The organism is Bradyrhizobium rifense (assembly GCF_008123425.1).
Classification (GTDB): domain Bacteria; phylum Pseudomonadota; class Alphaproteobacteria; order Rhizobiales; family Xanthobacteraceae; genus Bradyrhizobium; species Bradyrhizobium rifense.
In genome coordinates this window covers 1-86,396 of sequence record NZ_VSSS01000078.1, presented here as the reverse complement: position 1 = coordinate 86,396, position 86,396 = coordinate 1, and the positions used below count along the sequence as shown (strand labels likewise).

Here is an 86,396-nt window from a genome sequence, read left to right as displayed (position 1 = left end):
CGGCGCGAGCGCGGTGTCGCGGGCCAACTCCAGTTTGGGCTCGTCGCGGTCAATCTCCGTTTCCCATTCCTCGCGGGCGACCAGCGCGCTGGAGTTGGCTTTAATGGTCTGTAGCCGCTGTGCACCGGCCTTACGTACCCGCAGGCTGATGTCATGTTCGCGGAGTACGAAATCATTGGTATCAAAATACACCGAGGTGAGCTCTTGCTTGCGGCTGACATCGCTGGCCTGCTTCTTCAGCCACGGCAGCGCCATCGCCTGCTGCAGACCGCGCTTCGACGTGGCGAGCTTGAGTTCAATCTCCGCGCCCACGGTTCCTTCTCACGATGTATCCAACTTAAACGGTCTCTCTCAAAGCTCTGGTAAGGCTGGACCGTCAGCCGCCAACTAGGCGGCCGCCGGGCTAGTGAATATTGTTCAGTGGAAGTCGCAGCTCTGCGGCGCGCTCCTCTCGGTCCTTCTTACGGAACTCATTTTCCCGACGCTCGAAATCGAGCAATTCCTTTCGAGCCTCCTCTAAAAGGCGGTCACGCAGTGCCAGCGTCATTTGTGTGCGTTCAGTCATTGCTTACCCGTCCGCTGTGCCCCAGCGTATGGCAAAACTGGAGCTCCAAAAAGGTTCATTGGCGGAAGATTACGAATTTATGACGGCGTCACCCGTCGAATGGCGCGCCTTGACGGTCCTAGTGGAGCGTCGGTTCGCCAACCATTGCCTCGCCGCTCAGCTGGATCACCCCCCGGCTTAGCGCCATCCTCCCATCAAGCGCGGCCGACGCGCCAACGACGCCGTCTCGGCCGACCATCGCGGCCTCCACGACCTGGCCACTCGACAGTGTGACCACGATAGAAACAACTGCGCTCGTCGGAAAATAGGTCGCGTCGATCGTGTCGCCGGCCTCGAAGAGCACCTGCTCCTGCTCGAAATGTGCGAGCTTCAGGTGGGGTTGAAGGGCAGCAAGATCCCCGGAGAAAGCGATGCGAGAAGCAAGTTGTCCTTGTGCGGCATAGCGCGCTCCCATGGCTGCGGCGGGAGCGTTAGGAACTCTCAGTCAGCGTCAGCCCTGAGAAACCCTTTCTGCTTACTTGATGGTAGTCCTTGCGAGTGATTGCTTAGTGGGCATTCGATACCACCTCACCGGGCTTTAGCACCGCGCGCGGTAGGCGGCACAAGACTCGTCGGTGCAAGGCAACGCTCTGCTCTTTTGAAAATCCAATCTAGCGTTGGCCGGCATCGGTTGGTTGCAAAGTCCGCCTCTCCCGATGGCAAATCGGCCCCCGAGCCGCGGGTCCGCACATGGTCCATAGCGCGGGGGCCGAGTGTCTACCGGGGATGGGCCTCCGGCAGCACGGGCATCACGCCGGGCCTTAGGACCGGTCGCAATCACATAAGTCATGGTCACCAAAATGCCTCGACTCATCGGCATGCCACGCGCGGGTAGTCTGTCAGGCCGCCCGCTGCTCCGCGCCCAACTGCCGCTTCAGAATGGCGATCGTGACCACAAGGTTGTCACGCCGGCCGCGAAGGTTTCGGGCAAGGATCGAGTATGGCGGCTGAGCGAGATCATACCAGGGTCACGCTCATGTCATCGACGTCCGTCACGATGGGAGCCGCCGACACCACGGCGGTGCCCAAGGTCAAATCCCGAAACCCTGCGCTTGATCGCGCCCGGACCTTTCTGACGCTGGTGGTGCTGCTGCACCACGCCGTCATCCCCTATACTTATTACGGTCACACCGATCCGAAGGAATTCTTCGGCTTCGACATGATCGTGCTCGCCACCGACAGTTTCTTCATGGCGATGTTCTTTTTCCTGTCGGGGCTTTTTGTATGGCCGGGTATCGCCCGGAAGGGTCAGCTGAACTATTTGTCAGATCGCCTGCTACGGCTTGGCCTGCCATTCGTGATCTGCGCGTTCGCGTTGATTCCGCTTGCTTACTACGCCATCTCGCTGCGGCAGCATCCCGAAATCGGCTTTTCTGAGTTCTGGTGGACCACAATCACGAAAGGTACGTGGCCGAGCGGACCCATCTGGTTCCTGTGGGTCTTGTTCGCTTTCGACCTCATTGCCTGCATGCTGTATTGGCTGTCGCCCAACATGCTCGATCCGATCAACCGCCTCTCGCTGCACGGTCGCCGCCGGCCCGCGGTGTTCTTCGCGGTCATGCTTGCTGTCACCGCGGCGTTCTACATTCCGGGACGGATTCACTTCGGAGCAGGTAGCTGGTTCGAGTTCGGGCCGTTCTCGGTGCAGCACGGCCGGGTGCTTCTCTACGCGTCCTACTTTTTCTTCGGCGCCGGCATAGGTGTTGCGCAACTGGATCGCGGACTGCTGTCTGCGGACGGCCGCATGTCAAAGGTCAGCTGGGACTGGATGCTGCTGACGATCGTCCCGTATTACCTCATGTGGGTGCTGATCTCGATCAAGCGCGAAAATCTGGGCAATCCGGAGGATTTGCCCGACTGGTATGAAGCGACCTATGCCGTCTGCTTCACTGTCTTCAGCGTGGCCATCCTGTTCCTGATACTGGCTTATTTCCTGAGGTTCGCCGGTTCAGGCAAGAGCATACTCGATGCGATGCAACCTGACGCTTTCGGCATATTCCTGGTGCACTACCCGATCGCGCTGTGGCTGCAGTATTGGCTGTTCGACTTCAATGTGCCGGCGACCGTGAAAGCACCCATCGTATTCGTATTGACGGTCGCCTTCAGCTGGGCGCTGACGCGCGCGTTGCGGCGGATCCCGGGCGCGAAGCGCGTGTTGTGAGCAGTGGTGTGGACGGAAGATCGAGACAAACTCGGATGCTTCCGGCAATGACGATTATTATCGCGCTGACGGGGCTGCCGATTGCAATTCAGCTCCGTTCTCGTGGAGGAGGCTCTGGTTGACCTACTGCTGCGGCCAGATCGCGTCACGTCCATTCGGCTGGCTCTCAAGGCCCGTCGAGATTATGGGCAAGCTTCTGCCGATCGTCGACCTCGCCCGCCCCGGCGTAGAGGCGCCCCTGCCGTTCCTCGATTCGGACAGCTCTTTCGCTGAGGGCTCGATGATGTCGATGAATCTCGTCGGGGAGGCACAGCACGACCGGCAACCGCATCCCGACAAGCACGGTTCGCCAAAGCATTTGGTAGTGGTGGCCGGGCCCGACTTCATCGATTTGCAGGGAGGCCGGACGGACCTCGTGAGTGTGCTCAAGCGACATTGGCGCCATCAGCGCCGCCAGTAGACCGGGCTCAGTCGTCGCCAGTGCCTATTCGTAACATGCGCAATTGAACGGCCGCTACGGCCACTTTAGAATCACAGGGGTTCCATTTTGCATGGCTTAAACTCCCGAGAGCCGATGAGGGGTCGCTGTGGACTGCACGGCTACTGCTAGTTGACGGTCCGGCAGGCTTCGTTCGAGATTGCTTAGTCAATCGTCCGGCCGAACGAACCGTTCACGAAGCCCGAACGCAACGTCAATGGCGAGCAATTGCGTTGCCTGCTGAACATTCTTGGCGACTGTCGCAAGCGCAACATTGAGATCAGCCAGGATCTTCTCGTCGAGCCCGTTGACAATGGTTGAGTTCAAAGAGAGCCTTCGCTTCGACAGTTTATCGAACGCCGCCAAGGCCTTTTCTGTCATCGACATCAGGACGACACGCGTGTCAACCGCACTCGGTGTACGCAACAAGAAGCCAGCCTTTTCGAGACTTTTGGTCTGACTGGTCACGAAGCCCGATTGCACGCAAAGCTTCTTCGCAATCGCATCTCCTGAAACCCCTCTCCCCTTCTCCAACTCAGAAACTGCCATCAATATGAGCCACTGCGGCGCAGTGACACCAATCAAATCGGCCCAACTCTCGTTGAGGTCCTCTAAACGCGAATGTATTTCGAAGAGCTGCCACAGAAGGCAGGCGGCCGTTTTGTCGAGGGCTCGCTCCGTCATAGTCGTCCGCCAGCAGTAGAATGGTCCTGTCAACACACAAAACCCCCGGCAGTTTCCTGCCGAGGGCTCTGAGTAGTCAAGTGATCGATCTTAGAAGTTGCGCTGAGCGCGAAGCAGCAGAACGAGCGAGTTCTGATCCTCCAGCTCATACACAGCGCCCGGCTTAGCAGGGCTCGCAACCGCGGGGACGGCGACGTGCCGGCCGGAATACTTCTGATCCAGCCGCGATCTGCCCAGGTCAGCATGGCGGAAGTTGGATGGACGCTATGTAATCGTGGATCGACTGGTCGGGGATCGTCTTGCGCGAAATCAGGTGGTGAATGCAGTTTGCGGCAAGGTCGAACGAACGGTAGCAATGATGAGCTATCATCGCGAGATGCTTGAGTTGCTCGACCGTCATATCCGCCGGCCGCATGAAGTTTCTCACGTAGACGATGTCGGCCTCCAGCAGCTGGTTCATGGCCGCATGAGGGTTAAGCGGGTCGGTCAATGGAGCTATCATCCGCTGCTTGACGGCCGTAAAAGCGTGAGGAATGAATCCCTGCTTGCGTAGTTCGCCATCAATATCACCGAATGTCGGCTGGTCCTTGTAGAGACAAAGAAATGAGACTTCCGTTTGGACGGCGACCGCCTGCTTCAGCTTTTCCCGCCCGCTTCCGAAGATTGCCAATTCGGAGCCCTGAACGTCAATTTTCAGGAAATCCAGATCCCGGATTTCGGCAATATCGTCGAGCCGGCGGGTCTGGACCGGATGTTCGCTGACCACGCTGCCCCATTCGGAAAATTCCGCAAAATGCGACAGCACATTCTGATCCGGAAGCAGCAGGCTTGTCATACCCGGGAGACGGCACAGACGCAGCTTTGCCTTGTGCCCATTCCCGACGACATAGTGATAGTAGCTCTCGAGATCACTCTTGCGGGCGTTGAGCTCTGCAAGCGCTTCGTCCTGCGGGTCAAAGCCAACGACGGTACAAAGTCTTCGTTGTAGCATCGCCTTGTAGGGCGGCTCGCCATCGATCGGATTGGCCCCGACATCAACCACCGAGGTCAGCCGTGCCGGCCGGATGAGACTGTTTAGAAGGTCCGGTTCGTTGTCAGTCATATGCGGGAAGCCCATGGAAGGAATGACATGAGGCTTCACGCCAAGGCGACCTCATGATGAGATTTAGACGGCAAACGAGGCCGGCGCTTCGCCAGCGTAGTGGCGGCGCCACATTTCATTGAAGGCCTTTTCGATGTGTCGAGCCATCCGGGTAGTATCGAACAGAGGCCAAGTGGCCCGATGCGCCGCCAATTTGCTCTTGAGGGCGGTTCGAAGTTCGGAATCACGCGCGATCCGAAGCGCCAATTCCTCATATTTGTCCAAGGATTGCGTCACCAGCTCAGGAAGGCCGACAGCATTCAGGAGACTGGCCGCAACACGTCCCGCAAAGGCAGTGCCGAGGCAGGTCAGGACCGGCAAGCCAGCCCAAAGGGCGTCGCTGGCACCGGTATGGGCGTTGTAGGGCAATGTGTCCAGGAACAGATCGGCGAGTTGGTGGCGCGCCAGATGTTCGTCGGCAGGGACGTTTGGAGCGAACACGATCCTCTCGGCGGCGATACCGCGCGCAACGGCTTCACGCCTCAGGTTCTCTGTGGCGATTGGGTCCCCATCAAGCAGCCAAAGAACGCTGCCGGCCGTCTTGGCAAGCAGCCTCATCCAGACATCGAACAGCACGGGCGTGATCTTGGCGGTTCTGTTGAACGCGCAGTAAACGAATGCATCGTCTGCCAGTCCGACCTCGGTCCGGGCCGGTACATTTTGCGGGAGCGGTCGCCTCGCGTCGGTCGCCTGATAGGTGTCAGGGAGATAAATCACTTTCTCGGCGTAGTGCTGCTGCTCTCCCTCGGGGATGACGATCCGGTCGGCCATGACGTAGTCGATATATGACGCGCCCATCGTGCCGGGAAAGCCGAGATAGTTGACCTGGATGGGAGCCGCCCGGCCCGCCAGGATTTTCGGCCGCGCACCGGCGGTGAAGCCTCCCAGATCGACGAGGACCTCAATGTCGAGCTGGCGTATCAGCTTGACCACGTCCTCGTCGGCAAAGTGGCTGACGTCTTCAAAGCGTTCGAATGCTGCCGTCAGGCGGTCGCGCATCTCGCTGCGGTCATCCGGTCCGTAGGAGATGGCGCTGATTTCGAAGCGCTCGCGGTCGTGCTCCTCGATAACTCCGGCCATCAAATGCGCGGTGGCGTGACGACGAAAATCGGCAGACAGATACGCGACCCGCAGCCGGGAAGTTGGTGACGGCGTTCTGAGTATCGCGGCACCTCGCTCCGGAGCGACATTGGCAACATAGGTCTTTGCGCAGGTCAATTGGCGTGCTGGAGACGAGGAGGCATGAAAGAAGGTGAATGGATCGATCGGCACATGGGAATCGACGGCATCGTCCATGGCGGCCTGTTCAACTTCGAAACTGCGCCAGTCGGCACGCATCCGCCTGGACGCAACGAGCTTGCTGAACGCGAATGGGAAGGTCTTGTTCAGCGCGACCGTTCTTTCGAGCGCTGTGATCGCTTCGTCTTCCCGCCCCATCTGGGTGAGGACCTCGGACAAGACGAAATGGTTCTGTGGATTCGACGGTGCAAGTTCGATGGCACGCCTGTAGCTATCATGCGCCTCGTCAAACTGACCGAGCTGGTGAAACGCACTGCCTCGATTTGCGAACGCTGCGCTCGAGGGTTCGATCGCAATGGCACGATCAAACTCCGCGATGGCGCCGTGAAGTTCATGCCGCGCCATCAGGATAGCGCCACGATTGAGATGCGCATCGGCGAAGTTCGGCGACAAGGCAATCACTTTTGCAAGCCAGGCGAGCGCGTCGTCTGTCTTGTCCAATGCACGCAGCACGTTGGCATAGTTGAAAAGAACGTCGGGATTGCCGGAATCGACGCGAGCCGCCTTTTTGAGCAATGGCTCGGCGCCCGCGAAATTGCCGCGCTGGGCGTGCAACAGCCCCAGCATATGGAGCGCGATGGGATGCGTTCGGCTCCCCTTCAGGATGGTCGTGTACGCTCGTTCCGCATCCGACAGATTGCCCGAACGCTGCGCCGAAATTGCCTTGTCCAGAGCAGCCGACGGATGGAGTGAGGAAGGGGCCGAGGCTCCGGTGTTGCGGCTTTGCTGCGACATATGGTTGTTTCTGGACCCCATGACGGGCCTAGTTCTTGATGACCGATGCAAAAACCCTAGTCGTCTTTTCTGGCGAGAACAACGGCTGCGCGCTTTGCGCTCTAAGGCACGAAGCCACCGCTCAGGTGCCCGTGGGCGCGATAGGATCGATGCCGGCCAACGCTGGCAATGCCTACCAGCGCCAACACTGGGGCGGCTGACCTCGCGACTGACGCCGTCCAATCGCAGCGTTCACTATCTATGGGCTTGATAGGCAATGTGCCAATATGCGGTTCTCAACCAACTGTTCCTGCTCGAATCGCTTGCGCCGAGCGGGGGCGTCAGCGGTGTTTACCCAATTGCGGAATGCGGCTTCTCGCTCTCTCAGTCAACCAGAGCGGCATTGCATTTGGGTCGCGCGCAAATGACAACCGCAATAGACCTCGCTCATACAACCACCTGGCTGGCCTTTGCAGTGACATAGGACAGATGGACGCCAAGCCACTTAGCGAGCGCGTCGGCACGAAGGCCAGCATCGGGGTGCACCTCAGATAGTGCCGCCAAGATCATCCATTCTGGACCAGAGATACCAAAGGGATACTCGAAGATTTCCTCAATTCGTCGGCACGACGATCTGACTCGTCCACGGCGGAGCACTCCACAAGCGGCACAAAGTCGGCTTCATTCCAATTAACGCAAAACCCCCGGCAGTTTCCCGCCGGGGGCTCCGATCAATCCATGGATCGATGTTAGAAGGTGCGCTGAGCGCGGAGGAGCAATTCGAGCGAGCCCTGGTCCTTAAGCTCGTACACAGCTGCCGGCTTGGCGGGGGAAGCAATAGCGGGGAGCGCAATCGTACCCGAGTACTTCTGGTCCAGACGCGAATAGCTCAGGTCCGCTGTGAACGCGAGGTTTTTGACCGGGGTCCACACGGTGTTGATACCAACGGCCGCGAAGTTGAAGTCCGGATTACAGGTCGAAGTGGCGGCACCGAATGAGGCGACCCAGTTACCGCAAATCAACGCCTTGCCCGTATCGCCGTACTTCAACTGAGCATAGGCACCATAGAGGCCGGTCGCCCAGTAGGGGTTCCAATTGTGGGTATAGCCACCGCGGAAGCCCCAGGTCTTGACGGTGTCGATGCCGGTACCAGTACCGAAGACGCCGTCAGCAATAGCAGCGATTCCGATGCTCTGGTACGCGATGCCGCTACCGCCGAACATGAAGAAGCTCTGCGGGAACAAGCTCTGGAAGTTGTAGCGGGACGCGCCATCCGTGTAGACAGCCTGCAAGTTGAGGCTGTCGCCAGGCCCGGTCGGGACATTCTTGATGGACAACGCACCCTGAACTGCCCAGCCCCACTTGTCGGACGGATGGCCGGAGGCTTCAGTCGTGCCGTAGTAGGCAGCATGGATCTCATGCGCGACAGCCGAGATCTGGGCCAGACCCCAGGCCTGATCGACGCGGACAGCACCGACGATGTCGGGGGAACGCGTGGCGCCCCAATCGTTGGCACCGTAGGCGCCCGTCGAGAACGCAGTGCCGGCAGCAGTAACCAAGGCAGCAGGCGTAGCCGCGGCAAATGAAGTGTTAAAGAGGTTCGACTGGCCACCGGCCGCCGTCGTCATGTCTTGCAACGCCACCGAAGCGGTGATGCCCTGGCCGAAGTCAGCCGTGTAGGCAACCTGGTTGATGCCGGTCACGTTGTTGCTGCCGCCCGGAAGGGTATCGGGACCGCCAGCCGGATAGCTCTGCCACGGGGTGTCGAAGATCGAGACCGTGCGGCCGAAGGTGAAGCCAGCGAACTGGACGAACGCGTGGTAGAGGCCGAGCGAGGCGGAACCGGTTCCGAACGCCGACGGGCTGCTGCCGGTGACGCCTGGGGTATCCCAGCTGAAGACCATGTCGGCGAAGGTACGAACCACACCATATTCGGTCGCCGTGCGGGTATCGACGGTGAGGTCCATACGTGCGCGGCTATGATAATAGTCGGTCAGACGATTGTTCGACCCGGCGTTCGTGCCTGTGCCGCTCTGCCGGAAGCCATAGTCGCCTGCGCCGCCGAGGATCATGTCGGCACGCGCGTAGCCGCCGAACTTGATGCAAGTGTCGGTGCCCGGCATGTAGTAGAAACCAGCACCGTAGAGCGAACAGATCTTCACGTATTCGACCGCCTTGGCCTTTACGGGAAGATCAGCCGCTTGTGCTCCGCTAACGGCGAGCAGCGCTGCCGCAGAACCGAGCAAAAGGCCCTTGAACTTCATTTTAAACCTCCAAGTTGAGGCTCCGTACAAATCATCGTACAAAGCCGTTTGAGCTACCCGCGAAAAATTCGTTGAAAATCAACGCATCCTCTTGGTTCAGGTCTACTTAAGCGAAAGACCTAAACGGGACGACCTTGGGATGCCCCCCTCCGTCGCCCGATCACCATGATCGATGGCCATTGCACACGCAACAACCGAACGACGGCAGACGGCCTCGAACAATTCGAATCTGGGCGGGTGTTGCACAAAAATCACGCAACAGTGACCATGCTGCAAGTCGAGTAACTCCTTGTTGTTGCTAGAATAATCGCCGTTCACAGGGGTGTGACGCTCTTTGCCAAACAGGGGAACCACCCGAAAAGCCCAAACGTCGCGACGCTTGTTTGGGCCCTGGGCAGTGGAAAAGCCGAATCGAGCCAACTAAATAGCGTTGCGTGTGTGCGTTCAGATGGGTGCCCCGAAATGTCGGACAATAAGAAAATTTCGGCAGCGCCAAGCTGGCTTGGACTGAGCGAGGATCGCGAACGCTACTTGTTCATTCCCGAACGCGCCGAAATCGTGAGGCGCATCTTTGAATTGGCGATCGGCGGAATGGGCAGCTACGCCATCGCCAACTACCTCGATGAGAAAAAGGTGCCAACCTTCACGCAATCCGAAACGTGGGATCACACCACGATCGATTACATGCTGAGAAACCGCGCGACCTACGGAGAGTACCAACCCAAGAGTTTTGCAGGTGGTCACAAAAAGGGCATCCCGAACGGACCACCGGTTCCAAACCACTATCCCGCGGTCATTGACAGGAACACATATGAAACCGCGCAGATCGCTCGCAAGCAGAACCTCGCGAACCGCGGTCGCAAAGGAAATGAACTCGCGAACATCTTTGCAGGTCTTCCAACGTGCGCCTATTGCGGCAACGAGGTCGTACTGCACCATGTCACAAATATTCAGGTGCTGGCCTGCGAGCAGGTTCTGAATGGCGTCGGATGCAGTCGCACCGCTTGGACATATCGAGACTTCGAAATTACCCTCTTAGGATTTTTGGCGCACCCTGCTCTGGCGGAAAGGCTTCAAGGCGAGCAAAAAGACAAGCTGATTAAGCTCATCGATAAGATCGTAGATCTCTCCACCAACCAAGAGCGCTCCTATGCGGTGCGGGTCGATATTGCCGTTCTGCTGAAGGAGATTGTAACGAAGATTGTCGTCCACTTTGCTGGCGACGTCTCAACTCCAAGGCTACCCTCTGCTCAGATCAGCAAAGATGTCAGAGGTCGTTATTTCGAAATCCGTCTCTGGGACGGCCGGCTAGACAAATGCCTTTCCATCTCCTGAGGCAAGAAGATTATAGGCTGGCTTGCCCTCAAACCGTTCGTTGCATGTTGCGGACTTCACGGTAGCATCGATGAACTTCACGCCTGCCAGACCATCCTCAACGGTTGGGAAGATCACCTCAGGACCTGGTTTTTGGCCGGGCATGGATGGCGCACGCTGCCTCGGCATAAATCGCGAAACCTTCAAGGTAACCTTCGGGATGACCAGGGGGAGCGCGCAACTCGACTCGCCTCGCCCAAAAACGCCGGCGCGCCCGAGTCAGGAGCTGCTTCGGCCAGCCGTAGGGCGTGAACCAGAGCCGGTTCGCATTCTCTTGCGACCATTCAAGACCGTCTTTGCTGCCGAAACGCGCAAGGTGAGGCTGTTCTCATTGCCGACGGCGATCTGGTTCGCCCAGAGCATGCCCTTGGCGCCGCCCTTCCACCTGAGGACGATCTGAACATCGTCATCGAGGCGCCGTCCCTCGACGAAGATCGACAGTTGTGCGAGCAATTCGTCGAGCTCGAGCCCGGTGACGCGAACCAGGGTGAGATTGTAGGCATGGGTGCCGATCTCAGACCTTGCGCAGCGTCAAGCCGTTGTCCTTACGGAAGTCCGCGATCGTCTTGTGATCTGGAGCAAGCCGTCCCAACAGCCACATCACTTCGACATCGCGTCCGGCCTCTCTTTCCAGCTGCGGCTCGACCGCACCCGGTTCTGATAGCCATAGATGTAAAGCTTAAGAAGTACCGAGGGATGGTACGATGGCCGACCAGTCGCGCAGGCTCAATTCCATCGAAACTCATCTCGGCCAAATCAAGCGTATCGACGAACACATCGATCATCCCGAACCGGATTGCTCTCGTCAGTGAAATCATCGAGGCATTCAAGCAACAGCGTCCATTGCCCACGATCCGCCTCTTCAATGAAGCGCCTCATCGATTCCTCCCGCAGAGCCACGAGAGAATCATAAGAGGGTACGGCGTTTTCACACAGCCAGGGCCATGAGCGGATTTGGTCTACCCGCTGAGTCTGTTTCGGCACGGCGGCTAAAGGCAGTGCCATCGTGGCAAGGCCCTGCCGACAACTGAGTTATTGGCTTGCCGCCGCAGCGGCGGTCGCCACATATTTCGTGTAGAATTCGGCGACCCGGCCGCGCCACATGCCGACGAACGCCTCTGACGTCACGTTGTCCACCGATTTCCAGGTGCGCTTGAACGCGGGAAGTGCATTGCCCCAGATCGCGCGTTTGCACCACCTCTCGCCCTTCTCCTTGCCTTCGCTGGTAGCGCACATGGATTTCCAGGCGGTGCGAGCGGGCCGGCTGATGTGCTCAGCGGCGCCTTCCCAGCCCTGCTGATGGATCAGGTAAAGGTCGCTCATGTCCGGCGCCCGGTGCGTGATCCACTCGAACTGAACGCCTTCGGTAATGATTTTGTAGGCGGCCGCAACGGCGTTGTCCCGCGGATTGCGAATCTGCCCGAAGCCGAACTTCCCGAACTCATATAGGCTCAGCTGAAACAGGCCGATATACGACCCGGTGCGTTGATTGGGGTTGAAACCGGATTCGATCTTGGCAACCGCCATCATGAAATTGAAATCGAGACCAAACGCGTCGGAAGCGCGCTTGATCTCTTCGGCCGGCGTTCCGACCGGAATGTCCTTGAACGCACGCAAGACGATCTCCGCCGGTTTCTCGGCGGGCGGCAGTTCGGACCAGACGTAGTAGACCAGATAACGGAAATCCTGCGTCGACGCCGCTTTCGGAGCATCGTTGGACGCATCGCGTTCTGCCGGCAGCAGTTGGACGATATCCTGTCCCAACGACGCCAATTTTGGCGCGACGGGTTCATCGACGATCTGGGCTCCGGTGCTCAACGGCCCGGAACCTGCTGACGTCGCCGAGCCAAGCTCTGATCTTTCTGCCCGAAGCGCTGCCGCAAGTCTGGCGGATGCCTCGGCGTACAAGGCAGGCGTCACCATGTCCGCAGGAGCCATCATGTTCGCTGCCGCTTCCGGCATGACATCTGGCTCCGTCGCGGCCGGTGTGTTGCCGCCGGCCAGATAGAGTCCCACGGATGCGATGACGCACATGATAAAGCTGGCCTGCAAAACCTTCATTGCCCGAAGTCCACGGATGGCTTCTGCACGAAGGGTGTTCGCATGTTTCCTGTGGCCTGTGGTGAGCCCTCCTTCGTAAAATCTTAAGGTTTAAATGTGGTGAACGAGAGCAGACTTTCTGCCTCGCCACTCATCGAACGTGCCCCGTTTTGGGTCACAAGCGGCCCCTGGCGGGAGACGCTCGCGGGGTCGGTATTGGTCACAAGCGGCGGTCCAGGCAACCGCGGCTCGACGTCCGGTTGACCGGCGACGGCCGACATTGAACCGGCACCACGTCCCGCAGCTCACGAGGGGCACAGAGCCGCGCTGCGGGCAGCGGAAGCTGAAGAGAGATCAATGACCGTCTTCGTCTACGTGAACACCGCCAAGCAGGTCGGCGACGTCGAGCACATCAAGGTCTTTGCCAAGGTCGAAGCCGCGGAAATCTGGTTCGAGGAGAACGACCCGGAACTCCGTCCATCCCTTGTCAAACCCTTTCATAAAGGCTTGCCAAGCTTGGGTTTCACTATTCCTCATCCCGCCGCTCACGCCATCCAGTTCCCTGATCATCAATTCACGTTCGCTGTTTCACGATCGCTCAGCTCTTTTTCTGCGCGTTCATGTCTGTCTCCTGTGATTGGACGAAAGGACCATCCGTCTCGTCTGGTTGAGGAGAGTAGCACCCCTCACGGTTTTAACAGCCACTGCAATTTTCAATCAGGCAGCTAGCGATGGAAACAGGCCAGCACCTTGGGGCGCTTGAGGTTCCGTGAAATGAGAAGGCAAAGGCCGCAGGAGCTGTCCTGGGACAGCTCCCACGGCGACGCCGCGACGTTCCGCACGATCGGCACGGCACCCCTTAGGCCTAACACATGGGCCCGCCAGCGTGAACTGCCGGGCTCACAAATCAGTTCGCACCCGGATTGTCCTTGTTGCGGCGGGCAGGTCATTTCCACGCTCACGCCGAGCGCGGCAACATAGTTTTGGGACCAAGCACACCCCCGTTGAAAAACCGAAGCCTATCGAAATTCGGAAGCTTCAACGCGAGGCCCTTCGCGCAAGACGGAGAACATTCACGAGACATAAAGCACGCGAGCCAACTCGCGGCGGCTTTGTTCACAAGTGTACCATGCGAAGGAAATGGATGCAGCCTACCCTCGCTGAGCGTCGGTTGGATTCGCCTCCGTTCCGAAGCGTAAGCGGCCTCAGCTCATCACCCTTCCAAAGCTGAGGTCGCTTGCTCCTTCCGAAGCAGGGATTTTGCACGAGAGCCGATCCATACTGGCTAACCGTCGAGCTGGCGGAGCGGCCGGCGAGCACGCCCCTTGCGCTCGCCCGCCACTTGCCCGAGCAGCAGCAGTGTTGCTTAGATCAGGGCCACGAGAACTGACGTCGTGCCGCTCCGGAAATGCTGTAAATTAGCCAGGTCGCGGCGTGGGCGGGTCACGCCTCGCCAGCTTTATAGAAGACCTTGCCGTCCTCACGCACAACGAATGGATCACCACCAGCGCCCAGTCTTCCCTGGACAATCTTCATCGCTTCGGCAATTGCTTGAGCTGCTGCCGGTTTGATGGACACCGAGACTAGGTGTTTCATGAAGCCGGAGGTGGGCGATGAAGAGACGAAAGTTCAGTCGCGAGTTCAAGGTCGAGGCGGTCAAGCTGGTCCGGGAACGTGGGGTGTCGGTGGCGCAAGCCGGCCGTGACCTGGATGTTCATGAGAATGTTCTCCGCAAATGGGTGAAGGAGTTGGGCTCCGACCCGGCGCAAGCCTTTCGGGCAGATGAAGCCGGAGCAGCAGGAGATCGATCGGCTGCGCCGTGAGGTCGCCAAGTTGAAGGCGACATGAAGTTCGCCTTCGTCGCGAAGCACCGGACGATCTGGCCGGTGGCATGGCTATGCGATGCGCCGGGAGTGTCGCGGTCGGGCTTGCATGCCTGGCTGAACCGCTCCCCCAGCGCCAGATCCCAGATCCCGCAGCGACGAGGAGCTCGGCGGCAAGGTCAAGGCCAGCTTCGCCGCCAGCGACCGCACCTATGGCGCACGCCGGGTGTGGCGTGACCTGCTCGCCGACGGGGCGGATTGTGGCCTGCACCGGATTGAGCGGCTGATGCGCCTGCAAGGCTTGCGGGCCCGGCCACGACGTCGGCGCTTGCCGAAGGACAGCGGCGATCGACAGCTCGAGACCGTACGGGCGAACCTCCTTGACCGGCAGTTCGCCGCCGAGCGGCCGAACCAGAAGTGGATCGCCGACGTCACCTACCTCTGGACGGCCGAAGGCTGGCTCTATGTCGCAGCGGTGATCGACCTGTTCTCACGCCGCGTGGTCGGCTGGTCGATGAGTGCCGCCATGACGGCACAGCTCGTGACGGACGCATTGTTGATGGCCGTCTGGCGGCGCGGCAAGCCGGATGCGCTGTTGCATCATTCCAGACCAGGGCAGCCAGTACACCAGCGAACAGTTCCAGCGCCTGATGGCCGACCACGGCATCGTTTGCAGCATGAGCCGCTCCGGCAACGTCTGGGACAACGCGGCGATGGAGAGCTTCTTCTCCTCGCTCAAGACCGAGCGTACGGCCACCAAGATCTATCGAACCAGAGATGAGGCACGCGCCGATGTGTTCGACTACATCGAACGATTTTACACTACCCGCAGGCATTCGACCATCGGCTATCTCAGCCTCGATGGCGAGTTCGAGCTGCTCGACCAGCAGCTTGCCGCGTTCAGAAGATTGCCCGAACTGTTCTCGCCGTGCCTTGGCCAGCATCAGCTTCAGCCGCTCGATTTCCAGCCGGCCGACGGTCACTTCGCTCTTCGCCAGCGTCAGCTGTTCGCGCTGCGCAATGATCATCGCATCGCAGCGGCAAGGTCGGCGGGAAGCGGATCGGCGGGCGTCGTCACGAAGACGAATCAACCATATTCGTCGCAAAAAATCCCGCTCGATTTAACCGGAAGCCTGTGGACGCCAGGTTGCCTGCGGCATTCGCCAATCAATCCCGGAGAGGAGATAAGATAGCTGCGCAACGCTGATCGTCACAACGCCGTCCGCCAGTGACGGCCACAAAAAGCGGCCTCGCTCCAGCCGCTTCGGAAACGTAGAGATCACCGGCATGCGGATCACGCTTCAAACTCTCCTGGACCAGCCGCGCAAGGCTCGGGAAGCCGCGGCGCATATCGGTATGGCCGGTCGCAAGCCACACCCGCACATTACCCGGTATTGCAATCATCGGCGCTCAAGCACCTCAAGGACCCGCGCCAGCGCTTCTGGATCAACGTGCGCGTCCACTCGGATGCGTCGCCGGTTACCAAGGTCGATCTCGATCAATCCAACGCGCGCGGCCACTACAGCCCGCCCTCGGATATCACCCGCAAGTAAAAGCTTCGGAGTTTCCTCCGCTTCCGTAGCGGCGATCTGCACCGGCGCAAAAGATGGTATGACCTGCTCGGATGTCCGCGCTTGTCGGCGCCAGGTAAACACCAGGCTGGCCGCTACTCCGTTGCGACGCGCAACCGCAGTCACCTTTGCGCCCGGCGCCAACGTCTCCTCGACAAGCCGCGCTTTGTCATCCTGCGACCAGCGCCGCCGACGCTCCAGCCCGCCCAAAATCTCGACCCGCATCGCCTGATGACCTTAAAGCTAGACTTAAGGTCACACGCTTGGCGAATTACAGCGCGTCAGACAAGACGGCGTCCGCCGGATGCGTACGCTTAAACTTGCCCTTTTACAACTCCGATGGCAGCAAGGAGAGCCGCAAGTTCAGCCTGTTTTTTCGTTCCTGTCTTGGCGAAAACCCGTCTCAGGTGCGTCTTGACCGTATTGCGAGAGAGCCCGAGGCCAAGCGCCAAATCCGAGGTTGTGCCGCTGGACAAAGCACAAACTGCGACCTGCGCCTCGGCTGCGGTTAGGCCGTAGGCATCTACCAACTGCCGCGTCGCTACCGTCCCTCTGCGCGTGGGATCGATCACGAAAGCTGCGCAGGCAGCTTGGCAAATATACGCTTCGGCTGGGACACTTATCTCCCGGCTTCGCAACCCAACAACCACCACGGTCGGGAGCCGACTCCGATCAAAGGAAGGCAGGCTCATCATTCCACCGGCGCCTCCCGCCAACGTCGAGCCAATCATGCGGATGAGGCGTCGCGAATGCAGCGATGACCACGTAGCGATTGACGGCCGGAGCCGCAGCGTGCCCTCTTCTTCCAAGGAACAGGCCTTGCTGTTTGCAAAGAGGACATAGCCGCGGGGTCCCATCAGCACGACACCGTCCGCCAATGTCTCGATGACGTCGAACGCCGCGTTGCGGAGTGCCGCGTACCCAGAGAGGCGGAAACCCAGGGTGACCGATCGGCACAAATGGGGCGCCAGAAATTCAAGCGTCTTCCGCTCCAGGGACCCGAACTCACCATTGTTTCTGCGTCGGCATATGTTGAATGCGACGCGGAAATCGTCTTTTGCTGCAAGGGCGATCATCGCATTATGGACGACACCTTGAGGCCTCAACACCTCGTCGTAGAAGCTCGAGTTCTCGAGCTTGCTCAGGGGTACAACTTCGTCAGACAAGACCAGGCGACCGACAGGCTTGTCCTCCATGCCGACCGACCATGGATTCTGCATATGGCGTTCCTGGTAGACTTGATTGCACTCCGCGCTCAAGCGGCCGTTATAGTCGAAGTAGACCTGCTCCGCGGCGATGGACTGTCCAAAAAGTATTCCGCCCTCGCATTGCGTCGCGTCGGCAATGGCGGTGAGAACCGAAGGCCACAGGTCGTGCTCGCCGGCCGCGTCGTAGATCAGATCAAGGATCCGTTCCATAGCCGCTTTCCAGAATTGCCTTTCAGCGAACACTCACTTCCGAGAAGCTAAAAGCGAATCCTTGTGAACGACCTGGACGTTTTGGTCGGTCGCGAACGCGAACACGACGATCAACGCAAGCAACGATCCATAAAAGCCGACGACGGCAAGCCGCCATTTTCGTAACAGGCCACGCTCGGAGGCCGAAGGTTCGTAAGAGAATTTCTGCATGAAAGCTCTCCGACTGCAAAGACTGCCAGGAGTAAATCCAATGCGATCAAGTCTTGGCTCGTGACTTCGATTGGAGAAGTTCGAGCGACATTTTACGTTTCTTCCGACAAGACACGTGTGAACCAATTCACCACGTACAACGGTCTCTCAGATACCGGCGCAGATATTTGCAGAATTAGCGGGTTCGCGACTGCGAGGCATCACCCAGGGGGTGAGAAATAGTGAAACATGGGCGAAACGGCCGAGATTTCGTCGATGGCATCAAGTTGCATTCTTCCGATACACAACTAAGCGGAGCGACTGCAGTTGGTCTTTAAGTTGTCATCGTTCTGTTGCATCCAAAATGCGACCTTGCTTCGCCGGGAAGCCGCAAGCCTTAGCCCCGGTTCAGACGAGTGCATTTGGGGGCGATGATGTCTCAGCCGTCGTTAGTCGGGCTCCTGGTAGGGACCGTTGGGTTGGCTTTGGCATTTCGGTGATTGCCGGTAAGCCGCCTGTCATCACAAGGGTCGACTTCTGGCCACGGCTGAGAGCCGGTAGGCGCGTTGCTCGAGACGACTGAGGTATGCGCACATCTGCCTCGCGTCGTTGAATGGCTGTCACCACAATGATGGAAAGCCGAGCTTGCTAAGCCATCCCAGCGCCGCGGAGCCGAGGAGCGAAGTCATTGCGGTCCAAAACCACGAACGGCCGCGGGCGGCACTGATCGAGCGCAGATACAGGAAGGCACCGAGCAGCGTGCCGTAATTCCTGCGGAAGTCCCCATTCAGCTTCGCGACCTTGGACAGCTCGCACGATAGTTCAGCTTCTTCCGACATGCTGGCCTCTCACGCATTGGACCAGCATCTTATGAACCCTTGTTTTGCCCGACGGGTCAACAAGAATTCGATTATTCAGCATTTTTGATGAAGGATGGGCTCTCGCAGCTTCTACCTCAAATATTCCAGACGACCGATGGCCTTTTTGGGGCCCGCGGCCGAGAAATCGATCCGGTCGGTGGAAAACCCTCTCGCGCTTTCAGCGCGATCAATGCCGCAGGGGTCCCCGCTATGGTTTGATGGGATACGCCAAGCAAATGGCCCGCCAGGGGACGTGGCCTAGACAGTAGATTGTCCGTCATGCCCGGAGGCAGCTCGCCTTGCGCTGATCGTTCGGCGAGGAGTTGTTTCTCGGCATCATACCAGAGCGTATCCATCTTCCCGCTCGGTTCGCCGGCATCCCTCCACAGCTGGTAGGCTCTCGCGCGAATGTCGTCTTCGCTTAAACCTGACATCATCCTTGGCCTCCTCGCTTATGTCGAAGAAACTGATATTGCCTGCGGAGTGCGGCTTCCGTTTACGTGGCCGCCTAGGCCCGGCCCCGTCAGGTGCAGTTCCATAAGGGCTATTCTCTGCAGGGTCGCCATGTCGCGCTCTCCACCCTTAGCGGTACGCAGGATTGATTCAGCGATAATATTGGCGTGCGCCGAGTGAATTGGCTCCGGAAGCGTCGCCACGGCAGCATGCAGGGCTGAGGTCATAGCCTCAACTCACATCTGGGGGAAACGCCGCATTGGCGAAGTTTTGCATATTCCGAGACTCGATGCGCCCATGCGCCTGAAACAACAGTCTTTCGACTTTGCAGTTCCGATGTGAAGTTTCTGTCGATCGCTCTCCGCCCGCAAAGCGCTGACTCGCAACGTGCAATGCTATTCGCCCCACATAGGCAACAATGTGAGGCTTTTTCCATAACGCAGGAACGAACCGCAGGAGCGGGCCTTGGTCGCTAAGGGAGTCGACGATGAGCCTTGATGACGCGATCCGCGACCTGCCTGCCGATCAGGCCGTTCGGCAGACCGAACGATAGCGTCGAGTGCGGTCCGCCCGAGTGACGGCGCGGAGGAACTCAAGACCATCGCGATCTTCTGCGGCCTGGGACTGCTGCTCTCGTTTGTCGCGGCCATGTTTCACGGCCCCGATTTCGCTGCCTTCTGACGCGCTTACGCCTTCAGGACGCGGTCGCTCGAGCTCGTTCGCGTCCTTCGCGACGACGCTCGCGCCGTTCCCGCCTTCGCTTCGCTCGCTCCGCGAGCGGCGGCAACGGAGGCACTGACGCACCGACTGTCTCGGCCGGAACCACCTCGAGCGGTTGGTCGAGCACAGTGCGTGCCTCCATGAACTCAAGCACCGCCCGCCCCTTGTCGGTGATCTTCCACCCGCCGCTTTCGCGATCAACCAGACCTTGCGAAAATATATCGAGGTCCGGCACGCGCGCCGCCAGCCGCTTGGTCCGGTCGGCCCAGTCTCGACCACTGGTCGCCAAGATCGCCATGTCGCGCTTGATGTCGTCCATCACAGCGAAGCCGCCCGGATAGGACACCAAAATCTTCAACACCGTGACCTGAAAATTCACAGCCGAGTCTCACTCATTGCTACACAGTCGGCCCCCCGGAAAGGGCTTCGCGCAGTCCAGTGCGATCAGTATCTCGCCGCAATCGGGGCACCGAAGCCACCGAAGCGATAGTTCAACCGAACGGTGACCATGTCCACATCTTGGCTAACCCTGTCGCCGAGGAGGGTAACGCCACCGGGTGTGAGCACACCTGCGCCCGCGAAGGTGCGGTTGTCATTCCCCATCCAGAGGTGGTCGTATTCAACACCGACCGACCAGTTCGGCGCGAAGCCATACTCCCAGCCAACGCCCAAGGCACCGCCCCAGCGCGTGTGGCTGGCCGAGTCAAGACCAACGCCGGTGAGGTTGTTGAAGACATCAAGACGATTGTGGGTCACGGCCGCACCACCCTTCACGTAGAGCAGTGACGCGTTCCACGCCCAACCGAGTTGGGCCGTGAAGAGGCCAATGCCGTCGGTTTTCCCTGTGGTCGAAAGCAGGGGATCGATCAGGCTGACGCGCGTGTTCTTGATGTCGGCCCAATCGCCCTGCGCTTCCAATCCCAACACAAACTGATTGGTTTGCCAGCGATACCCGATCTGTCCGCCGACAAGACCACCGGAGCGAGAAGCGCAACCACCCGCCACTGTTCCTGCGAGCGTGACGAAATCCACACAACCGCGACTTTGGCCCCACCCGCCATTGGCGCCGATGTAAAAACCAGTCCAGTCATAGATGGGAGAGGCAATCGGCGGCGGCGCCTTGGTGTAAGGACGCGCCGCCAAATCAGCCGCCGACGCGGGGACAGATAGACTCACGACCATCATCCCGGCCGCGGCAATCAGAAGCTTTTTCATTACGAGAAATCTCCCAGAAAGAAGTTCAAAAAAGGCACGATGCCCACCTGCGTGGTCAATACTATTCCGTTCGCCTGCAGGTTGATGTAGCCAAGCCGCAACACTCGACTCAGATGTTGAACGACAATTCTTCAAAGCCTTTAATCAATTACGGGAACTACATGCCTGCCAACGTGCATATTGCGAATGAGAAAACCGCCAGCCTGTAGCGACCCCAGCGTTGGGCTTACCTAAAAAAACGATCGATCATGCCTCACCAAGCGGACCTCGTGGAGCGATGTCGCCACTTCTCCGATGGGCCCGGCTGTGTGAAAATGCTCTGTTTGCCTTGATTCGCGCGGTAAGATTCCCTGCGTTTGCGGGGCATCTGATGAAGCGCTTTGTTGAAGGGTTGGATCGCGGGCAGAGCACACTGTTTCCGGCATCGCTCGACGACTACGTGGCCGAGGACAATCCGGCGCGTGCGGTTGACGCGTTCGTCGACGGACTCGATCTGGATAAGCTCGGCTTCGGTGGTGTGCAGCCACTCGACACGGGGGACCTGGCTACCATCCCGGCATGATGCTCAAGCTCTACATCTACGGCTACCTCCAATCGCGTGCCGTCGAGCCGACGCCTGGAGCGGGAATGCCAGCGCAGTATCGAGATGATCTGGCTGACCGGGCAGTTGGCGCCGGACTTCAAGACCATCGCGGATTTCCGCAAGGACAACGGCAAGGCCATTCGGGAGGTCTGCCGCGAGTTCGTCGCGCTGTGCCGCAAGCTTGATCTACTTGTTGCAGCGAGCGTCGCCATCGATGGATCGAAGTTCAAGGCCGTCAATGCGCGGGATAAGAACTTCACCGAGGCAAGATGAAGCGGCGCCTGGAGCGGATCGACGAGAGCATCGCCCGGCATCTCTCGCAGCTCGAGACCGCCGATCGGCACGGCGATGCAGTGCCAGAGGCAAAGGTTGCGAGGTTGAAGGGCAAGATCGAGAAGCTCAAAGAGGAGATCGTTCGGCTCAATGCGATAATGCGGAGATGATGAAGAGCGAGGACAAGCAGATCTCGCTGACGATGGCGACAAGTGGCAAGGACACTGGGATCGTTGGCTATAACGTGCAGATTGCAGTTGATACGCAGCATCATCTCATCGTGGCTAACGAGGTGACCGGCGTGGGTAACGATCGCCAACAACTCGCCAACATGGCTGGGCAGGCTCGCGACGAGATGGCTGTCGAGACGCTCGAAGTCGTGGCAGACCGCGGCTATTACGATGGAGAGGAGATCAGGGCTTGCGAGGAAGCCGACATCACGGTGACGCTACCGAAGCCGCTGACTTCGGTCGCCAAAGCAGCAGGCCGCTTCGGCAAGCAGGACTTCGTCTATGTCGCCGCCGCCGATGTTTATCGCTGTCCCGCCGGCGAGCGGCTAACTTATCACTATACGAACGTAGAGGGCGGAAAGACACTGCTCCGCTATTGGACAAGCACCTGCAAAACCTGCGCGCTAAAAGCTCAGTGCACGACAGGCCCTGAGCGCCGCATCTCGCGCTGGGAGCACGAGGCAGTTCTGGGGAAAGTTCAGCATCGGCTCGACCATAACCCCATTGCAATGGGTGTCCGCCGTCAGCAACCGTTCGGCACGATGAAGTGTTGGATGGGAGCAACGCACTTTCTCACGACAAAGCTGCCAAAGGTGGCCACAGAGATGGCGCTCAACGTACTCGCCTACAACATGAAGCGTGTGATGACGATCGTGGGCGTAGGCGGATTGCTGGAGGCGATGCGGGCGTGAGGCCGGCCTCTGCGCGACTTAGCGCTTAGATGAAGCTTCTGGTTGCCCCCAAGAGAACAGGAGGTCGACCCCATCGCATCAAAGGCTTCGGCGGCCGCGGAATGCGCCGGTAGGCCTCAAGTTGCACGGTTTTCGCACGGCTTGGGCCACAAACGAACTCATGCAGCGCAACATCACTCGGTCAGATCGTCGACGCGGTCATGGATGGAGAGGTCGGCTGGCGTTGCCGCTTACGGCGGAAAAGGCAAGTCGGTCATCCTGGTCCTGAGCCAGTACAAGTGTATCGGGTGCAGTCCTGGTAAATCCCCCGACACTCGAACGATGCTAACTGGTTCAGACGACGACAGTCGCGATAGCGTGCACGGCAAGTATTTACGCATTGCTCTTTAGCGATCTGAGCGCGCACCAAGGTATCAGAGCCATGATCGGCATCGCGAGCAGTGAGTCTTCCAATACTCAAGGGCAGATGCAATGCAAATAGCACGCAGATGACGGCCAGCGACAGCTTCATGCATTTCACGTTCAGCTCCCTTTTTTTGGACCTGAAGGTCGGCAGCTTTGGCTTAATATTTTCTGACGATCGGTTTTGTCGTCGGAGGCGCTCCGGGCGCGGGCGGCGAGATCGAGAAGGTCAGCCAGGTATTCCAGCCGGCTGGCCGGTTTTCTGCAGCGAATTCTCCGTAAGCCTTAAAATTGAGATAGCCCTGCATGTCGCCGACCGGAAAAAGGAACCCGATCTGGGGGCCGATGCCGACCACCTGAGACTGGAAGCAGCCGACACGGTCGCCTGAGCCGCTATCGCAGCCGAGTTCCTTATAAACATAGCCGACGAGGCCAACCATCACCTGCTTCGACAGAAACTGCGATGCACCCCAGTCGAAGTGCAGGTCGACGCCGCTCTGGTACTGCGTCGCAGTATTTTTGAGATTATAGGTGAAGCCCAGCACACCGGAGACTTCGTGGCCGGTCTGCGGATTGAAATAGGTGTAGCCGCCGCCGGCATCGATCGCGCCGTGTCCGATGCCTAAATTCGACAGGCGATCGGATTGGTAAGCGCCAACCGGGATGTCGCCCGTGATGTAAGTCATGTAGTTATGGACGCCGGCGTTCCATTTCAATTGGAACATCGGCGCGAGATCCCCGAAGCCCCATGTCGTGTCGCTGATGGTATCGGACCGCGCGAAGGGAACGCTACCGAACGGCGGCACCGTGGCCACGCCGGACAAGGTCCCCGCCAGGCTGGTGCCGACGACGCCATAGGCGGCCAACATGGATACCGACGCCTGGCCGCCGAGCACCGGCGTTGCAAACACATAGCTCGGGAGCACAAATCCAAGGTCGCCGGTGGCGTGGAGATTCAAATTCAGATTTGCGTTGACGGTTACGTTCGCCGGCACCCTGCCGAGCGTGAATTCACGCGCACGCGCGACGTCGGCGCCGGCCGATACGGAGGTATGGTAGTAGATATTCGCCCATGACCAGCCCGGCTGTTGCGGTGTGGCCGCGAGGCTTCCAAAGAGGCCTGGGATCCAGAAACTGACGCCGCTTTCATCGGCCCGCGCACAATCGGAAAAAAACATGACTGCATGTGCCAAGACAATCGCAGCAACGCCAAGTCTCCGTCGACGTGCTAATCTCGGTCGCTCACTCTCCGCCGCTGGCAGTGCAATTCTCGCCGTCATGTCGTGCCTCGTAAGATGTGTCGCCTCCGAATACAACTCGGTGACAGCGTAACCCCTAGGCGACCAGGGTTCATCATGTAAAATTCAATGGGGAAGATCTGTCGTAAAAAAGATCAGTACTGCGACCCAAGAGCCACATTCGGTAACCCACCTCTCATAGCTGGAAATTTTGAGTATGCAGTTTGTGCCACTGATTTTATTTTCGGACCCCAACGAGTGAAAAAAAAACGGCTCGCTTTCGCCGGCGTCTCTTTCTGCAACGCGATGCCAGCCGGTGTTAGGTCGCATATTCAGCCATGAAGCAGCCGTCTCTTGCTCGTTTGCCGCCAGAGACACTGTATTCGCTTACGGCTAGGCTTTTGCGGCTCATCGAACCGCCATCTCACGATTGCTTATTGGCAATCGAGTGTGACCAAGAGCAAAGTTGCCAGACGATGAACCTCAAGCTCATGGTCGTCGCCGTCGTTCTAGCGTCAGTCTTCGCCGCACCTGTGGCCGCTGGCCCATTCGAGGATGCGGTCGATGCTAACGCCAGAGGCGACTACGCCAAGGCATTGCGTCTTATTCGTCCGCTGGCCAATGATGGTGACGCCGCAGCCCAATTCAATCTTGGCTTAATGTATGTGGCGGGCCACGGCGTGCAGCAAGATTGTGCTGCCGCAGCAATATGGTTTCGCAAAGCTGCAGAGCAAGGCTACGCCCTGGCCCAGTCCAATCTCGGGACCCTGTATCTCTACGGCCAAGGCGTGGCGCAGGACGATACCGAGGCCGTGACGTGGTTTCGGAAGGCTGCAGACCAGGGCGACGCCATCGCCGAGTTTATGCTCGGGAATCAATACGTAAACGGCAAAGGGGTGCCGCAGGACTTTAGTGAGGCTTTGATCTGGTTTCAGAGGGCTGCCGAGCAAGGCCATGCTGTCGCCATGCTCCATCTCGGGGTCATGTACGCCGAAGGCCGAGGTGTGCCGCAGGACTATGTCCCTGCCCACATGTGGTTCAGTCTATCGGCGGCACAGGGTGAGAAAAAAGCGGCCACGACCCTAATACAAATGGCCGAACGAAAAATGATCCCAGCTCAGATAGCCGAAGCGCAGAAGCTCGCGCGCGACTGGAAACCGGCTAAGCAGCCACCTTCTCGTTAGTGGAATTCCTATTGCAGTGCTGAGGCCCTATGGGTCAAAAAACGCGAGGTGGGCAGATCGACCTATCTCGTGCACGGTTTCGAGCACCTTATGTCGGGAACGGGATGACGTCGACACTCCATGCGCCGCTATTGGGCTAGGGTTCAATGTCGGCTCGGGGTCAAAATGCGAAGAACTCAACCTGAGCAAATGTAGTCCGCCATGCCGCTGAGCGGATCCTCAATATGGCGCGCCACGACTTCGCTGATGTGCCAACAACGGAAGCAGTTGGCCAGTGGTGGCGATCAATTCACTTCTCGAAGCACCTCTTGAGGCTCGCGAGCATCCGGTATCCATCTGCCAACTGCAGCAACCGCTCCTGCTCGCATGATGGTGGCAGGGACGCGGCTTCCCGTCGCATCGCACTCTCGCCTTTCGCCGCACTGCACTGCGGTCAATGGCTTCGCTCATCGCTCCTCTCCTTCCTTGATCACCGCCCGAAGCGCTCCAGAATGCTTGATTGTTCGCGCGCTGAGAAGTCTGTCGCTCTTACGACACACAACCTATGCGATTTGGGCATCGCTCAATAATTGTCGATTTTGGCCGATTTTGCATAGTCTTGGGACTTTAGTCATATTAGGCTCAGTGCTGTTGCTCGCTCAGGGTGTATGCGTACCATCGGAGCACAAAAGTGAAGCGTAGTAGAATCCTCCTTTTCGCTGACCCTGCGCAGTACTCAGCGAATATCCGGTCCGCCGATATAGAGGTATTGCCAACCTCGAAGGGGGTGTTCGAGGCCCAGCTCACGCAAGTGACGTTGGACCAACTGTGGATGCAACGCTTCGAGGAAACTCTGTCGCGTGTGCATAGAGGCGCGATCAGGCCGGACCGCAAGGTGTTCACCTTCCTGACCGAAGATCAGCCGGAGGTGTACAACCGAGGCCAGCTATTTTCGCCGGGTGAACTGTGCGCCAACGACTGCGACATGCAGCACGTCGTGACAACCGGAAGATACCGCCTCGGTGGTGTGTCAATTAGGCCGAGCGATCTTGCCGCAGCGTCCAAATCGATGATGGGTTTCGAATGGCAACCGGAGCCCTGCGCCCGCTTTCTCCGGCCCGCGCCAGAGCTGATGAAACGATTGCTTGAACTACATGCGATGGTCGGAGCTTTCTCCAATGCGACCCCGGAGCTTCTAGAGTTTCCCGAGGTTATTCGCGCGGTTGAGCATAAGTTGACCCACGCCTTGCTCGCCTGTCTGACCGATTGCAATGCTTCGAAAATGAAGATGGCTGGGCCAGGACACAGGACTATCGTTGCCCGGTTCGAGGCATTTTTAGATGCGCACCCCAATTCACCATTGAATTTAGAACAGGTCTGCGCGGCTGTCGGGGTAGCTGAGCGAACGCTGCGGGCTGCCTGTGAGAACCACTTGGGAATGGGGCCTATCCGTTATCTAAACTTGCGGAGAATGCACCTTGTTCGCCGCGCGTTGGAGCAAGCAACATCCTGCTCCGCAACGGTCACGGAGATTGCCATGTCACATGGGTTCTGGGAACTCGGTCGCTTTTCAGTTGCCTATCGCGAATTATTTAACGAGCGGCCGCTTGCTACTCTTCGTCGCCCGCCAAACGACCGACCGACCAGAGCGGGTCGCCCCTCACAGCTTGTTGCGTGAGTCGCGGGCCAAGTTCGAGAACCGCTTTGGGTCAAAGGCGGCGGTATACACCGCAGGCGATGATTCTGCTCTACCCTCGATACCAGACCAGCCGACGCACCGCGTCAACGGAAGCGATGGGCCATGTGTGGACGGCTCCAGGTTGGCAAGAAGAATCTTCACGTCGCAGCATTGGTCGGAGCAGCCATGTGTTCCGCCTGTTTACGCGGTTCACATGACCGCTGGCCATAATGCCCTCCGCGGATCAGGTCAATACTTCGCATTCGAGGATGCTATGGCCCATGTGGGTTGTCCTGATCGCCGGATCGACCGGCACTGCATTACTTGTGTTCGCCTTCCCAACCGTTACGTCACGCCGGGCTTTCCCGTGTGATCTCATTGACGCCGCGAGAGCGGCGGGTTGCTTGTAGCGTTCGTTCCGGGCCATCATGCCGGGCGAGTTTGTTGGCGAGTGCGATAGCGGCAACCTTGGCGGGGCGCCGGGCCAACAATCGAGTGAGCCAGGGCCGATGATCGGTGCCATGGATCTTGGCATACCGGATGACGGCGAGCGCGCCAGCCGTGAACAGGCTGTACAAATAGCGATCGCCTTGTTTGCCGATACTGCCAAGCTTGTCCTTGCCCCCGCTCGCGTTCTGCTTCGGCACGAGTCCCACCCAGGCCGAGAATTCCCGTCCCGATCGGAAAGCCTTGGGATCCGCAATGCTGGCGACCAAGGCTGTTGCCAACGCCGGCCCGACGCCGGGGATCGCGTCCAGCAGTTTGCTCGTCGCGCTTGATCGATGCCAGGCGATGATGCGTCGGTCGAACTCCAGGATTTGAGCCTTCAATGCCCGCAACTGACTGCCGAGAGCACACGCAGCGACCTCGGCGACCCGGGGGTCGGCTGTATCGGCGACGACTTCCAGCAGTTGCTCGACACCCCTGCGCCCGACAGGGGCGACAATCCCGAACTCGGCGAGATAGGCCGCGGATTGAGTTGATCACGGCCGTCTGCTGGCGGATGAAGAGATGGCGCGCTCGGTGAAGCATCAGACAGCTCTGTTGCTCGGCCGTCCTGGTCGGCACGAACCGCATATTGGGTCGCGTGACCCCCTCGCAAATCGCCTCCGCGTCGGTGCTGTCGTTTTCCTGCCGCTTGACGTAGGGCTTCACGTAGGCCGGAGGCATCAATCGCACCGTATGCCCCAACCCCTGCAGCTCGCGGGACCAATGGTGCGATGAAGCGCAAGCTTCGACATGGCGGCAGCTTCTGGAAAAACGCCAGGACGTACCGGCGCCGCAACTGACGGTGTACGACCACCTGGCCGGCTGCATCAACGCCATGCACTTGAAAGACCGACTTCGCGATATCCAGGCCGACTGTCGAAATTGACTGCATAGGCTGCTCCTCCGAATCGTAGGAGCCTCAAACGGCTCCCATTCCTTGGCACTCTCGTGCCGGTGGAGGAGCCGTCCACAGCATCAATACCGGACTCATTCAATGCAAAGCGATCACCTCGCCGGCGCGGCCAAGGAGTGACGCGGGCAACTCGAGGTAGGAGCTGAATGCATTGCGGGCTAACGCAATCGCGATTGGTCCCTGAAGTCGATCAAGCTTTGGCAGCCTACCTCACCATCGCATTGAAAATCAGCGGCGCCAGCTCCGTCTCGATCCGCCCGCGGTGCGATGGTGACTGCATCATGCAGATCGCGAACAGATCGTCATTCGGGTCAACAAAGAAAAAGGTGCCGGCCACGCCATCCCATCCATATATGCCTGGCGGCCACGGCCTCTTCGGCTGCGGCGATGTGAGCACGGCAACGCCCAATCCGAATCCGGCGTGGACTGCCAGAAAATAGACATTGGCGGGTGCGATTCCGCTCCCGGGACCGATTTGGTCCGACGTCATCAGGGCCACCGTCTCCGGTTTCAGATAGCGTCGTCCGTCAAGCGTGCCGCCATTCAGGAGCATCTGCACAAAGCGCGCGTAGTCGCCGGTCGTCCCTACCATTCCGGCACCACCGGATTCCCAGCGCCTATGCACCATCGGTCCCTGATTCCAGCAATGGGCGGGTCTATCAGATCATCCGGCAGGAACTGGGCGACCAACGGGCGCTTCGCCTCGTCCGCGACAAAAAACGCGGTATGGCTCATGCCAAGGGGATCCAGCAGCCGCTCCTTCTCGAACTGAAACAGCGATTGTCCCGAAACCACCTCGATCACCCTCCCGAGCACATCAACGGAATGGCTATAGGTCCATGTCGTGCCCGGCTGCTCGCCGAGCGGCAGGTTCGCCAGGCGCGCAGCGAACTCGGCGTTGTCAAAATCGCCGCCGTAAAGGTCGGCCTGCCGATAGAGTTTTTGCACGGGGCCGTCGCCGTAAAACCCGTAGGTGATACCGGATGTTTGTCGCATCAGATCGAGTACGGTGATCGGGCGCTTGAGCGGTTCCAGCGTAAACACTGGCTTTCCAGTCGCGTCGGGCGTTTCCACGCCGACCTTTACGTCGGCAAAGGCCGGAATGTATTTGGAGAGGGGGTCATCGAGCGACAGCTTGCCGTCGTCCACCAGCATCAGCACGGCAACCGATGTGATAGGCTTCGACATCGAATAGAACCGAAAGATGGTGTCATCCGTCATCGGTACCTTGGTTGCGACGTCGCGCAGGCCGAATTTCTCATAATAGACTGGCTTTCCGTGCTGCTGGATCAAAAAGATCGCGCCGGGAATTTTACCGATCGCGATCTCATGTCGTAGATAATCACCGATCCGCTGAAGGCCCGGTTGCGAAAAGCGTCGTGCGGCCGGCGTATCTCCAAACGTGGCGTTCAAACTTGCAGCAACGACCGCGGCGACGAGCGCGAACGCCACCACCTTGCCGCCACCTTGATTCGTTGGCCGGCTCGCGTCAAACTTTCAAAATAGGCCGAGGTACCGCGTGACGAGGATGTGCTAAACATGTGAGCCTCGCCACAATGGCCCTGTGTCGAGCCGCCGTTATTGCGGTTGCGAACGAGCCTGCTGCTGCTTTTCGCGCTCAGCAACTGAGATCGCTCTGGAAATTATCTGTTCCGAGCTGGCGTTTATCCAGCTTGAACCGATTAGTCTCAGCGCACAACCTCCCGCGCAGAATGCGGGCGAAATCGCTGCAAGCCATCTGGCACGCTCTGTGACTCCAGTCACAGTATGCAGTTGCGCCAAATTTTGCTTACCGGTGGTTCTGCCGGCTCAGTCTCCGCGGATCACTCGACGTTCTCCAAGAACAGGCACGGCCGCTTCAGGCAGAGCGATCTCTTCCGACGCGTGTTCGAGAGCGAGTTGCGCCGCTGCATGAGGAGCGGCTGGTCGGTGGTTTGCAGTCGATGCGAGCTTGATCAAGGCCGACGCCAATCGGCAGAAGAGCACCGAGAGCGACAAGGGACTTCCGCCGGCGGCTGCCGGACGAGCCATCGATGAGTATCCAACTGTCCTCGATGATGCAGCCTTCGGAGCAGCGACCGAGGTTACCCCGAAGTTTGTGTCGCCCTCCGACCCGGCGGCGCGCTGGACGGGGGCGCACGGCGGCCAAGCTTTTTTGCCTACTCGACGAACTACCTGATCGACATCGAGAACGCGATCATCTTCGGTGTTGAGGCGACGACGGCAATCCGGCAGGCGCAGGCATTGGCCACCAAGCGCATGATGGAGCGCTCGCTGGAGCGGTTTGACCTCTATCCGAGCCGGCTCATCGGTGACAGCAGCTACGGCTCGGCCGAGATGCTCGCCTGGCTGGTCTACGCGCATGGCATCGGGCCGCATGTTACAGTCTCCGACAAATCGGCTCGCACAGACGGGATCTTCTCGCGCGACGACTTGACCTATGACCATGCCAGGGACGTCTATCGTTGCCCCAGTGGCAAAGTTCTTCTACGACCGGAACGCTGGTGAATGATGGTGCCACCATGGGTTACCTCGCCAGCAAGCGCGATTGTGATCGCTGCGCATTGAAGTCCCGACCCCAAGCAGGCCTCACGGCGGGTACCGCGCTCAATCTACGAGGGCGCTCGCGACATGGCACGCCGGATCGCAAGATCCGTGGGAGGGCCGAACTTCGGGTCGGCTCCGCAAGAAGATCGAGATGTTGTTCGCGCACCTCAAGCGCAAAAGGTATTCATGAATAACGACAGGAATATTCGCAGGTGCATTTCCCACATCAAACTCGACCGTTTACGTTTGCGAGGTCCAAACGGCGCGCCTGACGAGTTCACCCTTGCAGCCACCGCCCAGAACCTCCGCATGATGGCCAAGCTGATTAAGATGCCAACCCCAAGGCTCGCATAAGAACTGTTGAGCCATCCTTCGGCCGCGTCGGCGCTCGCGCCATTACAACAAACTACTTCCGGCCTTTCAACGGAATCGGCCAGATTCGGAAGTGCGGCGTTCTGATACGAAGCGGCAGCCATTTGCCGTTTTTGCATAGGCGGAGGAAAGACTATGCCGTAGGTTCTCGCGGCGACATGCATGCGGGCGACCAGGGTCGCGGTTCGGCAATGGCTACTTCAGAGCGGAAATCAGCGGAAATGCTCGAGGCAGCTGGGAGAGCCGGCCACGAACCGGTATCCTCCAGGACCATCAATCTGGCTCTCCAAGGGGGCGGAGCGCACGGTGCGTTTACCTGGGGTGTACTCGACCGACTCCTGGACGAGAAAGGTCTTGCCTTCGAGGGGCTCAGTGCAACCAGCGCCGGAGCGATGAATGCGGCGGTCTTTGCCTATGGGCTTGCGATCGGCGGTCGCGAAGGAGCACGCAAAGCGCTTACCAACTATTGGAAGCGCGTCAGCGATGCGGCCAGGTCGGGGCCGTTGCAGCCAAGTTTTATCGACCAAATGCTGGGGGATCACAAGCTGAACTGGTCGCCTGTTTTCTCCCTTATGGGGTTCGTGACACGCGTCCTATCGCCATATGAGTTCAACCCTTCAGACTATAACCCGCTTCGTGAAGTGGTCGAGCAATCGATCGATTTTAACGTGTTGGGGCGCCCGGACTGCCCGGTCAAGCTCTTCCTCTCTGCGACGAACGTTCGTACTGGCAAGGTGAAGGTCTTCGCCGGAAAGGAAATTTCAATCTCTGCCGTGATGGCTTCGGCATGTCTTCCCACGATGTTTCACGCGGTCGAGATCGACGGCGAAGCTTATTGGGACGGTGGTTATATGGGAAACCCGGCGCTCTTCCCGCTGATCTACGACTGCAAGAGCACCGACATTGTCATCGTTCATATCAATCCGCTGTTTCGTAATGAGGTGCCGCGCACCGCTGTCGATATTTTGAACCGCATCAACGAGATCAGCTTCAATTCGTCGCTGATGCGGGAGATGCGGGCGGTCAGTTTCGTCACCAATCTTGTCACGCAAAACGCCTCGTCGAAGGGCTGAAACATGTGCTGATCCACAGCATCGCCGACGACGAATTCATGGGTGCGCTTAGTCCCACAAGCAAGTACAACGCCGATTGGGACTTTCTCGTTTTTCTTCGCGACCAGGCGCGAAAATGTGCAGGCGACTGGCTCGCGAAACACTTCGTCAAACTGGGTGTCGAGTCGTCGGTAGACATCCATAAATTCTACCTCTGAATCTGATAGAAGGTCGTGATCGTTGTCGCTTGATGTCTGGTAGCCCGAAAACGCCGAGACGTCACCATTCCTTGAAGGTCGGCTCGACGCACCCCCCGCAGACCCAGGGAAAGGTCCAATCAGCCGTACGCTTGGCGCTTTCGGGGAGGTACTTGCTCCAGGCATCAGCGCGGACCGGATTGATTGACTGCCAAATAACGCCAAAGGTCCCCGAAGAATTTATTTTGCCAATCATCACTGGCTTGGAAAGATGATGATTGGTGTTCATCACAACTTCGAAGCCGCTCGGCGCCTTGATTCTTTGACCGTACATGGCCTGGCGGACCGCATCGACATCAGTGGTGCGAGCTTGGACAACGGCTTGCGCCCACATCCTGAAGCCAATGAACGTGGCTTCCATCGGGTCATTTGTAGTTTTCTCTCGTTGCTCGTTGAAGTCCGCCCACATCTTGATGAACGCTTCGTTTTCTGGTGACTTGATCGACTGGTAGTAATTCCAGGCCGCCAGGTGCCCGACGGGGAAGATATCACCACCGAGCAATTCGCGGTCACCAATCGAGAACGCCATGACTGGAATTACCTTGGCATCTACGTGTTGGGCTGCGAGTTCCCTATAGAAGTACGTGTTTGCATCTCCGTTGATTTTGATATGACCGCGGTCTTTTTTCCCTGCGAGCCGATGGCTCTGATCCGCTCGACGATTCCTCGCCATTCGGAGTAGCCGAACGGCGTATAAATCGTCGTGATATCCTCTGGCGATACGCCCTCGGCGTCAAATACGCGCTCAAGAACCGGTTTGTTGTGCGCGGATAAACGTAGTCAGTGCCAAGCAGAAACCACCTGCGAACTTCGCCTCCTTCCTTGCTCATCAGATATCGAACCGCCGGAATTGCCTGCTGATTGGGCGTGGCTCCCGTGTAGAAGATGTTGCGAGAGCTCTCTTCGCCCTCGTATTGCACGGGGTAGAAGAGCAGGCCGTTCAACTGCTCGAAGATTGGCAGAACGGATTTGCGGGAGGCGGAAGTCCAGCAGCCGAACACGACTGCGACCTTTTCCTTCGTGAGCAATTCCCGGGCTTTTTCGGCAAAGGCATCCCAATCGGACGCCGGGTCAACGACCACCGGTTCCAATTTCCGCCCGAGCAGCCCACCTTTCCTGTTCTGGTGGGCTACCAGCATCAGAACCGTGTCCTTAAGTACTCACTCGCTGATTGCCATGGTGCCGGACAGAGAATGCAAAATGCCGATTTTGATAGTGGCTTCGTCTGCGCGAACCGTCGGACCGGCGAGCACGAACCGCAAGACGAGCAATCCAAGAACGACAACTCGCAGGACCGAAGCTGATTTCATGTCAATGCCCCGACGAGCTCGAAAACGCGTGTTTCCCTGGTCATGCCCTTGGCCAGGACCGACTCCAAAGCTCTGAACTGGAAACAATGTTGAGCCCGCAAATAGACGCCTTCGCTCACAAGGATATTGGTCCCAAACTGCTTGTTCAGGCCTTCGAGGCGCGCTGCCAGATTTACCGTATTGCCAAGGGCTGTGTAGTTCATGCGCTCCGTCGACCCGAGATTGCCGACGACGGCATCTCCGACGTGAATGCCAAAGCGCGTGAAGAATGGCTTTAAACCTTCAGTTTCAAACTGGGAGTTGAGCCTGTCACACGCCGCTCTGCCCACAAGGGCCGCCCGGCAGGCCCGCTCAACGTGGTTAGGCTGCGGATTGGGTGCGTTCCAGAACACCATCATCGCATCACCAATGAATTTGTCGACCGTTCCGCCTTCGGCGAGGAACGCCTCTGTAAGCACGGAGAAATAACGTGACATCTGGTGCATGAGAACATCAGGGTCCGCGGACTCGGCGATCGACGTGAAATCCCGGACGTCGGTGAAAACGACGGTAATCTCCTCTCGGACTCCGCCAAGCTCGGTGGAGATGGAATTATCGATGATTCCCCGGACGATTTCCTTGGGGATAAAGTGCGCGAATGACCATATCGCGCGCTGCGCGAGTTCCATGGCGCCGCCAAGTTCGTGAATTTCCTTAATGCGCGATGCGACTGGCGAGGGGTCAGGCGCAGCCAGCGTCTGAAGCTTAACCGCCTGAGCCGTTATGTTTTTCAAGGCTCGCGACATTCCGCTGCCAAATATCCAAACGACGGGAATGAAGGCAGCGCCAGCGATAGTTGCGAGCATTAGTCCGGTAAACTGCAGGCTCCGAACATTTTGAGCAAAGTCATCCTGGACCGCCAGCAGCAAAATGTTGGCGGTGTACTCCTCGCCCAGAGTGAATTGTGCCATCCTGAACAGATAGTCCCGGCCCCGGTCGTCGCGGTTGCTACCCTCATAGCGGTCGCGACCAAGCGACGCTCGTAAGGCTGTCGCCACGACCCCGGTTTTGATCTCCTTGACGTTTGGCAATTGTCGTTGGGATGGATGTGTCATCGCATCGACAACGAACTGCGCAAAATCGGGATGGGCTATGAGCGAACCCATTGAGTCGAAAATCAGGACGATGCCGTGCTCCCCGGGCCGTTGCGCCTGGACGAAATCGCTGAAGGTGTCGAGCTTGAGATCGGCGGCAAGGACGCCAGGCACTTTCCCTCGCAAGGGTGCGCTTATCGTGATCACGGGTGCACCGATGCTAAACGCAAGGTACGGCGACGAGACCAGCGGACGGTCGGCTTTCATCGTCTCGCGATACCAGGGCCGCTTGCGCGCGTCGTATTCGTATTTCCATAGATCAAGCTGTCCGACTTCGTTGCCTTGCCGATCTTCAAAGATTCGTCGCACTGGAAGTTCGCCACTCTGCGCAGGCGGATCAAATTGATCGCAACGATGGCCCCAGGCGTCGCACGAAGCCTCTCGCGTTGCTCATCGTTGAGATCGCCAATGCGCCGCACCTGCAACCAGGCGCCATTTTCGAAACCGGCATAGATACCGTCCATTTGGGGCAGTTCCTGCAGTGCGACCTTGAACAGTGGGATCGCGGGGCCGGTCTCGGTTCTTTCATTTGAATCGGTCACGCTGGAACTGGTCGCCAGCACATGCGCCAACGAGGCTATCGCGGTGATCTCCGTCTGAAGACGTCCCAAGGCCTTCGAGCTGGTTGCGTCCATATAGGCGGACGCAGCTTCCTTCGTTGCCCAACGAAGCGTTCGGACCTGAATGGTGATCAGCAAAACAGCAAGAGCGACGATAAAAGCCATCACAGCGAAGGTGAGTGAGGTTCGAAATGTCAACATTCCGCGCGCGCTCCTCAGTCGCTAAGGGTGCAGCCGCTCGTCGCTGCGCAACTTGCGGATGATGACCATGAGAAGTCACGCATCACGGTCTCAATGCGGTCCATAATAAATTCAGTCGATCCTGCCGGCTATGCGGTTTCGGCAAATGAGCAACGGTGATCGCAGCTTGACGCAAGCACAGCCTGAGATGCGATTGCAGCGAACCGCCCAGCACTAGCGCGGGCGCAGACCCCGGCCGTGGCACCGGCAGGCGGCAGGAAGCGAACATTATCCTTATAGTCTCCGGCGACTTCGATTACGGCGATGCGGGCGCTACTTGGGAGGTGAAGCCTCGCGGAATCTCGCGCGCCGGGGCAACCGCATCGGACGGCCGCAACAGGTCAGGACAGCGCCTTGCTGGCGCGGCTTCCGACCATGCCCGATTGGTAGAGTGCCGCATACTCCGGATCGAGTTTGTATTTTAGGTCCCGCGCTGCCATAAGGATGATCGCCGAATGGGCCGGGAACGCGAGTTCTAGGTCAGCTACCTGCTCCACCGTCAGTCCCCCGGCCATGATCGTGGCCATCAGCTGCACAGTTTCTACGGCACGTTCGCCGACGATATACGCGCCCAGAAACTTGTGTCTCCTGCGGTCCGCGATCATCTTGCAGAAGCCAGCTGTGCGGTCGTCGACAATCGCGCGAGTCAGATCCTCGCACCAGATGACAGAGGTTTCATAATCGATTCCGGCGTCGGAGCATTGCGATTGACGCATACCGATCGCACCGTATTCCGGATCGGTGAAGCTGCCGGTAGGTACCAATGTATGCGCAACTTTCTTAGTCTCGGCGTTGGTCACAGCGTTGACCGCAGCGACGTGGCCTTCATGCGTCGCGCCGGAAACTAGCATCATCTGTCCAGTTACGTCCCCCGGAGGCGCGAGCGGCTGACCGGAAAGCGCGAGCTATCGACCCTTGCCAGCCGAACATTAGGATCCCCCGCAAGGTGCTCAAGGGCGTTCGCATCTCTGTGCGGCGAACTACTCCCGCCGCTACCGTGCCCGGCCGCGCGGCACGCCGAGGCAGTGGTACCTCGACCAGTTATGTCGGATTCCGCTGCGTGAAGAGGACACCAAATCCGGGATAATCATCAGTCCTCAATATCAAGAAAGAGCCGAAAGTGCCCGGCGACAATGAAGACAAGAGACAAAGACGCACTCCGCGGAGCACGGTGCCCCCGGCCGCCACAACAATGATTGGCTGAGCAGCCCGCCGCACTGGACGCTTCGTTGATGTCGAAGGGTAATCAGCAACCGCCGTTGATGGTCTACTAAGCAAGTTCGCTAAGAAAATCTTTCGCCTCTTGCAAATCGCGCGATAGAAAACCCCCGGCGAACCAGCCATAGATCGGAGCTAGAAGTCCACGGGCCTTGTCGTACTCGCCTCGATCTTTCCAAAGACGCGCCAGACTATTCGCTGCCCGCAGTTCCCAGGATTTTGCTCCTTGCTCGCGCGCAATCGCGAGCGATCTAGCAAAATGTGCTTCTGCTTCCATGGTATCAGACTTGGCCGAGAGCAATGCGATTTCGCCGGCCAGACGATTGACCTCCGGCTCGAACAATTTTTCCTTTGACGTTTTGATCGCTGTCATGGCCTCGTCGATCCAGCGCCGGGCCTCTTCAGGGTGACCCGATACGATGCAGGATTTCGCCAACCACGATGACCAGTACGGCATCCACAGCGTCGATCCTGTGGCGCGCAAGGCGCCAATCCCGAACGTGATCGTTCGCTCAGCGTCCGATGGCCTGCCGTTCAGCGAAAATGCGACACCCTGCAGCAAGACGCCGAAGGCTTTCCAAAGCGCGCTGCCTTTTCCGTCCGCCAACAACACAAGTTCATTCGCTTGGCTGTTTGCTATCTCGTCATTTCCGCAGAAGATATGGATCATCGACGTGTACAGCAGCGCCGGCATCAAGGTCGTCACCAGGCCGATTTCGCGCGCATCTTTCATCGCTTGATCGCAGTCGGCAAGCGCTGCCTCGGGGTAGCCTAGCATCCATAGCGGCAACGCTCGCTGAAACAGGATGCCAATGCCGATGTCTTGACCAAACCGGGTCGCCAGTGGCCTGTGCTCAACGGGATTGTAAAGCCGCCTAGCTTCTTCGAGGTTTGCGCGCCCCGCAGCGAGGTCGCCGGTATGGGACAATGAAATACCCATGAGGCGACGCCCTACCATGAGCGAGACGGTGTTCGGCTGCTTCTCCGCGGCCTGCAAACACTCCGCAGCACGCTCCCGCACTGCATCGCCATCGAACGTGTTGTAGCTCGCGACCCAAAGACCATAGAGAACGGAGAGCAACAAAAGCGGATCGTGCAAAGGCTCTCCGAGAGCTTCCACTTCCTCGATCAGTGCGCGCGCCTGATGGAGGGATGTTCTCGTCTCAGGCGCTGCATAACCCTTGACGTGCATCAGAGCGTTCGAATGGGCCACCTGAAGCTTGATCCGTTCGCGCCTGAGCATGGGAGTTGATGGCAGGCTGACGATTTGGCCTAATGCTCGCGCAAGCTGCTCGGAAGCCTCGACCACCGCCGAGCGCTCTAGCGAACGTTGACCCGCCGTTCCCCAATATCGCGCGGCTTTCTCGATCTGCCCGGCATCGGTGCAGTGGCGCGCCAAAATCTCTGGTTGACGCTCGACTGCATCGGCAAACCGGGTTTCGAGCACGTCAGCGATTCTGGCGTGCAATCTCTGACCATGCTCATGCAGCAGCGTACTGTAGGCGGCGTCCTGCACCAGCGCGTGCTTGAACAGGTAGTTCGCATGCGGTGCGACGCCCTGCCTGGACAGCAGTCCGGCTGCGATCAAGCGATGCAATCCGGTCTCCAGTTCCATCGGCGCTTTGCCGCCCACCGCCTCGATCAGTGCGTGCGAGAATTCGCGGCCGAGAGCCGCGCCGATCTGAGCCAAATCCTTCGCCGGGCCCAATCGGTCAAGACGCGCCATAAGGGAGGCATGTAAGGTTGCCGGAATTTGAAGTCGCGGCGATGGAATGAGGGCCGCCGTCTTTCGGGCTTCTTCCTCGCTACCGGCTTCCAGCACTGCTTTCGTCAATTCCTCGACGAAGAGCGGAATGCCGTCGGCCCGCTCGATCATATCCTGGCGAACGCCGGCCGGCAGCGGACGATTGCCGACGATGCCGTCAATGATGGCGTCGACATCGCGGCGATTCAGGCGATTGATGGTCAAGGCGGTCACATGCGGAAGGCCAAGCCAGGGCGGCTGGAATTCCGGCCGACACGTCACGACCAGCAGCACTGGCAGCGCCACGATCCGCTCGAGGATACGACCTACCAGCTCCAGGCTTGTAGGATCGATCCAGTGCGCATCTTCAAAGACCATCAGCACTGGCTCGGAGCGGGAGAGCGCCTCGATCTGTCCTAAAAGCGCCTCTAGAGTCCTTTTCCGACGCTCCTGCGGATCATAGGACAGCGGCGGGTAGCGCCCATCATTGGGAAGCGACAGGAGACCAGCGAGCAATGCGCAGTCACCGGGCGAAGTCGGGCTCCGCGCCAACAGATCATCGAGCTTGTCCAACTTCGATGTTGCGTCGTCGTCGTGTTTGAGTTCGGCCGCACGTTCCAACTGACCTATGATGGGATACAGCGCACTGTCGGTGTGGCGGGGGGAGCAAAAGCAACGAAGACGCGCATGCGGTTCTTCGCCGATCTGCTTCAGGAACGCCGTGGTCAACCGGGATTTGCCGATTCCTGCCTCTCCGGAGAGCAGGACGACTTGTCCTTCGCCCTCCTTCGCTCTCGACCAGCGTCGCAGGAGTAGCTCCTTTTCCTCCTCTCTCCCGACAATGGTCGACAGCTCGGAGGCGTGAAATGCCTCAAAGTGTCCTTCCACCGCGGCAGGCCGCAGCGCGGCCCAGACTTGCACGGATCCCGCAATTCCCTTCAACTCCTGAAAGCCAAGGTCCTTCAACTCGAATAAATTGCCGACCAGTCTTCTCGTGGCTTCCGCGATCACCACCATGTTCGGTTCCGCAAGACCCTGCAGTCGCGCGGCGAGGTTAGGTGTCTCGCCAACTATTCCCCGCTCCTGCGCCTCTCCCGATCCGACGAGATCGCCGACCACAACCAACCCGGTGGCGATGCCGACCCTGGTCTGCAAGTCCTTATCGGTCATAAGTTTCGAGACTTCCGACACTAGTTCCAGCGCCGACCTCACCGACCTCTCGGCGTCATCCTCATGAGCCTCCGGATAGCCGAAATAGACCAGTACACCATCGCCCATGTACTTCGCGACGAAACCACCGAATCGCTGGACTGCATCGGTTACGCACTTCTGATAGGCCGAGATGAGCTTGCGCAAGTCCTCCGGATCCATTCGCGTAGACAGCACGGTTGAGCCCACCAGATCGCTGAACATCACCGTAACGTGACGTCGCTCCGCCGAGTTAGTAGCGAGCGTGGCGGCAGAGATGGTGTCGGCTGAAAATTCCTTGGGAAGCGCCGCGATGGCTTTCGTGAGCTTGACGCGCGCACCCAGCGTAAGGCCCATTTCACGCAGGTGATCGTCCGTCAGGTCTCGCAGAACGGTTTCGTCGATATCGTTTTCGCGGAACGCGGCTTCGAAGCGTTCGAGGCCAAGGCTCCGCAACCAAATCGCAAGATCCATACGACGCCTCCGAGGCGGGCTACCGCTCGCACCTTACTCCTTGGGATTGCGTCGCGACAGCTTGGTCGGCCGCCTCCATGTCCGATGATCACTTGTGCGATGCATCGTGTGGTCGGGACGCTCTCGCCTTCCAGGCTTATGAAGCCTCAACGGCTGGGGATATCGGCGTCATATTCAGAGTCACGGCCGGTCGAGCCGGCCACTCACGTGTGCCCCCCGGCAAGAAGCCCCCGGGTCATCCCGGCCCCAAACCCGTACAAGCATATCGGCTGCAGTCTTGGTAGACACTCCGACACTCGAAGGAGGGCAACTGGTTCAGATGACGACAGTCGCGGTAACGTGCGCGACAGGCATTTATGCATTGCTGTTTACCCGTCCGCGCGGCTGTCAAAGCGGAATCGGCATCGCGCGCATTCAGTTTTCCGACACCCAAGGACAGGGAAACTCCTAGGAATAGACAGATGATCGCCAACGACTGCCTGGTGTATCTCATGGCCAATTTCCTTTAGGATCGTCGCATTATGCGGCCAGCCGCATCGCGTAGTGTGGCAGCTACGTAGAGGGCGTCGGCGCTGGGGCGTCAAAATCCGCTCGCCTCCGGCGCGGTCCATTTCCGCGATGAACTCCCCGTTATTCCTCGGCAGGCCTGGCGACTGTCTCGGCATGCGTATTGGGATGATCTAGTCCTCGAGGAGGTCACCGCGACGGCGGCGTGTAGGGGTCGGAGGTGCCGAGTTTGATCGGAGGGTACATCTTGAAGCTCTCCTCCAACCCGCCGATGATTTTCATCGCCGGATCAGCGACCCACGAGTTGTAAGCGGCCACATCCCGCTCTTCTTTTCTGTCGGTAAGCAGATTGATGACCTTTGGCAAAGGCAATTTCTGTGGCGGCGCATACATATTCTCCTGCCAGACCAAGTGCACTTTCCAGTTACGCCATTTCACGGCGGAGAGCCGGTCGGCGACGTAGGCGGGAAAGCCCTCGCGGTTGGAAGCCTCCTGCTTGCCGAAGAAAAAGTCGAGCTGATCCACGCCATCAATCGGACGGTCCTTCGGAACGTCTGCGCCGCCGACGTGGGCGATTGTCGTGAAGAGGTCGACGATGTGAACGATCTCGTTGCTCACACGGCCCGCGGGCACCTTGCCCGGCCACCGAATGATGAAGGGGGCGCGCAGCGAGCCCTCCATCGCGGTGAAGTAGGTCCCGCGCCAGGGCCCGTTATCACCCTCCCAGGGGTTGGTGGCTTCCGGGCCATTGTCGCTCGTGAAAATGACGAGCGTATCGTCTTCAACGCCGGCCTGCTTGATGGCATCCAGAACCTGACCGGTTCGGTAGTCCATTTCGGCGAGGCAGTCCGCCCAATCGCCGTTGCCGGTCTTGCCGGCGAACTCGAGATTCGGCAGCGTCGGCATGTGCACCAGCGAAAATGGAACGTAGGCAAAGAACGGCTTGCCGGCGCTTGCGTTACGTTTGATGAAATCGACGGCGCGCCTAGTGATCTCGGCTTCCATGGTCCGTCGATTGTCGACATTGAGAGTCGCGACAACCCGGGGTGTCTCACCGCTGCGCGCTTCGTAAATCGGCTCGGGCTCGACCAACCTGGCGCTCCAGCCCTGCTTGTCGCCGACCGATGGCCACATGCTCCGGGTCTCGTCCAGCGACGGCCACATCGCCTCGTCGTAAGTGCGCGGGATGCCATACCACTCGTCGAATCCTCGATTGGTCGGCAGCCGGGCCTGAGCGCTGCCGAGATGCCACTTGCCCCACATGCCGGTGGCGTAGCCTTGCCCCGACAACAACTGAGCGATCGTGACTTCCCACTGGGTCAATCCGTCGGGGACGCCGCCGATGGGGACTTCGTAGGTGCCGGAGCGGATCGCGAAGCGGCCGGTCATGAGCGCGGAACGGGACGGGGTGCATTGCGCCTCGACGTTGAAGTTGAGCAGGCGCGTCCCCTCACCGGCAAGTGCGTCGATACGCGGTGTGGCCGCACCGCGAAGCAGGCCACCGCCGTAAACGCCCAATTCCCCATAGCCCAGATTGTCCATGAGCATGACGACAACATTGGGCTTCCTTGGCTGTTGCGCCAACACTGGCGAAAAGGCAACTGTCACCCCGACAAGCGACGCCAACGAACCGAATTTGATGCCTTCGATCATACTCATCCTTCGCTCTGTTCTTGAACCGGGTTACCTGACCGACTGAATCATCCGCTCAGATTTGGCCGGGCTGGGCAGGCGGGCTTGGCCAGTCTGATCGCAGGTCGGTTGGATTCCGACGGTCAAACAAATCCTGTCGCAGGATGAATTGGCCCTTCCTGCTGACGCTCGGCAATGGCTTGCGGTACGCATCGTGAGCGATCACGACCGGGCGGCGAGGGGCCTCGGCTGAAGCGAATGTCGGGAGCATCGCTGCAACGACGAAAAGTATGTTGAGCTTGCCACGCCTGGTCATGGGAATTATCTCCGCGGGGCGCTTTGTCGGTCTCTGCGCCGATATTCGCCCGGAGGTGTCTAAGAGGCTATGCGATTCCGGCACGGAAGAAAAAATGCCTGCGGTGATCGTCAGCATGGATGGTGCCCACCCCGAGCCGCCGTCGCATCAGGGAACGATATACGTCAATGCGCGAACGATCTCGACAAGCTTTCCAGGTTCTGCGGGCTGACGTGTATTAACCCATGCCGCGGCGCATCGATGTCGGCAATCAGGCCGCAGCCGGTCCTCGGACTGCAGCCCAGAGGTCGGCCTCCTCTTGACTGATCCGTTCGTCTATTCGTGTTCGGTGCGCGTCATCGGCATTGATAAAGAACAGAATCAGTTGCTTTGTGTAATCGCTCAGAAGCGCCCGCCCCTTGCGGCATCTGCCGGTGGCACAAAGTCGGCACGCAATATCGGTTCCGATCGCATTGGCTTCGACCTCCATGAAATTTTTGCGTTGATCGTAACGGTTGGTCGCCATCGAGAAGCTGAAGCTAATAATCAAGGCGAGCAGCGTCAGGGACGCTGCAAGGACGAGGCTCAAATCGTCCTTCTGCTCGTCGCTCATGATAGAATGGCGCCTGCGCAGCCGGGCGCTTGTCAATGAAGCAAGTGACAGCGACACAAAGGCCACTGCGAAATAATGTGTCAGGCTTTCCATGAATGGTTTGCCTCTTCGTACGGACGGGAAAGGGATGCTTCTTATAGAGCAACGGATTTATCTTACTGCGCGATGACGGAACTGACGCTGTGCCAGACCCGATCCTTAAGAGCGATCGGCGGTGGTGCTGGCAGAGTTACTGGCGGATCGATTCTCTTGGTGCCATCGACGACAAGACGTGCGACGTCGATTTCTCCATCGGTATAGTAAGGATCGCCCTCGCCATTCCGCGCGAACAAGGTTGGCCCTATTCCTGATATCGTGAAAAAAGCCTCGACCATACCAGCAGCGCGCAAGTCATGCATCAGCAAGTCGCGTTCGGCGTCAATATCTGGGCCGATGTGATGGGTGACCTGCCCGGTGTCGTGGCTGAGCCCAACTCCCCGGTCGAACGTTATCGATCCGAGCCAAACCGGTCGGTCACTCGCTCCCTTTTCAAGGACCTGCCATAAGCGAACATGGTGTCGGCGATCAGCACTGGTACCAATTGGTTTTTCGAACGCGAGCTCTTGCTTTTTTCCATCGTAAAAAAGCGGGCTGACCGGCGCGTCGTGGTACGGTCGATCGAATACGACGCTGCCAATGATGTCGATGCTTGTCCGCAAGGTAATCGCGTCTGCGGGAAACCATTCGGCAGCGTGCATCGCGCGGGTGATGTCTTCCTTGTCCCCGACCAACCCCACATTAAGCGCATCGCCCGGAATTCCGTCAGCGGTACGTGTCACCATGGACATATTGGCAAGACCGGGTTCGTGCTCATGGTGGGTCCACAATGTTGGCGCCAGGACATAAGCGAGCAAGACATAGGCGATTGCAGTGGCCCCGAGACCCATGAGCCATCGTCGACCTCTCGCAGACAAATTCATCCAACTGTTCCCCGCGGCCTTTCAAAGACAGAGCTTCTGCCGCGACATGGGGTGCCAGTAGGCAAGCATCACTGCCCCAATATGGCGAGCTGACGTTACCCTTCTAAATAGCGACCAATGTGCAGACTATGCAAAAACGGCCAGAACCATCCAAAAATCGAGGGACGCTGGCCTGTTCGTCACGCGGATGACGAGATCCCTGTCGTTCGATCGTCGGGCCAAATCTGCCGGAATTGCATAGACGCTATCGGCCCATTCGTTAAAGCTTCGCTTTCGGCGGGTTCACATGGTGTAGCGCCTGGAGTTAGGCAATGAAGTGCAAATCTCTGAGCCTGATAGCTGCCAGAATCCTTGGGCTGGCGCTGGGTTTGATCTGGTCATTTTCTGCGCTCGCCCAAGTCGATCCTTTGCCTTCATGGAATGCCACGCCGACAAAGCAAGCCATCGTCGAATTCGTGGGCCGCGTCACTAAAGTCGGCGGGCCTGATTTTGTGGCACCCACGGAACGGATCGCGACGTTCGATAATGATGGCACACTTTGGGTTGAGCAGCCGATGTATGTCCAATTGGCTTTTGCACTCGATCGGGTGAGGGCAATGGCGCCTCTGCATCCTGACTGGGCGTACATGGAGCCGTTTCAATCGGTCCTAGAGGGTGACGTTAAAGCCTCGGAAGAAATGGATGAGCACGATATCGTTCAATTGATCATGATGACCCATGCCGGCATGACCAACGATGAATTCTCAAAGATCGTGACGGACTGGCTCACTACGGCACGCGATCCGCGCTTCAAGCGGCCCTATACCGAATTGGTCTATCAACCGATGCTCGAATTGCTCTCCTACCTGCGGGCAAACGGTTTCAAAACCTTCATTGTGTCGGGTGGCGGTGTCGAGTTCATGCGTCCATGGACCGAGAAAGTATACGGTGTTGGTCCTGAGCAGGTGATTGGATCGTCGATCAAGACCGAATTCCGGGTGCGGGATGGTATCCCCACTCTATTCCGGGTGCCGTATTTGAATTTCATCGACGACAAGGCCGGCAAGCCGGCTGGCATTAACGAGGCCATCGGCCGCCGTCCGATTGCCGCGTTCGGAAACTCTGACGGCGATCTCGAGATGCTTCAGTGGACGACTATCAGCGACGGCGTGCGCTTCGGGGCTATCGTTCATCACACGGACGCCGAGCGCGAATATGCCTACGATCGGCAGTCCCATTTCGGACGTCTCGACGTTGCATTGGATGCGGCCGTTACCAACAGGTGGACTGTGATCGACATGAAGAAGGATTGGAAAGTGATCTTTCCGTTCGATTCGCATTAAGTTTTGGCAAGCCGGTTGGCAGGCATAGATGATGCTCTCCGTACGCCGACAACTTTTTGGACCGCGCGATCCTTGAGATAGATCAAGCCCCGCCCACATCCAGTACGTGCAAACTGACATCATGCAGTTAGGTAGTGATTGGGAATCCCATTTGACGGGCCCCTGTTTTTTCACGACCGGTAGATCGTTGTTGTCGGTAAATCATGGAGGAAGAGTAATGCCTTGGAGCAGGGTACTTAGCTTTACTGACTCCATTTCGTATCAGGCGGCATTTGAATCGATTGATATCGAGCTACTTCCTGCGGTGAAAGGCAAATTCCACGCCGAATTGACGCAAGTCGGCATGAACAAGCTATGGGTTCACGCGGCACATGAGGATCTGCCGCGCATCTGCACAGGCGCGGTCAAGCCACGTCGTGCCGCCTTCGGCTTTCTTACCAGGGCAAATCAGCCGGCCATGCAGCATTGTGGCATGCAGGTCTTGCCTGGCGACATTGTCATCAACGATACCGATTTGATGTTTCGGCGCACCGAACCCGACTGCGATTGGGGGGCGATGTCGCTGTCGAGTGATGATTTCGAAGCTCTCTACAACGCGGTAACCGGCCACGAGTTTGCCGCACTAGCCCGGAAGCATCCCGTAAGACCACCTTCCGAACTTATGTCCCGGCTGCTGAACCTTCACGCAATGACTGTTCAACTTGCCAGAACTGCGCCCGACATTCTTTCTTTCCCCAGCGTAATCCGTGCGTTGGAGGAGGACATCATCCTTGTCATGGTCCGGTGCCTCACCGAGGGCCAAACGCAGAAAATGACTACGGGAGGTCAACGTCACGACCTGATCATGGCTCGGTTCGAGGAATTTCTTGAGTGCCATCCTGACCGTCCATTATACCTGACGGAAATTTGCGCGGCGATCGGCGTAGCCGAGCGAACCCTGCGGGCCGCCTGTGAAGCACAACTGGGGATGGCACCGATCCGCTTTCTTTCGATGCGGAGATTCCACCTTGTCCGTCGCGCTCTTCGGCAGGCGGACCCCTCGAAGACGACCGTCACCCGAATTGCAATCGATCACGGTTTCTGGGAACTTGGGCGTTTCTCGGTGGCCTATCGAGCTCTGTTTGACGAGTCGCCGTCGGAGTCGCTGCGTCGGTCCTGTGACAATACCTTGAAGGAATCCGACATCACCCGTCGGCACAATTGTGCGTTACCGGTGATCAGTCTGAGCTGCTGAGGATCTCCGCTTGCAGAGCCGCGATCCCGCGAGGATCGCGGCACGCGCCGGTCGCTGGATGAGATTGCTCAAGGACCTTTAACTGAGGGTGAGCCTTGGGTTCGACGCCACCATCGCGGCGGTGTCTGTGCGACGTCTCTCGCGTTGGATCTGGAGATTATGGAGCGGGGACGCAGCGGTTGTCGGGAGCGTAATAGTAATATCCGTGGGGATAACGACGCATGGTGCGACGGCAACGGGAGGCGCTACGACCACAGGCGCGATGTAGCCATACAGTACGCCATTCGGAACGCAGGCGCCCCAAGGATTGCGATGAAAGCCGAGGCCGCAGAAGTCGCGCACCTGAACGATATCGGCCGTCGACATTTGAGAAGCCGGCGAAGCGCGAAAAGCTTGGGTGCGCTAAATGGAAAAGCCGCAGAAATCAGGCCTCAGGCCAAAATTGAAGCTGTCTTCACCATTGTTTTCGCTCTCCAGCGACGTTGATTTGCACGGTTCACGATTATGAGGTAGCGCGCCATGCAGGGCAGACGCATGGATAGATTCGGCCACAAGTCGGGAGATTTTGCCTTGAGCGAGGCAGCCGTCGAATCAATCACATCGCGCAGCGCGAATAGCTCAGAGTGAATTCTGGCATTCCCGGAAAAATTCGAGCGATGGTGTTCCCGTCGATTATTTTCGCGCTGAATTGAACATTCGATGTCATGATGTCATCTGCACACTTGGCGATCATATGAATGACGTTGCCGTCTTCCTTTCGCCTATTGATGGTACAGGTCTGCATCTGCCCTCGAATCCTGTCTCCGTCCAGGATGAACCCCCCGCCGTACTGGTCGGAGTCCTGCCTAAAGGAAATGGCGCCATCCTTCTTCATGAAAACCTGGCTGCAGGAGGATGGGGAAGTGGCCCAGGCGCCATTTATTTCGAGCGCGCTCGCTGGAATCCCGAGGGCAATCCAACAGAGCACCAGCGTCGAAATGAATCTTATGGGTTTCATCTGTTTCTCCCGCGTTGCCATGTCGGGCCATTGGGCATCATATTGATGACGCACTATGGAGGATCGCCGGAATCTCGCTATGCAATTTCGGCAAGGGGGAGTTGGAGTTGAGCCGTTCGAGACATTTGTCGGAGAACCATTGTGCTTAGATTCTACTGCTGATGTTCTAGGCAGGCGGTCCGAAAGTTCGCTGTAAGAGAACATTATCGGCGTGCCCGAGATGCGGCATCGCGCGACGTCAGCGCGTTACCTAGGCGCCTGGGATTGGGCGTCATTGTCCGAGAGGACACGGTCAATTCACAAGACGAAGAACCATTCGCTTCAGTTCGGCGAGGGCGCGATATCTTTCCGCCAGCTGCAACAGCTGCTGCTGATCCGATCCGGACGGTAAACGGGCGGCATCTTCACGCAACGCGTTCGCAATTTCGTCGCATTGATCGACGGTTAAATGATCGTCGTGCATCACGGTCCTCAGGCAATCGGTCTGGTCTGCCCAACCAACGCTGGCCCGAGGCGTTCCCGGATGTCTTGTTTGTCCCGCTCGAGTAATTTGTCGCACTTTTGTCATGGGGCAATGCAGATTCGGCAGACGCTCTCAAATTCTCATGCTTTTTGCCGTTTCTGCATAGCCTCGGCTTGTTGTTCTCGTGATGCACATAAGAGCTGAAGGAGACTGTGGCTACGGGGGCATGTCATTGCCCCAGGATGATTTTCACACTGCCTGCAGCTTAATGATCGGAGGCCAGTTCGAACCACCGGCGTTCAAGAGCACCGTTCGTCCAAATGCGGAGTCGATGGCATGACTGTTAAATCTGCAAAAGAGTATCTGCTCAGTCGCCAAAACAATGCCAGAACTTTTCGATCTTGCCGAGGTGGTTCGTGCTTTCGAGCAAAATTCGATTCACCTGATGGTGAGATGCGTGGCTGAAGGCACGTTGTCGACGATGTCGCCTGGTGCGCCGCGCCACGAGACGATCGTCAAGCGTTTGGAAGAATTCCCGGAAGAAAACTCCGACACGCCGTTATATCTGGCAGAAATTTGCGCCGCTGTCCGCGCAGCCGAACGCACTCTGCGTGCCGCTTGTGAAGATCATGTTGGCATGGGGCCGATCCGCTACCTCGCATTGCACAGAATGCATCTCGTCCGGCGAGCGCTGCTGCGTTCGGATAGTTCGATGGAGACGGTGACCAGAATCGCTACGGATATGGCTTCTGGGAGTTGGGACGATTCGCGGTTGCCTATCGCGCATTGTTCGGCAAGTCGCCGCCCGTGACCCTGCAGCGCCGGCCGGAGCGCCGCGACAATAGACCAAATCGTCCTTCGTCTCTGACTTAAATGGTCTGAAATTCGGAGCTGGGTTCGCCAAGGTTTGATCATCCCGGGATGGCGAGTTTCAGGTCTTAGCGAAAGCGGAGGGCTACCTGCTGGCGTGCCGCTCGATGCCAACGCTATTTCGTCACGAGATGCCGGGTCGGCTTCGCATCCGTTTCTGCGGTCGGGGAAATCGCAAATGTCAGCCATGTATTCCAACCGGACGGCCGATTTGCTGCGTTGAATTCCCCGTATGCCTTCACGTTGAGATATCCCTGCATGTCCCCGACGGGAAAGATATACCCAAACTGCGGGCCCACGCCGAGGACACGGGATCTGAAACCGCCGAGGAGCTGACTTCCGCCTGTGTCGTCCGAGATCTGCTGATAGGCGTATCCGACGAAACCCACGAAGGTCTGTTTCGAAAGGAATTGCGCCACGCTCCAGTCAAAATGGAAATCGATTCCACTTTGAACTTGAGTGTCGGGATTCTTGAAATTGTAGGTAAGTCCCGCAACGCCAGACAGTGTTACGCCCGTGGCGGGGTTCAAATAAGTGTAACCGCCACCCGTATCGATGGCGCCGTGGCCGATGCCGAGATTGGCGATACGGCTCGAATCATAGGCGCCGACCGGAATGTCACCCGTTGCGTAAGTCATGTAGTTGTTGACGCCCGAATTCCATTTCAGGGTGATCATCGGATAGAGATCGCCGACGGACGTAATCGAATCTCCGATACTTCCCATCCGGGTTGCGGCAAATCCTCCGATATTGGCCGTCAGCGTTCCGTCGATGGTCGCGGCTGAACGGCCGAATATCCCGGTCACGCCGATCGCCAATTGGCCGCCGAGGACCGGGGTGCCGAAGGTGTAAGTCGGGTTCAGCAGCAGGAGATCGGCTTGCGCATTCAAGCTCGCATTGAAGCTGACGTTGACGTTCGGCGCGAACCTGCCGATCTGAATCTCGCGCGCTGCAGCGACGGAGCCGGATGCTGCTACACTGGTGTGATAATAGACAGTACCCATGGACCAGCCTGGCGCCGATTGCGGAGCTGCCGGTAGGCTGCTGACCTGTCCAGGCAGCCAGAACTAAACGCCACTTTCGTCGGCGCGAGAAACCTGGGGAACGAGGATCAGCAGCGCACCGATCGCGCCGGCGCCAAGCCGCAAGCTGCTCCAGTTCAGTCGATCACGTTGCATCTGCCCGCTCCCCGGTAAGATCGATCCCCATGCTATCTGTAGTTCTGGAGGATGCTATGCAAAAACGGCACAAGGCTCCAACTGTTCGCCACTGATGTGTCTGCGCAACACTTTGGACACGGACCCGGCCGAGCCGGGTACGACAAGACGTCTGGGGGACTTCATTTTCCGAAGTTGCATAGGCGGATCGTGGCCGATCTTGCATGCTGCGTGCGTGGCAGGGCCGATAGCGACGGCGGCGTGCCTCATATGAGAACATTCGGATGGTGGAGAACGGCACGGCCACGTTTGCCAGTCCCGACGAGTACTGCGCTGCCATCAAGGCCGCGAAGGTCGATCTCTTTGTCACGGCAGGCGGAGAGTTCAAAGGACGCCTCACCCGGTTCAAGCTAGGCAGGCTGCATGTACTGAGGGGGCAGGAGAATCTGCCGCGCATTTCCTTCGTCGCATTGCCTCCGACTCAAGTGCACATCTCGTTTCCCTTAAGCGGGCGGCCCGGCTTGATCTATTGCGGGCTCGGTTTGAATCGAGGCGACCTGATTTTCCATTCGCTCGGCGAGCGAGCGCATCAGCGGACAGCGGGGGACGGGGACTGGTGCGTCATATCGCTTCCACGCGAGGAACTGGCCGCATGCAGCAAGACCTTGATCGGCAAAAGTATCAGAGCGCCATCGGAGAGTTTCGCAATAGTGCCGGCACGTGGCCCGGCTAGATTGTTGCTGAGTCAGCTTTCAAGGGCATGTCATCTCGCTGAAACGCGAGAAGAATTGATCGCGAGCCCTCGGGTTACGCGATCACTCGAGCAGGACCTGCTAAGTGCTTTAGTGAATTGCCTGTCCACGGAGAGCGCAGAGAGACTCTTGAAGTGGAAGGGACGCCATGCCGACATCATGGCTCGCTTCGAAGAGGCCCTGGCGGTACGGAGTGAGGGCCATTTGAATCTGTCAGGGCTCTGCGCCACCATCGGCGTGCCGGAGCGAACCTTGCGACTTTGCTGCGCGGAATTTCTGGGTATGAGCCCGGGCCGATACCATTTGTTGCGGCGGTTGAACAAGGCGCGATCGGCGTTGAGGCGTGCCAACCCGAACACGGCAAGTGTTTCCGAGATTGCGCGTGATCATCAGTTCACCGAACTTGGGCGCTTCGCCGTGGCTTATCGCGCCGTTTTTGGTGAAACCCCATCATCAACACTGCGCCGCGTTTCAAACGGAACGGAATAATTGAGAGACGTCTGCCGAATTCGCATAGCGCGATCAAAGCAAGCTTGGGAAGTTTGACCTCGAAGGGAGTGTTGACCCGTGCGCGCGCCGCCAGCCAATGACATCCCTTTTGCAGCAGCCTACCGGACCTCGAAAGTCTGCTTGTTCACACATTACGAGTTTGAAGATAGGAGCTGAAGCGATGAAGATCAGTAAAAGTCTAAGAAATAAGCTGTTTTCAACTGCCGCGCTGGCCGCGGCCAGCTTGCCGGCGATCACTTTGCCGGCCGTTGCACAAGGGGCGTCTGGCAAGCCCAACATTCTTTTCATCATGGGTGACGACATCGGCATCATGCAGCCGAGCATCTACCATCGCGGTCTGATGGTCGGAGAGACTCCGAACATCGATCGCATCGGAAACGATGGTGCGCTCTTCATGACATATTATGCCGAGCAGAGCTGCACCGCCGGGCGGAACGCCTTTTTCACCGGCATGCATCCGCTTCGCACGGGCATGATACCTCCGCAGTTGCCGGGCAGCCCGTCCTGGCTGCGGCCCGGTACCCCCGCCGTTGCCAAGTTCTTGCTCGACCTCGGTTACAATACCGGCGAGTTCGGCAAGAATCACCTTGGTGATAATCCCGAGGCGCTACCAACCGCGCATGGTTTCCAGGAGTTCTGGGGTTACCTGTATCACCTCGACGCGATGCAGGGGGTGAGTTTCCCGGACATCAACAAGAGCCCGACCGTGCAAGGCATTGCGCCTCCGTGCAAGGCAACCCCGGTCCCGGGCCTCACAGATGTCCCAGGTGCCGTGGATCCTCGAACAGCGACGTGCCTGACGCCGCCGCGGCCGGTGCTTGCGTGCAAATCATCGGACGGCTCGCAAGCAAACCAGAGCTGCAGGGACGAAGGTCCTTTGACGCTCGACCGATCACGAGGCGTGGACGAGGAAATCTCGGCCAAGGTCATCGACTATCTTGATCGCAACGATCCCAAGAAGACCAACAAGCCGTTCTTCGTCTGGTACAATCCAGCGCGCATGCACATCACGACCGTGCTGCCCCCCAAATACGAGGCGATGATCGGCGAGCCCGGTGGCAAGGACTGGGGCCTCAACGAGGCTGGCATGAAGCAGATGGACGACAATATCGGCTATGTCCTCAAGAAGCTCGAGGACATGGGCCAGCTCGACAATACCGTCATCGTCTTCACGACCGACAACGGCGCCGAGAACATCACTTTTCCCGACGGCGGCACCACCCCCTTCAAGGGGGGCAAGCTGACCACCTGGGAAGGTGGCATGCGCGCCCCGATGGTCGTTCGCTGGCCAGGCCACATCAAGCCAGGCACAGTCAAGAATGAGATGATGTCGGCACTTGATTGGCTGCCGACGTTGGTCGACATCGCCGGCGGACCGAAGGGCGACGCCTTGAAGAAGCAGATCGAGGCTGGAAGCTATCCCGGCATCGTCAAGACGACACTCGACGGCGTCGATCAGCGCGCCTATCTCGAAGGCGCGGATAAATCCGCACGCGAAGTCTTCTTCTACTACACCGGCGCGCAGCCATCGGCGGTACGCTACAAGAACTGGAAGATGTACTACACGATGGTGCCGGATACCGGGACCGGCGGGTTGTTCGGAGCGCAGAGCTTCCATTGGACGCAGGTCGCCAACATCAAGCGTGACCCGTTCGAGCAGACGGTCGGCTCCGATGCCAAATCGCTGCTGGGCTATGCAGGTTCGATCGGATCGCCGAGCACAGCCTACCTGTACGACTGGAATATTCTGCCCCTCGGCCAACTGCTCTGGGAAAAGGAGCTCTTCTCGTACAAGGACTTCCCACCGATGCAGGCGCCGGAGACCTATAACCTCGACGGCATCCTCGCAGAAATGAAGAAAGCCGGTCATCAGAGCGAGTAACTAAGCGCCTTGCCGAGATCAAGCATCTGTGGCCGGCCCGAATGGCCGGCCACTTTCGGCAAGATCTCACCGGCCAGGGTCTACGCATCGAGCTGCACGCACAACACAGCCTCTCGTTCGAAACAATCGCGGTCTTATGAAGAATTCAGAGGAAATACTCGATGACCTTCGCAAACAAGCTTCGATCGGCACTGCTCAGTCTGACCGCGCTGACAGCGATCGGGTCAACGACCGGGGGCTCTGCCCTGGCTCAACAGCCGCAGAAGCCGAACATTCTCGTCATTATGGCGGACGACATCGGCTATTGGAACATCAGCGCCTACAACCGCGGGATGATGGGATACCGGACGCCCAACATCGATCGCATTGCCAACGAAGGCGCGATTTTCACCGATTATTATGGACAGCAATCCTGCACCGCCGGCCGGGCTGCTTTCATCACCGGCCAAAGTCCGTTGCGGACGGGGCTGCTGAAAGTTGGCCTGCCTGGAGCAAAGGAAGGATTGTCAGGCAAAGATCCGACCATCGCCGAACTGCTTAAGCCGCAGGGATATGCGACGGCTCAGTTCGGCAAGAACCATCTTGGTGATCGAAACGAATTTCTGCCGACCGTCCACGGCTTCGATGAGTTCTTCGGCAACCTCTACCATCTGAATGCCGAGGATGAGCCCGAGCACCCGGATTATCCGAGGAATCCTGCCTTTAGAGCCCAGTTTGGCCCGCGCGGGGTCTTGAAATGCGTCGCCACCACCATCGACACGCCCGGCGAGGACCCTCGATTTGGCGCGTGGGGAAAGCAGAAGTGCGACGACACCGGGCCGCTCACCAAAAAGCGGATGGAAACGATTGATGAAGAGTTTCTGACGGCTTCAACTGATTTCATTGACCGGGCCAATCGCGACAAGAAGCCCTTTTTCGTCTGGTTCAATCCGAGCCGGATGCACATCTGGACCCGACTCCGGGCTGAGTCTCAGGGCAAGACAGGTTTGGGCATCTATCCTGACGGCATGGTAGAACATGATGGACAAGTCGGACAACTACTCAAGAAACTCGACGATCTCGGGATCGCGAACAACACGATCGTGATCTACACGACCGACAACGGTGCGGAGACGTTCACTTGGCCTGACGGCGGTACCACGCCGTTTAGGGGCGAGAAGAACACCAACTGGGAGGGCGGATATCGCGTTCCTGCGATGATACGCTGGCCCGGACTGGTGGCGGCGCACACCGAGATCAACGACGTCTTCTCCGCGGAGGACTGGGCAACGACACTGGTCGCGGCGGCCGGCGAGCCAGCTGTCAAGGAGAAGCTTCTGCAGGGCTACGATGCAGCCGGACAGACTTTCAAGGTTCACCTCGACGGGTATGACCAGCGCGATCTTCTCAGCGGCAAGGGACCGGATAAGCGCCGCGAATTTTTCTATTGGACAGACGACGGCAATCTCGCCGGCCTGCGCTATGATCAGTGGAAGGCGGTGTTCCTGGAGCAAAAGGCTGAGGGCCTTAGTGTCTGGCAGCAGCCGATGATTCAGCTCCGCTTGCCGATCCTGTATAATCTGAAATCCGATCCGTTTGAGCGGGCCCAGCATGAGTCCGGCGATTACGTCCGATGGTTCATCGAGCATGCCTTCGTCGTCGTTCCCGCGCAGGCGATCGTGGGCCAGCACCTTGCGAGTTTCGTGCAATTTCCGCCGCGGCAAAGACCAGGTTCGTTTTCAGTCGAACAGGCGATGGAAAAGCTGCGATTACCGCCGGCCAATAATTAGCAGGGGGGAACTCTCGTCATGACCAACATCGCGTTGCTGCCTCGGAAGTCGAGCACCTGGTGGCTTCTCCTTCAAGGTTTTGCCGGAGTGATCCCGGGTCTGATGCTCGTGACCCAACCCCCCAGTCCATCCTGGGCGCCAAGTGACTCTATCGATATATTCCAGGGGCCCGGGAAATGACTACGATAACGCGCCATCGGCGTTTCTGCCGAATTCGCATAGTGACGAGGGCCGCCGCTCGGGCAATATCGTCGTCGAAATGAAGGCGCTTATTGGAACGGGCCGGAGTTTGAAATGAATTTCACCGATACGAAATTCCATCCGGGTCAATCGCTCACGCGTCCCGCGGATGCGGGGATGGTATACGTGCCGGGCGGCACGTTTCGCATGGGCTCGGACAAGCATTACCCGGAGGAAGCCCCGGTTCACCGGGTCACGGTAGATGGCTTCTGGATAGACCGGACGCCCGTCACCAATCGCCAGTTTCGCGAGTTCATCAATGCGACCGGCTACGTCACCTTCGCCGAGGTGACGCCCGACGCGAAGGACTATCCCAACGCCTTACCCCACATGCTCAAGGCCGGCTCGCTGGTCTTCACTCCTCCCAAGGAGGCTGTTGACCTGCGTTACTGGGGTGAATGGTGGACGTTCGCATTCGGCGCCAGCTGGCGCCGGCCTTATGGCCGCCACAGCAATATCCGCGGGCTCGACGACCATCCGGTCATTCACGTCGCTTACCGTGACGTCGAAGCCTACGCCAAATGGGCCGGCAAGGAATTGCCGACCGAAGCCGAATGGGAGCTCGCCGCGCGCGGCGGATTGGACGACGCCGAATTCGCGTGGGGCGATGAACTAACGCCTGCTGGCAAGCACATGGCAAACACTTGGCAGGGCAATTTCCCGCATGAGAATCTCGCAACCGACGGTTTCGAACGAACCTCGCCGGTCACTGCATTTCCGGCCAACGGCTACGGCCTGCATGATATGATTGGAAACGTCTGGGAGTGGACGACCGATTGGTATTCGCCAAAGCATGAAGCGGATGCGCCGAAGGCATGTTGCATTCCGCAGAATCCCCGCGGCGGCCCGGAGGGCGCGAGCTATGATCCGCGTGACCCGAAGATCAAGATTCCACGCAAGGTGCTCAAGGGCGGCTCGCATCTGTGCGCGCCCAACTATTGCCGTCGTTATCGGCCGGCAGCACGTCATGCCGAGCCGATCGATACGTCGGCCAGCCATGTCGGGTTCAGGTGTATTTCCAGGGGAGCAGGAGCACGGTGAAGCTCAACGCAAGTTGACGATAACCTGCGCCGGCCGTTTAATGGGCTCTGACGAAGAAGGCCCGCTGGCCTAATTTAAAACAATCCGCGATACTCTCATCGATCGTACAAGAGCTCAAATCGTGGGCGCGTCGTCAAGACTACCGGCGATGGGATGCTGGTCGAGTTTGGGTGCCGTCGGCTGTCCGGTGTGCTGTGAAGTCCAGCGCGGGGTTGCTGTTAACAGCTCCGATGCGTCGCCCGATGACAGGATCGAGGGGGCGCCGGCCACGAGGTACCTGAAAAGAGGGCCAGGCGCCTAGACGTTGATCTCGCCAGCGGCCCGCACAATCGCTGCAATGGCTGCCTTGGCTGCCGGCGACGAGGTTCTCCCCCGTAAACGCACGATGCCCGTGCTCGACGGTAGCGACAGCCAGCCCTGCACGACAAGCCGGACGAGCGCTCCGGATTCCAGCTCCTCCCGTACCGCCGCGTCCGTCGCACCTAGAATGGTATCTGTGGTGAGCGCGATTGTCTTGAGTATGCCGTAGTTGTCGCACTCGAGCGCAATGGTGGCCTCCTGGCCCTCAGGCAGGCCCAGTAAGGCGGCCAGTTCAACGGTTGAGGGGCTCAGCAGCGTAGGTACCGCAAGACCGTACGCCCAGACTTCCTGCAGCGTGTGCTCGCGCCCAGCCAGCGGATGGCCTGCCCGCACATACAAATTGGCCGGTTGCCCCCCGATCAGCTGTATGTCGAGCGCGGCATCCCTGGGCATGTCGCGCACATCGGCGGCAAAGAACTCGATGCTCTCGATACGCAGGCTCTCCAGCAACTGCACCGAGTTGCCGACCTCCATGCGCAGCGCCACCTGCGGGTGCTGGCGGCGCAGCGCCACAAGCGCGCGTGGCATCAGGGTGGCCGTCAACAGCGGCCCTACACCGAAGGCCGCGCCGCCGAGCCGGCTGTCGCGGTAAAGATCCACGTCGCGCTGCAGGCAACGTGCCTCGAACAGAAGTTTGCGCGCCCGCTCGATGACGAACTCGCCGGCCCGGGTGGGGCGGACATCACCCACGTCGCGTTCGAACAGGCGGATACCCAGGTCGCTCTCGATGGCCTGGATGCTGCGGCTAAAGGCCGGCTGGCTCAAGTGGACGGCTTCGGCGGCGCGGGCGAAATGCAGAGTGTCGGCAAGCGCGACGGCGTGGCTCAGGCGGCGCAAATCCATGGCGTTGCTCTCCATGCATTAGAATGATGCTAACTATGCATTGGACGCATCAGGATGCGACTTCTAATGTCGCGCTCACAAAACAAAGATGAGAACGGTAGGAGACGCCCCCACATGAGCTCGCAACTGGAATACCTGCTGATCGGCGCCTGCATCCTGGGATTTGCCGCGATGGAGTTCATCACCCGGCACTACCAAGCCCTCGTGCGCGGCAATGCGACAGCCAACGACGCCTGGCTGGAGGTGCTGATGTTCGTCAGCCTGCTCGCCATCACCCAGCCGATCGCACTGCTGGGCAGCAACGCGCTGTGTAACTGGCTGATGCCCGCGCAACACGACGCCTGGGCCAACCTGCCGTGGTGGGCCATGGCCGGCCTGCTGCTGATCGGCGACGACCTCACGCAGTACCTCTGGCACCGCGCCTCGCACACGCCGCTGCTGTGGCCGCTGCACCGCGCGCACCACAGCGCGGCCTACATGAGCGTGCGCATTACCTACCGCAACAACTTCTTTTACTACCTGATGATGCCGGGCCTGTGGATCGGCGGCGTGGCGGTGTATCTTGGTTTCGGCCCGGTCTACGCGGCGTACCTAGTGGTCAAGCTGGCGGTCATCCTCGGCGCGCACTGCGCCTGGGCGTGGGACGCGCCGCTGTATCGCATCCGAGCGCTGCATCCGCTGATGTGGGTGCTGGAGCGTATCATCTCCACGCCGGCCACGCACTGGGCGCACCACGCGCTCACCAACGAAGATGGAATCGGCCACTACAAGGGCAACTTCGGCAACCTGCTGTTCTTCTGGGACGTGCTGTTCGGCACGGCGCATATCACACGCAAATATCCGGCCAAGATCGGCCTGCAGGACGATATCCTGTTTGGCCCGGAGCGCTGGACGACGCAGATGTTCTACCCGCTGGTCCACTCCAGGCGCGAGCATTCGGCGCTGCGCCCCGGCGGCTGTGGCTTCACCGAGGCCGACCTGCAGACCAAAGCCAAACACGAAGTCGCATGAACGTCCCGCGCCGGGTTCGACGTGCTGGTTGCTCCCGTGTGGGTCGCGAATTGGGTCGCGAATCGAGGCGCAGCACTAGGTGTTCGCGATGCCTCGGAGGGAGCTGGAATGCCTATCCGTCCAGTCCCCGCGCGTCCTCCCGATTATGCCGAGAGGGCGCGACTGGAAACCATTGTGCTTGCGGCCGGGTGGAGCACCGCGCTTGCGGCGCTCTTCGTCCGACTTGTTGGTATTGGCTAGGAGAAGACGATGATCGTCTGTTCTTGCAATGTGTTCAGCGACCATCAGGTGCGCTCGGTGGTCGTAAAGGAGGCACGACGGCCCCGCATGAGCGAGGTGTATTCCTGCCTCGGATGCAGCGCCCAATGCGGCCGCTGCGCTCACGCCATCAAGCGGATCATGGATGAAGGGGCCTGGCTCCGTTCATGCGAATGCAAGCATGCACTGAGTTGGAGTTGATCCAGTCACGGTCACGCACGCGCCCTTTATTTCGCTTGGAGGACGCGCGAAGAACCCAAGAGGAAGAAACCAAGAGAAAGGGAACATCATGAACGCGCCGGTTATTTCCCGTTCGATCGACATTCCCACCGAATTCCAGGCCTGCTTCGAGAGGCAGCGCGCCGCGTATTTGGGGGCGCCTGAGCCATCCTATGCCCAGCGGATTGCTGACTTGAAGTCGCTGGCGCGTCTGCTGAAGGATAACAAGGACGAGTTGGTGGCAGCGATCAACGCTGACTACGGCAACCGGTCCGAATTCGAGACCCTGTTTGCGGAATATTTCGTGGTCCTGGAGACCATCGCCGATGCGGTCAAACGTTTGAAATCGTGGATGAAGCCGCAGCGCAGACACGTCGACTTCATGACCTATCCGCTCGCGCGGAATCGTGTCATCCCGCAGCCGCTCGGCGTTGTCGGGGTCATCGTCCCCTGGAATTTCCCGCTGAACCTCAGCTTCTGCCCGCTCGCAGCGATTCTGGCGGCCGGCAATCGAGCGATGGTCAAGATGTCGGAGAATTCAAAAGCGCTCGCAAAGGTTCTCATGCGCGTTTCCCCGAAGTATTTTTCGGTCGACAAGCTTGCCTTCTTCGAGGATGGCGGCGGACGAGGACCGGGATTCTCGTCATTGCCCTTCGACCATCTGCTGTTCACGGGATCCGGTGCTACCGGTCGCTCGGTCATGGCCAACGCGGCCCGCAACCTCACCCCTGTCACGCTTGAACTGGGCGGCAAGGCACCTGCGATTGTTGGGCCTGACTTCCCGGTCAAAACAGCGGCGGAGCGCATTCTCTGGGTGAAGATGTTCAATGCCGGTCAGATCTGTACGAATGTCGACTACATGTTTCTGCCCAAAGGGAGTGAGGACGAGTTCGTCCGCCATTGCCGGCGACTGTTTGCCGACCGCTTCCCGGACATCAACGGCCAGGACTACACGTCGATCATCGATGAACGGTCTTTCACGCGGCTGCAGGCGACGCTGGAGGATGCCCGTACAAAGGGCGCGGTCCTGGTCAATCTTGCGGAACAGCAGATTCCGGACGCGAAGCGCCGCAAATTTGCACCGCATCTCGTGCTAAATCCGACGGAAGACATGATTGTCATGCAGCGCGAGATCTTTGGCCCGATCTTGCCGATCAAGACGTATACAGATCGGCAGGATGTCGCCGACTATATCAATAGTCACGACCGCCCGTTGGCAATCTATCCATTCACTCACAATGCCGAGCTGCGCGACTTCTACATCTCGCGGGTCATGTCGGGTGGCGTGTCGGTCAATGAAGCTCTCCTGCACGTCGGCCAGCACGACCTGCCATTCGGTGGGGTCGGGGCGAGCGGCATGGGCCACTACCACGCGCGCGAGGGGTTCAACACCTTTTCAAAATTGCGCCCGGTCTTCTACCAGGGCCCTCTCTCCCCGATCCAAATGCTCTTTCAGCCGCCCTACGCGGGCCGCGCAATGAGCGTCCTGCAGACGATGATCAAATGGAAGACGTGATGCGTGACGTGAGCATATCTGGGGCAAGCGGACAGGGTAAAGTCGTTGTCATCACAGGCGCGCTGGGCGCGCTTGGGAAGGTGGTCGCCGAGGAAGCCCTTTCGCGCGGCGCGAGAGTGGCAGGCATCGATCATGCTGCGTCACAGCTCGCGGCAACCGCCAAGCAGGTCGCGTTCGGCCGCATCGACTTGACTGACGCAGCACAGGCGAAAAAGGCGGTCGATGCCGCCGCCGCTCATTTCGGCGCGATCGACGCGCTGATCAATATTGCCGGCGGTTTTACCTTCGAGACTATTGCCGATGGCGATTCCAAGACCTGGCAGCTCATGTATGCTCTCAATGTCGAGACTGCGCTGAACGCGTCGCGCGCGGCGATCCCGCATCTTCTCAACTCGCCGGCGGCGCGCATCGTCAATATCGGCGCGATGGGCGCTCTGCAGGCCGGCTCCGGCATGGGTCCTTATGGGGCGTCGAAGGCGGGCGTGCACAAGCCGACGGAGTCCCTAGCTGCCGAGTTGAAAGGCAGGATCACCGTGAACGCGGTGCTGCCCTCGGTCATCGATACCGCAGCAAACCGCGCCAGCATGCCGAAGGCCGATCCTGCCAAATGGGTCGCGCCGACGGAACTCGCCGATGTCATCCTCTTCCTGGTGAGCGACGCCGCCAGCGCCGTCACCGGCGCGTTGCTGCCGGTCAACGGACCGCTCTGATGCACGCTCACGCCTCCGAAGCAAGGCACGCGCGGCATGAGTCCGGAAGTGGGCCTTAACCACCGCCGAGGAACTCGCCAACAAGGTCTGCCTTCCGCAGCAGACCGGGTATCGTTCGCAAGTGGTCCCTCCCCGCGCCCTCCCCGTACGCCCAGCGCGGCCCGAAATCGCTCCAGAAGCACACGTCAAATGCTGGGTTGACAGGGTTGACAGGTTGACACGCTCGATATGGCGATAACCTCAGTTTCGCTGAACGATACGTGCTTTCAGGTCGTCTAACGGATGAGTAGATATGAACTGACAAGTGACGGCGGTTAAGTTCTCCTCAGTTCACCAGAAATTCGAAGATGTTCTGCCTCGTGCCTTTCTGGGAACATATGCGATCGTGCCGAAGACGCATAGCGAGAGCGCTTCGAAGGGGTGCTGGCTCCATCAGCGCGACGCACGGCGAGGCTGGACTCCATTGTCCATCACCTCGGTCTGGCGCTTGGCGGACGACCGGCGGCAGGCTTCGCAAAACGGCTGATGCTGCCGGTAAGCAAGGATACGCTCCTTCGTGTGGTTCGCCGCCGTAGCCGTCCGCCAGCTGACCCGCTCAGGGTTATCGAAGCCCGCCTCGCTCAGGGTTTCTTCCAGCATCTCCCGCAAGGGTTCTTCGTCCTCGACGAGGGGACCATCACCTATTCTGCAGCATCTTGGGAGTTGCACAGGTGCATCTCGCAGCAACTCTCATCCGACCAAGCGCCCAGCTCCGATCGTTCCGGCCGTCAGGCACAAGGTGGGAGACGGAGAAGCGTTCAGCTGGCCGAGACCGGCCGCCCCCGACCAGCTAGTTCTTCAGTCGGCCCGGCAGACCTTCTTCAACGGCGACGAGTGGAGCGCGAACTTACCGACCATCGTGTTGACCGGGGGAGGCGCTGCCTCCCCTCACCTCGCGGATGAACGGCTTCGCCGCGAAGGGCTCCCAACCGGGCGAGCCTGCCGAGACGCCGATGCCAACAGCATCAGAAGAAGCGCGCGATTGGCCTGGTAATTCGCGGCGGTCCGGCTCCCTTCGGATCCCTGCATGACGACAAGGCCGTCGGTCGTGCACAGGTCCCACCTGCACACCCGGCGGCGTTGTCTGAGGCGGATATCGAAAAGCGGAAGTCGGTCCGGCATCGCTATCGTCTGTCTCCCCTTCTCCAGGCAGGTTCAACAACTCTTAATGAAATAAGTTTTGAAACTGCAAACGGACGGGACTACTTTCTTCTCGTCGGAGCTCGGATTCTGAAAGAATGCGAGTGAGCGGCAACCGCTAACGGCCGCCCCAGCCTCAACTTCATTGCTTCGTTAGTCCAGAGCCGTGCGGACGGCGCATGCCCCGCACCAATTCGAGCCGCGTCCGAATGTCGTCCACCTCCACCAGGATCGCTCTCTTCATCGATGGCCCTAATCTCTACGCCACCGCCAGGTCGCTCGGGCTCGACATCGACTACAAGCGCCTCCTGTGCGAATTCGAGGGCCGCGGCACGCTGCTCCGGGCCTACTACTACACCCCCATCATCGAGGATCAGGAATACTCCTCGATCCGGCCGCTGGTCGATTGGCTGGACTACAACGGCTACACCGTCGTCACCAAGGCGACCAAGGAATACGTCGACGCCTCCGGACGCCGCAAAGTCAAGGGCGACATGCACATCGAGCTCGCGGTCGACGTCATGGAGCTCGCCGCTCGGATCGACGAGATGGTCCTGTTCTCCGGCGACGGCGATTTCCGCCCCCTGGTCGAAGCCGTGCAGCGCCGTAGCGTCCGCGTCACCGTCGTCTCCAGCATCGCCAGCCAGCCGCCCATGGTCGCCGACGAGCTCCGCCGCCAGGCGGACGTCTTCACCGACCTGACGGAGCTGCGGGCCAAGCTGGGTCGGGAGCCATCCGAACGTCCGCCACGCGAGCGCAGCGAGATGCGTACGCCCCAGGTCGTGCAACGTGGTCCCACACGGCCGCGCGGCGACGCCGACGAATTCAACGGCTGATGCAGCTCAACCAGGCTGCCGTCACGCGGCGCCGCTCGGCACGCGGACGGAGCTCCGAACCAAGGTGCGCCGCGGTTGCTGCCGAAGGCATTCGCCCGCAACAGCACGGATTCGGTACCAGCCCGGCGGACCTAAGTTCGTGGAACTGCAGAGCACAGCTACCCACCCTCTCGGAGCGTCCCTACGAAATCGGATCCAGGGGGTGGCGCTTTTGGTGGAGATCGCGGTGACTGGCTACTCAGGATAAGACTCCGAACCCGGGGGGCTCTTATTGAAAAGGATAAATGTCAGCGGATTCCCAGGCTCAGCCATTGCTTCGCTGCGCTGACCCGTCACTTCTCCAGCCACACTGCTGGTGTATTCCGCAACTACTTCGCCGAAGCTGTTGCGCTGAATGGCGACCTTCTGCCCGGACTCCACTTTGTCGTTGAGCTTGACCAGATGCTCGACGAGTCCGCCTTGGACGGCTATGATCGGGAACGCACTGTCACCGACAAAAACACGCACGTCACTGCCTGTGCGCCCCATCGGCCCGACAACGATGCCGTGATGCTTGAGAACATTCATCGTGCCTTCCACGAACAGCTTGATCATCTCGAGATTCAGGACGCGAGCAGCGCCAATCTCCGGGGTGAAGGCCGGGATGCCGACGTCGAGAAAGGCATTATGTAGAACACCGGGATACACGTGATTGTCGAAGATTTGGCCTACAGGGTATAGATCCAGCATCGCCTTGACTTCCGGCACATCCATGCCGCCAAGATTGAATGCGGTGACGTCGAACCCGGTTGTCCCCGTATGGAAGTCGATCGCGAAGTCGGCGTTCGGCTGAAGGAGCCGATTGAACAGGAGCCAGGCATGTCGGCTGGCCGCGGTGGCACCGTTCTCATTTCCGGGCCATTCCCGATTCATGTCCACCAGGTCGGCGCCTCTTCCCGAGTTGGGCCATCTGCGCTGCATGCCTTCCATCGCGGGGCGGGACACGTCGGTCACAGCCGTCACCGTGCCCGACATCTCCGCCGGATTGAGCTGGTTCATGACAGTTTGAACCGTATGCACAGAACTCATCTCGTCGCCATGCACACCACTGACGAGGACACCTCGCTTGCCCGGCTTTGCCCCCTTGGCGACCGTCACAGACACGTACCAGTGTTGCCCAGTCGGCATCTGGACGCCTTCAAAATAGAGGAGATGCTTCCGCCCGGGCTCAAGATCGTTCACGTCAAGCGCGCGGATGACCTTCTTTCCCTGGATCACATCCCCAGCATACATCGTTGCCTCCCGCGCAGCTGGCGCCGCGCGGGCCGAAGATGCCGGCGTCCCTTGTGCGCTGGCAGCGTCAACATTGATGGCGAGGGCGGCCGACGCGCCCGCTGCGGCAATCGATCCGATCAAGAAGTCGCGGCGATCGGGGTCTCCTTTAGAATTATCTGACACGATGGATGTCCTCTCTTTGGCAGACGCTACACTCGACAATACCTCGCAGTCGCTCGGCAGAGGACCACCAGTGCGGCTGCCCCTAGTCGGCGGGGTGGCCGAAGTGCGCGCGAGAGCCTGACGCAGCCCTACTGCCGCTTGCATGCAGTGAATGTCCCCCACCTGGGTCTTTCCTCATACGTTTACTTAGGCGTGCTTGAGACGTCCAAACGGATCGTCAAAAAGCCCCAAATAGCTTACCGAGCGCAATGACAGCCGTCAGCGCAATCAACGGGCCCACCAATCCCACCACCATTATCTCGCGGTAGCTTCCGCGTTGTGTCGCGCCGCAGATCGCGAGCAGAGTGACCACCGCGCCATTATGCGGCAGCATGGCAAGAGCACCTGAGCTGATGGCGGCGACGCGGTGCATTAGCTCAGGGGCAATGCCCGTAGCAGCGGCGAGATGGGCGTAGGTTTCACCCAGCGAGTTCAGCGTAATGATCAATCCGCCCGAGGCCGAGCCGGTGATACCGCCCATCACGTTCGCAGCGACTGCAATCGATACGAGCGGGCCACCGGGCACCGCGAGAAATCCGTCTCGGATTACGGTAAAAGCTGGCAACGCCGCAACCACGGCACCGAAGCCCACTAGGCTGGCCGTGTTGAGCGCCGGCAGCGCGGAAGCATTGGCGCCGGCGTCGAGACTTGCCCTTAACTCCAGCAGAAATTTCCGCAAGATCAGCACAAGAGTGAGCGAGGCGAAGGCGAGCGCCGTCACGACGGACCACACCCCGCTCACCGCCGAAAGTGAGGTTTCGCCGAACCGCGGCTCGGCGAGAAAGCCGGTATCTATTCGCGGTAGCACCACCATGCTCATAACAAGGTTGACCGCCAGCACGATGATGATTGGCGTCGCCGCGAGCGCAACAGGGGGCAACAGCTCACTTCGATGGCCGCGAGTTAATTCGCCATGGTCAAAATTGTCGGCGTTTGCGGCTCGCTCGCGCACGAAGTTTTTGTCCGGAGTTATGTGAGCTTCGGCGTGATAGCCCTCTGCGTTTAGCGCGCGTCGCTCCATCACGCGCAACCACCAAAGTCCGAAGCCCACGATGATCACGGAGGCCATGATGCCGAGACCAGGCGCCGCAAAGAGCGTTGTGCCGAAATACGCCATGGGAATAGCGTTCTGGATGGCCGGGGTACCGGGCAAAGCCGTCATGGTGAAGGTAAAGGCTCCAAGAGCGATAGCGGGCGGAATCAATCGATGCGGCACCTTCGCCTGCTGGAACAGCGCATTCGCTACCGGAAATACCGCGAAGGCTACGACGAACAGGCTGACGCCGCCGTAGGTGAGCACTGCACAGGCCAACACGACTGCCATGATCGCACGCCTTTCGCCCAGCCAACCGATGATGGCCCGAGCGATGGAAAGAGCCGCGCCGCTATCGTCCATCAGTTTGCCAAACACGCCGCCCAGCAGGAACAGCGGAAAAAAATTCCCGATAAAACCCGCTGTGCCTTGCATGAAAGTCAACGTCCATTTGGCGAGCAGCGGCTCTCCCGAAAAGGCAGCCGCCAGCATCGCCGCTGCAGGCGCTGCCAAGAGCAGCGTGAAGCCCCGAAAGGCGAGCATGATGAGTAAGCCGAGAGCGGCCGAAATGCCCAGAAGTCCGATCGCGTGAGCACTCATGATCCTGCTTTCAAAACGGAACAAGCCACACGCCACCGCGAGGGGGTTGCAAACCCGGTCGCGCTTTTTGCCTACCCAGCCACGCGCAAGACTGCGAACAAAACCGACATCAGGATCACGACCAAGCCCGTTACCAGGACCAGCCGGTCTGCAAACAAGCGGCGCATCGGAATGTCCTACACAAAGCTGTAGCGTTCGGAATGATACTTAGACATAGGCACGTTCATTTCGCCCAGGGCTTTTTCGATCGCATCCATCATGACGTTGGGCCCGCAGATGAAATATTCATGATCTGCATATGGCGGCATCAGATGACGCTTGAATATCTCCGAACTGATAAAGCCGGTTTCTCCGGTCCAGCCATCTGGCGGTCTTGAGAGCACATAGACGACGGTCAGGCTGAGTCGCGCCTTCAGCTCTTCGAGTTCCTCTCGGAAGGTAATCGATTCCCAGTCCTGAACACCGTACAGTAGAACGACGGGGCGCTGGTCCGCTCGGTCGGCAAGCGTGCGTATCATGCTCATCATTGGTGTTACGCCGATCCCGCCGGCGACAAGCACGTGCATGTCCGCAGGGTTGCCGATGGTGAATGCACCGTAGGGGCCGTCGAGATACACGCGTTTACCGGCCGGGACCGTGTTTATCTTGCTGGTAAAATCGCCCAGGTTTCTGATCGTCATCTCGACGAATCCATCCGTCGCCTCCGCGCTTGAGGAGAATGAAAACGGGTGCGCCGTGATTGCGAACGGGCTGTCCCACACCGTCAACCACCCGAATTGACCCGGGCTGAACCGAAAGCCAGGGTGCCTGTCTGGCTGCATCACCAATGTAAAGGTGTCACCGCGTTCCTTGCGTACTTCCGCAACACGGTAGGGCCGACGCAGCATGAAGAGCGGCTTGATAATGCGCACATAGATTAGCAATCCGATCCAGAAGACCGTCAGGCCGATCCACAACAACCGTTTCCAGGGATCAGCCAGGTAGAAGCCCGACCCAACCATGTGCACGATCCCCGCAATAATAGCGACAACCGCCAGCACCACATGGATCAGATGCCAATTCTCGTAGGACATCTTTAACGCCACGCGCCAAAGGGCCGTCACCACCAGCGCGATCACCGAGGCAATCGATACGAGAGCGAAGTGAGCGGTCAGCGGCGCTTCGAGCATATTGGACGGCGCAAGCAACTGCGGCTGAACCGCGACGAGAATGATCGGATGCGCAACGACCAGCCCCGCCGCCATGAGTGATATCTGACGATGAAAATGATAGATAACGTCTTCGCCCCAGGGCTCGGTAACATAGCGGAAGCGCGCTGTGAGGCCGAACTGGAGACCCATCATCGCGAGGCCGGAATAGCCGAAAGCGATCGAGAGCTCCGTCCAAAAATCGCGCAACGGGGGGTGGGAGCCCACCAGAAGCGCGAACAGGGGAGCGAGAATGAACAGCAGGTAGACAACGAGCCAGACGGCGCCGCGCTGACCATAGAGAAGCTGCATCAATCCATCCCATTTGACGCGATGGCGTTGCGAACCCTACCACCAAGGCCAGCGGAGACCCCTCGGGAACAACAGCCGATTCTTTAAGGATAAATACTGATTTCGGGTCCGGTATTCGCCGCTAACATGTCGGCTCGAACGACGTGAACGATGCGTCCGGTCTCCCGCAGTGCGGCGTGTCCAACCCGCCGACGTGGACTCTACTTTCTCTCTCGTACCGATCTGGTTAGTCTCTCATCTTGAATGAGCGTTATTCCCTGCAGCTATCCTCATTGGTCGGGGTGCCATGCCGGAGTCCAAGATCGCCTATTGTGGCCCCGCCGCTCTTCCGGACGACCTTTGGACGCGCTGGAACTTGGATCCGTTGCTACTCGCTACGCTTGTTACCCTGGCGATCGTGGTTGGCCGCTGTCGATCCTCGGAGGCCCGAGCTGGTTTCGGCGCAATAGGCCTGTTGCTGCTTATCTTTGTCTCGCCGCTTTGCGCGATGTCCTCGGCGTTGTTTTCTGTTCGGGTACTGCACCACGTCCTGCTGATCGCCGCTGTAGCACCGCTACTGGCTCTGGCTTTTCCGCGACGGGCGGTCGGATCGTTGCCAATCGTGGTGCTCGTCGCTGGACACGCGATCACCCTCTGGCTCTGGCACACGCCGGGGCTCTATACTTGGGGCCTTGCGAGCGTGCCGGCCTATTGGCTGATGCAGATGACGCTTCTCGGAAGTGCCTGGTTATTGTGGCGAGCGATCCTGGTGCCGTCCACATCCGGCTCCGCGCTGATTGCGTTGGTAGCTACGATCGGACAGATGGGCCTTCTCGGTGCGTTAATCGTTTTCGCGCCCAGGCCGCTCTATCTCGTACATCTGGCAAGCACGGCAAGTTGGGGGCTCGAGCCGCTTGCGGATCAGCAAGTGGCCGGTCTCCTGATGTGGGTACCCGCGATGCTGCCTTATCTGGGGGTCGGGGTCTGGATTGCGTGGTCCAGCTTGAGATCGAGCGAGCCGGCACTGTGACAACCTTGCTGAAATTTGTGCATCTAGGTGCGATCGCGCTCTGGTCAGGCGGGCTGATCGCACTGCCTTATCTGTTTTGGCAACGCCGGACGCTTGAGGCAGGCCTGGATCTTGACCGGTTGCACCGCGTCACACGGCTGGTCTATGTCGAGTTAGCCTCTCCTGCGGCATTTGTAGCTATCGGCAGTGGGACGGCGCTAATCTTCCTGCAGGCCACTTTCGCGGAATGGTTTTCGCTGAAGATGGTGTTGGTGGGGATCATGGCGATGCTGCACGTCGTCGCCGGCCTGATCCTCATGCAATTGTTCTTGCCCCAGCGAAAGTTCACCAAGCTTTCCTACGTTTCACTCATGAGCGCCTACATCGCGTTGATCGGCGCTATTCTCTGGATGGTGCTGGCCAAGCCGCACATTGATTCTAACCAGATCGCCGCCCATCTGTTCGAGCCTGGCGGACTCGGGCGTCTGGTGCATCAACTCCTCGGCGAGACCAGAATGCCGACGCCATGATCAAACACGAGCTTGCCCCCGTGCCAGCCAGCAAAGCCGACCATCACGGATGCAAGAGCCGACAGCGCAAGGCCATGCGGCAAGATCGATTGGGTATCGACGAGACGCAGCCCCCAATTGGCCCCAGCGATCGCAACGAGAGTCATTGCCGCCACGGCATGGGACCAGCTCGCTTCAAGAAGCCGGATACCGCGCACCAGCAACAATTCTCCAGTGCCGACGATGCTAGCGGCCACGGCGCTCCAAAAAGCCATGCCGGTCGACCACAGGCCGACGCGCGCCCAGAACGCATCTCCCGACCACCAATAGAATACGTCGACACCGAGCGTCGCGATCACGAATGCGATCGGGAAATGCACCATCATGACGTGAATCGGGTGCCCGACCAACGCTACCGCAGATCCAACATCCAATCGAAGCAAATCCAGCATGACCGGACTGTGAGCATCGGAGGTGAAATCGTCTCGTTCTGCCATCGTTCGCTTCCTTCACGGTGGAAACAATCTCGTTCGGGCCGGCATGGTAATCTAATGCGGCTGTCTGTCCAACTCGGAATAGCCTCAACTCTCCCAGCCTGCACGGGCCCCCTGTCGACGCTGGATCCCTCGGGACCTGCTGGCGCTTCGATCGCAACGCTCTGGTGGGTGATGCTGACCGGCGCGAGCGTTCTATTTGTGCTCGTGATAACGCTATTCCTGCTCGTCATCTGGCGTCCTGGCTGGGGCGCGGGTGTATCGCCGGGACGCTGGTTGGTGCTCGGCGGGTTGGTTCTGCCGGGCATCGTGCTGATACCGCTTGTCGCCTATGCGTTGATCGCCGGCGAGAGTCTCCTGCCGTCACCCGGACACACGCCGCCACGGATAGAAGCCGTGGCGCGCCAGTGGACGTGGACGTTCCACTATCCCGATCACGGTGGAGTGGAGACGCGGAACGTCTTGCATATGCCCGCCGGCACACCGATCGACATCTTGGTTTCCAGTCAGGACGTTATCCATGCCTTCTGGATTCCCCGCTTTGCCGGCAAGATCGACGCGGTGCCGGGGCATGTTAACCGCTTGCGCATTCAGGCCGATCGACCCGGCCGGTACGCCGGCCAATGCAACGAATTTTGCGGCCTCGGTCACGCAGGGATGCGCTTCGATGTCGTCGTCGATCGCCCGGAGGAGTTCTCCGCAGCACTTGCGCGGGCGGCCGCTGCAGAAGGGTCCGAGAAAAAATGAGTGAACCCGTCGACCCTCTGTCGCAGGGCACACCGGCACTGCGGCTGCATCGCCAGCTCTCAGCGATCTGGGCAACCGGGTCGGGGCTTCAACGCCTTGCTGCCGTCAACCATTCCGTGATCGGCATGCGCATGATGATCACGTCTTTCGCGTTCTTTGCTATCGCCGGCGTGCTCGGCATGCTGACGCGCGTTCAACTCGCGACTCCCAACTCCCCATTCATGACATCGGAGACCTACAACCAAGTTTTCACCATGCATGGATCGATGATGTTGTTCCTGTTTGCCATTCCCATGGTAGAGAGCTTTGCAGTCTATCTGACGCCGAAAGTTCTTGGCGCTCGAGACTTCGCCTTCCCGCGACTGACGGCCTATGGCTACTGGTGTTACCTGTTCGGGGGCACGATCCTGACGGTAGCGTTGGTCGCTGGAGCCGCCCCCAATAGCGGCTGGTTCATGTACACGCCACTGAGTTCGAACGTCTTTACGCCCGACATAAATTCGGACGTATGGTTGCTCGGTGTAACCTTCGTTGAGATCTCCGCCCTGTCGCTCGCGATCGAAATCGTGGTGTCGATCTTGAAGATGCGCGCGCCTGGCATGTCGCTCGATCGGATGCCGATTTTCGCCTGGTACATCCTGGTCACCGCGATGATGATGATCGTCGCCTTTCCGCCACTTATCCTCGGCTCAATCCTGCTCGAAGTGGAACGCGCGTTCGGTCTGCCATTCTTCGACCCCACCCGTGGCGGGGATGCGCTGCTATGGCAACATCTGTTCTGGCTCTTCGGCCACCCCGATGTTTACATCATATTTCTGCCGATGGCCGGCGTGCTATCGACGATCATCCCTGTCTTTGCAAGACGGCCCTTGGTCGGCTATCGCGCGATCGTCGTTGCTATCATCGCGCTCGCCTTCCTGAGCTTCGGCATTTGGGTGCACCACATGTTTACGGTGGGCATTCCGCACCTCGCGCTCGCCTTTTTCTCCGCGGGCTCAGCGATCGTCGCGGTGCCGACCGCGGTGCAGGTCTTCGCCTGGCTTGCCACACTGGCACACGGTCGGCCGCGATGGGACGTGCCGATGCTCTATGTGTTCGGCTTCTTCTTCATTTTCGTGATGGGCGGCCTGACCGGAGTCATGCTCGCCATGGTTCCGTTCGACTGGCAAGCCCACGACACTTATTTCGTCGTGGCCCACATGCACTATGTGGTGGCCGGCGCGCTCGCCTTTCCGATGCTTGCAGCGTTTTACTACTGGATGCCGTTGCTGACCGGTCGCACCGCCGTGCATCGGCTTTCAGTCCCGGCGTTCTGGCTGGTCTTCATTGGATTCAACATGACTTTCTTCATGATGCACCTGACCGGACTCCGCGGCATGCCCCGTCGGATCTATACTTATTCCGGCGATGAAGGCTGGAATTGGCTCAATCTGCTATCTTCGATCGGCGGGTTCGTCATGACGATCGGCTTTGCGCTGGTGGTTATCGACCTGTTTGTCCAACTACGTTACGGCAAGCGCGTGCGGCGCAACCCGTGGGATTCGACGACGCTCGAATGGGCGATGCCGATCCCGCCGGCACCATATGCATTCGCCTCGATCCCGGATTTTGGAACAACGCGAACCGATTCGACCGTGCCAAACGATCTCACGCTGTCACTGGCGCGCGGCGAAGGCTATCTCGGCTTCGCGCGCAACGGATGGCAGGAGACGCTCGGCGTACATAAGACATCCGGTGTCCCGGACCAACTGATCGTGTTGCCGAGCCCGACCTATCTGCCGCTTTACACCGCACTCCTGACGGCCGCTGCGGTTCTGGCCATGCTGTTCAAATTCTACCTGTTGTCCCTTGGCTTTGCGCTCGTGACCGCCTGCCTTTTCGTGCTCGCCGGGCAGAGCGCCGGCCTCCCCCGAGACTACGGTCCGTTACCTGTCGGCCGTGGTGTCAGTGTGCCGCCCCACACGGAGGTGGCGGATGCCCCGGCGTGGTTGGCGCTGATCTGCGCGCTAGTGGCCGACGGCACGTTGTTTACCTCCCTGCTGTTCGGGACTTTCTATCTTTGGATCTCTGCCCCGAATTGGACGGCGGCAGTTGCGCCCGAGCCAAGCCGTACACTCGCCATCGGCGCTGTCGCGGCGCTCGCGGTAGCCGCTGCGACGTCACGTGGATCACTGCGAGCGGCGACAGCTGGGAGCGGCGCGAGTGGCTGGATTGGGCTCACCCTGCTGGCACTGCTCGCAGCTATTGCCGCAGCCGTCGGGCAGATTGCCGATATTGTTCCTCATCCGCGCGAGCATGCGCTTGGTGCGACTGCGGCAGCCCTGATCGGCTACGTCATTTTACATGGGGGTATCGGCCTTCTTTTCCTTTTTAGCAACACCCTGCGCCTCCGGGCCGGCTTCATTTCGCCGCGGCGCGTGCTGGATCTACGGCTGACGCGATTATGGTTGGACTATACGTGCGTTACAGGAGCCATTGCACTGGGCCTCGTTCTCGCACTACCCGCACTCGTCACCGTAGTGGGGGCTCGACCGTGAGCGAGCGGCCCATATCACCAAGGCAGTTGTGGTGGCTAGCCGCGGGTTTTACCGTCTGGTGCAGTGCGCTGGTTAGTCTCTACGGGATACACGGTATCGGTTGCGCGTTTGCCTGGTCGACGGGCTCATTGCGATTATCACTTGCCGCCACTCTCCTCGCGCATTTGTTGGTACTGGGCTGGATGTGGCGCGCAACTGGCCGCGCGGGGCTAGATTCTGGTTTCGGTGAAACCCAAGCATTTCTGCAGTGGGTCGTCCTGGGGACGCTCATCACCTCGCTCGTGGCGACCGTCCTTACCTTTGGTCCAGCACTGTTGCTCGCCACGTGCATCTAACAGGAAGTCGCCTGCATAGGCGTCCGCTGATGTAGGGGGGTGTCTTTCTATCCTCACTTGCTCGCCATCCACGACGTTGCAAGTATTTTCGTGTTGCTGGTAAAATAACCTGATGAAACTATCACGCTCGATACAATGGACATCAACATAGGTCGCAGGAGGTGGAAGTGCCGACTGAAATCAGGATCGAAGGCAACTCGCCATATCTGCTCCCGCATGTGGATCATGTCTCGGCCATGGCCCACGGTGAAAACGTGGATTTGATAATGTACGTGGCGCTGCCTGGGCATGCAGATTTGGAGCAGGTTTACGTACAACTCGGTCCTTCCGCCGCAGACGATCTCTTGGCTCAGTTAAGTCGTGCGGTCGCCGAGACAAAGAAGGACCGTTCAAAGCCATAGACGCGGGATATGCTCGTAAAAGTGCGCAGCGAACAGATCGAAGCCACATAGCCGATCAATGAGTGGTTTCCCGCGGCTCATTCTTTTTGCGTCCCTTCTTCAGGGTGCGACCGGTTTCTTGCGATCGCGTAGCGGACCAGTTCGGCTGTTCGGCCGAGCTTCCGCATCGCTGATGCGCGATGAGTCGTAATGGCTCTTGGTGGGCTTCTAGCCGACGGCGTTAGCCGCGGATAGGGATGCCCCGTACGTGCGCCTAGGGTTTCGCCGGATACAACAAGGATCACGGGGCACTAGCTTTCTATGGGCCTTTGCTTGGCTGGGACGGTGAAAGTCCTACGGCTGACTTGGTGAGGGCGAGAACATGTTACGAAAACTGATCTGCGCAAGTGCCGTCTGCTTGACGTTTTCAGCCCAGTCGCTCGAAACGGCGCGGGCGCAGGAGCGATCCGGGGTCACTATCTTCGAGGATGTCCGAATCTTTGACGGGAAGAACCCAACCCTTTCTGCTCCGTCGAATGTCCTCGTTCGAGGGAGCATCATTGAGCGCATCACGACAGACCAGATCCCAGCCGATCGGCGAGCCGATACTCAAATCATTCCGGGAGGCGGCCGCGTCTTGATGCCCGGCCTCAGCGACATGCATTGGCATGCGATGCTGGTAAGGCCCACGCCCACTCATTGCTCTCCAGCGATTTGGGCTACACCACCCTTCTGGCCGGCGCGGAAGCAACCGCAACGCTCATGCGCGGCTTTACGACTGTGCGGGACATGGGTGGCCCAGCCTTTTCCCTCAAACGGGCGATTGACGAGGGAGTGCTCCCAGGTCCGCGCATCTATCCTTCAGGCGCTGTAATCACAATCACCGGCGGCCACGGAGATTTCCGTGAACTCATCGATTTGCCGAGAGTACCCGGCGCACCCCTCAGTCGTGCCGAAGAGATCGGCGGATCCAGTATTGCGGATAGCCCCGACGAGGTTCGGAAGCGAGCGCGGGAGCAGCTCATGCAGGGTGCGTCGCAAGTCAAGCTAACGGCCGGCGGGGGCGTAGCGTCACCCTTTAGCCCGCTCGACGTCACGACGTTTACCGAGGATGAACTCAAAGCCGCCGTTGAGGCGGCTTCTAATTGGGGCACCTACGTCGCCACCCACGCTTACACGTCAGCCTCGATTCAGCGCTCTATAGCAGCGGGCGTGAAGGTCATCGAACATGGCCATCTGATGGACGAAGCTACGGCCCGACTGATGGCGGAGAAAGGCATCTGGCTGAGCACGCAACCGTTCACAGATCTGGGCGGCGCTGCGGTTCTTCCGCCCGCACAGCAGCAACAGATGATGCAGGTCGTGAACGGAACCAACCAAGTCTACAATTTCGTCAAGAAATACAAAATCAAAACCGCATTCGGCACCGACATCCTGTTTTCGAAGCAGCTTGCAGAGCATCAGGGCCAGGGAATCGTCGATCTGACGCGATGGTTCACGCCGGCCGAGGCACTGATCATGGCAACTTCGACCAACGGAGAGCTACTTACCCTGTCAGGCCTCCGCAACCCCTATCCGGGCAAATTGGGCGTTATTGAGCAGGGAGCGCTGGCGGATGTTTTGCTTGTCGATGGCAATCCGCTGGAGGACATCCGTCTCGTAGCGGACCCGGCGAACAAGTTCATCGTGATCATGAAAGATGGGGTAATTTACAAGAATATCGTCCCAAAATAGCCGCGGCCCGGTCCCCATCCGCTCTGAGCCAGAGCGGTACGGGGTATTGACGGTGTGATCGGCAAAAGTCGCTTCATCTTGTAATGCATGCGTGAATACAGCTGTAGGACGGCGTCTATCAATGCAACGACCAACGGACGGGTGATCTCTTCGTGGGTCCGCGTGGCCAACTCCGCGCTGCTTACCGCGATTGATGAGTGATTTCTCCGGAATGCGCGATCGTTTGCGCGCAGCCAGCTTCGGCCGCGAGCCATTCGATTGAGCGTGTTCCCGGATATTGAAACAGAAGAAGAGTGCCAGGACGTGATTGCGGCTGGGCTCATGCCCGGCCACGCCGGTGTGGCCGCAGATCAAATGGCAAATACCAGGTACAGCCCAAACTTCGGAGCGGCTTCCGGGTCCGGCGCGTCGATTCCCAATTGCATCATCCGCACCATAGTCACGGGTCGAGCGGCCGGATTGAATGCCTCAAAGCTCGCCGCCGCCAAGCGACACAAACAATCCCGAATGACCAGAGTACGCGGATCGGCGCGCTACTTCCGATTTTCAGAGCGCAATACGCTCGACGGTCAGTCATGTGTTTGATAAGGATCGATTGCGCCGGATAATTTTGAGAACGAGCAAGGCTGCGCCTGCCAGCAGAAGCACCGCCCCCAACACCGCCAAATCGGTGTATGAAAACGTCAGCCCAGTGGCCAATAAGAGCAGCCCAATCACCAGCAGTCCGACACCAGCCAGCTTTTTCACAAGTAACGACAAGGCGCCTCTCCCTTTCGAGCAAAACTATCCTAGGTCGCCGGCGGCATCTCGGGTGGGCTTGCCGCCGCCTTGGCGAGAGCGTCCCGCAACTTCTGTTCCTTGCTGTCATCCAGGGACGTCTTTAGGACTACCCCACCTGCATCCTGGATTTCTCGCAGAACCTTGTCCGCAGTCATGTTCTTGATCAGCAAGAACAAGGCTGCGCTACCGGCATCAATTTTTCCAGAAACCTCCTTCATGAAGGCGTCATTAATACCGAAGTCGGCCAATGCTCCTCCGAGTGCTCCCGACGCAGCACCGACGGCCACACCGATCAATGGGTTCAAAAACACCATTCCGATCAGCAAGCCCCAAATGTTAATCGGTGCCGAACTCGGCCAGTTGAACTAACGGCGGCAATTCGTTTCGCAACTTACCGAATCTGCGTTGGGGTCGGGTCACGATCGGCGCCGATGGTGACCCCACCCTAAGGAGGCTTTCTTAAATTCCTTCAGATCGATACCGCCGCTACCTCAAGCGACGTGACCCCGGCGCCGATTCACAGCTAGCTACGTGAAGGTGCGGGACCGTCGCGCACTAACGGACTTGCTGGCGCATCGGCGCAAGGTGCTCGCCCAGCTGCAAGCCGTGTCGGGCATCAACCCAGAAAACGCTATCAACGCAATCCAGAGGAGTTGGCGGTGATCGAAGCCGGCCTCGAAGAACTTGAACCTCCGCCCGGTTCTCTGCCTGAGAACGAGTGGAGCTAGCGATGCGGGTCAACAAGATCAACTGGGACAAAATCGGCCGGGTAACCGAGCCGGGTCGATATAGATGCTTTTTCGGATATTTGACCGTCACGTCAGAGGACATTGAAGTGTGGACGCGCTACCCCGACGCGACGTTCACCTTGATCGCGCGGCCGACGACTGAGCAGTCGCTGGGGGACGATTACCGCCTAGGCGCGTTCGACATCGGCGATCGTCAACAGTAGGCGCGCTCCGCGATGCGGCCTAAGGACTGAAGCATTGCAGTCCATTGGAACCTAGCCGCGCAGCTTCGGTTGACTACGTGTGTGGCGTTCTGCGGCCCTTTGCCAACTCAGGAGGTGAAGGTGGCAAAAGCTCTTATTTCAAAGGCAGACCTCGAACTCATTGCGCTTCAGGACATTCGTAGCTTCCCTGGCTCCGAACATGTCATCTCAGTGGAAGTTGAATGCGAGGCCCATCAACCGCAGGGCATCAACTGGACACTGTGTGTCACAGCGGCCGACGGAGGCGATCTCGACCGTATTCAATATGCCGCCAAGGTCACAAGCGATCGGTTGAAGCGCCGATACGATCTTCGGCTGGCTTCCTAGGCAGCACGATCAGCCGCGGTGTCCCGCTAAAAATCGGATTGCGAAAAAGGCGCCGACCCTACCGCAAAGGTGACGATGATTGCGAAGATAGCCCTCAGCTTCTCAGACACAGTGGCACGCTAATTTCGGACGCGCCTCGGCGCCCCGTCCCAACTTCTTCGATGATCCTCTCGACGTCGGGCAGCTCGCACCATCGGTCCTGTTGCACTCGCAAGGCATGCCGGCGCCACTGGCACCCGCTCGCCTTGTCGCTCCACGGTCGATCGGGATGGTTCTCGCATACCCAGCCGAGGCCGTGACAAGCTGGACAATCTGGGTTAGTCAAAGAACAGACCTCCGATCAGTTTGATAAAGCTGATGACGAGGCCGGAAAAGCAAAGAGCAATGCATAGGTCGACGAGCAAAAGCAGATGCTCGCGATCCTCGTCATGCATCTGCCACCGCAATCCACCTCTCCCTTATCGATAGCCCGCTAAAGCTCTTTCCGCATAGCACCCGGGAGGCCGCCTTGCCTGCGAGCGATCGGACCTACCAGGCGCGCCGCACTACTCGGGGCCGCGAGGGCGGTCTCGTAGAAACCCGGTTGGCGATCGCGAGCACTGCGGCTTCGTCAGTTTCGAGCGCGATCTTCTGGGCGAGCATCACGTCTCCAGCTGCCAAGGCTCGCTCGGGCAGGAAGCACCACCCCACTTTAGGCTCGTTTTTTTCATCAAGCTCCCAAACGTTGCTCATCGTGCCCTGATGAATTCGGTATCGTCGGCCGGTATGAGAGCCAGTGACTTCGAAAAAGCCATTGGCATCAAACTCAACCCGCTGATCCGGCGACAACCAATCGCGAAGAAGGCGACGCGCACGCGCCTCCGATCCATTTTGCTCGATAAAGCTCCGATAGAATGCACGCACAGCGCGCGCACTCGCACTATCGGCACCTCTGCGCCTGAACAAAAACACTTGCCGTACCGCGAGGGTTCTAACCGCCGACCAAGCGCGGATAGAACAGCGTTTCGATCGCTGTTGGATCAAACGACCGTATCGCGTGGAGATCGCCGTCTTCCGTTCGGGTGGCCGCGGTAAATCCAAGGCCAGTCAGCTTTTCGAAGCGCCGCTCAGCCTCGGCCAACTGCTTGTGGTCATCTTTCTCAAAAAAATGTCTGCTGTCGCCTGTGTGGTCCATCACGATCTGGGTAGCCATGGAGAGAACTCCGCAATGCCTAGCCTCTGATGAGGAAAGAAACCTCGCGGCCCTGAATAGTGTTCCTAAATTTCGACGCGCTTTTCCAGCAATGGCGGTAGTCTGGCGACGCTCAAAGTTGACAAAAACCTGATCCGCCGCGATCTAACGCCGGCGCAGCGCGCGAAGCTGATCGCGAAGTGGAAGACGGCTTGTGAAGCCGTGCATCCGGAGACGAAGAAGGGTGGCGATCGGCGATCTAAATCTCAAGTTGGGATTTCGAAAGCTGAAGCCTTCGTTGCAGACGCGGCCGCGAAAAGCGGCCGCTCCCGGACGGCAGTCGCCCGCGCTGAGGCGCTGGGCGCCGATCTCGATCGTGTTTCAAGACGTCGCGTACCAATCGTCAGGAAATGGAAAGAGAGGCCAGTCGCTTTCGGCGTTGTCGTTCGCGGCGACGGGTTTGCTCGCAGCTGTAGTATCGGCGACGGACCTCTCCACCTCGGCGGCACTCGCCTCGGTGCACGCGGCGCACCAGAAATCGATTTGCATGAACAGCTCCCACCGGAAGCGCGATTAATTTGCAGCGTTCTCAAAGAGTTCGATCCAAACTTAAGGATACGAAAGATACAGGTCAGAAGCCAATGGAGTGGCAGGGCAGCGGTTCCTCCGGCGCTTGCCGAAATCGACGAAAACCTGATGCGTGCCGATCTGATGGCCGCCGAACGCGCAAAGGTGCTGAAGGCACGCAAGAAGGCGTATCAGGACGCACATCCGGAAACGAAACGAGGAGGCGATCGGAAATCCAAGGCGATCACAGCGACAAATTGTCGTACTCCGTTCACGGCCGATACCGCAGCCAAGACGGGGCGTTCTCGAAAGTCTGTTGAACGCGACCTCCGGGGCTTGCTTCCCTCGCCGCGTTGCCCTGCCCGGCAGCGCGGCTTCTTTGGTCAGCCAACCGGTCCGTTCTAATGCCGAGAAGGAAAACCGGCATTATGGAACCATGACGTGTGCTTGGACTTGAAGGGGCGAAGAGGAGGACTTCGCATGAATGGAATCATCTACCTCGTTGGCCTGATTGTCGTCGTCATGTTCATCTTGTCTCTGCTCGGGCTTCGGTAAGACGTCATGGCCATTGAACCGCTCTCCGCGATCGAAACCGAGACTGCACCCGCATCCAGCCTAACGAGGCCGTGGGGTTTGCAGTGGACGCCCATCCTTGTCGGAGCATTCGTCGCTACGGCATTGTCTCTGATACTGATCTCATTTGGAACGGCGCTCGGACTTGGCATGGCCTCCGCTGCGCCAACCTGGAGAGATGCTTCTGTTGCCCTATGGTTGTTGTCGGGGGTGTACCTGATCTTTCAGTCCCTTATCACTTTTGGCTGCGGCGGTTATTTCGCGGGGCGCGTGCGGCCGCCCTACGTTTCCGCAACCGATGATGTCGAGACGCGCGACGGAATGCATGGTGTTGCTGCCTGGGCGTTAGCTGTGGTCATCGGAGCCGTCCTGACCGCGTTGATAGCGGGCGCTGCGAACCGTCCGTCCGCAACGACGCAACCTCCCTCTGCTACCGAACCGTCGGTTCTAAGTTACGAACTGGATCATCTCTTTCGTGCGCCCCGGCGGCCGCCGAACGTTGATCTTACGGGTGAACGTGCTGAAGCCGCGCGCATTCTGGCAACCGCTTCCAGTCACAGCGGCGTCCTCCCCGAAGATCGCACCTATCTTGTTCAGCAGGTCACCGCACTGACTGGGCTTGCAGGGCCGGACGCCGAAAGGCGAGTGGACACGACGTTGGCCAATGCAAAGGGCGCGATCTCGAGGGCTCGTGCGGCGAGCATCATTATCGCCTTCTCGGCCGCTGCAGCGTTATTGTTCGGGGCTGCGGCGGCTTGGGCTGGCGCGGAAGCTGGAGGCCGCCATCGCGACGGCGAGCCGATTTCTGAATGGATGGCTCATTCCAATCGATGGCATAAGAGCCGTGTCGCAAATCCCCGACCACTGCCCTAGTCTCTAACTGATCTGCAACATCGTCGGCTTGTATCGCAAAATTGGACGTAGTACCGACGTTGAGCCGAGGCTAAGAGCGAACTCGACGAGAAAGGCCCACCAGATTGCTCCTTACCGGCGGCGGTAGGCCGCCAACTGTGGCCTTACTCTCTGCGGCGTTTCCTTGATGAGCTGTGGAACCCCCTGTGCCGCGTCCCGATTGACAACACGCCATGCATCGCCACCGATGTTGGCGGGCCCCGGTCTAAATGCCCCCAGGCCTCCAGCCGGGGCCGTCTCTCCGCCGAGAGACAGTGGCGGCCTTAGAGCAGGTTTAATGTGGCTTTTCCGGCTGCTGACTCTCGGGCCTGACAGTCTTATTGCTATCCGGCATCTTGTCTCGGCCCTGATCTCCATTGTCGTCTTTGCCGCCAGACGTGGAGGTCCCGCTGCCGCTACCCGAACCAGAGGACATGCCGGTGGTGGCTTGCGGGTCTCTGCCCGGGGCCGTCGAACTGGCCGCGGGATCACCGGCGACTGCTCCTCGCCCGCTTGGGGCGCCGGCGGGCTGCGCCGAGGCACTGGCAGCCGACAGGATAAGCACAGCGGTCGCGATCGAATGTAGCTTGTTCATAGTGAGCTCCAGCGCTGTTGTGGCCTTGGTCCCGCTAATCGGCGACGGGCAAGGTCTGTTACTATCGACGAACGGTCTTTTTCGCTTTCATCTTTTTCGCGGACTTCTTCTCGACCCGCACGCCCTTGAATTTCTTTGCAGCTTTCTTCGCCTTGCGCGGCTTCTTGACGGCCATGAACTCGCCCGACGATCTGTCGCGCTTGGTCCATCCCAAGGCGCCGCCGATGGTCGTCTTGGTCTGAGAGCGCTTCTTCACCGCGCCTTTGCGAGCGTTGTCACCGGTCGGTTTGTTGACTGCCATGTTTCCTCCATTGAGCCGCCTGCTGTATCAAAGCGCTGGCGCAACAGGCAGTTCCAAGCGCTGGAACGAATCAGCCGACGTCAAATTGAATCCCGGTTCGTTGCGTGGAGTTGCTTATGCGTCCGTCCAGCTGGCTTCCGTCGATCGTCCCGAACGGTGACCAGACCGTCTACTTGGTCGCAGACGATTTCGGCCGAAATGGCAGCGCTTGGCGCGAAGCAGATATCGAGACGGCGGATCTGGAAACCGTCATTCAGGACCTGCTGGCCGGAGAGTATCGAAAGCCGATCAGGGTTGTCGCGTTCAACACCGCCGAACGCTGGTCGGAAGACGTCTCCGAGGACATTGCCCGAGAGATACAGCGTCGCTGCAACCTTCAACTGAGCGACGTCCCCTCGTACCTTCAGGAATTTGTGGATCGCTATGCGCCTCAAGACCTGCCGCAATTCACACTGCGCCTGGTTTAAGCGATGGCCTTCCCGCGCAAAAAGCCGGAAGCACTCGGCGTCAAGTCGCCGCTTCCCGGCTTCATCGCGCCGGCGCTGGCGACGTCGATCGAGCGCGTGCCGGCCGGTGATCGCTGGATCCACGAAATCAAGTTCGACGGCTACCGCGTCCAGGTTCATCTCGCCAACGAAACCGTCAAGATCTACACGCGACGTGGTCACGACTGGACCCGCCGCTTCAAGAAGGTCGCTGCCGACGCCTGGCACATCAAGGCGAGTTCGGCCGTCATCGACGGCGAGATCGTGGTGCCGGCCGCCGATGGCACCACCGACTTCTCCGTCTTGCAGAATGAGCTGAGGGGCACCTCGACGAAGATTGTCTTGGTCACCTTCGACCTGCTGTACCTCAATGGCCGAGATCTACGAAAACTCCCTCTGAGCCAGCGCAAGGCGGAATTGAAGAAGATCATTGCCGGCACGGACGTGCAATTCAGCGAGAGCTTCGAAATCGACGGGCAAGAGATGTTTGTCCATGCCTGCAAGATCGGCCTCGAGGGCGTCGTCTCCAGGGTGCGTGACAGCGTTTACCCGACCGGCCGCGGCAACAACTGGGTCAAGAAGACCTGCGCCCAGCGCGAGACCCTGACCATCGCCGGCTTCGCGCTCGACGAGGGCAAGTGGGACGGCATTTATCTCGCGCGGCGCAAAGGCGACGACCTGATCTACGCTGGCAAGGTCGATCACGGCTTTGACAAGACTTCTGCCGCCGAGTTGCGACGCCGGCTGGAGCCGCTGGTTCGCAAGACGCAACCCTACGCAAAGCGGATCGCTCACAAGGGCATCTGGGTTGAGCCGAAGCTGCTCGCCGAGATCGAGTACCGCGCCAAGTCGGCGGAAGGAAAGGTACGCCACCCCTTCTTCAAAGGCCTACGGGACGACCTGTGACAACCGCGCCGGAAGAAGCCAACAAGTCGTGCCCTGACCCTCGATAATTAGGCATGACCGCAATGGCGGCATCGGACTTGATAGCGCACATCAGCCACGTCGTTGACCCATCGCAAACGTCGCGGTTGCGTTCTCGGCCCCGTTCTGTAGAAGGGCTGTGGGTGCTCGCTGCATGAGGCAGTGACAGGTTAAGCGATGGTCGGGCCGCCACGCGGAGCGTGTGCGCCATGAACGATCGATTTCCCCATCAGAATTCGCCAAGCAAAGACCTGCGGAAAATTCTACCTCTTGTCGAGCGGGCCCTCGCGACACTTCAACATTTCCTGCATGTCGAGGCCACCGGCGGTATTGTGCTGCTCGTGGCTGCGGCAGCGGCATTGCTGTGGGCCAATTTACCCTTTGCCCAGTCCTATCACTATGTCTGGAACCTGTCGGTCGCGCTTCGTCTCGACGGGTTTGTCTTCGAGAGGCCACTGCATTTCTGGATCAACGACGCGCTAATGACGGTGTTCTTTCTCGTCGTCGGCATGGAGATCCGCCGTGAAATTTATGAGGGCGCGCTAAGCAAATTGAATCAGGCCATTCTGCCTGTGCTGGCGGCCCTCGGCGGGGTCGTCGTTCCTGCGCTGATCTATCTCAGCTTCAACGCCGCTCCGGGGCGCAACACTGGCTGGGCGATACCAACTGCAACCGACATCGCATTTGCCGTCGGCGTGCTGGCAATGCTCGGAAAATCCATTCCAGGCAACGTTCGGGTCTTTCTCCTGGCGCTTGCCATCATCGACGACATCATCGCGGTTCTCATAATTGCGCTATTCTACAGCAGCGGGCTCCAACCCAACGGATTTATCGTCGCAGCTGTCGGTGTTCTCGTGGCGTTCGGCCTACAATGGCTCGATTTCCGCTCCGCGCTCGTCTACGTCCTACCAGCCTTTATCGTCTGGGCCGGCTTCCTCGTGGCTGGCGCGCATCCGACCCTTGCAGGCGTTCTACTCGGCCTGATCACGCCAGTCCGCTCGGTCGGTCTAGAAACGGTGCCGCCCGTCGTCCGAGTTGAGGCTGCGCTGCATCCCTGGGTGGCCTACGTAATCATGCCACTGTTCGCGCTGGCGAATGCTGGCGTCGATCTGAGGGGCATCGAGTTCGATGGCAGCGCGCAGTTCGTGGCGTTGGGCATAGGGCTTGCGCTTTGTGCAGGGAAACCGATCGGTGTGATCGGTGCAACCTGGCTCGCCGTGCGTTTGGGGGGATGCCGGCTGGCCGCCGGCGTGTCGTGGGCCGGCGTCTGCCTGATCGGGCTTCTGGCTGGCATCGGCTTCACCATGTCCATCTTCATCGCCATGCTTGCGTTTAACGACGACAGGCTGCGGGACGCTTCAAAATTCGGCGTGCTGCTCGGCTCGCTGATCTCCGTGACACTCGGTCTCGGATGGGGATCCGAATACGCCCAACGGCAGCGAAAAGCCAAGCAATGAAAGCTTGTGGCCCCGGAGCCCGAGATTGTCATACTTTCCGGCTGGTTGGGTTCTGAATGCGGACAGACTTGGCGAAGACATCCTCAAATCAGCAACCGAACTTCGACTCCACATTTGAAGCTTTGAAGACTGTAAAACTCCGCTAAATCAAGCGACAGAATGCGCTTAAACTTGTCGAAAGAGTGGCGCCGCATCAGTCGGCGAGTGTATTTACAGGCGGCAGCGGCTTCGTCGGCTGGATCACGAATCGATGCGCTCGTGAGAAGCAAATCGCCAAAACCAAAAAGCCTATGGTGACCAAGATCGTTCCCCGCATGAGGCAATCTTAAGCCAAACTCAGCATAAACCAATATGACCGAAGTCTAAGGCCCTCTTAGCGGCGTCCTCTAACGAACCCCTTGATTTCGATTTTGATCCCACCGAAGTTTCCGCACTCATGACGCTCCTCTCGAATCGCCAGAAGCGGATATTCAAGATCACCTCCGCGCGATGGCAGCGGCGAGCGATCTTTCTGCTCGGTGGGATCGCGGTCGGCGCTGCGGCGGTGGCGCTGGCGCAGCTCGCCGATCTCGCGCAGCAGGCCTTTTTGCTCCTTTTGGACAAGTCGCGTTACGCCGTGCTGGCGGTGACGTCGCTCGGCTTCATGCTCTCGGCCTATTTGACCATCCGCCTGTTCCCGAACGCGCAGGGCAGCGGCATTCCGCAGGCGATCGCTGCGCGGCATCTGAGCGATCAGGCGGCGCGCGAGAGCCTGGTTTCGATCCGGATCGCGATCGGCAAGATGATCCTCACGCTGTTCGCGCTCCTCTGCGGCGGCTCGGTCGGGCGGGAAGGGCCGACCGTTCAGGTCGGCGCCTCCATCATGTTCGCGCTTGGCCGCGTCTCACCACGCCGTCAGCCCGGGCTGATTCTGGCCGGTGCCGCCGCCGGCGTTGCCGCGGCCTTCAACACGCCGCTCGCGGGAATCGTCTTCGGCATCGAGGAGATGAGCCGCGCTTTCGAGACCCGCACATCCAGCCTCATCATTGCTGCCGTCATCGCAGCCGGCCTGACGTCACTCGCG

General features: G+C 59.1%; 69 protein-coding genes and 14 pseudogenes. 38 read left to right on the top strand and 45 right to left on the bottom strand.

Features of this window, described 5'->3' with window-relative positions; all coding sequences use genetic code 11:
* The 3 genes from FXB40_RS41700 to FXB40_RS41695 all read right to left on the bottom strand — a co-directional run.
* On the bottom strand, positions 1–312 hold a 312-nt coding region (locus FXB40_RS41700), incomplete at its 3' end, for a CYTH domain-containing protein (protein ID WP_148778070.1).
* Positions 313–403: 91 nt separating this feature from the next.
* The gene (locus FXB40_RS48455; RefSeq protein ID WP_187437503.1) at positions 404–565 is read right to left on the bottom strand and encodes a hypothetical protein; all 162 of its coding nucleotides are present in this window, start codon (positions 563–565) and stop codon (positions 404–406) included.
* A 118-nt stretch (positions 566–683) separates the two neighbouring features.
* Positions 684–1,019 (bottom strand): cyclic nucleotide-binding domain-containing protein, encoded by a 336-nt coding sequence (locus FXB40_RS41695; RefSeq protein WP_148778069.1) that lies wholly within the window; start codon positions 1,017–1,019, stop codon positions 684–686.
* 561 nt (positions 1,020–1,580) lie between these two features.
* Here FXB40_RS41695 and FXB40_RS41690 point away from each other — a divergent pair.
* On the top strand, positions 1,581–2,765 hold the full coding sequence (locus tag FXB40_RS41690; RefSeq protein ID WP_148778068.1) for an acyltransferase family protein: 1,185 nt from the start codon (positions 1,581–1,583) through the stop codon (positions 2,763–2,765).
* A 118-nt stretch (positions 2,766–2,883) separates the two neighbouring features.
* On the top strand, positions 2,884–3,225 hold the full coding sequence (locus tag FXB40_RS41685) for a hypothetical protein (protein WP_148778067.1): 342 nt from the start codon (positions 2,884–2,886) through the stop codon (positions 3,223–3,225).
* 186 nt (positions 3,226–3,411) lie between these two features.
* Here FXB40_RS41685 and FXB40_RS41680 read toward each other — a convergent pair whose 3' ends face one another.
* The 4 genes from FXB40_RS41680 to FXB40_RS41665 all read right to left on the bottom strand — a co-directional run bounded on the left by FXB40_RS41680 (position 3,412) and on the right by FXB40_RS41665 (position 9,345).
* The gene (locus FXB40_RS41680) at positions 3,412–3,927 is read right to left on the bottom strand and encodes a MarR family winged helix-turn-helix transcriptional regulator (protein WP_148778066.1); all 516 of its coding nucleotides are present in this window, start codon (positions 3,925–3,927) and stop codon (positions 3,412–3,414) included.
* Between the two features lie 238 nt (positions 3,928–4,165).
* Positions 4,166–5,068 (bottom strand): FkbM family methyltransferase, encoded by a 903-nt coding sequence (locus tag FXB40_RS41675; RefSeq protein WP_210352230.1) that lies wholly within the window; start codon positions 5,066–5,068, stop codon positions 4,166–4,168.
* Positions 5,069–5,092: 24 nt separating this feature from the next.
* On the bottom strand, positions 5,093–7,102 hold the full coding sequence (locus tag FXB40_RS41670; protein WP_187437502.1) for a tetratricopeptide repeat protein: 2,010 nt from the start codon (positions 7,100–7,102) through the stop codon (positions 5,093–5,095).
* A 728-nt stretch (positions 7,103–7,830) separates the two neighbouring features.
* Complete coding sequence (locus FXB40_RS41665) at positions 7,831–9,345, bottom strand: porin (RefSeq protein WP_148778063.1); 1,515 nt, start codon at positions 9,343–9,345, stop codon at positions 7,831–7,833.
* 462 nt (positions 9,346–9,807) lie between these two features.
* Here FXB40_RS41665 and FXB40_RS41660 point away from each other — a divergent pair, with 462 nt between their 5' ends.
* Positions 9,808–10,680, top strand: coding sequence for a recombinase family protein (locus FXB40_RS41660; protein WP_148778062.1), 873 nt, complete (start codon positions 9,808–9,810; stop codon positions 10,678–10,680).
* Here FXB40_RS41660 and FXB40_RS41655 read toward each other — a convergent pair.
* From FXB40_RS41655 to FXB40_RS41645, 3 genes and pseudogenes are all read right to left on the bottom strand, one after another.
* A pseudogene (locus FXB40_RS41655) lies at positions 10,654–11,244 on the bottom strand (Gfo/Idh/MocA family protein); the annotation flags it as partial. The gene FXB40_RS41660 and the pseudogene FXB40_RS41655 sit on opposite strands and share 27 nt — an antisense overlap.
* Positions 11,237–11,598 (bottom strand): annotated as a pseudogene (locus FXB40_RS49620) (transposase); the annotation flags it as partial. The pseudogenes FXB40_RS41655 and FXB40_RS49620, both read right to left, overlap by 8 nt.
* A gap of 153 nt (positions 11,599–11,751) precedes the next feature.
* Positions 11,752–12,780, bottom strand: a complete 1,029-nt coding sequence (locus tag FXB40_RS41645) for a lysozyme family protein (RefSeq protein WP_148778061.1) — start codon at positions 12,778–12,780, stop codon at positions 11,752–11,754.
* A gap of 336 nt (positions 12,781–13,116) precedes the next feature.
* Here FXB40_RS41645 and FXB40_RS41640 point away from each other — a divergent pair, with 336 nt between their 5' ends.
* Positions 13,117–13,488, top strand: a complete 372-nt coding sequence (locus tag FXB40_RS41640) for a hypothetical protein (protein ID WP_148778060.1) — start codon at positions 13,117–13,119, stop codon at positions 13,486–13,488.
* Positions 13,489–14,202: 714 nt separating this feature from the next.
* On the opposite strand, the gene FXB40_RS50020 is transcribed toward FXB40_RS41640, so the two are convergent.
* Entirely contained in the window at positions 14,203–14,337 is a 135-nt protein-coding gene (locus tag FXB40_RS50020; protein WP_283813014.1) for a hypothetical protein, read from the bottom strand.
* 35 nt (positions 14,338–14,372) lie between these two features.
* On the opposite strand from FXB40_RS50020, the pseudogene FXB40_RS41635 reads away from it, so the two are divergent.
* Positions 14,373–15,439 (top strand): annotated as a pseudogene (locus FXB40_RS41635) (IS3 family transposase); the annotation flags it as partial.
* Here FXB40_RS41635 and FXB40_RS50610 read toward each other — a convergent pair.
* The 9 genes and pseudogenes from FXB40_RS50610 to FXB40_RS41590 form a co-directional block, all read right to left on the bottom strand.
* A pseudogene (locus FXB40_RS50610) lies at positions 15,440–15,660 on the bottom strand (transposase domain-containing protein); the annotation flags it as partial.
* Between the two features lie 43 nt (positions 15,661–15,703).
* The gene (tnpB, locus tag FXB40_RS41625; RefSeq protein ID WP_430648182.1) at positions 15,704–15,871 is read right to left on the bottom strand and encodes an IS66 family insertion sequence element accessory protein TnpB; all 168 of its coding nucleotides are present in this window, start codon (positions 15,869–15,871) and stop codon (positions 15,704–15,706) included.
* A gap of 111 nt (positions 15,872–15,982) precedes the next feature.
* Positions 15,983–16,378, bottom strand: a complete 396-nt coding sequence (gene tnpA / locus FXB40_RS41620) for an IS66-like element accessory protein TnpA (protein WP_148778059.1) — start codon at positions 16,376–16,378, stop codon at positions 15,983–15,985.
* An 89-nt stretch (positions 16,379–16,467) separates the two neighbouring features.
* Positions 16,468–17,571, bottom strand: coding sequence for a helix-turn-helix transcriptional regulator (locus tag FXB40_RS41615; protein ID WP_148778058.1), 1,104 nt, complete (start codon positions 17,569–17,571; stop codon positions 16,468–16,470).
* Between the two features lie 33 nt (positions 17,572–17,604).
* Positions 17,605–17,781 (bottom strand): hypothetical protein, encoded by a 177-nt coding sequence (locus tag FXB40_RS48450; RefSeq protein WP_187437501.1) that lies wholly within the window; start codon positions 17,779–17,781, stop codon positions 17,605–17,607.
* 599 nt (positions 17,782–18,380) lie between these two features.
* Entirely contained in the window at positions 18,381–18,599 is a 219-nt protein-coding gene (locus FXB40_RS41610) for a hypothetical protein (RefSeq protein WP_148778057.1), read from the bottom strand.
* A 116-nt stretch (positions 18,600–18,715) separates the two neighbouring features.
* Complete coding sequence (locus tag FXB40_RS50230; protein WP_148778074.1) at positions 18,716–19,054, bottom strand: DUF2934 domain-containing protein; 339 nt, start codon at positions 19,052–19,054, stop codon at positions 18,716–18,718.
* Positions 19,055–19,767: 713 nt separating this feature from the next.
* Positions 19,768–20,172 carry a hypothetical protein gene (locus FXB40_RS41595; protein WP_148778056.1) on the bottom strand — a complete coding sequence of 135 codons (405 nt, stop codon included), beginning with the start codon at positions 20,170–20,172 and terminating at the stop codon, positions 19,768–19,770.
* A 65-nt stretch (positions 20,173–20,237) separates the two neighbouring features.
* On the bottom strand, positions 20,238–21,008 hold the full coding sequence (locus tag FXB40_RS41590) for an outer membrane protein (protein ID WP_148778055.1): 771 nt from the start codon (positions 21,006–21,008) through the stop codon (positions 20,238–20,240).
* Between the two features lie 370 nt (positions 21,009–21,378).
* Between FXB40_RS41590 and FXB40_RS41585 the strand changes: the two are divergent.
* A pseudogene (locus tag FXB40_RS41585) lies at positions 21,379–22,786 on the top strand (IS1182 family transposase).
* Positions 22,787–23,349: 563 nt separating this feature from the next.
* Here the strand turns inward: FXB40_RS41585 and FXB40_RS41580 are convergent.
* Positions 23,350–24,366 carry a SphA family protein gene (locus FXB40_RS41580; RefSeq protein ID WP_246208282.1) on the bottom strand — a complete coding sequence of 339 codons (1,017 nt, stop codon included), beginning with the start codon at positions 24,364–24,366 and terminating at the stop codon, positions 23,350–23,352.
* A gap of 536 nt (positions 24,367–24,902) precedes the next feature.
* Here FXB40_RS41580 and FXB40_RS41575 point away from each other — a divergent pair.
* Complete coding sequence (locus FXB40_RS41575) at positions 24,903–25,610, top strand: tetratricopeptide repeat protein (protein ID WP_148778053.1); 708 nt, start codon at positions 24,903–24,905, stop codon at positions 25,608–25,610.
* 811 nt (positions 25,611–26,421) lie between these two features.
* Positions 26,422–27,267 carry a helix-turn-helix domain-containing protein gene (locus FXB40_RS41570; RefSeq protein ID WP_148778052.1) on the top strand — a complete coding sequence of 282 codons (846 nt, stop codon included), beginning with the start codon at positions 26,422–26,424 and terminating at the stop codon, positions 27,265–27,267.
* A gap of 431 nt (positions 27,268–27,698) precedes the next feature.
* On the opposite strand, the pseudogene FXB40_RS41565 reads toward FXB40_RS41570, so the two are convergent.
* Positions 27,699–28,648 (bottom strand): annotated as a pseudogene (locus tag FXB40_RS41565) (IS110 family RNA-guided transposase); the annotation flags it as partial.
* 226 nt (positions 28,649–28,874) lie between these two features.
* Positions 28,875–30,124, bottom strand: a pseudogene (locus tag FXB40_RS41560) (serine hydrolase domain-containing protein).
* 326 nt (positions 30,125–30,450) lie between these two features.
* On the opposite strand from FXB40_RS41560, the pseudogene FXB40_RS50605 reads away from it, so the two are divergent.
* Together FXB40_RS50605 and FXB40_RS41550 are read left to right on the top strand one after the other, a co-directional pair.
* A pseudogene (locus tag FXB40_RS50605) lies at positions 30,451–31,570 on the top strand (transposase); the annotation flags it as partial.
* A gap of 239 nt (positions 31,571–31,809) precedes the next feature.
* Positions 31,810–32,858: pseudogene (locus FXB40_RS41550) on the top strand (patatin-like phospholipase family protein).
* A gap of 61 nt (positions 32,859–32,919) precedes the next feature.
* Here the strand turns inward: FXB40_RS41550 and urtA are convergent.
* The 4 genes and pseudogenes from urtA to FXB40_RS41535 form a co-directional block, all read right to left on the bottom strand.
* Positions 32,920–34,207 (bottom strand): annotated as a pseudogene (gene urtA / locus FXB40_RS41545) (urea ABC transporter substrate-binding protein).
* Entirely contained in the window at positions 34,204–35,649 is a 1,446-nt protein-coding gene (locus FXB40_RS41540; RefSeq protein ID WP_187437499.1) for an adenylate/guanylate cyclase domain-containing protein, read from the bottom strand. The pseudogene urtA and the gene FXB40_RS41540 overlap by 4 nt, the downstream one beginning before the upstream one ends.
* Positions 35,544–36,101, bottom strand: coding sequence for a hypothetical protein (locus FXB40_RS48440; RefSeq protein ID WP_187437498.1), 558 nt, complete (start codon positions 36,099–36,101; stop codon positions 35,544–35,546). Before FXB40_RS48440 ends, FXB40_RS41540 begins: the two co-directional genes overlap by 106 nt.
* A 380-nt stretch (positions 36,102–36,481) precedes the next feature.
* Positions 36,482–36,994: an NAD(P)/FAD-dependent oxidoreductase gene (locus tag FXB40_RS41535; protein ID WP_148778051.1), complete on the bottom strand. Its 513-nt coding sequence runs from the start codon at positions 36,992–36,994 to the stop codon at positions 36,482–36,484.
* Between the two features lie 53 nt (positions 36,995–37,047).
* On the opposite strand from FXB40_RS41535, the pseudogene FXB40_RS49595 reads away from it, so the two are divergent.
* A pseudogene (locus tag FXB40_RS49595) lies at positions 37,048–37,227 on the top strand (SUMF1/EgtB/PvdO family nonheme iron enzyme); the annotation flags it as partial.
* 183 nt (positions 37,228–37,410) lie between these two features.
* On the opposite strand, the gene FXB40_RS41525 reads toward FXB40_RS49595, so the two are convergent.
* From FXB40_RS41525 to FXB40_RS41510, 4 genes are all read right to left on the bottom strand, one after another.
* Positions 37,411–40,764, bottom strand: a complete 3,354-nt coding sequence (locus FXB40_RS41525; protein WP_148778050.1) for an adenylate/guanylate cyclase domain-containing protein — start codon at positions 40,762–40,764, stop codon at positions 37,411–37,413.
* 696 nt (positions 40,765–41,460) lie between these two features.
* Positions 41,461–42,930, bottom strand: a complete 1,470-nt coding sequence (locus FXB40_RS41520) for an arylsulfatase (protein WP_148778049.1) — start codon at positions 42,928–42,930, stop codon at positions 41,461–41,463.
* Between the two features lie 539 nt (positions 42,931–43,469).
* Positions 43,470–43,904 carry a hypothetical protein gene (locus tag FXB40_RS41515; protein ID WP_148778048.1) on the bottom strand — a complete coding sequence of 145 codons (435 nt, stop codon included), beginning with the start codon at positions 43,902–43,904 and terminating at the stop codon, positions 43,470–43,472.
* A gap of 62 nt (positions 43,905–43,966) precedes the next feature.
* Entirely contained in the window at positions 43,967–44,737 is a 771-nt protein-coding gene (locus FXB40_RS41510; RefSeq protein WP_246208273.1) for an LssY C-terminal domain-containing protein, read from the bottom strand.
* A 344-nt stretch (positions 44,738–45,081) separates the two neighbouring features.
* Between FXB40_RS41510 and FXB40_RS41505 the strand changes: the two genes are divergently transcribed.
* A complete protein-coding gene (locus tag FXB40_RS41505; RefSeq protein WP_148778046.1) occupies positions 45,082–46,092 on the top strand; it encodes an HAD family hydrolase in 1,011 nt (336 codons plus the stop codon).
* A 217-nt stretch (positions 46,093–46,309) separates the two neighbouring features.
* On the top strand, positions 46,310–47,326 hold the full coding sequence (locus FXB40_RS41500) for a helix-turn-helix domain-containing protein (RefSeq protein ID WP_187437497.1): 1,017 nt from the start codon (positions 46,310–46,312) through the stop codon (positions 47,324–47,326).
* A gap of 78 nt (positions 47,327–47,404) precedes the next feature.
* On the opposite strand, the gene FXB40_RS50600 is transcribed toward FXB40_RS41500, so the two are convergent.
* The 3 genes from FXB40_RS50600 to FXB40_RS48435 form a co-directional block, all read right to left on the bottom strand.
* Positions 47,405–47,692: a GCG_CRPN prefix-to-repeats domain-containing protein gene (locus tag FXB40_RS50600; RefSeq protein ID WP_430648181.1), complete on the bottom strand. Its 288-nt coding sequence runs from the start codon at positions 47,690–47,692 to the stop codon at positions 47,405–47,407.
* Positions 47,693–47,921: 229 nt separating this feature from the next.
* Entirely contained in the window at positions 47,922–48,323 is a 402-nt protein-coding gene (locus FXB40_RS41495; RefSeq protein WP_148778044.1) for a hypothetical protein, read from the bottom strand.
* A 292-nt stretch (positions 48,324–48,615) separates the two neighbouring features.
* Positions 48,616–48,786, bottom strand: a complete 171-nt coding sequence (locus FXB40_RS48435) for a hypothetical protein (RefSeq protein ID WP_187437496.1) — start codon at positions 48,784–48,786, stop codon at positions 48,616–48,618.
* Between the two features lie 382 nt (positions 48,787–49,168).
* Here FXB40_RS48435 and FXB40_RS41490 point away from each other — a divergent pair, with 382 nt between their 5' ends.
* The gene (locus FXB40_RS41490; protein WP_148778043.1) at positions 49,169–49,597 is read left to right on the top strand and encodes a helix-turn-helix domain-containing protein; all 429 of its coding nucleotides are present in this window, start codon (positions 49,169–49,171) and stop codon (positions 49,595–49,597) included.
* Between the two features lie 175 nt (positions 49,598–49,772).
* On the opposite strand, the gene FXB40_RS41485 is transcribed toward FXB40_RS41490, so the two are convergent.
* Positions 49,773–50,660 carry a SphA family protein gene (locus FXB40_RS41485; RefSeq protein ID WP_347339804.1) on the bottom strand — a complete coding sequence of 296 codons (888 nt, stop codon included), beginning with the start codon at positions 50,658–50,660 and terminating at the stop codon, positions 49,773–49,775.
* Positions 50,661–51,097: 437 nt separating this feature from the next.
* Here FXB40_RS41485 and FXB40_RS41480 point away from each other — a divergent pair, with 437 nt between their 5' ends.
* The 4 genes from FXB40_RS41480 to FXB40_RS41465 all read left to right on the top strand — a co-directional run bounded on the left by FXB40_RS41480 (position 51,098) and on the right by FXB40_RS41465 (position 57,007).
* Positions 51,098–52,054, top strand: a complete 957-nt coding sequence (locus tag FXB40_RS41480) for an AraC family transcriptional regulator (RefSeq protein WP_148778042.1) — start codon at positions 51,098–51,100, stop codon at positions 52,052–52,054.
* 181 nt (positions 52,055–52,235) lie between these two features.
* Positions 52,236–53,957 carry an arylsulfatase gene (locus FXB40_RS41475; protein ID WP_148778041.1) on the top strand — a complete coding sequence of 574 codons (1,722 nt, stop codon included), beginning with the start codon at positions 52,236–52,238 and terminating at the stop codon, positions 53,955–53,957.
* Positions 53,958–54,118: 161 nt separating this feature from the next.
* On the top strand, positions 54,119–55,726 hold the full coding sequence (locus tag FXB40_RS41470; protein WP_148778040.1) for an arylsulfatase: 1,608 nt from the start codon (positions 54,119–54,121) through the stop codon (positions 55,724–55,726).
* Between the two features lie 294 nt (positions 55,727–56,020).
* The gene (locus tag FXB40_RS41465; RefSeq protein ID WP_148778039.1) at positions 56,021–57,007 is read left to right on the top strand and encodes a formylglycine-generating enzyme family protein; all 987 of its coding nucleotides are present in this window, start codon (positions 56,021–56,023) and stop codon (positions 57,005–57,007) included.
* Positions 57,008–57,304: 297 nt separating this feature from the next.
* On the opposite strand, the gene FXB40_RS41460 is transcribed toward FXB40_RS41465, so the two are convergent.
* Entirely contained in the window at positions 57,305–58,210 is a 906-nt protein-coding gene (locus FXB40_RS41460; RefSeq protein WP_148778038.1) for a LysR family transcriptional regulator, read from the bottom strand.
* Positions 58,211–58,324: 114 nt separating this feature from the next.
* On the opposite strand from FXB40_RS41460, the gene FXB40_RS41455 reads away from it, so the two are divergent.
* The 6 genes and pseudogenes from FXB40_RS41455 to FXB40_RS41430 all read left to right on the top strand — a co-directional run bounded on the left by FXB40_RS41455 (position 58,325) and on the right by FXB40_RS41430 (position 63,939).
* Complete coding sequence (locus tag FXB40_RS41455; protein ID WP_148778037.1) at positions 58,325–59,221, top strand: sterol desaturase family protein; 897 nt, start codon at positions 58,325–58,327, stop codon at positions 59,219–59,221.
* A gap of 249 nt (positions 59,222–59,470) precedes the next feature.
* Positions 59,471–59,680: a (2Fe-2S)-binding protein gene (locus FXB40_RS41450; protein ID WP_148778036.1), complete on the top strand. Its 210-nt coding sequence runs from the start codon at positions 59,471–59,473 to the stop codon at positions 59,678–59,680.
* 88 nt (positions 59,681–59,768) lie between these two features.
* Entirely contained in the window at positions 59,769–61,214 is a 1,446-nt protein-coding gene (locus FXB40_RS41445) for a coniferyl aldehyde dehydrogenase (protein ID WP_148778035.1), read from the top strand.
* A complete protein-coding gene (gene fabG, locus FXB40_RS41440) occupies positions 61,214–61,924 on the top strand; it encodes a 3-oxoacyl-ACP reductase FabG (RefSeq protein WP_148778034.1) in 711 nt (236 codons plus the stop codon). The genes FXB40_RS41445 and fabG overlap by 1 nt, the downstream gene beginning before the upstream one ends.
* Positions 61,925–62,310: 386 nt before the next feature.
* A pseudogene (locus FXB40_RS49590) lies at positions 62,311–62,530 on the top strand (ISL3 family transposase); the annotation flags it as partial.
* A gap of 782 nt (positions 62,531–63,312) precedes the next feature.
* A complete protein-coding gene (locus FXB40_RS41430; protein WP_148778033.1) occupies positions 63,313–63,939 on the top strand; it encodes a LabA-like NYN domain-containing protein in 627 nt (208 codons plus the stop codon).
* A gap of 234 nt (positions 63,940–64,173) precedes the next feature.
* Here FXB40_RS41430 and FXB40_RS41425 read toward each other — a convergent pair whose 3' ends face one another.
* The 3 genes from FXB40_RS41425 to FXB40_RS41415 all read right to left on the bottom strand — a co-directional run bounded on the left by FXB40_RS41425 (position 64,174) and on the right by FXB40_RS41415 (position 68,547).
* Positions 64,174–65,376, bottom strand: coding sequence for a M14 family metallopeptidase (locus FXB40_RS41425; RefSeq protein WP_246208271.1), 1,203 nt, complete (start codon positions 65,374–65,376; stop codon positions 64,174–64,176).
* A gap of 217 nt (positions 65,377–65,593) precedes the next feature.
* On the bottom strand, positions 65,594–67,033 hold the full coding sequence (locus FXB40_RS41420) for a GntP family permease (RefSeq protein ID WP_148778073.1): 1,440 nt from the start codon (positions 67,031–67,033) through the stop codon (positions 65,594–65,596).
* 191 nt (positions 67,034–67,224) lie between these two features.
* The gene (locus FXB40_RS41415; RefSeq protein ID WP_148778031.1) at positions 67,225–68,547 is read right to left on the bottom strand and encodes a ferredoxin reductase family protein; all 1,323 of its coding nucleotides are present in this window, start codon (positions 68,545–68,547) and stop codon (positions 67,225–67,227) included.
* A gap of 286 nt (positions 68,548–68,833) precedes the next feature.
* On the opposite strand from FXB40_RS41415, the gene FXB40_RS41410 reads away from it, so the two are divergent.
* Entirely contained in the window at positions 68,834–69,556 is a 723-nt protein-coding gene (locus tag FXB40_RS41410) for a cytochrome c oxidase assembly protein (RefSeq protein WP_148778030.1), read from the top strand.
* Positions 69,553–70,065, top strand: a complete 513-nt coding sequence (locus tag FXB40_RS41405; RefSeq protein WP_148778029.1) for a CopD family protein — start codon at positions 69,553–69,555, stop codon at positions 70,063–70,065. The genes FXB40_RS41410 and FXB40_RS41405 overlap by 4 nt, the downstream gene beginning before the upstream one ends.
* Here FXB40_RS41405 and FXB40_RS41400 read toward each other — a convergent pair.
* Positions 70,029–70,541, bottom strand: coding sequence for a DUF2231 domain-containing protein (locus FXB40_RS41400; protein ID WP_148778028.1), 513 nt, complete (start codon positions 70,539–70,541; stop codon positions 70,029–70,031). The genes FXB40_RS41405 and FXB40_RS41400 overlap by 37 nt on opposite strands.
* Before the next feature lie 54 nt (positions 70,542–70,595).
* Between FXB40_RS41400 and coxB the strand changes: the two genes are divergently transcribed.
* The 4 genes and pseudogenes from coxB to FXB40_RS41370 all read left to right on the top strand — a co-directional run bounded on the left by coxB (position 70,596) and on the right by FXB40_RS41370 (position 76,271).
* Entirely contained in the window at positions 70,596–71,285 is a 690-nt protein-coding gene (coxB, locus tag FXB40_RS41395) for a cytochrome c oxidase subunit II (RefSeq protein ID WP_148778027.1), read from the top strand.
* On the top strand, positions 71,282–73,822 hold the full coding sequence (gene ctaD, locus FXB40_RS41390; RefSeq protein WP_148778026.1) for a cytochrome c oxidase subunit I: 2,541 nt from the start codon (positions 71,282–71,284) through the stop codon (positions 73,820–73,822). Before coxB ends, ctaD begins: the two co-directional genes overlap by 4 nt.
* A gap of 502 nt (positions 73,823–74,324) precedes the next feature.
* Positions 74,325–74,558 (top strand): hypothetical protein, encoded by a 234-nt coding sequence (locus tag FXB40_RS41380; protein WP_148778024.1) that lies wholly within the window; start codon positions 74,325–74,327, stop codon positions 74,556–74,558.
* 361 nt (positions 74,559–74,919) lie between these two features.
* Positions 74,920–76,271 (top strand): annotated as a pseudogene (locus FXB40_RS41370) (metal-dependent hydrolase family protein).
* A gap of 573 nt (positions 76,272–76,844) precedes the next feature.
* Here the strand turns inward: FXB40_RS41370 and FXB40_RS41365 are convergent.
* Positions 76,845–77,030 carry a hypothetical protein gene (locus tag FXB40_RS41365; protein ID WP_148778022.1) on the bottom strand — a complete coding sequence of 62 codons (186 nt, stop codon included), beginning with the start codon at positions 77,028–77,030 and terminating at the stop codon, positions 76,845–76,847.
* A gap of 29 nt (positions 77,031–77,059) precedes the next feature.
* Positions 77,060–77,383: pseudogene (locus FXB40_RS41360) on the bottom strand (DUF1269 domain-containing protein); the annotation flags it as partial.
* A gap of 398 nt (positions 77,384–77,781) precedes the next feature.
* Here FXB40_RS41360 and FXB40_RS41350 point away from each other — a divergent pair.
* Entirely contained in the window at positions 77,782–78,003 is a 222-nt protein-coding gene (locus FXB40_RS41350) for a hypothetical protein (RefSeq protein ID WP_148778021.1), read from the top strand.
* A 120-nt stretch (positions 78,004–78,123) separates the two neighbouring features.
* Entirely contained in the window at positions 78,124–78,369 is a 246-nt protein-coding gene (locus FXB40_RS41345) for a hypothetical protein (protein WP_148778020.1), read from the top strand.
* A 528-nt stretch (positions 78,370–78,897) separates the two neighbouring features.
* On the opposite strand, the gene FXB40_RS41340 is transcribed toward FXB40_RS41345, so the two are convergent.
* Together FXB40_RS41340 and FXB40_RS41335 are read right to left on the bottom strand one after the other, a co-directional pair.
* Positions 78,898–79,320: a hypothetical protein gene (locus FXB40_RS41340; protein ID WP_148778019.1), complete on the bottom strand. Its 423-nt coding sequence runs from the start codon at positions 79,318–79,320 to the stop codon at positions 78,898–78,900.
* Between the two features lie 19 nt (positions 79,321–79,339).
* Positions 79,340–79,561, bottom strand: a complete 222-nt coding sequence (locus tag FXB40_RS41335) for a hypothetical protein (protein WP_148778018.1) — start codon at positions 79,559–79,561, stop codon at positions 79,340–79,342.
* Between the two features lie 201 nt (positions 79,562–79,762).
* Here FXB40_RS41335 and FXB40_RS41330 point away from each other — a divergent pair, with 201 nt between their 5' ends.
* Together FXB40_RS41330 and FXB40_RS41325 are read left to right on the top strand one after the other, a co-directional pair.
* Positions 79,763–80,512 (top strand): hypothetical protein, encoded by a 750-nt coding sequence (locus FXB40_RS41330; protein WP_148778017.1) that lies wholly within the window; start codon positions 79,763–79,765, stop codon positions 80,510–80,512.
* 156 nt (positions 80,513–80,668) lie between these two features.
* Positions 80,669–81,553, top strand: coding sequence for a hypothetical protein (locus FXB40_RS41325; protein WP_246208265.1), 885 nt, complete (start codon positions 80,669–80,671; stop codon positions 81,551–81,553).
* 674 nt (positions 81,554–82,227) lie between these two features.
* Here the strand turns inward: FXB40_RS41325 and FXB40_RS41315 are convergent.
* Complete coding sequence (locus tag FXB40_RS41315; RefSeq protein WP_148778015.1) at positions 82,228–82,467, bottom strand: hypothetical protein; 240 nt, start codon at positions 82,465–82,467, stop codon at positions 82,228–82,230.
* Positions 82,468–82,583: 116 nt separating this feature from the next.
* On the opposite strand from FXB40_RS41315, the gene FXB40_RS41310 reads away from it, so the two are divergent.
* The 4 genes from FXB40_RS41310 to FXB40_RS41295 all read left to right on the top strand — a co-directional run.
* Positions 82,584–82,934: a hypothetical protein gene (locus FXB40_RS41310; protein WP_148778014.1), complete on the top strand. Its 351-nt coding sequence runs from the start codon at positions 82,584–82,586 to the stop codon at positions 82,932–82,934.
* 3 nt (positions 82,935–82,937) lie between these two features.
* On the top strand, positions 82,938–83,858 hold the full coding sequence (ligD, locus tag FXB40_RS41305; protein WP_148778013.1) for a non-homologous end-joining DNA ligase: 921 nt from the start codon (positions 82,938–82,940) through the stop codon (positions 83,856–83,858).
* A gap of 227 nt (positions 83,859–84,085) precedes the next feature.
* A complete protein-coding gene (nhaA, locus tag FXB40_RS41300) occupies positions 84,086–85,333 on the top strand; it encodes a Na+/H+ antiporter NhaA (RefSeq protein WP_148778012.1) in 1,248 nt (415 codons plus the stop codon).
* 436 nt (positions 85,334–85,769) lie between these two features.
* Positions 85,770–86,396: chloride channel protein (locus FXB40_RS41295; protein WP_187437494.1), on the top strand; the 627-nt coding region annotated here is incomplete at its 3' end.

Bases quoted from the DNA above. Each gene is read 5' to 3' on its own strand.
- FXB40_RS48455 (WP_187437503.1), bottom strand. From the start codon at position 565: ATGACTGAACGCACACAAATGACGCTGGCACTGCGTGACCGCCTTTTA.
- FXB40_RS41695 (WP_148778069.1), bottom strand. From the start codon at position 1,019: ATGGGAGCGCGCTATGCCGCACAAGGACAACTTGCTTCTCGCATCGCT.
- FXB40_RS41690 (WP_148778068.1), top strand. From the start codon at position 1,581: ATGTCATCGACGTCCGTCACGATGGGAGCCGCCGACACCACGGCGGTG.
- FXB40_RS41680 (WP_148778066.1), bottom strand. From the start codon at position 3,927: ATGACGGAGCGAGCCCTCGACAAAACGGCCGCCTGCCTTCTGTGGCAG.
- FXB40_RS41670 (WP_187437502.1), bottom strand. From the start codon at position 7,102: ATGTCGCAGCAAAGCCGCAACACCGGAGCCTCGGCCCCTTCCTCACTC.
- FXB40_RS41665 (WP_148778063.1), bottom strand. From the start codon at position 9,345: ATGAAGTTCAAGGGCCTTTTGCTCGGTTCTGCGGCAGCGCTGCTCGCC.
- FXB40_RS41660 (WP_148778062.1), top strand. From the start codon at position 9,808: ATGTCGGACAATAAGAAAATTTCGGCAGCGCCAAGCTGGCTTGGACTG.
- FXB40_RS41645 (WP_148778061.1), bottom strand. From the start codon at position 12,780: ATGAAGGTTTTGCAGGCCAGCTTTATCATGTGCGTCATCGCATCCGTG.
- FXB40_RS41640 (WP_148778060.1), top strand. From the start codon at position 13,117: ATGACCGTCTTCGTCTACGTGAACACCGCCAAGCAGGTCGGCGACGTC.
- tnpB (WP_430648182.1), bottom strand. From the start codon at position 15,871: ATGCCGGTGATCTCTACGTTTCCGAAGCGGCTGGAGCGAGGCCGCTTT.
- tnpA (WP_148778059.1), bottom strand. From the start codon at position 16,378: ATGCGGGTCGAGATTTTGGGCGGGCTGGAGCGTCGGCGGCGCTGGTCG.
- FXB40_RS41615 (WP_148778058.1), bottom strand. From the start codon at position 17,571: ATGGAACGGATCCTTGATCTGATCTACGACGCGGCCGGCGAGCACGAC.
- FXB40_RS48450 (WP_187437501.1), bottom strand. From the start codon at position 17,781: ATGCAGAAATTCTCTTACGAACCTTCGGCCTCCGAGCGTGGCCTGTTA.
- FXB40_RS41610 (WP_148778057.1), bottom strand. From the start codon at position 18,599: ATGTCGGAAGAAGCTGAACTATCGTGCGAGCTGTCCAAGGTCGCGAAG.
- FXB40_RS50230 (WP_148778074.1), bottom strand. From the start codon at position 19,054: ATGTCAGGTTTAAGCGAAGACGACATTCGCGCGAGAGCCTACCAGCTG.
- FXB40_RS41590 (WP_148778055.1), bottom strand. From the start codon at position 21,008: ATGAAAAAGCTTCTGATTGCCGCGGCCGGGATGATGGTCGTGAGTCTA.
- FXB40_RS41580 (WP_246208282.1), bottom strand. From the start codon at position 24,366: ATGTTTTTTTCCGATTGTGCGCGGGCCGATGAAAGCGGCGTCAGTTTC.
- FXB40_RS41575 (WP_148778053.1), top strand. From the start codon at position 24,903: ATGAACCTCAAGCTCATGGTCGTCGCCGTCGTTCTAGCGTCAGTCTTC.
- FXB40_RS41570 (WP_148778052.1), top strand. From the start codon at position 26,422: ATGCAACGCTTCGAGGAAACTCTGTCGCGTGTGCATAGAGGCGCGATC.
- FXB40_RS48440 (WP_187437498.1), bottom strand. From the start codon at position 36,101: ATGTTGACATTTCGAACCTCACTCACCTTCGCTGTGATGGCTTTTATC.
- FXB40_RS41535 (WP_148778051.1), bottom strand. From the start codon at position 36,994: ATGATGCTAGTTTCCGGCGCGACGCATGAAGGCCACGTCGCTGCGGTC.
- FXB40_RS41525 (WP_148778050.1), bottom strand. From the start codon at position 40,764: ATGGATCTTGCGATTTGGTTGCGGAGCCTTGGCCTCGAACGCTTCGAA.
- FXB40_RS41520 (WP_148778049.1), bottom strand. From the start codon at position 42,930: ATGAGTATGATCGAAGGCATCAAATTCGGTTCGTTGGCGTCGCTTGTC.
- FXB40_RS41515 (WP_148778048.1), bottom strand. From the start codon at position 43,904: ATGGAAAGCCTGACACATTATTTCGCAGTGGCCTTTGTGTCGCTGTCA.
- FXB40_RS41510 (WP_246208273.1), bottom strand. From the start codon at position 44,737: ATGGGTCTCGGGGCCACTGCAATCGCCTATGTCTTGCTCGCTTATGTC.
- FXB40_RS41505 (WP_148778046.1), top strand. From the start codon at position 45,082: ATGAAGTGCAAATCTCTGAGCCTGATAGCTGCCAGAATCCTTGGGCTG.
- FXB40_RS41500 (WP_187437497.1), top strand. From the start codon at position 46,310: ATGCCTTGGAGCAGGGTACTTAGCTTTACTGACTCCATTTCGTATCAG.
- FXB40_RS50600 (WP_430648181.1), bottom strand. From the start codon at position 47,692: ATGTCGACGGCCGATATCGTTCAGGTGCGCGACTTCTGCGGCCTCGGC.
- FXB40_RS41495 (WP_148778044.1), bottom strand. From the start codon at position 48,323: ATGAAACCCATAAGATTCATTTCGACGCTGGTGCTCTGTTGGATTGCC.
- FXB40_RS48435 (WP_187437496.1), bottom strand. From the start codon at position 48,786: ATGCACGACGATCATTTAACCGTCGATCAATGCGACGAAATTGCGAAC.
- FXB40_RS41490 (WP_148778043.1), top strand. From the start codon at position 49,169: ATGCCAGAACTTTTCGATCTTGCCGAGGTGGTTCGTGCTTTCGAGCAA.
- FXB40_RS41485 (WP_347339804.1), bottom strand. From the start codon at position 50,660: ATGGGTACTGTCTATTATCACACCAGTGTAGCAGCATCCGGCTCCGTC.
- FXB40_RS41480 (WP_148778042.1), top strand. From the start codon at position 51,098: ATGGTGGAGAACGGCACGGCCACGTTTGCCAGTCCCGACGAGTACTGC.
- FXB40_RS41475 (WP_148778041.1), top strand. From the start codon at position 52,236: ATGAAGATCAGTAAAAGTCTAAGAAATAAGCTGTTTTCAACTGCCGCG.
- FXB40_RS41470 (WP_148778040.1), top strand. From the start codon at position 54,119: ATGACCTTCGCAAACAAGCTTCGATCGGCACTGCTCAGTCTGACCGCG.
- FXB40_RS41465 (WP_148778039.1), top strand. From the start codon at position 56,021: ATGAATTTCACCGATACGAAATTCCATCCGGGTCAATCGCTCACGCGT.
- FXB40_RS41460 (WP_148778038.1), bottom strand. From the start codon at position 58,210: ATGGATTTGCGCCGCCTGAGCCACGCCGTCGCGCTTGCCGACACTCTG.
- FXB40_RS41455 (WP_148778037.1), top strand. From the start codon at position 58,325: ATGAGCTCGCAACTGGAATACCTGCTGATCGGCGCCTGCATCCTGGGA.
- FXB40_RS41450 (WP_148778036.1), top strand. From the start codon at position 59,471: ATGATCGTCTGTTCTTGCAATGTGTTCAGCGACCATCAGGTGCGCTCG.
- FXB40_RS41445 (WP_148778035.1), top strand. From the start codon at position 59,769: ATGAACGCGCCGGTTATTTCCCGTTCGATCGACATTCCCACCGAATTC.
- fabG (WP_148778034.1), top strand. From the start codon at position 61,214: ATGCGTGACGTGAGCATATCTGGGGCAAGCGGACAGGGTAAAGTCGTT.
- FXB40_RS41430 (WP_148778033.1), top strand. From the start codon at position 63,313: ATGTCGTCCACCTCCACCAGGATCGCTCTCTTCATCGATGGCCCTAAT.
- FXB40_RS41415 (WP_148778031.1), bottom strand. From the start codon at position 68,547: ATGCAGCTTCTCTATGGTCAGCGCGGCGCCGTCTGGCTCGTTGTCTAC.
- FXB40_RS41410 (WP_148778030.1), top strand. From the start codon at position 68,834: ATGCCGGAGTCCAAGATCGCCTATTGTGGCCCCGCCGCTCTTCCGGAC.
- FXB40_RS41400 (WP_148778028.1), bottom strand. From the start codon at position 70,541: ATGGCAGAACGAGACGATTTCACCTCCGATGCTCACAGTCCGGTCATG.
- coxB (WP_148778027.1), top strand. From the start codon at position 70,596: ATGCGGCTGTCTGTCCAACTCGGAATAGCCTCAACTCTCCCAGCCTGC.
- ctaD (WP_148778026.1), top strand. From the start codon at position 71,282: ATGAGTGAACCCGTCGACCCTCTGTCGCAGGGCACACCGGCACTGCGG.
- FXB40_RS41350 (WP_148778021.1), top strand. From the start codon at position 77,782: ATGCGGGTCAACAAGATCAACTGGGACAAAATCGGCCGGGTAACCGAG.
- FXB40_RS41335 (WP_148778018.1), bottom strand. From the start codon at position 79,561: ATGGCTACCCAGATCGTGATGGACCACACAGGCGACAGCAGACATTTT.
- FXB40_RS41325 (WP_246208265.1), top strand. From the start codon at position 80,669: ATGGCCATTGAACCGCTCTCCGCGATCGAAACCGAGACTGCACCCGCA.
- FXB40_RS41315 (WP_148778015.1), bottom strand. From the start codon at position 82,467: ATGGCAGTCAACAAACCGACCGGTGACAACGCTCGCAAAGGCGCGGTG.
- FXB40_RS41310 (WP_148778014.1), top strand. From the start codon at position 82,584: ATGCGTCCGTCCAGCTGGCTTCCGTCGATCGTCCCGAACGGTGACCAG.
- ligD (WP_148778013.1), top strand. From the start codon at position 82,938: ATGGCCTTCCCGCGCAAAAAGCCGGAAGCACTCGGCGTCAAGTCGCCG.
- nhaA (WP_148778012.1), top strand. From the start codon at position 84,086: ATGAACGATCGATTTCCCCATCAGAATTCGCCAAGCAAAGACCTGCGG.